At 72.9% G+C, this 109,819-nt stretch carries 115 protein-coding genes, 2 pseudogenes and 1 riboswitch (1 of these 118 cut by a window edge); of the genes and pseudogenes, 57 read left to right on the top strand and 60 right to left on the bottom strand.

Annotated features, from left to right (window positions below):
- Window positions 1-196 carry the 3' end of an MAB_1171c family putative transporter gene (locus tag IE290_RS34185; RefSeq protein ID WP_191248870.1) on the top strand. It extends 932 nt beyond the left edge of the window, so the window shows 196 of its 1,128 coding nt (coding positions 933-1,128); its start codon lies off the left edge, out of view; the stop codon is at window positions 194-196.
- Here IE290_RS34185 and IE290_RS34180 read toward each other — a convergent pair.
- The gene (locus IE290_RS34180; protein WP_191248869.1) at window positions 187-615 is read right to left on the bottom strand and encodes a nucleoside deaminase; all 429 of its coding nucleotides are present in this window, start codon (window positions 613-615) and stop codon (window positions 187-189) included. The genes IE290_RS34185 and IE290_RS34180 overlap by 10 nt on opposite strands.
- Complete coding sequence (locus tag IE290_RS34175) at window positions 615-1,448, bottom strand: LLM class flavin-dependent oxidoreductase (protein WP_191248868.1); 834 nt, start codon at window positions 1,446-1,448, stop codon at window positions 615-617. Before IE290_RS34175 ends, IE290_RS34180 begins: the two co-directional genes overlap by 1 nt.
- 93 nt (window positions 1,449-1,541) lie before the next feature.
- Here IE290_RS34175 and IE290_RS34170 point away from each other — a divergent pair, with 93 nt between their 5' ends.
- On the top strand, window positions 1,542-2,000 hold the full coding sequence (locus IE290_RS34170) for an Lrp/AsnC family transcriptional regulator (RefSeq protein WP_191248867.1): 459 nt from the start codon (window positions 1,542-1,544) through the stop codon (window positions 1,998-2,000).
- Here IE290_RS34170 and IE290_RS34165 read toward each other — a convergent pair.
- Complete coding sequence (locus tag IE290_RS34165; protein ID WP_191248866.1) at window positions 1,997-2,812, bottom strand: oxygenase MpaB family protein; 816 nt, start codon at window positions 2,810-2,812, stop codon at window positions 1,997-1,999. The two genes, IE290_RS34170 and IE290_RS34165, sit on opposite strands and share 4 nt — an antisense overlap.
- 72 nt (window positions 2,813-2,884) lie before the next feature.
- Between IE290_RS34165 and IE290_RS34160 the strand changes: the two genes are divergently transcribed.
- From IE290_RS34160 to IE290_RS34145, 4 genes are all read left to right on the top strand, one after another.
- Window positions 2,885-3,505: a TetR/AcrR family transcriptional regulator gene (locus IE290_RS34160; RefSeq protein WP_191248865.1), complete on the top strand. Its 621-nt coding sequence runs from the start codon at window positions 2,885-2,887 to the stop codon at window positions 3,503-3,505.
- Window positions 3,506-3,566: 61 nt separating this feature from the next.
- Window positions 3,567-5,336 carry an acyclic terpene utilization AtuA family protein gene (locus tag IE290_RS34155; RefSeq protein WP_191248864.1) on the top strand — a complete coding sequence of 590 codons (1,770 nt, stop codon included), beginning with the start codon at window positions 3,567-3,569 and terminating at the stop codon, window positions 5,334-5,336.
- Complete coding sequence (locus IE290_RS34150; protein WP_191248863.1) at window positions 5,323-6,813, top strand: CoA transferase; 1,491 nt, start codon at window positions 5,323-5,325, stop codon at window positions 6,811-6,813. Before IE290_RS34155 ends, IE290_RS34150 begins: the two co-directional genes overlap by 14 nt.
- Entirely contained in the window at window positions 6,810-7,697 is an 888-nt protein-coding gene (locus IE290_RS34145) for an oxygenase MpaB family protein (protein WP_191248862.1), read from the top strand. The genes IE290_RS34150 and IE290_RS34145 overlap by 4 nt, the downstream gene beginning before the upstream one ends.
- Window positions 7,698-8,108: 411 nt before the next feature.
- Here IE290_RS34145 and dhaL read toward each other — a convergent pair whose 3' ends face one another.
- Both dhaL and IE290_RS34135 read right to left on the bottom strand, forming a co-directional pair.
- Window positions 8,109-8,705 carry a dihydroxyacetone kinase subunit DhaL gene (dhaL, locus tag IE290_RS34140; RefSeq protein WP_229874875.1) on the bottom strand — a complete coding sequence of 199 codons (597 nt, stop codon included), beginning with the start codon at window positions 8,703-8,705 and terminating at the stop codon, window positions 8,109-8,111.
- Between the two features lie 11 nt (window positions 8,706-8,716).
- Window positions 8,717-9,715: a dihydroxyacetone kinase subunit DhaK gene (locus IE290_RS34135; RefSeq protein WP_191248860.1), complete on the bottom strand. Its 999-nt coding sequence runs from the start codon at window positions 9,713-9,715 to the stop codon at window positions 8,717-8,719.
- Window positions 9,716-9,822: 107 nt separating this feature from the next.
- On the opposite strand from IE290_RS34135, the gene IE290_RS34130 reads away from it, so the two are divergent.
- Together IE290_RS34130 and IE290_RS34125 are read left to right on the top strand one after the other, a co-directional pair.
- Window positions 9,823-10,566 carry an IclR family transcriptional regulator gene (locus tag IE290_RS34130; RefSeq protein WP_191248859.1) on the top strand — a complete coding sequence of 248 codons (744 nt, stop codon included), beginning with the start codon at window positions 9,823-9,825 and terminating at the stop codon, window positions 10,564-10,566.
- Between the two features lie 28 nt (window positions 10,567-10,594).
- A complete protein-coding gene (locus tag IE290_RS34125; RefSeq protein ID WP_191248858.1) occupies window positions 10,595-10,765 on the top strand; it encodes a hypothetical protein in 171 nt (56 codons plus the stop codon).
- A 17-nt stretch (window positions 10,766-10,782) separates the two neighbouring features.
- Here the strand turns inward: IE290_RS34125 and bdeA are convergent, their stop codons facing one another.
- From bdeA to IE290_RS34105, 4 genes are all read right to left on the bottom strand, one after another.
- Window positions 10,783-11,652: a bis(hydroxyethyl) terephthalate hydrolase gene (gene bdeA / locus IE290_RS34120; RefSeq protein ID WP_191248857.1), complete on the bottom strand. Its 870-nt coding sequence runs from the start codon at window positions 11,650-11,652 to the stop codon at window positions 10,783-10,785.
- Window positions 11,653-11,734: 82 nt separating this feature from the next.
- Entirely contained in the window at window positions 11,735-14,221 is a 2,487-nt protein-coding gene (locus IE290_RS34115) for a helix-turn-helix transcriptional regulator (protein ID WP_191248856.1), read from the bottom strand.
- 106 nt (window positions 14,222-14,327) lie between these two features.
- On the bottom strand, window positions 14,328-15,167 hold the full coding sequence (locus IE290_RS34110) for an SAM-dependent methyltransferase (RefSeq protein ID WP_191248855.1): 840 nt from the start codon (window positions 15,165-15,167) through the stop codon (window positions 14,328-14,330).
- 70 nt (window positions 15,168-15,237) lie between these two features.
- Entirely contained in the window at window positions 15,238-15,618 is a 381-nt protein-coding gene (locus IE290_RS34105) for an anti-sigma factor antagonist (protein ID WP_191248854.1), read from the bottom strand.
- A 210-nt stretch (window positions 15,619-15,828) separates the two neighbouring features.
- On the opposite strand from IE290_RS34105, the gene IE290_RS34100 reads away from it, so the two are divergent.
- The gene (locus tag IE290_RS34100; protein ID WP_308431407.1) at window positions 15,829-16,974 is read left to right on the top strand and encodes a M20/M25/M40 family metallo-hydrolase; all 1,146 of its coding nucleotides are present in this window, start codon (window positions 15,829-15,831) and stop codon (window positions 16,972-16,974) included.
- A 336-nt stretch (window positions 16,975-17,310) separates the two neighbouring features.
- Here IE290_RS34100 and IE290_RS34095 read toward each other — a convergent pair whose 3' ends face one another.
- Complete coding sequence (locus IE290_RS34095) at window positions 17,311-17,871, bottom strand: winged helix-turn-helix domain-containing protein (protein ID WP_191248852.1); 561 nt, start codon at window positions 17,869-17,871, stop codon at window positions 17,311-17,313.
- Between the two features lie 52 nt (window positions 17,872-17,923).
- On the opposite strand from IE290_RS34095, the gene IE290_RS34090 reads away from it, so the two are divergent.
- Window positions 17,924-18,511: a DUF4291 domain-containing protein gene (locus IE290_RS34090; RefSeq protein ID WP_191248851.1), complete on the top strand. Its 588-nt coding sequence runs from the start codon at window positions 17,924-17,926 to the stop codon at window positions 18,509-18,511.
- Between the two features lie 245 nt (window positions 18,512-18,756).
- On the opposite strand, the gene IE290_RS34085 is transcribed toward IE290_RS34090, so the two are convergent.
- Window positions 18,757-20,259 (bottom strand): FAD-dependent monooxygenase, encoded by a 1,503-nt coding sequence (locus IE290_RS34085; RefSeq protein ID WP_191248850.1) that lies wholly within the window; start codon window positions 20,257-20,259, stop codon window positions 18,757-18,759.
- Window positions 20,260-20,331: 72 nt separating this feature from the next.
- Here IE290_RS34085 and IE290_RS34080 point away from each other — a divergent pair, with 72 nt between their 5' ends.
- Window positions 20,332-21,042 carry a TetR/AcrR family transcriptional regulator gene (locus IE290_RS34080; RefSeq protein WP_191248849.1) on the top strand — a complete coding sequence of 237 codons (711 nt, stop codon included), beginning with the start codon at window positions 20,332-20,334 and terminating at the stop codon, window positions 21,040-21,042.
- Between the two features lie 15 nt (window positions 21,043-21,057).
- On the opposite strand, the gene IE290_RS34075 is transcribed toward IE290_RS34080, so the two are convergent.
- On the bottom strand, window positions 21,058-21,435 hold the full coding sequence (locus IE290_RS34075) for an STAS domain-containing protein (protein ID WP_229874874.1): 378 nt from the start codon (window positions 21,433-21,435) through the stop codon (window positions 21,058-21,060).
- A 171-nt stretch (window positions 21,436-21,606) separates the two neighbouring features.
- Here IE290_RS34075 and IE290_RS34070 point away from each other — a divergent pair, with 171 nt between their 5' ends.
- The 7 genes from IE290_RS34070 (at window position 21,607) to IE290_RS34040 (ending at window position 28,189) form a co-directional block, all read left to right on the top strand.
- Complete coding sequence (locus tag IE290_RS34070) at window positions 21,607-22,446, top strand: MEDS and STAS domain-containing protein (protein ID WP_229874873.1); 840 nt, start codon at window positions 21,607-21,609, stop codon at window positions 22,444-22,446.
- On the top strand, window positions 22,443-23,378 hold the full coding sequence (locus IE290_RS34065; RefSeq protein WP_191248848.1) for an anti-sigma factor RsbA family regulatory protein: 936 nt from the start codon (window positions 22,443-22,445) through the stop codon (window positions 23,376-23,378). The genes IE290_RS34070 and IE290_RS34065 overlap by 4 nt, the downstream gene beginning before the upstream one ends.
- 78 nt (window positions 23,379-23,456) lie before the next feature.
- On the top strand, window positions 23,457-24,218 hold the full coding sequence (locus IE290_RS34060) for a maleylpyruvate isomerase family mycothiol-dependent enzyme (protein WP_191248847.1): 762 nt from the start codon (window positions 23,457-23,459) through the stop codon (window positions 24,216-24,218).
- Window positions 24,219-24,296: 78 nt separating this feature from the next.
- The gene (locus IE290_RS34055; protein ID WP_020422687.1) at window positions 24,297-25,172 is read left to right on the top strand and encodes an AAA family ATPase; all 876 of its coding nucleotides are present in this window, start codon (window positions 24,297-24,299) and stop codon (window positions 25,170-25,172) included.
- The gene (locus tag IE290_RS34050) at window positions 25,169-26,557 is read left to right on the top strand and encodes a vWA domain-containing protein (RefSeq protein ID WP_191248846.1); all 1,389 of its coding nucleotides are present in this window, start codon (window positions 25,169-25,171) and stop codon (window positions 26,555-26,557) included. The genes IE290_RS34055 and IE290_RS34050 overlap by 4 nt, the downstream gene beginning before the upstream one ends.
- Before the next feature lie 78 nt (window positions 26,558-26,635).
- Window positions 26,636-27,586, top strand: a complete 951-nt coding sequence (locus IE290_RS34045; protein ID WP_191248845.1) for a hypothetical protein — start codon at window positions 26,636-26,638, stop codon at window positions 27,584-27,586.
- Window positions 27,587-27,955: 369 nt separating this feature from the next.
- Complete coding sequence (locus IE290_RS34040) at window positions 27,956-28,189, top strand: hypothetical protein (protein WP_027935461.1); 234 nt, start codon at window positions 27,956-27,958, stop codon at window positions 28,187-28,189.
- Here the strand turns inward: IE290_RS34040 and IE290_RS34035 are convergent.
- The 4 genes from IE290_RS34035 to IE290_RS34020 all read right to left on the bottom strand — a co-directional run bounded on the left by IE290_RS34035 (window position 28,186) and on the right by IE290_RS34020 (window position 32,250).
- Window positions 28,186-29,208, bottom strand: a complete 1,023-nt coding sequence (locus tag IE290_RS34035) for a FecCD family ABC transporter permease (RefSeq protein ID WP_191248844.1) — start codon at window positions 29,206-29,208, stop codon at window positions 28,186-28,188. The two genes, IE290_RS34040 and IE290_RS34035, sit on opposite strands and share 4 nt — an antisense overlap.
- Entirely contained in the window at window positions 29,205-30,200 is a 996-nt protein-coding gene (locus IE290_RS34030) for an ABC transporter substrate-binding protein (RefSeq protein WP_191248843.1), read from the bottom strand. The genes IE290_RS34035 and IE290_RS34030 overlap by 4 nt, the downstream gene beginning before the upstream one ends.
- A 71-nt stretch (window positions 30,201-30,271) precedes the next feature.
- A riboswitch (cobalamin riboswitch) is annotated at window positions 30,272-30,394 on the bottom strand.
- Between the two features lie 167 nt (window positions 30,395-30,561).
- Entirely contained in the window at window positions 30,562-31,338 is a 777-nt protein-coding gene (locus IE290_RS34025) for a sulfite exporter TauE/SafE family protein (protein ID WP_191248842.1), read from the bottom strand.
- A gap of 90 nt (window positions 31,339-31,428) precedes the next feature.
- Window positions 31,429-32,250: a class I SAM-dependent methyltransferase gene (locus IE290_RS34020; protein WP_191248841.1), complete on the bottom strand. Its 822-nt coding sequence runs from the start codon at window positions 32,248-32,250 to the stop codon at window positions 31,429-31,431.
- A 51-nt stretch (window positions 32,251-32,301) separates the two neighbouring features.
- Between IE290_RS34020 and IE290_RS34015 the strand changes: the two genes are divergently transcribed.
- Entirely contained in the window at window positions 32,302-32,811 is a 510-nt protein-coding gene (locus tag IE290_RS34015) for a CGNR zinc finger domain-containing protein (RefSeq protein ID WP_191248840.1), read from the top strand.
- A 716-nt stretch (window positions 32,812-33,527) separates the two neighbouring features.
- Here the strand turns inward: IE290_RS34015 and IE290_RS34010 are convergent.
- Window positions 33,528-34,370, bottom strand: coding sequence for an LLM class F420-dependent oxidoreductase (locus tag IE290_RS34010; protein WP_191248839.1), 843 nt, complete (start codon window positions 34,368-34,370; stop codon window positions 33,528-33,530).
- A 73-nt stretch (window positions 34,371-34,443) separates the two neighbouring features.
- Between IE290_RS34010 and IE290_RS34005 the strand changes: the two genes are divergently transcribed.
- From IE290_RS34005 to IE290_RS38685, 4 genes and pseudogenes are all read left to right on the top strand, one after another.
- Window positions 34,444-35,043 (top strand): sulfite oxidase-like oxidoreductase, encoded by a 600-nt coding sequence (locus tag IE290_RS34005; protein ID WP_191248838.1) that lies wholly within the window; start codon window positions 34,444-34,446, stop codon window positions 35,041-35,043.
- 1 nt (window position 35,044) lies between these two features.
- The gene (locus IE290_RS34000) at window positions 35,045-35,776 is read left to right on the top strand and encodes a ferredoxin reductase (protein WP_191248837.1); all 732 of its coding nucleotides are present in this window, start codon (window positions 35,045-35,047) and stop codon (window positions 35,774-35,776) included.
- A gap of 1 nt (window position 35,777) precedes the next feature.
- Window positions 35,778-36,047: a DUF6510 family protein gene (locus IE290_RS33995; protein ID WP_191248836.1), complete on the top strand. Its 270-nt coding sequence runs from the start codon at window positions 35,778-35,780 to the stop codon at window positions 36,045-36,047.
- A 17-nt stretch (window positions 36,048-36,064) separates the two neighbouring features.
- Window positions 36,065-36,304, top strand: a pseudogene (locus IE290_RS38685) (IS982 family transposase); the annotation flags it as partial.
- A gap of 161 nt (window positions 36,305-36,465) precedes the next feature.
- On the opposite strand, the gene IE290_RS33990 reads toward IE290_RS38685, so the two are convergent.
- Window positions 36,466-37,068: an HAD family hydrolase gene (locus tag IE290_RS33990; protein WP_191248835.1), complete on the bottom strand. Its 603-nt coding sequence runs from the start codon at window positions 37,066-37,068 to the stop codon at window positions 36,466-36,468.
- Between the two features lie 46 nt (window positions 37,069-37,114).
- On the opposite strand from IE290_RS33990, the gene IE290_RS33985 reads away from it, so the two are divergent.
- Window positions 37,115-37,414 (top strand): ArsR/SmtB family transcription factor, encoded by a 300-nt coding sequence (locus IE290_RS33985; protein ID WP_191248834.1) that lies wholly within the window; start codon window positions 37,115-37,117, stop codon window positions 37,412-37,414.
- Entirely contained in the window at window positions 37,411-37,881 is a 471-nt protein-coding gene (gene rraA / locus IE290_RS33980; protein WP_373300611.1) for a ribonuclease E activity regulator RraA, read from the top strand. Before IE290_RS33985 ends, rraA begins: the two co-directional genes overlap by 4 nt.
- Before the next feature lie 40 nt (window positions 37,882-37,921).
- On the opposite strand, the gene IE290_RS33975 is transcribed toward rraA, so the two are convergent.
- Genes IE290_RS33975 through IE290_RS33965 form a run of 3 tightly spaced genes read right to left on the bottom strand, consistent with a single transcriptional unit; the run spans window position 37,922 to window position 41,443 of the window.
- Window positions 37,922-38,734: an FAD binding domain-containing protein gene (locus tag IE290_RS33975; RefSeq protein ID WP_191248833.1), complete on the bottom strand. Its 813-nt coding sequence runs from the start codon at window positions 38,732-38,734 to the stop codon at window positions 37,922-37,924.
- A complete protein-coding gene (locus IE290_RS33970; RefSeq protein ID WP_191248832.1) occupies window positions 38,731-39,201 on the bottom strand; it encodes a (2Fe-2S)-binding protein in 471 nt (156 codons plus the stop codon). Before IE290_RS33970 ends, IE290_RS33975 begins: the two co-directional genes overlap by 4 nt.
- A 1-nt stretch (window position 39,202) precedes the next feature.
- Window positions 39,203-41,443, bottom strand: a complete 2,241-nt coding sequence (locus IE290_RS33965; protein ID WP_191248831.1) for a xanthine dehydrogenase family protein molybdopterin-binding subunit — start codon at window positions 41,441-41,443, stop codon at window positions 39,203-39,205.
- 165 nt (window positions 41,444-41,608) lie between these two features.
- Here IE290_RS33965 and IE290_RS33960 point away from each other — a divergent pair, with 165 nt between their 5' ends.
- Window positions 41,609-41,863: a hypothetical protein gene (locus IE290_RS33960; protein ID WP_191248830.1), complete on the top strand. Its 255-nt coding sequence runs from the start codon at window positions 41,609-41,611 to the stop codon at window positions 41,861-41,863.
- 70 nt (window positions 41,864-41,933) lie between these two features.
- Here the strand turns inward: IE290_RS33960 and IE290_RS33955 are convergent, their stop codons facing one another.
- Window positions 41,934-42,380 carry an anthrone oxygenase family protein gene (locus IE290_RS33955; RefSeq protein ID WP_191248829.1) on the bottom strand — a complete coding sequence of 149 codons (447 nt, stop codon included), beginning with the start codon at window positions 42,378-42,380 and terminating at the stop codon, window positions 41,934-41,936.
- Between the two features lie 92 nt (window positions 42,381-42,472).
- Here IE290_RS33955 and IE290_RS33950 point away from each other — a divergent pair, with 92 nt between their 5' ends.
- Window positions 42,473-43,051 carry a TetR/AcrR family transcriptional regulator gene (locus tag IE290_RS33950; RefSeq protein ID WP_191248828.1) on the top strand — a complete coding sequence of 193 codons (579 nt, stop codon included), beginning with the start codon at window positions 42,473-42,475 and terminating at the stop codon, window positions 43,049-43,051.
- Window positions 43,052-43,064: 13 nt separating this feature from the next.
- On the opposite strand, the gene IE290_RS38445 is transcribed toward IE290_RS33950, so the two are convergent.
- Window positions 43,065-43,259, bottom strand: a complete 195-nt coding sequence (locus tag IE290_RS38445; RefSeq protein ID WP_308431406.1) for a hypothetical protein — start codon at window positions 43,257-43,259, stop codon at window positions 43,065-43,067.
- The gene (locus IE290_RS33945) at window positions 43,256-43,828 is read right to left on the bottom strand and encodes a metallophosphoesterase (protein WP_308431405.1); all 573 of its coding nucleotides are present in this window, start codon (window positions 43,826-43,828) and stop codon (window positions 43,256-43,258) included. The genes IE290_RS38445 and IE290_RS33945 overlap by 4 nt, the downstream gene beginning before the upstream one ends.
- A 105-nt stretch (window positions 43,829-43,933) precedes the next feature.
- Here IE290_RS33945 and IE290_RS33940 point away from each other — a divergent pair, with 105 nt between their 5' ends.
- The 4 genes from IE290_RS33940 (at window position 43,934) to IE290_RS33925 (ending at window position 48,236) form a co-directional block, all read left to right on the top strand.
- Window positions 43,934-44,455 (top strand): SigE family RNA polymerase sigma factor, encoded by a 522-nt coding sequence (locus tag IE290_RS33940; protein ID WP_191248827.1) that lies wholly within the window; start codon window positions 43,934-43,936, stop codon window positions 44,453-44,455.
- Window positions 44,452-45,489 carry an LCP family protein gene (locus IE290_RS33935; RefSeq protein ID WP_191248826.1) on the top strand — a complete coding sequence of 346 codons (1,038 nt, stop codon included), beginning with the start codon at window positions 44,452-44,454 and terminating at the stop codon, window positions 45,487-45,489. The genes IE290_RS33940 and IE290_RS33935 overlap by 4 nt, the downstream gene beginning before the upstream one ends.
- 81 nt (window positions 45,490-45,570) lie before the next feature.
- Window positions 45,571-47,715, top strand: a complete 2,145-nt coding sequence (locus IE290_RS33930) for an ATP-binding SpoIIE family protein phosphatase (protein WP_191248825.1) — start codon at window positions 45,571-45,573, stop codon at window positions 47,713-47,715.
- An 80-nt stretch (window positions 47,716-47,795) separates the two neighbouring features.
- Complete coding sequence (locus tag IE290_RS33925) at window positions 47,796-48,236, top strand: ATP-binding protein (protein ID WP_191248824.1); 441 nt, start codon at window positions 47,796-47,798, stop codon at window positions 48,234-48,236.
- 636 nt (window positions 48,237-48,872) lie between these two features.
- Here the strand turns inward: IE290_RS33925 and IE290_RS33920 are convergent.
- Together IE290_RS33920 and IE290_RS33915 are read right to left on the bottom strand one after the other, a co-directional pair.
- On the bottom strand, window positions 48,873-50,297 hold the full coding sequence (locus IE290_RS33920; RefSeq protein ID WP_191248823.1) for an ATP-binding protein: 1,425 nt from the start codon (window positions 50,295-50,297) through the stop codon (window positions 48,873-48,875).
- A complete protein-coding gene (locus IE290_RS33915; RefSeq protein ID WP_191248822.1) occupies window positions 50,294-51,952 on the bottom strand; it encodes an NAD(P)/FAD-dependent oxidoreductase in 1,659 nt (552 codons plus the stop codon). The genes IE290_RS33920 and IE290_RS33915 overlap by 4 nt, the downstream gene beginning before the upstream one ends.
- A 143-nt stretch (window positions 51,953-52,095) precedes the next feature.
- Between IE290_RS33915 and IE290_RS33910 the strand changes: the two genes are divergently transcribed.
- Both IE290_RS33910 and IE290_RS33905 read left to right on the top strand, forming a co-directional pair.
- Window positions 52,096-53,031, top strand: a complete 936-nt coding sequence (locus IE290_RS33910) for a TauD/TfdA dioxygenase family protein (protein ID WP_191248821.1) — start codon at window positions 52,096-52,098, stop codon at window positions 53,029-53,031.
- Between the two features lie 17 nt (window positions 53,032-53,048).
- Window positions 53,049-53,483: a limonene-1,2-epoxide hydrolase family protein gene (locus tag IE290_RS33905; RefSeq protein ID WP_191248820.1), complete on the top strand. Its 435-nt coding sequence runs from the start codon at window positions 53,049-53,051 to the stop codon at window positions 53,481-53,483.
- A 299-nt stretch (window positions 53,484-53,782) separates the two neighbouring features.
- On the opposite strand, the gene trxA is transcribed toward IE290_RS33905, so the two are convergent.
- The 3 genes from trxA to IE290_RS33890 are packed head-to-tail and all read right to left on the bottom strand — an operon-like array spanning window position 53,783 to window position 55,127.
- Window positions 53,783-54,130 carry a thioredoxin gene (trxA, locus tag IE290_RS33900; protein WP_191248819.1) on the bottom strand — a complete coding sequence of 116 codons (348 nt, stop codon included), beginning with the start codon at window positions 54,128-54,130 and terminating at the stop codon, window positions 53,783-53,785.
- Window positions 54,127-54,525, bottom strand: a complete 399-nt coding sequence (locus tag IE290_RS33895) for a MerR family transcriptional regulator (RefSeq protein WP_191248818.1) — start codon at window positions 54,523-54,525, stop codon at window positions 54,127-54,129. The genes trxA and IE290_RS33895 overlap by 4 nt, the downstream gene beginning before the upstream one ends.
- A gap of 29 nt (window positions 54,526-54,554) precedes the next feature.
- Complete coding sequence (locus IE290_RS33890; RefSeq protein WP_191248817.1) at window positions 54,555-55,127, bottom strand: DinB family protein; 573 nt, start codon at window positions 55,125-55,127, stop codon at window positions 54,555-54,557.
- Window positions 55,128-55,179: 52 nt separating this feature from the next.
- Between IE290_RS33890 and dinB the strand changes: the two genes are divergently transcribed.
- The 9 genes from dinB to IE290_RS33845 all read left to right on the top strand — a co-directional run bounded on the left by dinB (window position 55,180) and on the right by IE290_RS33845 (window position 65,977).
- Complete coding sequence (gene dinB / locus IE290_RS33885) at window positions 55,180-56,376, top strand: DNA polymerase IV (protein ID WP_191248816.1); 1,197 nt, start codon at window positions 55,180-55,182, stop codon at window positions 56,374-56,376.
- A gap of 528 nt (window positions 56,377-56,904) precedes the next feature.
- Window positions 56,905-58,413: an ArnT family glycosyltransferase gene (locus IE290_RS33880; protein ID WP_191248815.1), complete on the top strand. Its 1,509-nt coding sequence runs from the start codon at window positions 56,905-56,907 to the stop codon at window positions 58,411-58,413.
- Window positions 58,414-58,504: 91 nt separating this feature from the next.
- Complete coding sequence (locus IE290_RS33875; RefSeq protein WP_191248814.1) at window positions 58,505-59,293, top strand: polysaccharide deacetylase family protein; 789 nt, start codon at window positions 58,505-58,507, stop codon at window positions 59,291-59,293.
- Window positions 59,294-59,377: 84 nt separating this feature from the next.
- Complete coding sequence (locus tag IE290_RS33870) at window positions 59,378-60,325, top strand: ABC transporter substrate-binding protein (protein WP_191248813.1); 948 nt, start codon at window positions 59,378-59,380, stop codon at window positions 60,323-60,325.
- Window positions 60,312-61,223 (top strand): amino acid ABC transporter permease, encoded by a 912-nt coding sequence (locus IE290_RS33865; protein WP_191248812.1) that lies wholly within the window; start codon window positions 60,312-60,314, stop codon window positions 61,221-61,223. The genes IE290_RS33870 and IE290_RS33865 overlap by 14 nt, the downstream gene beginning before the upstream one ends.
- A 1-nt stretch (window position 61,224) precedes the next feature.
- Complete coding sequence (locus tag IE290_RS33860) at window positions 61,225-61,989, top strand: amino acid ABC transporter ATP-binding protein (protein WP_191248811.1); 765 nt, start codon at window positions 61,225-61,227, stop codon at window positions 61,987-61,989.
- Entirely contained in the window at window positions 61,989-63,716 is a 1,728-nt protein-coding gene (locus IE290_RS33855; protein WP_191248810.1) for an aminotransferase class V-fold PLP-dependent enzyme, read from the top strand. Before IE290_RS33860 ends, IE290_RS33855 begins: the two co-directional genes overlap by 1 nt.
- A gap of 56 nt (window positions 63,717-63,772) precedes the next feature.
- Window positions 63,773-63,973 (top strand): DUF3072 domain-containing protein, encoded by a 201-nt coding sequence (locus IE290_RS33850; protein WP_191248809.1) that lies wholly within the window; start codon window positions 63,773-63,775, stop codon window positions 63,971-63,973.
- A gap of 186 nt (window positions 63,974-64,159) precedes the next feature.
- On the top strand, window positions 64,160-65,977 hold the full coding sequence (locus IE290_RS33845) for a LamG-like jellyroll fold domain-containing protein (RefSeq protein ID WP_191248808.1): 1,818 nt from the start codon (window positions 64,160-64,162) through the stop codon (window positions 65,975-65,977).
- A gap of 35 nt (window positions 65,978-66,012) precedes the next feature.
- Here IE290_RS33845 and IE290_RS33840 read toward each other — a convergent pair whose 3' ends face one another.
- Entirely contained in the window at window positions 66,013-66,759 is a 747-nt protein-coding gene (locus IE290_RS33840; protein WP_268246444.1) for an SDR family oxidoreductase, read from the bottom strand.
- A 242-nt stretch (window positions 66,760-67,001) separates the two neighbouring features.
- On the opposite strand from IE290_RS33840, the gene IE290_RS33835 reads away from it, so the two are divergent.
- A complete protein-coding gene (locus IE290_RS33835) occupies window positions 67,002-68,102 on the top strand; it encodes a PucR family transcriptional regulator (RefSeq protein WP_229874872.1) in 1,101 nt (366 codons plus the stop codon).
- 194 nt (window positions 68,103-68,296) lie between these two features.
- The gene (locus IE290_RS33830) at window positions 68,297-69,604 is read left to right on the top strand and encodes a PucR family transcriptional regulator (RefSeq protein WP_191248806.1); all 1,308 of its coding nucleotides are present in this window, start codon (window positions 68,297-68,299) and stop codon (window positions 69,602-69,604) included.
- A 251-nt stretch (window positions 69,605-69,855) separates the two neighbouring features.
- On the opposite strand, the gene IE290_RS33825 is transcribed toward IE290_RS33830, so the two are convergent.
- From IE290_RS33825 to IE290_RS33775, 11 genes are all read right to left on the bottom strand, one after another.
- On the bottom strand, window positions 69,856-70,398 hold the full coding sequence (locus IE290_RS33825; RefSeq protein ID WP_191248805.1) for a hypothetical protein: 543 nt from the start codon (window positions 70,396-70,398) through the stop codon (window positions 69,856-69,858).
- A 13-nt stretch (window positions 70,399-70,411) separates the two neighbouring features.
- The gene (locus tag IE290_RS33820; protein WP_191248804.1) at window positions 70,412-71,464 is read right to left on the bottom strand and encodes an MCE family protein; all 1,053 of its coding nucleotides are present in this window, start codon (window positions 71,462-71,464) and stop codon (window positions 70,412-70,414) included.
- On the bottom strand, window positions 71,464-72,474 hold the full coding sequence (locus IE290_RS33815; protein ID WP_191248803.1) for an MCE family protein: 1,011 nt from the start codon (window positions 72,472-72,474) through the stop codon (window positions 71,464-71,466). Before IE290_RS33815 ends, IE290_RS33820 begins: the two co-directional genes overlap by 1 nt.
- A complete protein-coding gene (locus tag IE290_RS33810) occupies window positions 72,474-73,472 on the bottom strand; it encodes an MCE family protein (RefSeq protein WP_191248802.1) in 999 nt (332 codons plus the stop codon). The genes IE290_RS33815 and IE290_RS33810 overlap by 1 nt, the downstream gene beginning before the upstream one ends.
- Window positions 73,472-74,464 carry an MCE family protein gene (locus IE290_RS33805; protein ID WP_191248801.1) on the bottom strand — a complete coding sequence of 331 codons (993 nt, stop codon included), beginning with the start codon at window positions 74,462-74,464 and terminating at the stop codon, window positions 73,472-73,474. The genes IE290_RS33810 and IE290_RS33805 overlap by 1 nt, the downstream gene beginning before the upstream one ends.
- Window positions 74,461-75,465 carry an MCE family protein gene (locus tag IE290_RS33800; protein ID WP_191248800.1) on the bottom strand — a complete coding sequence of 335 codons (1,005 nt, stop codon included), beginning with the start codon at window positions 75,463-75,465 and terminating at the stop codon, window positions 74,461-74,463. The genes IE290_RS33805 and IE290_RS33800 overlap by 4 nt, the downstream gene beginning before the upstream one ends.
- Window positions 75,462-76,643 carry an MCE family protein gene (locus IE290_RS33795; protein ID WP_191248799.1) on the bottom strand — a complete coding sequence of 394 codons (1,182 nt, stop codon included), beginning with the start codon at window positions 76,641-76,643 and terminating at the stop codon, window positions 75,462-75,464. Before IE290_RS33795 ends, IE290_RS33800 begins: the two co-directional genes overlap by 4 nt.
- Window positions 76,640-77,434, bottom strand: a complete 795-nt coding sequence (locus tag IE290_RS33790; protein WP_191248968.1) for an MlaE family ABC transporter permease — start codon at window positions 77,432-77,434, stop codon at window positions 76,640-76,642. The genes IE290_RS33795 and IE290_RS33790 overlap by 4 nt, the downstream gene beginning before the upstream one ends.
- A 37-nt stretch (window positions 77,435-77,471) precedes the next feature.
- Window positions 77,472-78,170 carry an MlaE family ABC transporter permease gene (locus IE290_RS33785; protein WP_308431410.1) on the bottom strand — a complete coding sequence of 233 codons (699 nt, stop codon included), beginning with the start codon at window positions 78,168-78,170 and terminating at the stop codon, window positions 77,472-77,474.
- 351 nt (window positions 78,171-78,521) lie between these two features.
- The gene (locus IE290_RS33780; protein WP_191248797.1) at window positions 78,522-79,700 is read right to left on the bottom strand and encodes a DUF6801 domain-containing protein; all 1,179 of its coding nucleotides are present in this window, start codon (window positions 79,698-79,700) and stop codon (window positions 78,522-78,524) included.
- A 129-nt stretch (window positions 79,701-79,829) separates the two neighbouring features.
- Window positions 79,830-81,875 carry an AMP-binding protein gene (locus IE290_RS33775; protein WP_191248796.1) on the bottom strand — a complete coding sequence of 682 codons (2,046 nt, stop codon included), beginning with the start codon at window positions 81,873-81,875 and terminating at the stop codon, window positions 79,830-79,832.
- Between the two features lie 355 nt (window positions 81,876-82,230).
- Here IE290_RS33775 and IE290_RS33770 point away from each other — a divergent pair, with 355 nt between their 5' ends.
- Window positions 82,231-83,502, top strand: a complete 1,272-nt coding sequence (locus tag IE290_RS33770; protein WP_191248795.1) for a DUF6801 domain-containing protein — start codon at window positions 82,231-82,233, stop codon at window positions 83,500-83,502.
- A 61-nt stretch (window positions 83,503-83,563) separates the two neighbouring features.
- Here the strand turns inward: IE290_RS33770 and IE290_RS33765 are convergent, their stop codons facing one another.
- From IE290_RS33765 to IE290_RS33755, 3 genes are all read right to left on the bottom strand, one after another.
- Entirely contained in the window at window positions 83,564-84,559 is a 996-nt protein-coding gene (locus IE290_RS33765; protein WP_191248794.1) for an LLM class flavin-dependent oxidoreductase, read from the bottom strand.
- A 10-nt stretch (window positions 84,560-84,569) separates the two neighbouring features.
- Complete coding sequence (locus IE290_RS33760) at window positions 84,570-86,063, bottom strand: carboxylesterase/lipase family protein (protein WP_191248793.1); 1,494 nt, start codon at window positions 86,061-86,063, stop codon at window positions 84,570-84,572.
- A gap of 104 nt (window positions 86,064-86,167) precedes the next feature.
- Window positions 86,168-86,830 carry an AraC family transcriptional regulator gene (locus IE290_RS33755; protein ID WP_191248792.1) on the bottom strand — a complete coding sequence of 221 codons (663 nt, stop codon included), beginning with the start codon at window positions 86,828-86,830 and terminating at the stop codon, window positions 86,168-86,170.
- Here IE290_RS33755 and IE290_RS33750 point away from each other — a divergent pair.
- The 3 genes from IE290_RS33750 to IE290_RS33740 all read left to right on the top strand — a co-directional run bounded on the left by IE290_RS33750 (window position 86,784) and on the right by IE290_RS33740 (window position 88,198).
- Window positions 86,784-87,593 (top strand): Rossmann-fold NAD(P)-binding domain-containing protein, encoded by an 810-nt coding sequence (locus IE290_RS33750; RefSeq protein ID WP_229874871.1) that lies wholly within the window; start codon window positions 86,784-86,786, stop codon window positions 87,591-87,593. The genes IE290_RS33755 and IE290_RS33750 overlap by 47 nt on opposite strands.
- Window positions 87,594-87,657: 64 nt before the next feature.
- Window positions 87,658-87,855 carry a PspC domain-containing protein gene (locus tag IE290_RS33745; RefSeq protein WP_191248791.1) on the top strand — a complete coding sequence of 66 codons (198 nt, stop codon included), beginning with the start codon at window positions 87,658-87,660 and terminating at the stop codon, window positions 87,853-87,855.
- Window positions 87,856-87,907: 52 nt separating this feature from the next.
- Entirely contained in the window at window positions 87,908-88,198 is a 291-nt protein-coding gene (locus IE290_RS33740) for a hypothetical protein (RefSeq protein ID WP_191248790.1), read from the top strand.
- Window positions 88,199-88,342: 144 nt separating this feature from the next.
- On the opposite strand, the gene IE290_RS33735 is transcribed toward IE290_RS33740, so the two are convergent.
- Both IE290_RS33735 and IE290_RS33730 read right to left on the bottom strand, forming a co-directional pair.
- Window positions 88,343-89,572 carry a hypothetical protein gene (locus tag IE290_RS33735; RefSeq protein ID WP_191248789.1) on the bottom strand — a complete coding sequence of 410 codons (1,230 nt, stop codon included), beginning with the start codon at window positions 89,570-89,572 and terminating at the stop codon, window positions 88,343-88,345.
- Window positions 89,569-89,922 carry a cupredoxin domain-containing protein gene (locus IE290_RS33730; protein ID WP_191248788.1) on the bottom strand — a complete coding sequence of 118 codons (354 nt, stop codon included), beginning with the start codon at window positions 89,920-89,922 and terminating at the stop codon, window positions 89,569-89,571. Before IE290_RS33730 ends, IE290_RS33735 begins: the two co-directional genes overlap by 4 nt.
- A gap of 119 nt (window positions 89,923-90,041) precedes the next feature.
- Here IE290_RS33730 and IE290_RS33725 point away from each other — a divergent pair, with 119 nt between their 5' ends.
- Window positions 90,042-91,889: a hypothetical protein gene (locus IE290_RS33725; protein WP_191248787.1), complete on the top strand. Its 1,848-nt coding sequence runs from the start codon at window positions 90,042-90,044 to the stop codon at window positions 91,887-91,889.
- A gap of 60 nt (window positions 91,890-91,949) precedes the next feature.
- Here the strand turns inward: IE290_RS33725 and IE290_RS33720 are convergent, their stop codons facing one another.
- A complete protein-coding gene (locus tag IE290_RS33720; protein WP_191248786.1) occupies window positions 91,950-92,540 on the bottom strand; it encodes a phosphoribosylanthranilate isomerase in 591 nt (196 codons plus the stop codon).
- A 164-nt stretch (window positions 92,541-92,704) separates the two neighbouring features.
- Between IE290_RS33720 and IE290_RS33715 the strand changes: the two genes are divergently transcribed.
- On the top strand, window positions 92,705-93,448 hold the full coding sequence (locus IE290_RS33715; RefSeq protein WP_191248785.1) for an ANTAR domain-containing response regulator: 744 nt from the start codon (window positions 92,705-92,707) through the stop codon (window positions 93,446-93,448).
- A 51-nt stretch (window positions 93,449-93,499) separates the two neighbouring features.
- Here IE290_RS33715 and IE290_RS33710 read toward each other — a convergent pair whose 3' ends face one another.
- The 5 genes and pseudogenes from IE290_RS33710 to IE290_RS33695 all read right to left on the bottom strand — a co-directional run bounded on the left by IE290_RS33710 (window position 93,500) and on the right by IE290_RS33695 (window position 98,260).
- Window positions 93,500-93,751 carry a hypothetical protein gene (locus tag IE290_RS33710; protein WP_191248784.1) on the bottom strand — a complete coding sequence of 84 codons (252 nt, stop codon included), beginning with the start codon at window positions 93,749-93,751 and terminating at the stop codon, window positions 93,500-93,502.
- A 359-nt stretch (window positions 93,752-94,110) separates the two neighbouring features.
- On the bottom strand, window positions 94,111-94,299 hold the full coding sequence (locus tag IE290_RS38110; protein ID WP_268246447.1) for a DUF2188 domain-containing protein: 189 nt from the start codon (window positions 94,297-94,299) through the stop codon (window positions 94,111-94,113).
- Window positions 94,300-94,347: 48 nt separating this feature from the next.
- Window positions 94,348-95,142 (bottom strand): annotated as a pseudogene (locus IE290_RS33705) (manganese catalase); the annotation flags it as partial.
- 67 nt (window positions 95,143-95,209) lie between these two features.
- Window positions 95,210-97,246: a S9 family peptidase gene (locus IE290_RS33700; RefSeq protein WP_191248782.1), complete on the bottom strand. Its 2,037-nt coding sequence runs from the start codon at window positions 97,244-97,246 to the stop codon at window positions 95,210-95,212.
- Window positions 97,247-97,291: 45 nt separating this feature from the next.
- On the bottom strand, window positions 97,292-98,260 hold the full coding sequence (locus tag IE290_RS33695) for a helix-turn-helix transcriptional regulator (RefSeq protein WP_229874870.1): 969 nt from the start codon (window positions 98,258-98,260) through the stop codon (window positions 97,292-97,294).
- Between the two features lie 84 nt (window positions 98,261-98,344).
- On the opposite strand from IE290_RS33695, the gene IE290_RS33690 reads away from it, so the two are divergent.
- Window positions 98,345-98,623 carry a hypothetical protein gene (locus IE290_RS33690; RefSeq protein ID WP_191248781.1) on the top strand — a complete coding sequence of 93 codons (279 nt, stop codon included), beginning with the start codon at window positions 98,345-98,347 and terminating at the stop codon, window positions 98,621-98,623.
- A 4-nt stretch (window positions 98,624-98,627) separates the two neighbouring features.
- Here IE290_RS33690 and IE290_RS33685 read toward each other — a convergent pair whose 3' ends face one another.
- From IE290_RS33685 to IE290_RS33675, 3 genes are all read right to left on the bottom strand, one after another.
- A complete protein-coding gene (locus tag IE290_RS33685; RefSeq protein ID WP_191248780.1) occupies window positions 98,628-99,125 on the bottom strand; it encodes a hypothetical protein in 498 nt (165 codons plus the stop codon).
- Window positions 99,126-99,184: 59 nt separating this feature from the next.
- On the bottom strand, window positions 99,185-100,042 hold the full coding sequence (locus IE290_RS33680; protein WP_191248965.1) for a DMT family transporter: 858 nt from the start codon (window positions 100,040-100,042) through the stop codon (window positions 99,185-99,187).
- A 78-nt stretch (window positions 100,043-100,120) separates the two neighbouring features.
- Entirely contained in the window at window positions 100,121-100,858 is a 738-nt protein-coding gene (locus IE290_RS33675) for a polyprenol monophosphomannose synthase (protein WP_191248779.1), read from the bottom strand.
- A 172-nt stretch (window positions 100,859-101,030) separates the two neighbouring features.
- On the opposite strand from IE290_RS33675, the gene IE290_RS33670 reads away from it, so the two are divergent.
- Together IE290_RS33670 and IE290_RS33665 are read left to right on the top strand one after the other, a co-directional pair.
- The gene (locus IE290_RS33670) at window positions 101,031-101,822 is read left to right on the top strand and encodes a hypothetical protein (RefSeq protein WP_191248778.1); all 792 of its coding nucleotides are present in this window, start codon (window positions 101,031-101,033) and stop codon (window positions 101,820-101,822) included.
- Window positions 101,823-101,837: 15 nt separating this feature from the next.
- Window positions 101,838-103,211 (top strand): pyridoxal phosphate-dependent decarboxylase family protein, encoded by a 1,374-nt coding sequence (locus IE290_RS33665; RefSeq protein ID WP_191248777.1) that lies wholly within the window; start codon window positions 101,838-101,840, stop codon window positions 103,209-103,211.
- Here IE290_RS33665 and IE290_RS33660 read toward each other — a convergent pair.
- Genes IE290_RS33660 through IE290_RS33650 form a run of 3 tightly spaced genes read right to left on the bottom strand, consistent with a single transcriptional unit; the run spans window position 103,199 to window position 104,824 of the window.
- Window positions 103,199-104,002, bottom strand: a complete 804-nt coding sequence (locus IE290_RS33660) for a methyltransferase domain-containing protein (RefSeq protein ID WP_191248776.1) — start codon at window positions 104,000-104,002, stop codon at window positions 103,199-103,201. The two genes, IE290_RS33665 and IE290_RS33660, sit on opposite strands and share 13 nt — an antisense overlap.
- A gap of 11 nt (window positions 104,003-104,013) precedes the next feature.
- On the bottom strand, window positions 104,014-104,232 hold the full coding sequence (locus IE290_RS33655; RefSeq protein WP_229874869.1) for a hypothetical protein: 219 nt from the start codon (window positions 104,230-104,232) through the stop codon (window positions 104,014-104,016).
- 52 nt (window positions 104,233-104,284) lie between these two features.
- Window positions 104,285-104,824, bottom strand: coding sequence for a DUF4396 domain-containing protein (locus IE290_RS33650; protein WP_191248775.1), 540 nt, complete (start codon window positions 104,822-104,824; stop codon window positions 104,285-104,287).
- Window positions 104,825-104,917: 93 nt separating this feature from the next.
- Between IE290_RS33650 and IE290_RS33645 the strand changes: the two genes are divergently transcribed.
- Window positions 104,918-105,217, top strand: coding sequence for a barstar family protein (locus IE290_RS33645; RefSeq protein ID WP_191248964.1), 300 nt, complete (start codon window positions 104,918-104,920; stop codon window positions 105,215-105,217).
- Between the two features lie 8 nt (window positions 105,218-105,225).
- Here the strand turns inward: IE290_RS33645 and IE290_RS33640 are convergent, their stop codons facing one another.
- Window positions 105,226-106,449 (bottom strand): MFS transporter, encoded by a 1,224-nt coding sequence (locus IE290_RS33640; protein ID WP_191248774.1) that lies wholly within the window; start codon window positions 106,447-106,449, stop codon window positions 105,226-105,228.
- A gap of 80 nt (window positions 106,450-106,529) precedes the next feature.
- On the opposite strand from IE290_RS33640, the gene IE290_RS33635 reads away from it, so the two are divergent.
- On the top strand, window positions 106,530-107,081 hold the full coding sequence (locus IE290_RS33635; RefSeq protein WP_191248773.1) for a TetR/AcrR family transcriptional regulator: 552 nt from the start codon (window positions 106,530-106,532) through the stop codon (window positions 107,079-107,081).
- Window positions 107,082-107,122: 41 nt separating this feature from the next.
- The gene (locus tag IE290_RS33630) at window positions 107,123-107,752 is read left to right on the top strand and encodes a TetR/AcrR family transcriptional regulator (RefSeq protein ID WP_191248772.1); all 630 of its coding nucleotides are present in this window, start codon (window positions 107,123-107,125) and stop codon (window positions 107,750-107,752) included.
- Between the two features lie 24 nt (window positions 107,753-107,776).
- Here the strand turns inward: IE290_RS33630 and ilvA are convergent, their stop codons facing one another.
- Complete coding sequence (ilvA, locus tag IE290_RS33625) at window positions 107,777-109,015, bottom strand: threonine ammonia-lyase IlvA (protein ID WP_191248963.1); 1,239 nt, start codon at window positions 109,013-109,015, stop codon at window positions 107,777-107,779.
- A 113-nt stretch (window positions 109,016-109,128) separates the two neighbouring features.
- Between ilvA and IE290_RS33620 the strand changes: the two genes are divergently transcribed.
- Entirely contained in the window at window positions 109,129-109,632 is a 504-nt protein-coding gene (locus IE290_RS33620) for a universal stress protein (protein WP_229874868.1), read from the top strand.
- Window positions 109,633-109,819 lie beyond the last annotated feature (187 nt).

Raw genomic sequence — 109,819 nt, 5'->3', positions numbered from 1 at the left:
CCTGGCGGAGGCGGCGAAGGCGCGCGGCGAGCCGCCGCGCGCGACGCCGCCACCGGGTGAGGACTGCTCGGGCGACGAGTGGGCCGACGAGCTCGGGTTCGCCCTCACGCTCGCCGAGCACCAGGATTCCGCGCTGGTGCGCACCTTCCGGCGCGCCACCGGGTCCGCTCGGTCCGCTTCGGACAGTCAGCGGTAGTAGCCGTCCACCGGCACGCGCGCCTCGTCGAACAGGAACGGGCCCTCCTGCGGCACCGGCCTCGCCACGACCGGCGCGGTCGGCTCCTTCAGGCTCTCCAGCTGGTCTCCCGACAGGGCGAAGACCACCCGCCCGAGACCGGACCGCGCCAGCGCGCCCGTGCACATCCCGCACGGCTGGCAGCTGGTGTACATCGTGGTGCCGGCCGCCGTCTCCGGGTCCAGCTCGCGCGCCGCCCAGCGGGCCAGTTTCTGCTCCGGGTGCGCGGAGATGTCCCGGTCGGTGAGCGTGGTGTTGCGCTCCTCGGCCAGGATCCGCCCGTCGGGGCCGACCAGCAGCGACCCGAACGGCGGGTTGCCCGAGGCCCGGGCTTCGGCGGCCAGCTCGATCGCGCGCCGCAGGTACTTCTCGTCGGACATCAGCCCTCCACGTGGGCGCGGACCGTGGCCAGCGCCTGCCAGGCGGCCTGGGGCCGCAACGTTTCTTCCGGGTCACCGTCGAACGGGTCGAGCACCACGGTCTCGGCGCCCAGGGCCCGCAGTTCCGCGAGGTCGGCGACGACCTGCTCGATCGTGCCCTCCCCCGCCCGGCGGTCCCCGGTGACCGGTTCGTCGGTCAGGCGCAGCACGATCCGCGGCGCCAGGCCGGGCACCGGCCGTCCCGCGTCGTCCGCGATCGCCTTCAGCCGTCCCAACGACTCGCGGAACCAGCCGAGCTCGAACCGCAGCGGGTGCCACGGCTCGCCCAGCCGCACGGCCCGGCGCAGGGCGGCCGCGCTGTTCCCGCCGATCCACAACGGAATCCGCCCGGCCCGGTAGCCCGGATCAGCCCACGCCTCGCGCAGCACGTCCAGGTACTCGTCGGTCAGCGCGCCGCGCCGCTCGAACGGCACCCCGAGCGCCTCGAACTCCTGGCGCGCCCAGCCCACGCCGACGCCGAGCACCAGTCGGCCCCCGCTGAGGGCGTTCAGGTTCGCCGCCATCCGCGCGGTCAGCAGCGGATGCCGGTAGGGCAGCACGAGGATCGTCGTGCCGAGCCGGATCCGCTCGGTCACCCCGGCCAGCCAGGACAACGTCGTGAACGGCTCGTAGAACGGCGCCGGGTACTGGCCCGCCACGTCCGGCGTGATCGCCACGTGGTCGGACACCATCAGCAGATCGAACCCCAGTCCCTCCACGGTCCGGCCCCAGTCGCGGAGCACGCCGGGATCGGTGCCGGGTCCGAAGTTCGGAATGTTCACACCGATTCGCACGACATCCAGGTTAGGCAGTGATCCACGAAGGTCACAGGGAATCCTTGCGGTTTTGCGGCCCTTCCGCCGGGGATCTGCCGGTATTTTCGGGCCATGACCGAGACTCTCGACGCGACCGACTGGGCGATCCTGACCGAGCTGCAGGCGGACGGGCGCGTGCCGCTGACCGAGCTGGCGCGGCGGGTCAGCCTGAGCGCGTCCGCGACGACCGAACGGGTCAAGCGGCTGGAGGCGGCGGGGGTGATCACCGGGTACCGCGCGGAGGTCGACCTCGGCAAGGTCGGATACCCGGTGCTGGCCGTGGTGCGGCTGAAGTACCCGGGCAGCAGGCACGAGCCGCTGCACCGGGTGCTCACCGAGCGCACCGAGATCCTGGAGTGCCTGCGCACCACCGGCGACGACTGCTACACGCTGAAGGTCGCGGCCGCCTCGATGGAGCACCTGGAGGAGGTCGCGGACCAGCTGGCGCAGTTCGGCAGCACGACGACGAACGTGGTGTACCGGCGGACGCTGCCCGCCCGCGGCCCGTCCGGACCGCCGCGCCGCGCCTAGACCAGCGGCCGTCCGGTGCGCAGGCGGCGCCGCAGGTCCCACAGGTAGGCGTTGAACGGGAACTCGCGCAGTGGGCGGGGTGACAGCCGCACCGCGAGGCCGATCGCCCTGAGCAGACGCTCGAACCGGCGCTGGTCCCGCGCCGTCCAGTCCAGCTTCATCTGCTCCCGGAACACGCCGGGCAGGAACCCGGTCGTGACGAACCGGTTGACCGGCCCCAGCACGCGGCTGACGAACCCGGGCAGGAACTCCAGGTCGGCGATCCCCATCAGGTACTCGCGGACCGTGTCGTCGATCGAGACCTCCGCCAGCGCGTCGGCCCAGTACTCCTCGAACGCCCGCCGGTCGGCCGGCCACATGTCCTCCCTCACCTGCAGCGTGGTGCCCAGGACCGACGAGTGCCGGTAGATCTCCTCGGCCCGCTCGGGGTCCAGCGGCCCGATGAACGCCTCGTAGACGTCCTCGAACCCCCGGTACAGGCACGCGGCGACCCACAGCTGCAGCTTCGGGTCGAAGGCGTTGTAGGACACCGGGCTGGACTCGGTCGAGCGGACCTGCGCGTGCGAGACGTTGACAGCCTTGCGGTACGCCGCGCGCTCCTCGTCGGTGCCCAGCGCGGCGACGGCCAGGTAGGTCACCGTGGTCCGGCTGCGCTTGATCGGGTGCTTGAACAGGTTCCCGCTGTCCACGCGGCTTTCGTACACGCCGTAGCCCACGGACGGGTGCGCCAGCTGCATGATCACGTTCGCGCCGCCGGCCAGCAGGCCGGCCCCGATCATCGCGTCGTCGAGGCGGGCGGGGGCGGCCATCATCGGTCTCCGATCTGCTCACGCGCGTTCGCAGATATTGCAGCGCGCCCGCACCGCACCTGTCAAGATGGGGGCGTGGAGACGTCATCGCTGCGCACCTACGGCGGCGTCGCCGGTGAGGACCGGCAGGCCGAGCGCCGCGCCCAGCTCATCGAGGCCGGCCTGGAACTGCTCGGCGCGCGCGATGGCGACCGGAACCTGACCGTGCGCGGCGTCTGCCGCCAGGCCGGGCTGGCCGCGCGTTACTTCTACGAGAACTTCGCCGACCGGGACGCGCTGGCCGTCGCGGTCTACGACTCGGTGGTCGAGGGCATCGCGGCGAAGACCCTGGAGGCCGTCCAGTCCGCTCCCGGCGACGCCCGGGTCAAGACGCACGCCGGGCTGAGCCGCCTGGTCCGCACGATCGCCGCGGATCCGCGCAAGGGTTTCCTGCTCTTCTCCCCCACCCTGCACAACACCGTCCTGGCGGAGCGGCGCGCCGCGTCGGCGCGGTGGTTCGCCGGGCTGCTGGGCCTGCAGGCCCGCGAGTTCTACGGGATGCCCTCCACCGCGCGCCTGGACCTGCTCGCGGAGATGCTGGTCGGCGGGCTCTCCCAGGCGCTGACGTCGTGGCTGGACGGCTCGCTCGAACTGTCCGAAGAGGACCTGGTGGAGCACTGCACGGAGGTCTTCCTGGCCGTGTCGAAGATCGCCTGAGGCCATTACCTAACGATCGCTAATGAGCTATGGTCGGGAGGAACCACGGGAGGTGCCGCCGATGACCGCTGTCCGGATCGCGAACTTCTCCGGCTATCTGGGGGATCGCTACACGGCGATCGACGAGGCGATGAGCGGCGATCCGGTGGACGTCCTGATCGGCGACTACCTCGCCGAGATCACGCTGGCCGCATTGGCCACCGGCTACCGGCGGGACCCGGATCGCGGCTACGTCGAGTACTTCGTCGACCAGATCCGCCCGCACCTGGCCGCGATCGCGCAGCGGGGCGTGAAGGTGGTGACCAACGCCGGCGGCTTCCACCCCGCCGCCCTCGCCGAGAAGCTGCGCAAAGTCGCCGCCGACGAGGGCATCGCGCTGCGGATCGCGCACGTCGAGGGCGACAACGTGCTGTCCCGGCTGGGCGAGTACGCGCAGGCCGGGCACCGGCTGGAGAACCTGGACACCGGCGCGCCGCTGGCGTCCTGGGGGCACGAACCGCTGGCCGCGAACGCCTACCTGGGCGGCTGGGGCATCGCGGCCGCGCTCGCCGAGGGCGCGGACATCGTGGTGTGCGGCCGGGTCGCGGACGCGTCGCTGGTCACCGGGCCGGCCGCGTGGTGGCACGGCTGGGCGGCCGACGACTGGGACGCCCTCGCCGGCGCGGTCACCGCCGGGCACGTCATCGAGTGCGGCGCGCAGGCCGTGGGCGGCAACTTCGCCGGCTTCACGCGCATCCCGGACATGCTGGTGCCGGGCTTCCCGATCGCCGAGGTCGCCGCGGACGGCAGCAGCGTGATCACCAAGCACGCCGGCCACGGCGGGGCGGTCACCGTCGACACCGTGACCGCGCAACTGGTCTACGAGATCCAGGGCCCGCGTTACCTCAACCCGGACGTCACGGTGCACCTGGACACCGTGCGGCTGGCGCAGGCCGGGCCGGACCGGGTGGAGGTCACCGGCGCGACCGGGTCCCCGCCTCCGCCGACCACGAAGGTCGCGGTGTTCGCCGCGATCGGCCACACCCTGGTCAACACCGTCTACATCACCGCGCCGGACGTGGACGCGAAGGTCGCCCTGCTGCGCGCGCAGATCACGCGCGACCTGCCCGAGGGCGTCGAGCTGGACATCACGCGCCTGGGCACCGCGGCCGAGGACCCGGAGACGCAGTGGGACGCCACCGTCGCGTTGCGGGTGATGGCCGTGGCGGCGGCCCCGGAGCCGCTGGCGAAGCTGAACCTGGCCGCCCGGCTGGGATCGCTGTACCTGCAGAGCATCCCGGGCTTCTACCACGACGGCGGCGCCGGGCTGACCTCGCGCGGCAAGCCCCGCATCGACTACTGGCCGGCGCTGCTGCCGATGTCGGAGGTGCCGCACCGGGTCGTCCTCGACGACGGCCGCACGCTGCCGATCGGCCCGCCACCCACCGCGCCGGTCCAGCCGCAGCCGGTGCACCCCGAACCGGCCGGGCAGCCGCTGCCGGAGCGGGTCCGCACGGCGCCGCTGGGTGCGGTGGCCTACGCGCGCAGCGGCGACAAGGGCGGCAACAGCAACGTCGGGGTGTGGGTGCCGGACGAGCGGGCCTGGCCGTGGCTTCGGCAGGCACTGTCCACAGCGGAGCTTCGCAAACTCTTGCCGGAAGCCGAGGATCTCGACATCGTCCGGCACGAGTTCCCGCACCTGCGCGCCGTCCACTTCGTCCTGCGCGGCCTGCTGGGCACCGGCGGCTCCGCGAACCTGCGCGTCGACCAGGTCGGCAAGGCCGTCGGCGAGTACCTGCGCGCCAAGCACGTCCTGATCCCCGAGGAGCTGCTCGACCATGTCGCTGACTGAGCGCGTCACCGCGGCCGTGGCGAACCCCGCGACGAGCGACGACTTCGACCCGCACGCCGAGCTGGCCGAGGTGCTGGCCGGGATCGGGATGAGCCCGGCCGACACCGGCGGCGCGATCACGTTCCGCGGCGCGGACCCGGTGGTGCCGAGTACGTTGCGGCTGGGCGGGTCGGCGGCGATCGCGCTGGCCGCGAAGTCCGCCGCGATCGCGAAGCTGTGGCGGCTGCGCGGCGGCGACGGGCAGGACATCGGTGTCGACCTGCGGGTGGCGCCGCACCGGCTGTGCCCGTTCTACGACCGGAAGTGGGAGCTGCTCAACGGGTATCCGGCGAGCACCCCGGCGAACCCGTCGCAGGCGCTCGGTTTCCGCTTCTACCGCACGGCGGACGATGAGTGGGTGATGCCGCTCAACCCGTACCCGAAGATCAAGCTGGCGGCGCAGAAACTGCTCGGCGCGCCGGACGACACCGAGGCGGTGGCCGCGGCGATCGCGAAGTGGCGGGGCCGCGACCTGGAGAACGCGGCGGTCACGGCGGGCGCGGTGCTGCCGATGCTGCGCACGCCCGCGCAGCTGATGGCCGAGCCGCACTACCGCGAGGTGCTGGCGGACCTGCCGCTGGTGGAGATCACGAAGATCGGCGACAGCGCGCCGGAACCCCTTGGCGCGGCGGAGGACCCGCTGTCCGGGGTGCGGGCGCTGGGGATGGGGCACGTGATCGCCGGCGCGGGTGTGGGCCGGGCGCTGGCGTTGCACGGTGCGGACGTGCTGAACGTGTGGCGGCCCGACGAGCTGGAGCACGACGTCACCTACATCACGGCGAACGTCGGGGTGCGGTCGTCGACGATCAGTCCGTACGAGGCCGAGGGCGCCGGGCTTCTGCGGTCGCTGCTGCGGGACGCGGACGTCTTCTACGCGAACCGGCGGCCGGGTTATCTGGAGAAGATCGGGTTTTCCGCGGAGGAGGCCGCGGCGGTGCGGCCAGGGATCATCCACGCGACGGCGTCGCTGAACGGGCAGCAGGGGCCGTGGGCGGACCGGGTGGGGTTCGACCAGAGCGCGGGCAGCCTGGTCGGGATGATGCACCTGGAGGGCGACGGGGTGCGGCCCGCGCTGCCGCCGATCCTGGTGGTCAACGACTACATCGTGTCGTGGCTGCTGACGGCGGGGATCGTGGAGGCGCTGGCGCGGCGGGCCCGGGACGGCGGGAGCTACCGGGTGCACGTGTCGCTGACGCGGGCCGCGCTGTGGATCCTGGGGCTGGGCGTGTTCGACAAGGGGTACGCGAGCGAGGTCGCCGGCCGCGGCGAGGAGCACGAGTACCTGGACCCGGAGACCTTCACCGCCGACACGCCCCTCGGGCGCTACCAGGGAGTGACGGAGCAGGTCCACATGTCGGCGACGCCCGGCCGCTACCGGACGGTGCTGGTGCCACGGGGCTCGTCCCGGGCCGAGTGGATGACGGGAGGCCGGCGATGACCGGATACTGGCTGCGCCGGATCGAGCGGTGTGACCCGGAGCGGGACCACCAGGAGATCTACCGCATCTCCATCGGCTTCGAGTTCCCCTGGGACTACCAGCGGGCGCTGGAGTTCGCACTGTTCCGGACCTACTGCGTGCCGAGCATCTCCCGCCTGCTCGCGGCGACGGGCGAATTCGAGAAACGGCCGCAGAAGCGCTACGACGACACAGCCGTGCTGATGGCGGAACTAGCGGAGAACGGGTACGACTCGCCGCGCGGGCGGGAGGCGCTGAGCACGGTCAACCGGATGCACGGCCGGTACCGCATCAGCAACGACGACATGCTGTACGTGCTGTCGACGTTCGTCTACGACCCGATCGACTGGATCGACTCCTTCGGCTGGCGGCCGCTGCACGAGCACGAGCGCCAGGCGGCGTACTTCTACTTCCGCGAGGTCGGCAGGCGGATGGGCATCAAGGACATCCCGGGCGACTTCGAGGCGTTCCGCAAGTTCAAGGACGCCTACGAAGAGGCGAACTTCGTGTACTCGCCCGACAACAACCGGATCGGGCGGTACACCTTGGACCTGTTCTGCGCCTGGTTCCCGAAGCCGCTGCGCCCGGCGGTGGCCCTCGGCGCCAAGAGCCTGCTCGACGACCGGATGCTGGCGGCGTTCGGGTTCCGCCCCAGCCCGGCGTGGGTGGGCCGCGTGGCGCGGGCGGGGCTGCGCGCGCGGGCCGCGGTGGTGCGACTGCTGCCGCCGCGCCGGAAGTCGAAGCTGCTGAACTCGAAGGTGCGCAGCTACCCCGGCTACCCGAAGGGGTACTCGCCGTCGGACCTCGGCGCGCCCGAACCACCGGCGGACATCGACCCGGCCCTGCTGCGGCGCCGGACGCGCTGAATTCCGGAAGCGGCTCCTGGGCGCAAGAGCCGGTTCCGTCGCATGTGTGATACCAGCTCGGCCGGGCGAAGCGGTCAGGCATCAGCCTGGCCCTGCAGCGTCGCCGAATGGCGGAATCGCCTGGCGGGCCGGGCGGCTGGATGAGCCTAGCGGCGCTGCGCCGCCGGGGGCGGAGTAGCCGACACGGCCCACCGCGTGGGCGAGCCCGGGCGCGCTGGCGGGTGGCGGCTCAGCCCGGCCACGTTCATCGCCGGGGGCGGAGGAGCCGTCAGCGGCCGCCGGTCGGCGAGCCGGGCCGCCTTCATCGCCGGGATGGCGGTTCGGGCGCCGGTCGCGGCCGGGGCGGCGGTTCAGCCGACGAGGTGTGGCGGGGTGGTGCGGCCGCACCCCATGTGGCCGCACCACCCCGGGCTACTTGGTGGCGGCTTCGAAGAACCAGGCGACCGTCAGCGCGCCGGGGTCCGTCACGCCGCGCGCGTGCTCTCCGACGTAGCTCGCCCGGCCGCGCTTCGCCAGCAAATCCGCCGTCGAGTGGGCTCCGGACTCCGCCGCGGCGGCGGCTTCCTTCAACGCGGTCTCCACATCGGCGTTCCGCTCCGCCGCGGCGGCCAGCGCCTGCGCCGCCGGCACCATCGCGTCCACCATCGTCTTGTGGCCCACCTCGGCGCCGCCCAGGCGGCGCACCGTGGCTTCCGCCGCACCGGCCGCGGCCGCCAGGCTCCGGGGCGTCACCTCGTCGCCAAGGCCCTTGGCGAACTCGCGGAACCACATGCCGAACAGCGGACCGCTGGTGCCACCGGTGTTCAGGAACGCGTCCGACACCGCGGTGAACACCGCACCAGGCGTTCGCGGGTCGCCGGCGGCCAGGTTCGCCCGCACCTTCCCCAGCGCCGACCGCAGGTTGGTGCCGTAGTCGCCGTCGCCGGCGCGCCGGTCCAGCTCGGTCAGCTCGGCGCCACGCTCGTCGATGACGGCGGCGAACCGCTCGATCCACGCACGAGTGTCCACAATGGTCTCCTTCACCAGGTCAGGGCCGGGGTGCGCACCGGGGCGTCCCACAGGGCCAGCAGTTCGTCGTCGGCGCGCAGCAGCGTGATCGAGCAACCCCGCATGTCCAGGGCGGTCACGTACGACCCGACCAGCGCACGCCCGATCCGCACCCCCAGGCCGTCCAGGAACCCGCCCAGCTCGCGGTGCACCACCGACAACTCCAGACCGTGCGTGGCGCCCAGGCCGTTGACGATCGCGATCACCTCGTCGCCCCGGTCCAGGCCGAGTGCGGCCACCAGCGGCTTGGTCAGATCGGCCACCAGCTCCCGCACCGGCGCGTACGGGCGCCGTCCCACCCCGTGCTCGCCGTGGATGCCGACCCCGAACTCGATCTCACCGTCGGGCAGGTCGAACGACGGCCGGTCCTGCCCCGGCTGCGTGCAGGCCGCCAGCGCCAGCGCCATCGTGCGGGCCGACGACACGATCCGCTCCCCCAGCGCGGCCAGCTCGTCCAGCGACGCACCGTTCTCCGCCGCCGCGCCGCAGATCTTCTCCACCGCCACGACCGCCGCCGTGCCGCGACGGCCGGGCGCGCCGTCCTCCTGGCCGTCGGTGGCGAGGTCGTCGTCGACGAGGACGGTCCGCGTCCGGATGCCGTCCTCGGCGGCCAGCTCGGCGGCGATGCGGAAGTTCAGCACGTCACCGGTGTAGTTCTTGACGATCAGCAGCACCCCGCGGCCGCGGTCCGCGGCGGCGATGGCGGCGCGGATCTGGAACGCCGTCGGGCTGGCGAACACCGCGCCCGGCACGGCGGCGTCCAGCATGCCGGCGCCGACGAACCCGGTGTGCAGCGGCTCGTGCCCGGAGCCGCCACCGGAGACCAGCGCGACCTTGTCCGCCTGCCGCGCGCGGACCACGTACGCCGGGTCCTCGTGGTAGCGGACCAGGTCCGGGTGCGCCCGCTGGAGCCCCTCCAGCGCTTCCCGCACGAAATCGTCCGGATCGTTCACGAGCTGGCGAACCGCCATGCCACCCCTCCGTCATCGTCGACTGTCATTCGACATTGTCGAATTGCGTACGAAGATAGAACGGCAGGGGGCTGTTGTAAAGTGCGGGCGGGCAGGAAGGTGCGCTGATGATCCAGTCCGTCGACCGGGCGGTCCGCGTGCTCGCCGTGCTGCAGGCGGAACGGCGGCTGAGCCTGTCCGAGATCGCGGCGCGGCTCGGGCTCGCACCGTCCACAGTGCACGGCATCATCAAGACCCTGCAGGCCCACGGCCTGGTACTGCAGGACCGCGGCTCGGCCCGCTACCGGCTCGGGCCGGCCGTGCTCAAGCTGGGCAACGTCTACCTGGACACCCTCGAACTGCGGTCCCGATCGCTGACCTGGGCGGCCGAGCTGGCGCGCACCACCGGGTGCGCGGTGCGGACCGGGGTGCTGCTGCCGGGCGAGGTGATGATCGTGCACCACGAGCCGCGCCCGGACGGCTCCCGCCAGATGCCGGAGGTCGGGATCGTCATCCCGGCGCACGCGAGCGCGCTCGGCAAGGCGATGCTGGCCTGGTCGCCGGACCTCGCGCCGGACCCGCTGCGCAGCATGACCCGGGACACCATCACCGACCCGGCGGAGCTCGCGTCGCACCTGGAGCACGTGCGCGGCGAGGCGCTGGCGACCGAGGTGGAGGAGGCGGTGATCGGCGAGTGCTGCGTGGCCGCGCCGATCTTCGACGCCGGGCAGGACGTCGCCGGCGCGATCGGCGTGGTGGTGCCGATGACCGACTGGCCTGCCGGACCCGCGGTGACGAGCGCGGTGCGGGAGGCGGCGCGGGCGATCTCCCGCGAGCTGGGCGCCCCGTCCTGGCCGCCCGCGCAGGCGTGATCACGCGCCCGCCGGGTACCCGGCGGGCATGACGACCTCACCGTTCGAACCCGACCCGTACCTCGGCGAAGAGCGCATCGCCGCCGCGGACCCCGGACCCGGGGCGCCGGAACCGGCACCGGGGTTCGGGCCCCGCGGCGGCGACGAAGAGGACGAGCACCGCGGCGAAACGGCGGACCAGGAGCGCGAAGACTCCTGATCCGCCGCGCCGGCTCGTCAGTACGGGCAGGTCGACCGGTACTCCTCGATCGCCAGACCGCTCGGGTTCGGGCAGAGGAACTGGTCGTAGCGGGTGTCGTCGTCGATGAACCGCTTGAACCACGAGATCATGTACTTGGCCATCGTGGTGTTGGGCGTGTTCGGGAAGAAGTGCGACGCGTTGTTCAGCTCCATGTACGCCTTGTCCAGGGTGCTGGGCAGCGACGTGTAGAACGGCTCGGAGTGCGTCGCGACCGGCGCGACCGTGTCGGACTCGCCGCCGATGATGAACGTCGGCACCCGCACGCCGGAGAAGTTCTTCTGCAGGTTCCACGGCGCAAGCGGCACGGCGGCCTGCAACGAGGGCCGTTCCTCGGCGGCTTCCAGCGTGCCGCCACCGCCCATCGAGTGGCCCGCGACGCCGAGACGGCTGCTGTCGATGCGGCCACGCACCGAGCTGCGCTGCGTCAGGTAGTCCAGCGCGGCGAGCAGCTGGTCACCCCGGCTGGCGGGCTGGTCGTAGCGGGTGATCGTGTCGATGGTGAACACGACGAACCCCTGCGAGGCCAGGCGCGGTCCGATCCAGGCGATGCTGGACTGGTCGGCGGTGTAGCCGGGCGAGATGGCGACCGCGCCGAAGGTGCCCTGGCTGGTGTCGGTCGGGTAGTAGATGGTGCCGCCGCCGAACCCGGTGACGGCCAGCGACGAGACCGTGGTCTGCGAGACGGCGAACGGGCCGCGGCTGGCCTCGATGCTCGACTCGGTCGGGTCGGGGCCGCGCTCGTAGGGGTTGTCGGCGGCCTGCGCGGTGGCCGTCGCGGTGGCGGTGCCCGCGACCAGAGCCAGCGCCGTGACCAGCCGGGAGAGGTGTCTTGGTGAACGTCGCACTGATCGAACTCCCTTTCCGTGAGAGGGGAACCACGCGAGCGTGGCAAAGGCCGCCAACCACGCGCATCGGTGAAATCGCCAGTCACCGGTAGCGCGCGGCCAGCTCGACGCGGGAGCGGATGCCCAGCCGCGCGAAGATGTTGCGCAGGTGGTGGTCGACCGTGCGGTGGCTGATGACCAGCTGGGCCGCGATCTCCCGGTTCGTCGCGCCCTCGGCGACCAGCCGCGCGATCTGCATCTGCTGCGGCGTCAGCCCGCCCGGCTTGGCGCACCCCGGCACCCACTCCCCCGCCGCCCGCAGCTCGGCCGTGGTCCGCTCGGCCCAGCGCGGCGCGTCGTAGCGCTGGAAGATCTTCAGCGCGTCCCGCAGCAGCTCCCGCGCGGCGCGGGCCTTGCGGTTGCGGCGCAACCGGTGCGCGTAGAACAGTTCGGTCTTGGCCAGCTCCAGCGCGGTCTGGCTGGCGCGGTGCAGCTCGATCGCGGTCTCGAAGTGCTCGTCGGCGTCCGGCTCGCCGAGCAGGGCGCGGCAGCGGTGCGACAGGGCCATCCGGACGTCGCTGCCGGTGCTGCGGGCCCAGTCCTCGTACGGGGCCAGCGGCTTGGCGGCCTTCACGTGCTGCCCGCAGCGGGCCGCGGCCTCGACGAACTGCGGGGTCGCCATCGCCCGGATGCCGGGGTGCACCCGGCCGGTGCCCGCCGCCATCAGCCGGAACCGGTCCAGCGCGTCGTCCGGCCGGTCCTCGGCGAGGTCCACGCACGCCGACGCCCACGTGCTCAGCGCGCCGGGCCGGCCGAGGCCGCGGGTGGCGACCTCGTGCGCGGCCGCGTCCAGCCGCGCCTGCGCGGTGGTCCGGTCGCCGCGCAGGGACGCTTCCAGGGCGAGGATCGTCAGGTGGTCGACCGCCGAGTTCGGCTGGCCGATCGTGCGGGCCATGCGCAGCCCCTCCAGCGCGCTGGACAACGCCGCCGAGTGCCGGTCGAGCATCAGCTCCGACACCGCCACGTACACCAGGGCCCACGGGACGACGGCCGTCGTGCCGCGGCTGCCCGCCGCGGTCACCGCGCCGACAGCCAGTTCGTGCGCGCGGGCGGCGTCGCCGAGCGTGTAGGCGGCCTGGCTCGCCCAGATCTTCGCCACCGGCTCGTCGAGCACCCCGCCGAGCCCGACCACCCGGCGCAGCGGCGCGGCCGCGCGGTCGTGCCGCCCGCGGAAGGCGTCGCTCATGCCGGCGAAGTGGTCCAGGATCAGGCGGGTGCGCGGGGAGTCGTCGGGGCGGCGCAGCTGCTGCGCGCGGTCGGCGATCGCGTAGTACCGCACGTAGTCCCCCGCCACGCAGCTCGCCTCGCCGGCCAGCATCAGCGCGGTGAGCGCGTGGTCGCGCTGGGACCCGGCGAGCTGGTTCGCCGCGACGAGCAGGGTCTGGCTGGCGACGGCGGGCATGCCCTCGCGCATTTCGAGGCTGCCCTGCAGCAGGTCGGCGACGCCGCGCATGGACGACTCCCGCGCCAGCGGACGGGCCTGCCGCAGCAGCGCCCGCGCCCGCCGGGGCCGCCCGGCCAGCCAGAACTCCGACGCCGACTCCAGCAGCTCGCCGGCCAGCCGCGGGTCCGCGCTCCCGGCGAGCGCGGCCCGGTGCCAGGTGCAGCGCAGCCGGTGCCGCTCCGGGTCCAGAACGGACAGCAGCAGGGTGTGCGTGGCGCGCCGGTCGGCCAGCGGCGCCTCCTCGCGGACCAGCGCCTGCAGCAGCGGGCTCGCGGCGAGGACGTGGTCGCCGTCCAGCCGCACGAACCCGGCTTCGCGGGCCTCCTCCAGCGCACGAAGGTCCACCCCGGACCGTTCGGCGGCGCGCACCAGGGTGTCCACGTCGAGCCAGTCGTCGAGCGCGGCCATCAGGGCGATCTCGCGGGCGCCCGGGCCGAGCGCGGCGAGCCGGTCCCGCACCGCGCGGCGCAGGCGGCTGTGCGGCGGGATCCGTGGTGCGGCGGCCAGCTCGGTGAGGGCGAGCGGGTTGCCGGAGGCCAAGTCGAGCAGGTCGGGGGCGGGTTCGGCGACCCCGTGGTCGCCGAACACCTGCGCGCTGGCCTCCGCGCCCAGCGGTTCGAGCCACACCCCGGGGAGCCCGTCGAGCGGTGCCCCGGCCGCGAACAGCACGAGCACCCCGCTGCCGGACAGCCGCCGGGCCGCGAACGCCAGCGCGTCGCGTGATTCGGGGTCGAGCAGGTCGGCGTCGTCGACCAGGCACAGCAGCGGCGCCGCGGCGGCCAGTGCCGCGTGGACGGCGCGGCCGAGCGCGAGCGGGTCGGCGGGGAGGTCCGTCAGGCCCGGCAGGAGCTGGAGCAGGCCGCTGTGGCGGAGGTGGCGTTCGGCCGCCACGCCCCGGGCCGAGCGGATGGTGAACCCGTCGGCTTCGGCCCGCGCCGCGGCGAGCAGCGCGGTCCGGCCCGACCCCGGCTCACCGAGCACGACGAGACCGCCGCCGCGGCCGTCCCGGGCCTCCCCGAGGGCGCGGCGCAGGACGGTCAGCTCACGATCGCGACCACGCAGGACCACCCGGTCATCGGAGCCCATGCGGTCATCGTGCCCAGCCGCCCCGGGCGCCGGGAAGAGACGATGGTGGGATACTCACCGGGACGCAATTTTTTGCGCCGGGAACCCGCACGCGGGTGACAAATTCCTACGGCTTGCGCCCCACCGCGCCGACGATGCACCGCGCGGCCAGGCTCAGCGGCGCCAGCCGCGGGCCGTCCGGCCACCACTCGTCGCAGACGGCGAGGCCCGGCTCGGACAGGGCGTTCGGCTTGATCAGCTCCAGCCCGTCCAGCATCGCCAGGATCTCGTCCCTCGTGCGGAACCGGCCGGCGCCCATCGGGCCGTTGACGAGGATGTTCTCGATCCGCTTCGCCACCTCGGTCAGCTCCGGCACCTCGGGGTCGAAGAAGTGCGAGAACACCACGTACGACCCCGAGGGCAGCGCGTCGATGTAGGCGCGCATGATGCCGGCCGCGCCGTCGCCCTCGTAGTGGTGCATCGTGCCGACGTGCAGCAGCACGAGCGGCTGGCTGAAGTCGAGGTGCCGCCGGACGACCTCGTCGCCCAGGACCTGGGACGGGGAGAAGATGTCCGCCTCGGTCATGTGCACGAAGTCGTTCTCCTCGAGCAGCGCGCGGCCGTGCGCGAGGACCACCGGGTCGTTGTCGACGTAGACGACCGTCGTCTCGGGGTTGGCGCGCTGCACGATCTGGTGCGTGTTCTCCGCGGTCGGCAGGCCGGAACCGCAGTCGAGGTACTGGGCCAGATCGGTCTGGGCGGCCAGGAATCGGCAGGCGCGGTTGAGGAAGCCGCGGTTGCCGCGGGCGATGTCGACCGCCTCGGGGACCGCCTCGTTGATCTTGCGCATCACCGCGCGGTCGACCTCGTAGTGGTCCTTGCCGCCGAGGAAACCGTCGTAGATGCGGGCGATGCTGGGCCGGGTCGGGTCGACGCCGACGGGCACCTGGCTGGGCGAAGAAGCCATCACTACACCTTCTCGCGAGCGGGTGGGTGAACACACAGTAGTGCTCCGCGTTCGGCGAGTGGAAGCGCCCTCACGCGACGGACGTGGACCGGGACAGCGCCTCGGACACGCTGGAATACACCGGGAGCACCCGGTCCAGGCCGGCGAGCTTCAGCGGCTGCAGCACGGTGCCGCTCGCCGCGACCACCCGCAGCGGCGTGTGGTTGCGGGTGCACCGGTCGTCGGAGTTGACCAGCAGCGTCAGCCCGCACCAGCCGAAGAACTCCACGTCCTGCAGGTCGAGCACGACGGGCGCGGGCGGGGACGCCACGGTGACCGCGGTGCTGAGCTCGTCCTGGAGGTGGGCCAGCGAGCTGAAGTCCACCTCGCCGGCGACGTGCACGACGACGGCGGAACCGCGGGTCTCCCGGCGGACGGTGAGCAAACCGTCGGCGGAGGTACTTCCGGACATGCCGTTGCCCTCCCCTCCGCGCGAGGCCCGGTGCCGTTGTCCTACCACGACCGATGTGGGCTGTCCACCGGAGCACCGCCTTGACCAGGCCGTCTGTCCTCGATGGCCTCGTTCGGCCGCGTGCCGGCGGTGCTCGCCCTCTTGCGGGGACGTGGCGAGCGGACGCAGGCTGATCCCGGAAGATCACCCGAGGGAACTGGAGCGGATGCCGTGACCGAGGTCCGGGCGTTGCACGAGTGGGTGCGGGCACACCGCGCCGAGATGGTCGACGACCTGAGCCGGTACGTCGGCCTGGAGACGCCGAGCACCGACCGGCTGCTGCTGGAGGCCGGACTGTCCTGGCTGGACGGCTGGCTGCGGGCGCGGCTGGGCGAGCCGGCGTCGGTGCGGGTGACCGAGGGCGGCGAGTTCGGCGACGTCCGGGTGTACGACTACGCCGGGTCCGATGTGGAGGCGGTGCTGTTGCTGTGCCACTACGACACCGTGTGGCCACAAGGGACACTGGTCGGATGGCCGTTCACTGTGGACGGTGACCGGGCGACCGGGCCCGGGGTGTTCGACATGAAGGCCGGGCTGGTGCAGGTGGTGTGGGCGCTGCGGGCGCTGGAGGCGGCCGGGTTGCCGCGGCCGCCGGTGCGGCTCGTGCTGAGCGGCGACGAGGAGATCGGCAGCCCGGTGTCACGGCCGGTGATCGAGGCGGCGGCGTCCGGGGTGCAGGCGGCGCTGGTGTTCGAGGCGGCGGCCGATGGCGCGGTGAAGACCGCCCGCAAAGGCGTGGGGATATATCGAATCTCTGCCACGGGTGTGGAGGCGCACGCCGGGCTCGATCCGGGCAAGGGCGCGAGCGCGGTGGACGAGATCGCGCGCGTGGTGCTGGCGCTGCACGGGCTGACCGATCTCGCGGCGGGGACGACGGTGAACGTCGGCGTGGTCGGAGGCGGGTCGCGGGGGAACGTGATCGCGGGCGCGGCCTGGGGCGAGGTCGACGTGCGGGTGTCGAGCGCGGCGGAGGCGGCGCGGATCGAGGCGGCGCTGGCGGGGCTGCGGGCGGCGGACCCGCGCGCGACGGTGACCGTGGAGGGCGGCTGGAACCGGCCGGTGATGGAGCGGTCGGCCGGGATCGCGGCGTTGTTCGAGCGGGCGCGCGACCTGGCCGCGGAGATGGGGGTGACGTTGCGGGAGTGCGCGGTGGGCGGCGCCAGTGACGGCAATTTCGTGGCCGCGCTGGGCGTCCCGGTGCTCGACGGTTTCGGCGCCACCGGCGACGGAGCCCACGCGCGCCACGAGCACATCAGCGTGAACGGAATGCTGGAGCGGAGCGCCCTCGCCGCGGCGGTGCTCAGGTCACTCGCCTGAGCCCGGTGCCGGATCGAGGTGATCGGATGGCCGCCTCGCGGGTTCGTGCTTTCCGCATCGCAGCTGCCGGCCCACTCCAGCGACCGCACAGTCCGCCGATCGCCGCTCACCGCAGCCAGCCCCCCAGCGCCAGCGCAGTCCGCCCATCGCCACTCACCGCAGCCAGCCCCCAGCGCGAGCACATTCCGCCCCCCGCTCACCGCAGCCAGCCCGCCCTACGCCAGCACAGTCCGCCCACCACCACACCGCCACCGCGGCAATCAGCCCACTCCGGCGAGCACGGCCCCCGATTCCCGTCGCTGCCGCTGCCGGGGCTCGTCCAAGGCGCGGGTGCCGTCAGGGGTCGCCGCCCTCGAGGAAGGCCCGGCCTCGCGGCGAGAGGCGGTAGCCCACCTCCAGACTCTCCGTCAGCCCCAGCTCCTTGAGCCGCCGGACGCGGCGCTTGAACACGTCCCGCGGCAGGCCCACCCGAGCCGCCAGGTCGACCGCCCGCACCGCCTCGTTCTCGGCGATCAACCGCAGGAACGCACCCGTCCACGGCGCGTCCGCCACCCGGTCCATCCGCCACAGCGCGGCGCCGATCGCGGCGCGGTCGCCGTCCGTCAGATCGGCCGCCTCGCGCAGCGCCACGCGCGGGTCCGGGCCCGCCACGCGCAACCCGATCCGGAACAACCGCCCCGTGCCGCGGTCGGGCATCTCCGCCGCGGACGCGTAACCCGCGGCCCGGGCGTCCTCGTCGGTCACCGCCGCGACCTCGTCCACCGACGTCACCTCGACCACCCCGGCCGCGGTGCGCATCCGCGAGCCGGGCCGCACGCGGGGCGCGTCCCACCTGCGGAAGGCCACCGTGACGCGGCCCGCCGCCAGTCCCTCGATCGCCGCGCGGTCGAAGAGCATGCCCCAGTCTCGCACGCAAAACCGGTTGCGCCCATGCCCGAAGATCACCCACATGAGCAACGAAATCCGCGCCCGGTACGACGACGACTCGATTGTCGTATATCAGGCGTATTCCCCGGAGATCGCCGAGCCGGCTCTGCGCGCCGGAACCTTCGTGCCGCCGTTCAAGCGCGGCCGCATGACGTGGATCAAACCGTCGTTCCTGTGGATGGCCTACCGCAGCGGCTGGGCGCGCAAGCCCGGCCAGGAACGGGTCCTGGCGGTGACGATCACGCGTGCGGGCTTCGAATGGGCGCTCGCGCATTCGTGCCTGTCCGCGTTCGACCCGAGCCACCACCCGAGCGAGGCCGCCTGGCGACGCCAACTGGGCGCCAGCCCGGTGCGCATCCAGTGGGATCCGGACAAGAACCTGCACCTGCGGCCGCTCCCGGAGCGCGCCATCCAGATCGGTTTGTCGGGTGAGGCCGCGGACCGCTACGTGGACGAGTGGATCATCGGCCTGACCGACGAGACGGACCGCGCCCACGAGATCGAGGCCCTGGTCCGCGACCGCCGCCTGGACGAGGCCCGCGCGCTCCTCCCGGCCGAACGCCCGTACCCGGTGCACGCCGACCTCGCCACCCGCATCGGCGCGAACTAGCGAAACCCCCGGCTGGCCGGCGAATACCACGACGGCGGCCTGGTGGGGACGGGCCCCGGCGCGCCCGAGCACCCACGCCACCACCGACCCCAGCTCCGCATCCGCCCGCGGACGGTCTGCACCACGACGACGGCCCAGTCACGACAGGCTTCCGGCGCGCCCTAGCGACCGAGCACCCGCGCCCCATCCGCCTGCAGCCGATGTGCGCCACGACGCCCCCGTTCACGACGGGCACCCCGCGCGCCCTAGCGACCCAGCACCCGCGCCACCACCGACTCCAGTGCCGCGTCCGCCTCCGCCAGCCCGGCCGGCGTGCGCCAGGCGATGAAACCGTCCGGGCGGACCAGCAGCGCCCCGCCCTCCGCGATGCCGATCGTCGCCAGCCAGGCTGGGTCCGGTACCACCGCCGCACCCAACGGGAGGCCGAGCCGCGCGGCGGCCTTCTCCGTCGCCTCGGCCCACTCCGGGGTTCCGGCGAACACCGTGAACCGGGAGCGCACCAGGTCCAAACTGGACACCCCGGGCGAGACCCACCGGTGCGGCAGACGCGAACCCGGAGCACCGTCCAACGCCACCGCGACGTCCTCTGTGGACGGTGGCTCCACCACCGCGTCGATCACCGCGGCCGAATCGTAGCGGTAGCCCATCGTCACCATCGGCGCGTTCCACGCCCCGGCCGCCGCCCGTTCCGCCGCCGCGGCCGGGTCCCAGTGCAGCCGCGGGTTCTCCCACCGCACCATCGCCTGCCGGGTCACCAACTCCGCCACCGCGTGCCGCTCGTCGTGGTAGGTGTCCAGCAATCGATCAGCGGCCTGTCCGGACAGCACCATCGCCAGCTTCCACGCCAGGTTGTGCCCGTCGGCCACACCCGTGTTCAGCCCGAACGCCCCCAGCGGCGAGACGGCCCGCGCCGCGTCGCCCACCAGGAACGCCCGACCGGCGCGGAACTCCTCGGCCATCCGCAGCGTCGCCCGCCACCACTTCGCCCCGATCACCTTCACCGGCACGTCCGCGCCCAGCGCCGTGCGGATCAGCTCCTCCGGCGTCCCGGGCGCGCCCGAGTGCAGCACCCACCGCCGCTCGCCGACGCTGAGCAGCATCCCCCGCACGTCCGGGTGCCGGATCTCCACCATCGTCGGCATCGTGCCGAAGAACCCGGTCAGATCCGCCTCGAACAGGATGTTCAGCACCGGCTCCCCCACCTCGCCGGGGCCGCTGGTCCCGATGCCCAGCGCCGGGCGCACGGCCGTGTTCACGCCGTCCGCGCCCACCAGGTACCGCGTCCGCAGCACCCGCCCGTCGGACAGCGTCACCGACACCCCGTCCGCGTCCTGCTCGACCCCGGTGACGGCCACGCCGAACTCCACCGTCGCACCCCGCTCCCGCGCGGCGGGCAGCAGCGCGGCGTCCAGCCGGTCCTGCGGGTAGTGCCCGCTGGGCGTCTCCGGCGAGACCTGCGGCCCAGCCACCGCCGGACGGCCGGGCGCGCTTCCCCGGTCGATCTCCGCCACCGTGTGCGCGTCCGCCTTCCACATCGCGGTGGACCGGACCGCGACGGCCTCGAGCGCCGGCCCCAGCCCGGCCTCGCGGAAGAACTCCAGCGTGCGCGGGCTGAGGCCGAGCGCCCGCGGGTGCTCCGACAGACCCGCCCGCCGCTCCACCACGTGCGCACGCACCCCGTGGTGTCCCAGGAACACCGCGGTGGCCAGGCCGACCGACCCACCACCGGCGATCACCACATCCGACACGAGCCTTCTCCTCTCGGTTGGGAACAGCGTTCCCGCCATGGGAACACCGTACCCGAAAAGTACACTGTGCCCATGCCGCCCGCGAAGAACCCGCCGACGATGGTCTGGATGCGCGACCGGACCACGAAGACGCGGCCGGTCGTCACCGAGGAGAAGATCGTCCGGACGGCCATCGCGATCGCCGACGCCGAAGGCCTGGACGCGCTGTCCATGCGGCGCCTCGCGGCGGAAATGGACTCCGGCACCACGTCGCTCTACCGGCACGTGGCGAGCAAGGACGAGCTGTTCGAGCTGATGGTCGACACGATCATCGGCGAGGAACCGCTACCGGAGCCCGGCGACGACTGGCGCGCGGAGCTGGCCCAGCTCGCCCGCCGCCAGCGCGCCCTGCTGCTGCTGCACCCCTGGCTCGCCCAGCAGATCACCCGCCACCCCGCCCTGGGGCCGCACGTGATCGCGCGCGCCGACCACCAGCTCGGCATCGTCTCCCGCGTGACCGGCGACCCGACGCTCGCGACGATGGTGGTGGACACGATCAACACCCACGTGCTGGGCGCGGTGTCCGCCGAGCTGGCCGAGCTGGAGGTCCAGCGCCGCACCGGCATGACCGAGAACGAGTGGCGCGACTGGGTGGGCGCCTACGTCCGGCAGGTCGTCGAGTCCGGCCGGTACCCGCATTTCAACCGACGGGTGCTCGAAGCCGACGACCAAGACCCCACGACCCGCTTCGAGTTCGGCCTGGAATGCCTGCTCACCGGCATCGAGGCGGCCCTGCGCCAGTGAACCTGCACCGCGGATTCAGCCCGCGGCCAGCGCCTCCTCGACGCTGCCGTACAGGTCGAGCACCTTGTCCAGCGCGGTGAGCGTGAAGATCCGGGCCAGCGAACCCGGCGCGACGATCCGCAGCACGACCCCCGCGGTGCGCGCCGAGGTGATGGCCGCCAGCCCGGACGAGCCGAGGAACGCGACCCCGCTCAGGTCGACGACGACCACCCGCGGCCGTCGCGCGACCAGCCGGCGGAACGCCGCCTCCAGCCGGTTCGCGGTGGCCAGGTCGAGTTCGCCCTCGACCGCCAGCACGGCGACGTCGCGGCTCGGCCACCGGACCGAGACGTGCAACGGTGTGGGCGTGGTGAGTCCGGCCGGTTCCTCCGGAACGCGCGGAACCCGAGACATGACGCGCTCGCCTACCCTTCGGCGACAGCCCTACCCTTCGCGAACAGTGTGGTGCGGCTGAGCTCTGAACCGCGTCCAACCCAGCGTAGTCGACCCGGCGACGCCCGCACCACCGCGTGCGGAGGCGACGACTTCTGTCCGGGACGCCGTGTCGGAGTACCCTTCGGATCGATGAGACGGTCCGGAATCGTGGTGGACGCGCGCGGCCTCGGCTGCCACGACCACCTGTGCTGGGGCTACGAGGACCCGGCCGAGTTCCGGTCCCGCGTGCGCGAGTTCCTGGCCGAGGGCCTGGCCCTGGGGTACCGGGTCGGCTACGCCGGGACCGGGCCGGTGTCGCGCCTGGCCGAGGACCTGGACGGCATCGTCGACGCCGACGAGGCCCGGCGCCGCGGGGATCTGCGGGTGGTGTCGCTCGACGACCTCGGCGCGACCGGCGACCCGCACGCGCGGCTGCGGATCTACGCGCGGGCCACCGAAGCGGCGCTGGCCGAGGGCTACCGCGGGCTGCGGGTGGCGGCCGATGTCACCGGCCTCCTGCGGTCACCCACCCGGTTGAATTCGCTGGCGCGGTTCGAGCACCTCTCCGACGAATACTCGGCGCTGCACCCGTTCTCCGCGCTGTGCGGCTACGACCGCAGGCAGCTGGACCGGCCCACCCTGGCGCTGCTGTCCGCGCTCCACCCGTGCGCCAACGAGAACCGCGCGGGGTTCCGGCTGCACGCCTCGGCGCGCGGCGGCTGCTGCGCGAGCCTGGGCGGCGAACTCGACCTCGCCTCGGCCGAGGTGTTCCCCCGCGCGCTGCGGCACGCCGACCCCCGGCCCGTCGGCGGGCGGCTCGTGCTCGACGCCGCGACGCTGGACTTCATCGACCACCGCAACCTGCTGACGCTGGCCGAGCACGGCAGGCGGCACGCGGCCGCGGTCGTCCTGCGCGCGCCCCGGCCCGGACCGGCGAACGTCGTGGAGGTCCTGAAGCTCGAGGACATCCGCGTGGAGGCGCCGCGATGAGCACCGGTTTCGTGCACGAGGCCCTCTTCTACAGCTCCCCGGACGAGTACGTGGCGGGGCTCGTGCCGTTCCTGACCGAGGGCCTGGCGGCCGGCCACCCGGTGGCGGCCGCCGTGCCGGAGCCGAACCTGTCGCTGCTGCGCGACGCGCTCGGCGAGGACGCGCGCCGCGTGCACCTGCTCGACATGGGCGTGGCCGGCCGCAACCCGGGCCGGATCATCCCGTACGTGCTGCGCGACTTCGCCGACCGCCACCGCGACGCCGCCCGGGTGCGCATCATCGGCGAACCGATCTGGGCGTGGCGCTCCGCGGTCGAGTACCCGGCGTGCGCCCAGCACGAGGCGCTGATCAACCCGGCGTTCGAGGGCCGGGACGTCACGATCGTGTGCCCGTACGACACGAACGCGCTCGACCCGGTCGCGATCGCGGATGCGCGCGTGACCCATCCGCTGGTCACCGAGCGTGGCGTCCAGCGGGACAGCGACACCTACGCGTGGGAAGACCTCGTCGCGCGGTACAACGATGAGCTGAAACCGTCCGCGGAGGCGGTGACGTTCCGCGTCGAGGTGCCGGACGAGCTGTCCGCCGCGCGGCGGGCCTTCGCCGCGCACGCGCGGGAGCACGGGCTGGACGAGGGGCGCACCGAGGACCTCAAGCTGATCCTCACCGAACTGGCGACCAACAGCCTCCTGCACGCCGGCACCCCGTGCGAGCTGAGCCTGTGGCGCGAGGGCGGCGAACTGGTCTGCTCGGCCACCGACGGCGGACGGCTGGCCGACCCGCTCGCCGGACGGCGTCCCCCGGAGCGCGGTCAGTTGTCCGGGCGGGGCCTGCTGCTCGTCAACGACCTGGCCGACCTGGTCCGCACGTACCGCGCGCCGGGCGGCACGACGATCCAGGTGCGCCTGCGGCTGGGCGAAAAGCCCTTGTGACAGAAGCGGCCCGGATGTCCACTTCGGAACCGATCCGGCCCCCGCGACGATCATCGACCCGGTATGTTCGGCCGGGTCATGACGAAACCCGATCAACCGTTCCTCCTCGACACCCTGCGCGCCGAGATCCACGGGATCGGGGTCCTCGCCGCGCCGGCCGATCCGGGCCTGCCCGTGCCCGCGTGTCCCGGGTGGACGGCCGGCACGCTGATCCGGCACCTGGGCGGCGTGGCGCACCGGGTCACCGACTGGGTGGACAGCCAGACCCTGCCGCTGGAGTGGGAACGCGAACCGCCGGCCGGGCAGGACGTGCTGGAGTGGTTCCGCGCCGCGGCCGACGGCCTGTTCCGCAGCCTCGCCAGCCGCCCGCCGAGCTTGGAGTGCCAGACCTGGTTCCCCGCCGACCGCACGTACGGGTTCTGGCGCCGCCGGATGGCGCACGAGTTCACCGTGCACCGGGTGGACCTGGAACAGGCGCTCGGCCTGCCGCCGGTGGTGGATCCGGCGCTGGCCGCCGACGGTGTGGACGAGGTGCTGACCGTGTGGCTGGCGGAGGGCAACCGGCCCGCGCCCGAGGAGACGGTGTCCGTGGACGGCGCGGGCGAGGTGTTCGAGGTGCGGTGCGCCGGTCGCGTGTGGACGGTGCGGATGCCGTCCGGCACCGGTGTTCCGGTCGTGTGGGCGGAAGCCGCGGACAGCGCCGACGGGCGGGTCAGCGGCGCGCCGGAGGACGTGTACCTGTGGCTGTGGGGGCGCGGGCCGACCGACCCGCTGGCGGTGACCGGGGACGTCTCCGGACTGCGCGCGGCGCTGGCGGCCGTCACCCGGTACGCGGCGTGAGATTGGGCACGACGGCCGCACGATCGGCGCCCCAGGGCCCAGAATAGGTAGGTTGCGCACCAACCCAGGGAGGGGCCGATGCAGGAGCCGTTGTTCGGCTCGGTCGACGAGGTCGTCGAGCGCCTGGCCGGGGCGGGCTACCTGGCCTCCACCGCCGTGGCCACCACCGTCTTCCTCGCCGACCGCCTCGGCAAGCCGCTGCTGGTCGAGGGCCCGGCCGGGGTCGGCAAGACCGAGCTGGCCCGCGCGCTGGCGCAGGCCACCGGCAGCGAGCTGGTGCGGCTGCAGTGCTACGAGGGCATCGACGAGGCCCGCGCGCTGTACGAGTGGAACCACGCCAAGCAGCTGCTGCGCATCACCGCCGGCCGCGACGAGGGCTGGGAACAGGCCCGCGACGAGGTGTTCAGCGAGGAGTTCCTGCTGCCCCGCCCGCTGCTCAAGGCGATCCGCAACCCGGACCCGACGGTGCTGCTGATCGACGAGACCGACAAGGCCGACGTGGAAATGGAGGGCCTGCTGCTGGAGGTCCTCGGCGACTTCCAGGTGACCGTGCCCGAGCTGGGCACGATCACCGCGCAGCGCCGCCCGTTCGTGCTGCTGACCTCGAACGCGACGCGCGAGCTGTCGGAGGCGCTCAAGCGGCGCTGCCTGTTCCTGCACCTGGACTTCCCCACGCCGGAGCTGGAACGCGACATCGTCACCCTCAAGGTCCCCGGCCTGGACGCGCGCCTGGCCGATTCGGTGGTGCGCGTGGTCGCCGCGCTGCGCACGATGGAGCTGCGGAAGGCGCCGTCGATCGCCGAGACCGTGGACTGGGCCCGCACGCTGCTCGCGCTGGGCGCGGACACGCTCGACGAGCAGGTGGTCGAGACCAGCCTCGGGGTGATCCTGAAGTACCAGAGTGACCACCGGAAGGCCGCGGCCGAGCTGCGGCTCGACTCGCTGCTGTCATGACCTCCCCGGCGCTGCCGCGGCGGCTGGTCGAATTCGTCGGCTCGCTGCGCGAGCACGGGATCCCGGTCGGTCCCGGCGAGACGGTCGACGCGGCCGCCGCCGTGGACGTGCTGGGGCTGGCCGACCGCGAGCAGCTGCGGGCGGCGCTGGCCGCGACCGTGCTGCGCCGCTCCGGCCAGCGGGCCACCTTCGACGCGCTGTTCGACCTGTACTTCCCGGTCGCGGTCGGGGCCGCTGAGACAGCCGGGGACGCGCCGTCGGAGGCGACCGACCTGCGGGAAGCCCTGGTCGCCGCGCTCGCCGAGGGCGACCAGGACCGCCTGCGGGCGCTGGCCTCGGCCGCCGTGGACCAGTTCGGCCGCTACGGGTCGTTCGGCGAGGGCGGTTCCGGTGGCGGCGGGGCGAACGGGATGCGCGGCTGGTCGGCCTACCAGGCGCTGGACCGGGTCCGGCCCGACGCGTTGCTGAACCGGGTGCTCGCCGCGATCCGCACCGACGCCAGCGCATTCGGCGACGCCGTCGCCCGCAGCGAGGCGCGGTCCCGCATCGCCACCTACCGCGAGGCCGTGCAGGCCGAGGCCCGCCGCCGCACCGCCGAACTGCGCGGACGCGACCGGATCGCCCAGTACGCGGTGCCGCCGCAGACCGACCTGGTCAGCTTCACCAACGCCACCCGCGCCCAGCTGGCCGAGCTGCGCCGCACGATCCAGCCGCTGTCCCGCAAGCTCGCCACCCGGCTGGCGACCCGCCGTCGCCGGGCCCGGCGCGGGCAGATCGACCTGCGGCGCACGCTGCGCCGGTCGCTGGCCACCGGCGGGGTGCCGATGCGGCCGGCGATGCGCGACCGTCGTCCGGGACGGCCCGAACTGGTCCTGCTGTGCGACATGTCCGGCTCGGTGGCCGGGTTCGCGCAGTTCACGCTGCTGCTGGTGCAGGCCCTGTCGGACCAGTTCAGCAAGATCCGCACGTTCGCGTTCGTCGAGCTGACCGACGAGATCACCGGCCTGGTCACCGCGGGCGCGGCCGATCCGGAGGGGCTCGCGCGACGCATCCTCACCCAGGCGAAGCTCACCCGTTGGGGGATGAGCAGCGACTACGGCGGCTCGCTGGCGAGCTTCGCCGACGGGTGGCCGGACGCGGTCGGCCCGCGCACGTCGGTCCTCATCCTCGGGGACGGCCGCACCAACGGCGGCGACCCCAACCTGGACGCGGTGCGCCGGATCGCCGAGCGGGCCAAGCACGTCCACTGGCTCAACCCGGAAGCCCGATCCGCCTGGGGCACGGGCGATTCCGCGGCGCTGCAGTACGCCCGGGTGGTGCCCATGCACGAGTGCCGCAACCTGCGTCAGCTCACCCAGCTGGTGACCGAGCTGCTGCCCGGGTGAGGGTGACGAAGAAGCCTCTCGGGGAGTGATTTTCCCGCTGCGGCGTGTAAGTGGTCGAGACCAGGGCATCCCGCTGTCATGGCGGGCAGCAAGGTCGGCAGGCGGGCGTTCCTCACCGCGGCTCTGGCGGGTGCGGCGAGCGCGGCCTGCAGCAGTGGTGGTGATTTCTTTTCCGTGCCAACGCTTTCCCGGCCGCCGACCCGGCTGGACGCCCCGGCCGCCGGGTTGCGCGGGTTCCCGGCGCAGGTCGCCGCGCACAGCGTGGTCGACGACCACCTGCTGGTCGGCTACTGCGGCGCGCCGGGCAGCCCGGCGCTGGGCCGGATGACCGGCGACCTGCAGGAGGCATCCGCGCAGCTGCGCGAGCTGATCGGCACGTATCCGAAGGACCGGCCGGTGGTGCCGGTGGTCGAGCTGATCGCGACCACGGTGAACCCGACGCCGGGGCCGGACGGCATGTTCCGCAGCCGGGCCAACGACAGCACGATCCAGCGCTACCTGGACGCGGCGCGGGCGCTCGGCGGTCAGCTGCTGCTCAACATCCAGCCCGGCCGCGCGGATTTCCTGCCCGAGGTCAAGGCGTTCGAGCGCTGGCTGACCGAACCGGACGTGGGTGTCGCGCTGGATCCGGAGTGGGCGGTGGAACCGGGTGTCGTGCCGGGCGAGGAGTTCGGTGTCACCACCGGCGAGGAGCTGGACGGTGTGGCCGCCTACCTCGCTTCGCTCGTGGCGCGGCACCGGCTGCCGGAGAAGATCATGGTGTACCACCAGGTGGCGGTGTCGGTCGTGCGGGACGTCGCCGGGCTGAAGCGGCACAGCGGCGTCGCGGTGATCAACGTGGTGGACGGCATCGGCAGCGCCGAGGCGAAGAAGGCGACCTGGGACCTGGTCATGAAGCGCCGTCCGCCGCACGTCAACGCCGGGTTCAAGCTCTTCTACCAGGAGGACACCCGCGGCGGTGGGGCGCTGATGACGCCCGAGCAGGTGCTCGCGCTGCAGCCGAAACCGGTGTACGTGGTGTACGAATAGGGCCCCCGAGCGCGGGGCAGTTGGGAGTCCGCACTCGGGGGCCACTCGCCTGCCGCAACGCTCCGAGGGGGAGTTCGAGCGCCGGGCAAGACGGCGGTGCCGGAGGTGTCGCGCCCACCCTCCGCACGGGCCTTACCAGTGAATCGAGGCGAAAGCAGGGCGTGTTACTGCCCGGTCTTCACCAATTCAGGGAATCCACGAGATGTCGTCGCGCTGGACGGCGTGGAGGGTCTGCCGGGTGTCGTGTGAGCTGGCTCGCATGCCCCACGACGCTAGCGATTGTTGAACGATCCGTCAACCCGGTTGCTCGATTGTTCAACGATCCTCTATTCTGTGGCGCACCACACCGTTCTCGGAAAGGTGCCAGCGATGACCGCGTCCACCCTCAGCCACCGCGACGTCGAGTTCCTGAAAGCGGTTGCCGACGGCCGCGTGGAACTGACCGCGAGCAGCGAGCCGCACGTGTACGTCGACGGTCTCTCCTGCTGCGACCAGTTCGGCGCGCGGCTGCTGATCCACGCCGGCCTGGTCCGCCGCGTGCCCGGCACGGGTGCCCGCATCCCCGCCAAGCTCACCGACGCCGGCCGCGACGCGATCCGTTAGCGGCGCGTCCACTGTGGACGGCTGCGGTAGAGGACCGCGACGAAGGCGGGCACGCCGATGATCGACGTGACCACGCCGACCGGCACCTCCTGCGGATCGAGCACCGTGCGGGCCAGCGTGTCCACCCACACCAGGAACACCGCGCCGGCCACGGCGGTCACCGGCAGCAGGCGGCCGTGGCCCGGGCCGACCAGCGCGCGGGCCGCGTGCGGCAGCACCAGCCCGACGAACCCGACCGCCCCGCAGGCGCTCACCAGCGCGGCGGTCAGCAGCGCGGTGGCGCACAGCAGCACGATCCGGGTCCGGGTCAGCGCAACCCCCAGCGCCGCGGCGAGATCCTGGCCGTAGGCGAGCACGTCCAGCGTGCGGGCGTGGCCGAAACACACCACCAGCGCGACCACCAGCACCCCGGCGCACACCCCGACCTCGGACCAGGACGCGCTGCTGAACGACCCGAGCAGCCAGAACAACACGCCCCGCGTGGTCTCCGCGTCCCCGGCCGTCAGCACGACGAACGAGGTCAGCGCGGAGAACAGCTGCATCGCGGCGACCCCGGACAGCACCACGCGTTCGGTCGTGCCGCCCAGCGTCTGGCTGAGCAGCAGCACGAGCCCGAACGACAGCACCGCCCCGGCGAACGCGCCCGCGGACAGCGACACCACACCCCCGCCGACGCCGAGCACGACGACCAGCACCGCGCCGGTCGACGCGCCCGAGGACACCCCGAGCACGAACGGGTCGGCCAGCGGGTTGCGCAACAGCGACTGCATGACCGCGCCGCACACCGCCAGCCCCGCGCCGCACACCGCGGCGAGCAGGGCGCGCGGGATCCGCAGGTGCCAGACGATGCCGTCGCGCACCGGCGTCAGCACCGGCTCCCCGAGGCCGAGGTGGGCCAGCACGGTGGCGTAGACGTCGCCGACGCCGATCCCGGCCGGGCCGATCGTCACCGCGACCGCCACCGACACCACGAGCAGCGCGAATCCCCCGGCGCACAGGGTTGCGGCGGGGCGCCTCACCCGGCGAGCCCGAACCCGCGCAGCGCCGCGGCGACCTGCTCGGTTCCGTCGACGGTGCGCAGCGTCGGGTTCATCGCCTGCCCGGACAGCAGCACGTAGCGCTTGTTCCGCACCGCGGCCAGGTCGCGGGTCACCGGGTGCGATTCCAGGAACGCGATCTTGGCCGCGGCGGTCTCGGCGGTCTGCGAGCGGCGGGTCAGGTCGCCCAGCACGATCACGTCGGGATCGCGTTCGGCGACCGTCTCCCAGTTGACCTGCGGCCACTCCTCGCGGGTGTCGTCGAAGACGTTGTGCGCGTGCAGAGTGGTCGCGATGATGCCGGGCGCGCCGCAACAGCCGGCCAGGTAGGGAGCTTCGGAGTTGGCGAACCAGAACATCAGGCGCACGTTCGACGCGTCGGTGCCCGTGGCGGTGCGCATCCGTTCACGCAGGCTCGTGATCAGCTGTTCGCCGCGGTCCTCGACTGCGAAGATCCGTGCGAGGTCACGGATCTCGGTGTAGACGGTGTCCATGGTCAGCGTCTCGGTGCGGGCGCCGTCGCCGCCGCCGCTGGTGTCCTTGGCGCACTCGGTGGGCGACAGGTAGGCGGGCACGCCGAGCTGCTCGAACTGCTCGCGGGTGGCGACCCCGCCCTTGCCGAGGGTGGCGCCGAACGAGGCGGCGACGAAGTCCGGCTCGGCGGCCAGCACGCTTTCGAACGACGGGTAGTTCTCGGCCAGCCGGGGCACCTTCGCGTTGTCCGCGGCCAGGTGCGGCAGGACGGGGTCGGTCCAGGTCGCGGTGCCGGCCATCCGGTCGGCGAGACCGAGGGACAGCATGATCTCCGCCGCGCCCTGGTTGAGCGCGACCGCCCGCTGCGGTGGTTTCGGCACGCGGACCTGGTGCCCGCAGTTGTCGATGACCACGGCGGCGGTGGCCCCGGGGGCGGTGCTCGCGCACCCGGTCAGCGCCAGCACGGCGGCGAGCAGCGGAAAGGTGATCGATCGGCGCACAGCGGCCCCTTGCGTCGAGGGCTCATGCGCGGAGCCCGGTCCGGCGGTCTCCCCCTCGCGGGGGTGCCAGCAGGTCTTCGGACTCGGGGTCGTCCGGGCGGAACGCCTTCCCGGACCGCGTGGTCCAGTGGCCGTTGTCCCGCCCGTCGCCACTCACCGCTGCGCGTCAGTTCCGGATTCGCACCGGATTCCCTGGCCCTGCGCGGGCACGACTGGCGCGCTGACGCTACCACGATGACCTCGTCCCCGACGGCCACTGTGCCCGGTTCCACTGTGGACCCGTAGACGTCGAGGCACGTCACCGGCGAGGGCTCGACTTGACGGGATGACGGAAGCTCGCAGCGAGATGACCGGCGAGCGTCTAGCTCCAGGCCTGCCAGGCCAGCGTGACGGCCAGGCCGATGCCCGCCAGGGCGATCGCGACGCGCAGCGGCGCCGCGGGCAGCCGCCGCACCACCGCGGGGCCCACGAACGAACCGGCGATCAGGCCGACGCACAGCGCGACCGCCGCGGGCCAGAGCACCGGGCCGGTGAACGCGAACACCACGGCCGCCACCAGGTTCGCCGCACCGGTCACGATGTTCTTCGCCGCGTTCGTCCGCGCCAGCGGCTGCGTCCACGCCGCGGACAGCAGCGCGAGCATGATCACCCCGGCCGCGGCGCCGAAGTACCCGCCGTAGATCGCGACCAGGAACGCGCCCGTGGCGGTGCCCGCGGTGAGCCCGCCGTCGCCGCGGCCGGCGCGTTCGGCCAGACGCGGGGCGAACAGCAACAGCACCGACGCGCCGCCGATGAGGAACGGGACGATGTAGGCGAACGTGCCCTCCGGTGTGAGCAACAGCAGCGCGCTGCCCGCCGCGCCGCCGACCGCGGTGATCGCGCACAGCCGCAGCAACCGCGTCCGCTGGCCTCGCAGCTCCGGCCGGGAACCGGCGGCGGAGCCGACCGTGTGGCCCATCAGCGCGACGGTGTTGGTCACGTTGGCGGCGACCGGCGGCACCCCGATCGCCAGCAGCGCCGGGTAGGACACCAGTGAAGCCAGTCCGGCGATCGACCCGGTCAGGCCCGCGCCGATCCCGGCCACCACGAGGAACAGCAGCTGCCACGGGCCGAGGGTGAGGAGCGGGTCAGCGGGCACGTCGTGCCAAGTTACCGCAGCGGCAATCGTTTTCCCGCCGCGCGAGACGAATCCCACTCCTCCATTGTGGATCTGGCGGGCTTCGGCGGACTACGGCTTGACCGCGGTGACGAGCCAGGTGGCGCCGCCCAGCAGCACGCCGTCGGGGGTCTCGTGCGGCTGGAGCGCTTCGGTGAGCGCGGTGACCGCCCGTTCGACGGTCTCCGCGGGGTAGCGCGCGAAGATCGCCTTCACCATCGCGCTGCGGCTCAGGAAGGCGGCCGCCTCGCGAGCGTCGGCGCCGAGCCGGACGGGTTCCCGGACGGCGTCCACGGCGATGCCCGTCAGCTCCGCGCCGCTCAGCAGTTCGCGCAGGTACTCCGGCCGGGCGAAGGAGAACGGGCCGGGGCCCGGCGGGTTGGCGTCGCTGGTGTCGACGTACGGGGCGATCGCGTCCAGCGTCAGCGCCCGGTGCTCGTTCTCCCGCAGGTCCTGCCAGCACAGGAACGCCAGCCGGCCGCCGGGCCGCAGCATGCGGGCGATGTTGGTGAAGGCGGCGAGCGGGTTGTCGAAGAACATCACGCCGAACCGGCTGAGCGCGACGTCGAAGGCGTCCGCCCCGAAGTCGTGGACCTGCACGTCGGCCTGTTCGAACCGCACCCCGTCGAGGCCGGCGGCGCGCTCGCGGGCCACGGCGAGCATGGGGCCCGACAGGTCGGCGCCGAGGACCGTCGCGCCCTGCTTGGCGGCCAGCAGCGTGGTGGTGCCGCAGCCGCAGCCGATGTCGAGGACCCGCTCCCCCGGCTCGATGCGGGCGGCACCGAGCAGGTGCGGCGTCAGGCGGGCCAGCATGGCGTCGTAGTGCTCGGCGTGGTCGGCCCAGTAGCGGCCGATGTCGCCGTTCCAGTCGCGTGCCTCGTCTTCGTTGGCCATGCGGTCACGTTAGCCCCGCGCCGCCTCGCCCGGGTGGCGTAACCTGCGGCCATGTCCTACTCGCGCCCCGCCGCGCCGGACGAGCTGCGGCCGCTCGAGGTGTTCGGCAACTCGGCGCGGTTCCTCTACGACGAGGACCACTTCAGCTCCCCCGAGGAGGCGGCCGGCTGGCTGGTTTCGCACGGACTGGGCTCGTTCCCGCTGGACACCCGGGGCCTGGAGCGATTGGTGCGCTTCCGCGAGACGCTGCGCGATCACCTGGACGGGGTGGACGTGTCGGCGGCGCTGAACGAGTTCGCGGCGTCGGCGGTGTCGGGTCCCCGCTGGCCGGGGCCCGCGCTGGCGGCGGCGGGCGAGGGCGTGGACGGGCTGATCGGGAGGCTGCTGGAGGTGCTGTTCCGCGCCGAGGTGACGGGCCAGGCGCGGCGGCTGAAGCCGTGCCGGGCGCCGGAGTGCCGGTGGCTGTTCTACGACCGCTCCCCGGCGGGGAACAGCGTGTGGTGCAGCATGGACATCTGCGGGGCGCGGCACAAGATGCGGGCCTACCGGTCGCGCCGCTGAGCGCCCCCGCGAAGCTGCGGCGCTGCCGGCGAGTGGCGCATGGGCCGTGGCCCGGCGCCCCCTCCCGTGGCCCGGCCCCGCTGCCCCCCGGCGGCGCGGGGGCAGCCCGCACTGCACTGCCCGCCGCGCCCGCAGGGCGGGCAGCCATCGGAGCCGCCGCCCAGCGCTCAGCCCAGCCACAGGCGCCCCGCCCCTAGCCAGACCCCGCCTCCCGCGGCGCCCGCAGGGCGCGTGGCCCATCGCGGCGCCCCACGCCGCACCGCAGCGCGCGGCCCACCACCGCACCCGGGAGGCGCAGGGGCCACCACGGCGCGACCGCCCGCGCTCAGCCGAGCCGCAGGCACTTGCCCAACAAGCGGCCCACCACCGCACCCGCGAAGCGCCACCACCGCCCGACCAGCCACCGGCGCTCAACCCAGCGACAGCCGCCTGCCGAGCCAGCAGCCCACCCCCACCCGCGGGGCCCCACCGCCGCCCGGCCAGCCGACGGCGCTCAACCCAGCGACAGCCGCCTGCCGAGCCAGCAGCCCATCACCCCACCCGCGAAGCGCCACCACCGCCCGACCAGCCACCGCCGCTCAACCCAACGACAGCACCCTGCCGAGCCAGCAGCCCACCACCCCACCCGCGAGGCCCCACCGCCGCCCAGTCCCGCATCCCGCGGTTCAACGCGGCGCCCGCAGGGCGCGGTCCTCCACGGCCCAAGCCCCCAGGGTTCAGTCCAGGGGCAGGCGCTCCCCCAGCCGCCTGATGTAGGCGGCCACCTCGTCGGCCTCCCGGTCCGGCAGGCCGAACAGCACCTCCGTCACCCCGAGCGCCCGCCAGTGCGCCAGCACCTCCCCGTCCGGGCGGCCGGCCAGCGCGATCACCCTCGGCTGTCCCTCGCGGCCGGCGTCCTGCCAGATCTTGTGCAGCAGGCGCACCTTGTCGTCCAGGTGGTGGTCCCTCGGGGTCGTCAGCCAGCCGTCCGCGGAGCGCGCGATCCAGGTGAACGTCCGCTCCGTGCCGCCCGCCCCGATCACCACCGGCACCTCCCCCACCGGCTTCGGCCACGCCCACGACGGGCCGAACCGCACGTGCTCGCCCTCGTACGCGGCCTCCTCGGACGTCCACAGCGCCCGCATCGCCTCCAGGTACTCGCGCAGCACCGTCCGCCGCCGCCCGGCCGGCACGCCGTGGTCGGTCAGCTCGTCGACGTTCCACCCGAACCCCGCTCCGAGCACGACCCGGCCGCCGGACAGGTGGTCGAGCGAGGCGATCGTCTTGGCCAGGGTGATCGGATCGTGCTCGGCGGGCAGCGCCACCGCCGTCGACAGGGTGATCCGGCGCGTCACCGAGGCCGCCGTCGCCAGGGCGACCCACGGGTCGAGCGTGCGCAGGTACCGGTCGTCGGGCAGCTCGGCGGTGCCCGTGCCCGGGTGCGCCGCCTCGCGGCGGACCGGGATGTGCGTGTGTTCCGGCACCGCGAACGAGTCGAACCCGGCGTCCTCCGCCGCCCGTGCCGCGTCGGCGGGCGCGATCCCGCGGTCACTGGTGAACAGCACGACCCCATATCGCACGGCGACCTCCCTTGACTAGAACATGTTCTAGTAAATCACGGCTTACACTCGCCGGACGAGGAAGGGGAAGCGCATGGGCATCGTGACACCCGGGTTCCGGGGACGGGCGCGGTCGGCGGACGAGAAGCTGCCGCCCGGGCAGTACCTGGTGGAGGACTTCCCGGTCCTCTCCGCCGGACCGACGCCGCGGGTGCGGACGGAGACTTGGCGCTTCACGGTCACCACCGAGACCGGGCAGAAGCACGAGTGGTCGTGGGCGGACCTCAAAGCGCTGCCATTGGAGACGCCGACGGTCGACATCCACTGCGTGACCCGCTGGTCGAAGCTCGGCACCACCTGGCGCGGCGTCTCGCTGGACACCCTGCTGGAAGACGTCGACACCGCCGCCGACTACGTGATGGTGGAGTCCCACGGCGGGTACACGACCAGCCTGCCGCTGGAGGACCTGCTCGACGGCCAGGCGTGGATCGCCTACGAGTTCGAGGGCGAGGACCTGCCCTCGGAGCACGGCGGCCCGGCCCGGCTGCTGGTTCCGCACCTGTACTTCTGGAAGTCCGCCAAATGGGTCAAGGGCCTGCGGCTGATGCTGGACGACGACCCCGGCTTCTGGGAGGCCGCCGGCTACCACAGCTACGGCGACCCCTGGCGCGAGCAGCGCTACCAGGGGGACTGACGTGGTCCAGGGGAAGCTGGCGTGGCGGGTGGGCCGCCTCGCCGAGGTGCGCGACGAGACGCCCACCGCGCGCACGCTCGTGCTCGACGTGCCCGGCTGGCCGGGACACCTGGCCGGGCAGCACGTCGACGTGCGCCTCACCGCCGAGGACGGCTACAGCACGACCCGCACGTACTCGATCGCCGCGCCCGCGGACGGTGACCGCGTCGCGATCACCGTGCAGCGCGTGCCCGGCGGCGAGGTGTCGCCGTATCTGACCGAGGTGTTCGCCGCCGGTGACCCGGTCGAGCTGCGCGGCCCGGTCGGCGGGTGGTTCGTGTGGCGGCCCACCGCGCCCGATCCGGTGCTGCTGGTCGCCGGCGGCGCGGGGATCGTGCCGCTGATGGCGATGATCCGCGCGCGCCGCCAGGCGGGCAGCCGGACGCCGTTCAAGCTGCTGTACTCGGCGCGCACCCCGGAGGACGTGTACTACGCCGACGAGCTGCGCCGCCCGGAGGCCGGGCTGGACGTCACGCTCGTCTACTCGCGCAAGGGCCCGGCGGACTGGCCGGGCGAGCCGCACCGGATCGGGGTGGCCGACGTGAACACCGCGGGCTGGCCCGCGGTGTTCGCGCCGCAGTGCTTCGTGTGCGGGCCGACCGGTTTCGTCGAGGCGGTGGCCAACATCCTCGTCGCGCTGGGGCACGACCCGCGGCGCGTCAAGACCGAACGCTTCGGGCCGAGCGGGAGCTGACATGAGCGAGCCCTTCGAAGACGGCAACGTCCTGGCCGGCCCGGCCGGCGAGATCTTCGCCGTGGACATCACCGCCGCCACGACCCGGTGCGTGGACTGCGGCCGCGTGGACGCGGTCGCCGCCCTGCGCGTCTACCGGCACGCCCCGGGCCTGGTGGCGCGCTGCGCCGGCTGCGACGCGGTGGTGCTGAAGCTGGTGCGCGGCCCGGACGCGGCGTGGCTGGACCTCACCGGCACGTCGAGCCTGCGCATCCCGTTGCCGGGGGGCTAGACGAGAGATCGGTCCAGATCGACGACCACCTCGCGGGCCGGCGCCGAACGGGCAGACCGCCGAGGCTGACCGACGCCGAGTTGGTCACCCTGGCCGTGGCCCAGGCACCGCCGGGGTTCACCTCCGAGGCCCATTGGCTGCGGTTCCTGCCCGCCCGGATGCGCGGCGCGTTCGGCTAGCTGCCCGGCCAATCCGGCTACAACCGTCATCTGCGTGCCGCGTTGCCGCTGGTCAAGCACGTGATGCGCTGGCTGGCGGGCGGCAGGTGCTGATGGCCATCTGCGACCGAACCTCGCCTGCTCACCGAACCACCCGGCCTGCTGATCATCGCCGACAAAGGTTACGCACAACTCGTCTAGCGGCTCCGGCGCGCGGGCCAACCGCTCGCGCCGTCGACACCCTGCTCGCCTGGCCTCGATCACGCCGAGCGCAGCGAGCGGGCCCACTCGGCGAGGTCGGTGACCGTCCACTCGGGACTCGGGTGCGCCGGGAGCGGGCGGCGGCCGTCGCGGGTGACGAAGGCCGTGCGCAGTCCCGCGGCCTGGGCGCCGGCGATGTCCCAGTCGTGCGCCGCCACCATCACCGGCGGCTCGCCGTCGTGCTCGACCAGGGCGTAGGCGGCCGGCGACGGCTTGAGCGCGCCGGCCGCCTCGGCCGAGTAGAGCGCGTCGAAGTCCAGGTCCGCCAGCTGCGCCTCGATCACCGCCTGCGGCGAGTTGCCGAGCGCCACCAGCCGGTGGCCCTGCTCGCGCAGCTCGGCCAGCGCCGGGACGACGTCCGGGTGCGGCGGCAGCGACCGCAGCGTCTCGGCCAGCTTCGACACGTCCACCTCCGGCGCGACGGTGCGCGCGCAAGCTCCGGCGAGCTGCGCGAAGTCCTGGTACCGGCCGCTCGCGGTGACCACCAGCGCGGTGTGGATGAGCAGGTCGAACCACCGCGTGCGGACCTCGGTCCCGCCCAGGACGTCGTCCAGCGGCGTGAGGTCGAGCAGCGTTTCGTTGATGTCGAAGACCACCAGCATGTCCCGCAAGGTACTATCACTTTCGTACCTAAGACAAGGGGACGCGATGGACCTCGATCTCGGCACCGTGCTGTCGGCCCTGGCCGACCGGCACCGGCGCGCGGTGGTCGTCGACCTGCTGGACCGGCCGGACGGCGAGCACGCGTGCGCCTCGTTCGACCTGCCGGTCGCCAAATCGACCCGCACCCACCACTGGCGGGTACTGCGGCAGGCCGGGCTGATCCACCAGCGCGACGCCGGCAACGGCAGCTTCGTGCGCCTGCGCCGGGACGAGATCAGCGCGCGTTTCCCCGGCCTGCTGGACTCGATCCGGCACGCCCACCACGACGAAAGGCGATCCGAGTGACCTTCTCCACCGCCGACCTGGTCGACGAGCACGGCGACAAGCTCCGGGTGTGCGACACGCAGTTCCGCCAGTTCGGCGGGCAGCGGGTGTTCTCCGGACGGGTCCGGACCGTCTCCTGCTACCAGGACAACGGCCTGGTCAAGCAACTGCTCGCCACGCCGGGCGAGGGCGCGGTGCTGGTGGTCGACGGGCGCGGCTCGCTGCACACCGCGCTGACCGGCGACCTGATCGCGGGCTCGGCGGTGGACAACGGCTGGGCCGGGCTCGTGATCAACGGCGCGGTGCGGGACAGCGCGGTGCTCGCCGGGCTGCCGATCGGGATCAAGGCGCTGGGCACGAATCCGCGCAAGAGCAGCAAGGCGGGCAACGGCGCGGTGGACGTGCCGGTCGGCTTCGGCGGGATCACCTTCCACCCCGGCGACATGCTCTACGCCGACGACGACGGCATCGTCCTCCTGGAGAACTAGCCGCTCGGGGCGGGCCGGACGGAACCGGCCCGCCCTCGGCTCACCGGCCCGCGGAAACCAGCGCCCGCTCGGTCAGCACGCGCGCGAGGTGCTGCCGGTATTCGGCCGTCGCGTGGGCCTCGTCAGCCGGGGAGGTGCCCTCCGCGGCCAGTGCGGCAGCCTCAGCGGCGGACGCGCCGTCGGCCAGTGCCGCCTCGGTCGCCGTGGCCCGCAGCGGGGTGCCGCCCATGTTGATCAGCGACACGGCGCTCCCGGCGACCACCACCCCGACGATCGCCCAGTCGATCGAGCGCCGCGTGAACTTCTCGAACGCCCACCCGGCACCGCCCTGCGCCGGGATCCGCACCTCGGTCAGCAACTCCTCCGGGGCGAGCGGGGTTTCGAACGGCCCCTGGAAGAACTCGGCCGCGGGGATCCGCCGCTCGCCGTCCGGGCCGCGCGCGACCAGCACGCCGTCCACGGCCAGCACCGCCGCGGGCAGGTCGGCGGCCGGGTCGGCGTGCACCAGTGAGCCGCCGATGGTGCCGCGGTGGCGGACCTGCTGGTCCCCCACCTCGCCCGCGACGTGCGCGAGCAGCGGCGCGTGCTCGGCGAGCACCGGGTCGTGGTGCAGGTCGTGGTAGCGGGTCATGGCCCCGACGGCGATCTCGCCGCCCTCGGCCCGGACGTAGCGCAGCTCGTCCAGCGGGCCGATGTCGATGACCACCTCGGGCGCGGCGAAACGCAGCTTCATCAGCGGCAGCAGGGATTGCCCGCCGGCCAGCAGCTTGGCGTCGTCACCGTGCTCGGCGACCGCGGCCAGCGCTTCGTCCACAGAGGACACCCGCCGGTAGGTGAACGGGGCCGGGATCACCGCTGGACCTCCTGCCCGGACGCGTTCATCACCGCGTTGACGATGTTGTGGTAACCCGTGCAGCGGCACAGGTTGCCCTCCAGGCCCTCGCGCACCTCCTGGCGCGTGGGCTTCGGGTTGTGCTCCAGCAGCGACACCGACGCCATGATCATCCCCGGGGTGCAGAACCCGCACTGCAGGCCGTGTTCCTCGCGGAACGCGCGCTGCACCGGGTGCAGGTCGCCACCCTCGCCGTGCAGGCCCTCCAGCGTGGTGACCGCATGCCCGTCGGCCTGCGCGGCCAGCACCGTGCAGGACTTCACGGACTCACCGTCGAGCAGCACCGTGCACGCGCCGCAGGAGGTGGTGTCGCACCCGATGTTCGTCGCCGTCAGCCCGGCCTGCTCCCGCACGAAGTGGACCAGCAGGGTGCGGTCCTCGACCTCCTCGGAGACCGTCGTGCCGTTGATCTCGATCGAGACCTTCACTTCAGTTCGCCTTCCTCGCGTCGGTGAGAGCCTGCCAGACCCGCAGCGGGGTGGTGGGCATGTCGAGATGACGTACGCCCAGGTGGGACAGCGCGTCGACGACCGCGTTGTGCACCGCGGGGGTCGCGCCGATGGTCGCCGCCTCGCCGATTCCCTTGACGCCCAGCAGGTTCCGCGTCGTCGGGGTCTCGGAGTCGACCAGCTCGAAGTCGGGCAGCTCGGTCGCGGTGATGAACGAGTAGTCGGCCAGGGTCGCGGTGGTCGGGTTGCCGTCGGCGTCGTAGTTCATGACCTCCAGCAGCGCCTGCGCGGCGCCCTGGCCGAGCCCGCCGTGCCGCTGGCCCTGGAAGGCGAGCGGGTTGACGATCGGGCCGGCGTCGTCGCAGGCGATGATCCGCGTCAGCTCGACCTTCCCGGTGAGCGTGTCCACCTCGACGACGGCGAGGTGCGCGCCGAACGGGAACGTCGGGGCGCCGTCGCCGAACCACACGTCGGCGGTCAGGTCGGCCTGCTCGGCCACCTGCGCCCAGCTGACCGAACCGCTCGCGGGCGCGCCGCGCACCTGGAACGCGCCGTCGACGAGTTCGATGTCGTCGGGGCTGGCCTCCAGCCGGTCCGCCGCGAGCGCGCGGGCCTGCTCGATGACCTGGTCGGCGGCCTGGCGCAGCGCGGAACCGCCCAGCTGCAGCGACCGCGACCCGAAGGTGCCGATCGCCCTGGGCACCTCGTCGGTGTCGCCGTGCCGGATGCTGATCTTCTCCATCGGCACGCCGAGCTGGTCGGACAGCAGCATCGCCAGCGTGGTGTCCAGGCCCTGGCCGTGCGGGGAGGCGCCGGTCCACGCGGTGACCGTGCCGTCCGGGTTGATGTGCACCTTGCCCGCCTCGCCGGCGCGGTCGTTGCCGGTCACCTCGACGTAGGCGGACAGGCCGAGGCCGAGCACCACCGGGTCGCCGGCCTCGCGGCGGCGGGCCTGCTCGGCGCGCAGCTGCTCGTACCCGCCGGCCTCGAGCACCTGGTCCAGGACCTTCGCGTACTCGCCGGTGTCGTAGTTCGCGCCGGTCGGCGTCTGGTACGGGAACTCGTCCGGGCGGATGAAGTTCACCCGCCGCACCTGCGCCGGGTCCATGCCGATCTCCGCGGCGAACAGGTCCATCGCGCGCTCGACGGCGGCCGCCGCCTCGGGCCGCCCGGCGCCCCGGTAGGCCGCGATCGGCGTGGTGTTGGTGACGACGGCCTTGCTGCTCGTCTCCACCTTCGGGAAGTGGTAGACGCCGGTGGCCATCAGCTCGGTCAGCGTGGGCAGGAACATCGTGCGCGGGTAGGCGCCGGCGTCCTGCACGACCTCCAGCCGGAACGCGAGCACGGTGCCGTCGCGGCGCCCGCCGATGGTGACGGTGTTCTGCTGCGCGCGGCCGTGCGTCATCGCGACCAGGTTCTCGCTGCGGGTCTCCACCCAGCGGATCGGCCGCCCGGACCGCTTGGAGGCCCAGCCCAGCACCACCGACTCCGGGTCGGTGCCGATCTTCGCGCCGAACCCGCCGCCGACGTCCGGGGTGATGACGCGGACGTCCTTCGACTCGACCCCGAGCCCCTTTGCCACCGTGGACCGGGAGATCTGGGCGTTCTGCGTGGACAGCCACAGCGTCAGGCGGCCGTCCTCGCCCCACGCGCAGGCCGCGCCACGCACTTCCAGCGGCGCCGGGGCGACGCGCTGGTTGAGGATGGTCTGCGTGACGACGACCTCGCAGTCGTCGAACGCCTTCTCGTCGAACTCGCCGCCGGTGGTCTGAAGCAGGTTCGTGCCCTGGTCCGCGAACAGCACCGTCTCGTCGCTGAGCGCGCTGTCGATGCTCGCCACCACGTCGAGCGGGTCGTAGTCGACGTCCACCAGCTCGGCGGCGTCGGCGAGCTGGTAGCGCTCCTCGGTGAGCACGAGCGCGACGGGCTCCCCGACGTAGCGGACCACCTCGTCGGCGAGCCACGGTTCCACGACCGGCCCGGCCTTGCGCGGGGCGAGATCGAGGTCCGCGGCCGTGTAGACCGCGACGACGCCGGGCGCCTCCAGCGCGGCCGAGGTGTCGATCGAGGTGATGCGCGCGTGCGCGATCGGGCTGCGCACGAACACCGCGTGCACCGCGCCCGTCAGCGCCTCCACGCGCAGATCCTCGACGTAGGTCCCGCCCTGCGTGATCAGCTGCTGGTCCTCGATGCGGACCACCCTGGTGCCGACGATGCTCAAAACTGGCCTCCCACTACGGATACGTCGCGATCATGCCTCCTGGCGGGACGGAAGTCACCCTCGGGTTCGCCCGCCACAAGGAGGTGCTGGCAGGATTTTGCCGAACCGGTGCCGTTCTGCCACTCGTCCTGGTGGGCCGAATGGAGCACGCTCCCAGGTATGCGGATGCTGAGCCGAATCCTCGCCGGGCTCCGCGAGTTCGCCGCCACACAGGCCGAGCTCGCCGAGCGCCGTGACCTGCTGGACCGGCCGTGGGAGGAGGAGTTCCTGCACTGGACCGCCGGCGGCGAGCTGCACGGCAGCGTCGTGCCACCGCGCGGCCGCCAGGCCACGACGCGGTCCGGGTGGTGTCCCGGAGTCCACCGCGCGAGCGCCGATCCAGGGATTCCGCGGGGAACTCCGCCGGGGTCGCGCGCTTGAACACCGCCCCGGGCAGCGGTCGCCTTCCGGAGGCCGGGAACCTGCCGCCGGGTGCGCCGCGTCCGCGCACTCAGGCGAGCGCGGCGGCCAGCAGGGCGAAGGCGGCGATGATGACGGCCACGCGGCCGTAGTGGAAGCGGTCCCAGCGGTTCATCTGCTCCTTCCAGTCCGCGGGCCGGTTCTCCGGGGTCCACGTCTTGCCGCGGTTGTTGATCGGGACCAGCAGCAGGACCGACATGATCACGCTGACGATCAGCAGTCCGCCGGCGGTGACGACGAGGCCGGTGCCGTCCTGGCGCCATCCGGCGATGGCCCAGATCGCGACCAGGACGAGCGAGCTGATGTACCAGACCGGCATCACGGCGCCGAGCATCCGGCCCCCGTAGGCGCGGCCGCGCAGCGCGCTGTCGTCCGGGAGGCTGCCGAGGATCCGGTTGATGACGACGGCGACAGAGAACTCCACCCCCACCATCACGCCGACGACGACGGTGGTGAACACCCCGAGTGCGTTGAGCATTGGTGAGCCTTCCTGAGATCTAGCACTGATAGTGAATGTGGCAATGCTAGTACTACTGCCGCTCGATTGTCTAGCAGCGCTAGGATCTAGCCATGTCGATACCGGAACGCAAGGAGCGCGAACGGGCGGACCGCGAACACCTGATCTTGACGGCCGCCCGCGAACTCGCCGAGCAGCAGGGCTGGGACGGGGTCACGACCCGCCGCCTCGCCGAGCGCATCGAACACAGTCAGCCAGTCCTCTACAGCCACTTCCGCGGCAAGCGCGAGATCATCGGCGCCGTCGCGCTGGACGGCGCCGCCGAGATGGCCGTGGCGCTGCGGGCCGCGGCCTCCGCCGCGGACGGCCCGCGTGCCCGGGTCATCGCCCTCGCCCGCGCCTACCTCGGCTTCGCCGCCCGCAACCGGGCGGTCTACGAAGCCATGTTCCAGCTCGACGGCGGCTTGGCGTTCGCGCGGGCGGACACCCCGGAACCGCTGAAGGACGCCTTCGCCGCCCTGGTGGAGAGCCTCGGCGAGGTCGCCGGCGACGACGTCCACCCGGCGCTGTTCACCGAGGTGTTCTGGGCGGCCCTGCACGGGCTGGCGACCCTGACCGGGACGGAACGGCTGCTTCCGGAGGACACCGAGCGGAGGACGGAGCTGCTGGTGGACCGTCTCGCCGTGCTCTGAGGCGGCCCGCGACCTACGGGCAGAGCCGGAAGTGCGTGGTCAGCCGGCGCTGGTCGTCGACCACGTGGAAGGCCAGCGCGGGCGGGCGGTCGCGGTCGAGCGGTCCCCCCTCGGCCCAGCCCGCGTCCCCGCCCGTCTCCCACGGCAGCGTCAGCGTCGACATCACTCCGGGCGCCACCACCAGCGGCCGCCCGGCGAAGGTCGTCACCGCGGGGGTGTGCGCGTGCCGCAGAACAACGCCACCACATCCGGATGGGACCGGACCACCTCCGCGAGCCGCTCCGCCTCGTGCTGCCGGATCTCGTCCAGGAGCGGATGGTGCAGCACCGCAGGCGGATGGTGGAACGCGACGAACGCGGGCCGTCCCGCCGCGTCCGTCAGCACCTCGTCCAGCCAGGCGATCGTCTCGTCGCCCATCCGGCCCGCCCCCTGGCCCGGGACGCTCGTGTCGCACAGCGCGAACACCGCCCCGGCCGCCTCCCCGGCCTGGTTGACCGGCCCGTCCGAGGGCGCCTCGCCGAGCAGCGCGGAACGGTAGGCGGCCCGGTCGTCGTGGTTGCCGGGGCAGTGGAACACCGGGGAGGGCAGGCTTTCCAGCAGGTCGGCGAACTCGGCGTACTCGGCCGGGTCCCCGTGGTCGGTGAGGTCGCCGGTCACCAGCACCGCGTCCACCGGCCGCGGCAGGTCCCGCAGGTGCCGCACCACCCGCGCGGCGCGATCGGCGTTGCGTGAGCCGCCGTCGAGGTGGAGGTCGGACAGGTGCGCGAGGACGGTCATGGCGCGACCGTAACCACCTGCGAGAATTTTTCCGACCGAAATTCAACAACCGGGCGGTCCCGGCACGTTGAAGCTCCGTCACCCCGAAGATCGAAAGGAACACCGGTGCGGGACCGCTTCGACGATTTCGTGGCGCAGCGCCTCGACCGCCTTCTCCGGTACGCCACGGCGCTGACCTGCGATCCCCACCTCGCGCAGGACGTCGTGCAGGAGACCCTGCTGCGCGCCCAGCACCGCTGGTCCCGCATCGCCGGGCTACGGGCGCCCGAGAGCTACGTGCGCAAGATGATCACCAACGAGTACCTGTCGTGGCGGCGGCTGAAGGCCTCGCGCAACGTCACCGCCGCCCACAGCACCCTCGACGCCCTCGGCACGCCCACCGCCGACCCCGCCGAGCACTTCGCCGAACGGGACGCCATGCGTGCCCGCATCGCCGCGCTGCCCCGCAAGCAGCGCGCCGCGATCGTGCTCCGCTTCTACGAGGACTGCACCGACGCCGAGATCGCCGAGGCGCTCGGCTGCTCCGCGGGCACCGTCCGCAGCCACATCTCCCGCGCCCTGAGCACGCTGCGCGCCGCCGAGGGCGGCCGGCGCCGGGGCCTGCCCGTGACGGAGGCGCTGTCATGACCCCCGACCCCACCGAACAGCTGATCCGCTCGGCCCTGCACGCCGAAGCCGCCCGCCGGCCGGACCCGCGCGCCGTGCTCGCCGGGCTGGAGCACGCACAGCCGCGCCGCAACCGGACGCCGATCCTGGTCGTCGCGGCCGCGGCGGTCGTCGCGGTCGCGGTCGCCGCGATCCTCGTGCCGCGGATGCTGCAGCGCGGCGAACCCGTCGTCGGCACCCCCGCGTCCGCCGACCAGAACGTGCTGCTCGTCGGGCTGGACGACCACGAGATCGCCGATTCCGTCGTGCTCGGCCAGTTCCGGCGGGACGGCACGGCCGCGCTCGCTTCGATCCCCCGCGACTCGCTCGTCGACATCCCCGGCTTCGGGCGGGGCAAGCTGAGCAGCGCCTACGGCCTCGGCAAGGCCGCGGCCACGCGGCAGGGCCGGGACGTCGACGCGTCGTCGCAGGCCGGGGCCCGCACGCTCGCCGACACCGTGCAGCAGCTCACCGGCGTCCGCGTCGACCACTACGCGGTGGTCGCCATGGCCGGGTTCGCCCAGCTCGCCTCCGCGGTGCAGGGCGTTCCCGTCTGCCTGCGCGCCGCCACGCACGACCCGCGCACCGGTGCGTCGTTCCCCGCGGGTGAGCAGGTTCTGGACCCCACGCGGGCGCTGGACTTCCTTCGCCAGCGCGCCGGGCTGCCCAACGGCGACCTCGACCGCGTGGCCCGGCTCCAGGCGTACCTGCGCTCGGCCGCGGAGCGGATGCTGAGCCCCGGCGTGCTGGGCGATCCCCAGTTCCTGGCCGCGCTCATCGAGACCGTGCACCGCTACGCGCTCACCGACCCGGGCTGGGACCTGGCCGGCTTCGCCGCACTGCTGCTGGACGTCCGCCCGGCCGGCCTGCGGATCGCGACGGTGCCCATCGCCGAACCGGTCCTCGACTCACCGGACGCGGGCGCGGCGATCGGCCTCGCGCCGGACGAGGTTCGCACGTTCGTGGCGAACCTGCCGGGCTCGGGCACGTCGGCGCCGGATTCCTGCGTGAACTGAGCGCGGAAATCGTGCGCAAACCGTGTCACGGTCGCCCGGGCGGGGTTAGGCTGGCACCCGCCGACGGGAAGGGGACGGCCGATGACCGGGCGGCGAGCCGAGGACGAGGACGCGGGGCCGGGCGGTCCCGCGTCCTTCGGCCTGTCGGACACCGTCCGGGTCGCCGCGGTGCTGCGCACCGAAGCCGGTGACGCGCCGGATTTCCCCGCCGCCGCGCGGGCCGTCGTCCGGCGGTTGCGGGACGGGTTCGCCGCCGCGGCCGAGCTGTACACAGTGGACGAAGGCGGTCCGCCGGTTCTCGTGGCAGCGGCCGGGGACGCGCGGACCGGCGGCGAGCTGGCCGCGGCGCTCGCGGCGCGGCCGGCGGGTGAGCGCTTTCCGGTGATCGCGTTGCAGGGCGCCCTGGCGTTCGGCGGACCGCTGTCGCCGGGCTGGGCGTTCTGGATCGTGCTCGCGGCCGGGCTGCCGGAGGCGACGGCCCGCTCGATCGCGGTGAGCGTCCGCACCGGACTACTGGCGCACGGTCCGGCGGCGGAACGCGCGGACGCGTTGCGGGACTACGCCGAGTTGCTGGAAGAAACCGCGCGGGTGCGGGGCGCGGCGCTGGAGGACGCGGCCGGGCGGGCCGGGGCCGAGGCCGCGCTCGGGGATTCGCTGCGGGCGATCGGGCAGCGGCTGACCGCGCAGCTCGACATCGACACCCTCGTGCAGGACGCGACCGACGCCGCCACCCGCGGGACCGGCGCGGGGTTCGGGGCGTTCTTCTACAACCTGATCGACGAGTTCGGCGAGTCCTACACGCTCTACACGCTGTCCGGGGTTCCGAAGGAGACGTTCGACGGCTTCCCGATGCCCCGCAACACCGACGTGTTCGCGCCGACGTTCAGCGGTGCCGGGATAGTCCGCAGCGACGACATCACCCGGGACCCGCGGTACGGGCACAACGCGCCGCACCACGGGATGCCGAAGGGGCACCTGCCGGTGCGCAGCTACCTGGCGGTCCCGGTGGTCACGCCGACGACGCGCGAGGTGCTCGGCGGGTTCTTCTTCGGCCACCCCGAGCCCGGGCGGTTCACCGAGCAGCACGAGCAGGTGGCCGCCGGGATCGCCGGGTACACCGCGATCGCGCTGGACAACGCGCGGATGTTCGCGCGGCACCGGTCGATGGCGACCGAGCTGGCGCGCAGCATGCTGCCCGCGGTGCCGGACATCCCGGGTCTGCGGATCGTGTCGCGGTACCTGCCGGCCGCGGCCGGGGCCGAGGTCGGCGGGGACTGGTTCGACGTGATCCGGCTGCCCGGCGGCCGGACCGCGTTCGTGATCGGGGACGTCGTGGGGCGCGGCGTGCCGGCGGCGGCGGTGATGGGCCAGATGCGGACGGCGATCCGGTCGTACGCGCTGCTGGACCTGCCGCCGTCCGAAGTGCTGCACAACGTGTCGCAGCTGGCGCGGACCACGCCCGGGGCGAAGTTCATCACCTGTCTGTACGCGGTGCACGATCCGATCGACGACACGCTGACCTACGCCAACGCCGGGCACCTGCCGGCGGTGCTGATCGGGGCCGACGGCGCGACGCGGCAGATCGCGGAGGCGCTGGGCATGCCGCTGGGGGTCGGCGAGCAGTACCCGCAGGAGCAGACGCCGTTCCCGCCCGGGATGCGGCTCGTGCTGTACACCGACGGGCTGGTGGAGAGCCGGACGCGGGAGCTGGGCGCCGGCATCGACGCGCTGCTGGCGGAGCTGGAGGCGCTGCCCGCCGAGGGTGACCTGGGCGCGGCGTGCGACGAGCTGATCGGGCGGCTGACCGGGGGGCGGCACGACGACGACGTCGCGCTGCTGTACGTGGATCACCGGGGCGCGCACCGGCGCGTGGCGTCGATGACGCTGACCGGTGACGTCTCGCCGGGGTCGGTGCGCGAGTTCGTGGCCGGGCGGATGGCCGAGTGGGGGCTGGCGGAGGTGGCCGAGAACGCGGTGAAGGTGGCCTCCGAGCTGGTGACGAACGCCTCCCGGCACGCGTCGGTGCCGTTGACGTTGCGGCTGTTCCACGACGGTTCGCGGCTGACGGTGGACGTCGCGGACCGGGCCGGGGCGTTGCCGCACATCCTCGCGACCGGCGGGATCGAGCACCACGGGTTGCGGATGGTCGACGAGGCCGCGGCGCGGTGGGGCACGCGCACCACGCCGGACGGCAAGGTCGTGTGGGCGGAGCTGACGACCGGGTGACCCGGATCCGGCCGGCACGTGTGTAATCCGTGCACGGTGGGTAACCCCAGCGGGACGAAGAACACGCCGAGGGGACTTCGATGCACGCCGGAGATCAACGCCTGCACCGACTGGTGCCGGCGCGGTCGCGCAACGCGACGACTCTGAGACAGGCCCTCACCCGGTGGGCGAACGAGGTGGACCTGCCCGAGGACACCACCGACGCGATGGCGCTGGCCGCGTATGAGGCGATGATCAACGTGGTGACCCACGCGTACCCGGCCCAGGCCGACGGCCCGCTGGAGCTGTCGGCGGAGCTGCGCGGGAACGCGGTGGACGTGACCGTGGCCGACCGGGGGCGCTGGCAGCCGCCCGCCGCGGACCCGGGCCCCCTGCACGGCCGGGGACTGCCGCTGATCCGCGCACTGTCCGAACGGGCGGAGATCGCACCAGGCCCGCAGGGCACCACGGTGCGAATGCGCTGGCCGGTCCCCGCGGCGGCCAAGCGCCGCTACCGCCGGGAAACCGCAGGGGCACGCTAGCTCTGCAACCCCCCGCTCCAGCAACGCTCCGCCAGAAGCACGCATCTCCACGCACTGCGCACAGCGCCGCTACCACCCGGACACCGCAGGGGCACACTAGCTCTGCAACCCCCCGCTCCAGCAACGCTCCGCCAGAAGCACGCTCCTCCTCGCACTGCGCACAGCGCCGCTACTGCCGGGAAACCGCGGGGGCACACTAGCTCTGCGACCCCCCGCTCCAGCAACGCTCCGCCGGCAGTGTGCATCTCCTCGCACTGCGCACAGCGCCGCTACCGCCCGGAAACCGCAGGGGCACACTAGCTCTGCAACCCCCCGCTCGAGCAACGCTCCGCCGGAAGCGCGCATCTCCTCGCACTGCGCGCAGCGCCGCTTCGAGAGCGGAAGCCAGGGGCGCTGGCGCCCTGGCGCGGCGCGCGGCCGCCACCACCGGCTCCACAGCAACGGGCGCCGAACGCCATCCGCTCACCTGACCCGCCGGCGCGAGCCTCCGATCTCCGCCCCCTCAGCGGCCCGTCGCACTTCGCCCTGCGCTCAGCGGCCCGTCCCCTTCCGTCTGCACTCAGGGGCCACCCACCCCCTCGGGCCGTCCGTGGTGGGGCGCCGCTTCGCTCGGTGAACCGGCGAAGCGGCGCGCCCTCACTCCGAGGCCTGCTCCGTGATCGGCAGGTAGACCCGGAACCGCGTGTCGCCTGGTTCCGACTCGACCCTCAGGTCGCCGCGGTGGCGGTCCACCACGATGCGCCACGAGATGTCCAGGCCGAGCCCGGTGCCCTCCCCCACCGGCTTCGTCGTGAAGAACGGCTCGAAGATCCGCTGCTTGGTCTCCGCCGAGATGCCCGGCCCGGTATCGCCGATCTCGACCACCACCCGGTCGCCGTCGCGGGTGGTGCGCAGCGTCAGCGTTCCCGTGCCCTGCATGGCGCTCACCGCGTTGTCGATGATGTTCGTCCACACCTGGTTCAGCTCGCCCGCGTACGCCGGCACCGTCGGCAGCCCCCGGTCGTACTCCTTGACCACCTTCACCCCGGTGCCGATCTTGCCCGCGAGCATCACCAGCGTGGAATCCAGACCGTCGTGCACGTCGATCCACTGGTGCGGCGCCCGGTCCATCTGCGAGTACTGCTTGGCCGCGCCGACCAGCGCCGAGATGCGGGTGGTCGAGTCCTCGATCTCGCCCATCAACATCTCGGTCTCCAGCGCGTACGCCAGCCACCGGAGGGCGCCGTCCAGCAGGCCGTCGCCGACGGACTCCAGCACGTGGTCGAGGCTTTCGGCGGTCAGGCCGGCCGCGACGAAGATCGGGGCCAGGTCCCAGCCCTGCTCGATGTCGCGCTCCTCGAGCCAGTCGCCGATCTCGTCCTCGCGGTCGGCCTGCTGCATCGCGGTCAGCGGCGGCGCGTCGGCCACCTGCTTGACCAGCCGCTCCTGGACCTCCAACAACAGCTCCAGCAGATCGGGCTCGATGTCCCGCTTGGCCAGTATCGCCAGCTTGTGCCGCATGCCGGCGACCCGTTCCCGCAGCGCCGCGGTGGCGCGCACCGCCGCGGCCGCCGGGTTGTTCAGCTCGTGGGTCAGCCCCGCTGACATCTCGCCCAGCGCGAGCAGCCGCCGCCGCTGCCCGATCAGCGCGTCGCTGTTGCGCCAGCCCAGGTACGAGCCCTCCAGCAGGTGCGTCGCCATCGGGAACCAGCTGCGGAACTGGTCGGCGAACTCCTTGGCGGGCAACGTCAGGAACGTCAGATCGGTGATCGCGTACACCGAGGCGCCGTAGCGCTGTTGCTGTTGCCCGTAGAAGAACTGCGTCGCCCCGCAGTAGGCGCCGCGCTGGTCGGAGCGGACGGTCTCCACCTCGCTGCCGCCGACCAGCCGCGTCATCCGCAGCGCGCCCGACAGCAGCACGTAGAAGCACGTCGCCGGATCGCCCTCGTTGATGATCGCGGTGCCGGCCGGGTAGTGCTCCAGCTTGGTGTGCTCGAGGATCCAGTCGAGCTGGGTGTCGGACAGATCGGTGAACAGGAACAGCTCGCGCAGGAACTCGCGGGTCAGCTGCGGCTCGGTCATCGTGCCTCCAGGTAGCGGTGCACGAGGGAGACGGCCATCGCGCCCTCGCCGACGGCCGAGGCGACGCGCTTGACCGACTGCGAGCGGACGTCCCCGGCCACGAACACACCCGGGATGGACGACTCCAGGTGGTGCGGGTCCCGGTCGAGGGTCCACCCCGGCGGACGTTTGCCCTCCACCAGCAGGTCGGCGCCCGTGCAGACGAAGCCGTGCTCGTCGCGCAACACGTCGTCACCGAGCCACTCGGTCCGCGGCGCGGCGCCGATGAACACGAACAGGTGCCCGGTCGGCACGGTCTCGGTGATGCCCTGCTCCTCGTCGCACAGCGTCAGCGCTTCGAGGTGGTCGCTGCCGTGCGCGCGCAGGACGGTGGTGCGGGTCCGGACGTGGATGTTGCCGATCGCCTCGATCTGCTCGATGAGGTAGTGCGACATCGAGGTGCGCAGCGACGGTCCGCGCACCAGGATCGAGACGTCCTTGGCGTAGCGGGAGAAGAACACCGCGGCCTGCCCGGCGGAGTTGGCGCCGCCGACGATGTAGACGTGCTCGCCGTCGCACTCCGGCGCCTCGGTGGCGGCCGAGCCGTAGAACACGCCACGGCCGGTCAGCTCGGCGACCCCCTCGGCCTCCAGCGCCCGGTAGGACACCCCCGTGGCGAGGACGACCGCGTGCGCCGCGATCTCGCTGCCGTCCCCGAACCGGACCACCCGCGCGGAACCCCGCGCCTCCAGCTCGGTCACGTCCCGCGCGGTCAGCACTTCCGCGCCGAACTTCTGGGCCTGGCGGCGGGCCCGGTCGGTCAGCTGCGCCCCGGACACACCGTCCGGGAAGCCGAGGTAGTTCTCGATGCGGGAGCTCTGCCCGGCCTGGCCGCCGGTCGCCCGGCGCTCGACCAGGACGGTGCGCAGCCCTTCCGAGGCGCCGTAGACGGCCGCGCCGAGCCCGGCGGGACCGCCGCCGATGACGACCAGGTCGTAGAACTCCGCGGCGGGCCGGGTGGACAGCCCGACGGCGTCGGCGATCTGCTCGCCGTCCGGCTTGCGCAGCACGGTCCCGTCCGGGGTGATCAGCACCGGGATGTCCTCGGCGGCGCACTCGGCGGCTTCGAGCAGGCGGCAGGCCTCCGGCTCCTCGACCGAGTACCACCGGTACGGCACGGAGTTGCGGGCGAGGAAGTCCCGCACCTTGTAGGACGGCGAGGACCAGCGGTGCCCGATCACCTTCGTCTCCTCGACCGGACGGTCGCCGGCCGCGCGCCACGCGTCGACGAGCGCGTCGACCACCGGGTACAGCTTCTCCTCCGGCGGGTCCCACGGTTTGAGGAGGTAGTGGTCGACGTCGACGACGTTGATCGCCTGGATCGCGGCGTCGGTGTCGGCGTAGGCGGTCAGCAGGGCGCGCCGCGCGTACGGGAACAGGTCCATCGCCTGCTCCAGGAACGTGATGCCGTCCATTTGCGGCATGCGGTAGTCGGCGAGGATGGCGGCGACCGCGTCCCCGCGCAGCTTGATCTCGCGCAGTGCTTCGAGCGCGTCCGCACCGGAGGCGGCGCGCACGACGCGGTAGTCCTGGCCGTAGCGACGGCGGAGGTCACGGGCGACCGACCGGGACACGGCCGGGTCGTCGTCGACGGTCATGAGGATGGGCAGGCTCACGACGCAAACCCTACGGCCTGGCAGGGTCCCACGGTCAGTTCTTTCCCGCACGAGATGACCACATACTGGACGTATCTTGCCGCCTCCGGTGACTCGCGGTGATCATCGAACCCTGTCCGCGATCATCCCGGGAGGTCCGCGAAATGTCCGTCGAGCTGCCCGAACGCGTCCACCGCCTGCGCTCGGCCGAGGTTCCGGACGACGGCATCCTCGAGGGTCCGCGGCTCCTCTCGCGCCTGCACGAGAACGCCAGGTCGCGCGCCTACGAGATGTTCCACTTGCGCCCGCTGGGCCGCGTGATCGGCGCCGAGATCACCGGGGTGGACCTCAGCAGGCCGCTCACACCGGAGCTGCGGGACGAGCTGAACCGGGCGCTGCTGGAGTGGAAGGTGCTGTTCTTCCGCGACCAGGACATCACTCCGGCGCAGCAGCGGGCGTTCGCGCGCAACTGGGGTCCGCTGGAGACCAACCCGTTCCTGCCCTCCGGCGACTCCGACGAGGTCACCCGGTTCGCCCGCGGCGCCGGGATGCCCGGGTTCGAAAACATCTGGCACACCGACGTCACCTGGCGTCCGGAGCCCGCGCTCGGCTCGGTGCTGCGCCTGGTCGAGGTGCCGCCGCTCGGCGGCGACACGCTGTGGGCCGACATGGCCGCCGCCTACGACAACCTGCCGGCCGAGGTGCGCGAGCGGATCGACGGCCTGCGCGCGGTGCACGACTTCGTGCCCGGTTTCGCCCGCTTCGCCGACCACGACCTGCTGGCCCGCTGGCAGGACCGCTTCCCGCCGGTCGAGCACCCGGTGGTGCGCACGCACCCGGAAACCGGGCGCAAGACCTTGTTCGTCAACCAGGCTTTCACCACGCACATCGTCGGGCTGGACCGCGCCGAGAGCGACCGCCTGCTGCGGCTGCTGTTCGCGCAGGCGCACGTGCCGGAATACCAGGTGCGGTTCTCCTGGCGGCCGAACTCGGTGGCGTTCTGGGACAACCGCGCCACGCAGCACTACGCGGTCAACGACTACCACCCGCACGCCCGGGTCGCCGAACGCGTCGCGATCGCCGGTGATCGCCCGTTCTGACCGGTTAGCCTGGGTCCATGGCGGACCCGAAGAGCACGGTGACCTCGTTCCTGACGGCCCTCGAACGCGACGACGTCGAAGGCGCGCTGTCCTTCGCCGACCCGGACGTGGTGTACCAGAACGTCCCGCTGCCGCCGGCGCGCGGCATCGCGGCCGTGGAGAAGCAGCTGCGGCTGCTCAGCCGCTACCGCATCGGGTTCGAGGCGCGGGTGCACCACATCGCCGCCGACGGCCCGATCGTGCTGACCGAGCGGACCGACGTGCTGCGCGCCGGGAGCTGGGAGACGCGGTTCTGGGTGTGCGGCACGTTCGAGGTGCGGGACGGCCGGATCGTGCTGTGGCGGGACTACTTCGACTGGGCCACCGTGCTCGCCTCGAGCGTGCGGGGCGCGGGCCGGGCCGTCGTCACCGGTGCGTCGACGCTGCTGGCCCGGGCTCGCCTACGGGACTGACGCGGGTACCACCGCAGGCAGGTCACCAGCGCGATGCGCGGCCGACGACCAGGCGCTGGGCCATGTGGGCGGTGAACGTCCGTGCCGGGGTCGACAGCGCCACGACGACCACCTGGGCCAGCGCCGGGCCGCGCTCAGGTAGCCGCGGCACACGCCGCCGGACGCCGGCCCGGCGTCCGAAGTGGACTTGTCGCGGAAGTGGTGCCCGTGCGGCGACTGGCGGACACCGTCTCGTCGGCGAACGCGCCCGTGCCGCCGTCCGTCGCACCTCCGGGCAGCGGCCTACCCGGTGGCGCGGGTCATGCGTTCAGTGCCGCGTCGAGTTCGGCGAGCAACCGGGCCTTCGGCCGGGCGCCCACCCACTGCGCCACCGGTGCGCCGTCGCGGAACAGGACCAGCGTCGGCATCGACATCACCTGGAGGTCACGCGCGACGCGCTGGTTCTCGTCGCAGTTGATCTTGCGGATGGTCAGCGTGCCGGCCCGCTCGGCGGCGATCTCGGCGAGCACCGGCGCGATCATGTGGCACGGCGGGCACCACTGCGCCCAGAAGTCGACCAGCACGGGCCCCTCGTGGCGCAGCACCTCCGCCTCGAAGGTCTCGTCGGTGACGGCGAGCACGGCGCCGGCGGTGTCGGTGGCGGTCATCGGGACTCCTCGAACGAAGTGGTGACCCGGCACGGGCCGGGTTCTCGGTCCAGCGCCTCGGTGAGCTTGGCGCGCAGGTCGTCGCGCACGGCGTGCAGCCGGTCCAGGAAGGCCTCGACCTCGGCGAGCTTGCGCTCGTAGACCTCGATCGAGTCGGCGCACGAGTCCCCGGTCTCGTGGCCCGCCCGCAGGCACTCCACGAACGGCCGGGTGTCGTCGAGGCTGAACCCGACCGCCTGCAGCGTCTGGATCTCCTTGACGAGCCGGAAGTCCTCCTCGCCGTACTCGCGGTAGCCGTTGGGCGCCCGGCGCGCGGCCAGCAGCCCCTGTGACTCGTAGAACCGCAGCGCGCGCGTGGTGGTCCCGGCCCGCTGCGCCAGCTCCCCGATTCGCATGTGATCGAGCGTAAAGGTTGCCGCTGACGTCAAGGCAAGGATTCGCGCGCGACCCGCTCCAGGCGCTCCCGGTAGTCGGCCCACCACTGCTTGTCGGCGTCGGGCAGGTTGCCGGTGCCGGGACGCATGCCGGCGGCGCCGTCGACCAGTTCGCGGACGATGTCCGCGTGGCCGGCGTGGCGCTGGGTCTCGGCGATCATGTGCACGAGGACGCGGTGCAGGGTGACCGGCTCCCGGCCGGGGATGTGGCCGACGGCGTCCAGCGCGAGCGCGCCGATGGTGGCGTCCGCGTGCGCCCAGGCCTGGCGGTAGAGGGCGACGATCTCCGCGCTGGATTCGTCCGCGCGCGCCCACATGTCGGCGTTGGGTTCGGCGTCGGACAGCCAGGGCAGCTCGCGGCCGAACGGGCGTCCGAAGGTGGCCCCGAAGTACCCGAGTTCGCAGCCGATGAGGTGCTTGACCAGGCCGAGCAGGTTGGTGCCGGTCGGGGTCATCGGGCGGCGCATGTCGTATTCCGACAGGCCCTCGAGCTTCCAGAGCATCACCTCGCGGGCCTGCTGGAGGTACCGGTGCAGATCGTCCTTCGGATCGTTCTCGGCCATGCGGACAGCGTCCCACCGAAGACCGGAAATTGTCGGGGGTGGGTGCGAACATGTGTTCGTGACGAACGAGGGCCCGATCCTGCACGCCGACCTGGACGCGTTCTACGCGTCGGTCGAGCAGCGTGACGACCCGTCGTTGCGCGGGCGGCCGGTGATCGTGGGAGGTGGGGTGGTGCTGGCGGCGAGTTACGAGGCCAAGGCGCGCGGGGTGCGCACGGCGATGGGGTGCGGCCAGGCGCTGCGGCTGTGCCCGTCGGCGGTGGTGGTGCCGCCGCGGATGTCGGCCTACAGCGCGGCGAGCAAGGCGGTGTTCGCCGTGTTCGAGCAGACCACGCCGCTGGTGGAGGGGCTGTCGATCGACGAGGCGTTCCTCGACGTCGGTGGGCTGGCCAAGATCGCCGGCTCGCCGAGCGAGATCGCGGCCGGCCTGCGGCGTGCGGTGGCCGAGCAGGTCGGGCTGCCCATCACGGTCGGGGTGGCGCGCACGAAGTTCCTCGCCAAGGTCGCCAGCGGGGTGGCGAAACCGGACGGGCTGCTCGTGGTGCCGCACGATCGTGAGCTGGAGTTCCTGCACCCGCTGCCAGTCGAGCGGTTGTGGGGCGTCGGGCGGGTGACGGCGGAGAAGCTGCACGCGCGGGGCATCCGGACGGTGGGGCAGGTCGCCGAGCGGGGCGAGGCGGAGCTGGTGGCGTTGCTCGGCCGGGCCGGTGGGCGGCACCTGTTCGCGCTGGCGCACAACCGGGACCCCCGCCCGGTGGTCGTCGGGAGGCGGCGGCGGTCGATCGGGGCGCAGCGGGCGCTGGGGCGGCGGGCGCGTTCGCCGGACGAGCTGGACGAGATCGTGGCCGCGCTGACCGACCGGCTGGCGCGGCGGTTGCGGGCCGCGCACCGCGTGTGCCGGACGGTGGTGCTGCGGATGCGGTTCGGCGACTACAGCCGCGCGACGCGGTCGCAGACGGTGCCGCACCCGACGGCGCACACCGAGGACATCCTCGCCACCGCGCGGGGCCTGCTGGCCGCGGCGATGCCCATGATCCGGGAGCGGGGGATCACGCTGATCGGCCTCGCACTATCCAACTTGGACAACGACACGCCGTTGCAACTGGAGCTGCCCTTCGGCGAACACCCACCGGACGCCCTGGACGCGGCGCTGGACCAGGTGCGCGACCGCTACGGAGCGAAAGCGGTGACGCGAGCGATGCTCCTCGGCCACGACGACGGCCCGACGGTGCCCCTGCTACCGGATTAGGAGCGTGCCCACGGATCAGGAGCGTGCCTATGGATTAGGAGCGTGCCCCTGCGGACCGGTGGCCTGCAGCCGGCGGGCCGTGGCCCCTGGCCCGTGGCCCGTGCCCCGTGGGGCCCGTGGCCGTGGAGCCGGTTGCCCGGGAGCCCGTTGGGCCCGCGGCCCTTGGAGCGGGTGACCCATGGCCCGCACCCCGCGGGCCGCGGGCCGTGCGCCGTGGGCCGCGGGCCGTGCGCCGTGCCGCGGGCGGTGCGCCGCCGCGGGCCGTGGGCCGCGGGTCGTGCGCCGTGCGTCGTGCGTCGCGGGCCGGGGGCCGTCGGCCACGGGCCGTGCACCCTGGCCCCTGGCCCGATTGGAGCGCGATGCTGCTGCCGCATCAAGAGCCGCACCGTGACTGTCCGATCACGACACGCGCCTGCGGGCGGCACGGGGGAAGCGGTCGATGCGACCGTTTGGAGCCTTGCGCGCCCCGGGGGCGCGGGCCACCGTGAGGGGCCTGCGGGGCGCGCGCAGGTCGGGGGGGAGAACGACATGACCGGCACGACAACCGAACCCAGCACACCCACCGCCCAGCCGCTGCCCCAGTTCGCCGCCGGGCCGGTTGGGCTTGTCCTCGCCGGGCAGGCTCTTGTGCTCAGCCTGGCCTCACCGCGCTACGGGTTCCACCGCGACGAGCTGTACTTCCTCGCCGCCGGGAAGCGGCTCGACTGGGGATATGTCGACCAGCCGCCGCTCACGCCGTTGCTCGCCCGGGCCGGGGCGGCCGTGTTCGGCGACAGCCCGGCCGGCGTGCGGGCACTGGCCACCGTCGCGGCGCTGGTCACCGTCGCGCTCGTGGCGCTCGTCGCCCGCGAGCTGGGTGGCGGGCGCAGCGCGCAGACCCTCGCGGCGGGCGCGGCGGCCCTGTCGTCGTTCGTTCTCGTCGTCGGGCACATGCTCGGCACCGCGACCTTCGACCTGCTCGTGTGGGTGGCGATCGGCCTGCTCGCCATGCGACTGCTGCGCACCGGCGACGGCCGGTGGTGGCTCCCGATCGGCGCGGTGGCCGGGGCGGGCCTCGCCAACAAGTGGCTCCTGCTGATGCTGCTCTCGGCACTGGGCATCGCCGTGCTCGTCACCGGGCCGCGTCAGGTGTTCCGCAGCGCGTGGCTGCCCGCGGGCGTCGTCATCGCGGCCGCGCTCGCCGCGCCCGTCGTGTGGTGGCAGGCCGCGCACGGCTGGCCCCTGCTCACCGTCGCCTCCGGGATCAGCTCGGACGACGGCGCGGAGAACCGCGTCCTGTTCGTGCCGCTCCAACTGGTCTACCTCTCACCGGTGCTGGTGCCGGTGTGGCTCGCCGGGATGGTGCGCCTGTGGCGGGACCCACGGCTGCGGTGGGCACGCGCCCTGGTCGTGGCCTACTTCGTGGTCTGCGTCGAGCTGCTCGTCCTGGGCGGCAAGCCGTACTACTCGATCCCGCTGCTCGTGCTGCTGATGGCCGCGGGCGCCGAACCCACCGTGCGCTGGCTCGCCCGCGGACGGCGCGCGGCCCGGCGCGGGCTCGCCGGCGGGCTCGCGGTCATCGGCACCGCGATGTCGGTCGTCGTGGCGTTGCCGGTGCTGCCGCCGGACGGGCTCGACCCGGTGCTGGCGATGAACAAGGAACAGGGCGAGCAGGTCGGCTGGCCGGAGTTCACCGCCACGGTCGCCGGCGTCTGGCGCCGGATCCCGGCTCCGCAGCAGGCCACCGCGGTGATCCTGACCCGCAACTACGGCCAGGCCGGCGCGATCGAGCGCTACGGCCCCGAACTCGGCCTGCCGCAGCCCTACTCCGGGCACATGTCCTACGCCGACTGGGGACCGCCGCCGGACAGCCACACCGGCCCGGTCGTCCTGGTCGGCGCCACCACCATGGCCGGCCTCGGCGACTGCCGCGTCGCCGCCGAACACGACAACGGGCTCGGCCTCGACAACGACGAACAGGGCACGGTCATCACGCTCTGCGACACCGTCACCCAACCCTGGTCGCAACTCTGGCCGCAGCTACGGCATTTCTACTGAGCCACCTTTTCGGACACGCCCCGAATTCCCCCGACCGAATCAGTTTTCACTCTATTGTGCGCGGGCGACGTCGCGATTCGTGGAGGTGCCCATGCGCTATCAAGTGCTGCGCCCGCCGTACTGCTACCGATGGGCCGCCCTGATCTCCGCGGTGCTCGTGACGATCTCGCTGATCATTTCGCTGTCCTGGTCCGGCGCCGAAGGCACCCCCGCCACGCCGCCACCCGAAGCAGGACAACAAATCGGCGCCGCCACCACGTCCAGCCCGCCCCCGGCGCCGGGCGCGCCCGTCCGCACCACCGCGCGCCCCGGCCGGTTCGTGGCGCTGACCTTCGACGACGGCCCCGACCCCGCCTACACGCCGCAAGTTCTGGACCTGCTGGCGCGGCACGGCGCGGTCGCGACGTTCTGCATGGTCGGCGCGCAGGTGCGCCGCCATCCCGAACTCGTGGAACTGGTCGTTGAGCGCGGAATGCGGCTGTGCGACCACACCGTCAGCCACGACGAGGAACTCGCGAAGCGGAACGAGGCGCGCATTTCCGCGGACATCACCGGAGCGCGGGCGGATCTGCGGCTCGCGGCCGACGGGGACGTTCCCGTTCCCTATTTCCGCGCGCCCGGCGGGAACTGGTCCGACACGATCACCGCGATCGCTTCCCGCGAAGGGATGACGTCATTGGGCTGGTCGGTCGATTCGCGCGATTGGACGCTTCCGGGCGCCCCCGCGATCGTGGCGACCGTGCAGCAGGCCGTGCACCCCGGCGCGGTGATCCTGCTCCACGACGGCGGCGGCCAGCGGCGACAGACCGTCACCGCCCTCGCCGAACTCCTCCCCTGGTTGATCGCGCAGGGTTACCAGTTCGACTTCCCCGCCACCTGACGACCGAATTTCAACTCACAGTTGACGTCTTCAACACCCGGTTGTAGCGTCCCTGCTCATCGTTCGATCGGGTGAGGAGATGCCATGTCTGCGAAGTCACGGGTGACGCGCTGGGGTGCGCTGGTCGCCGGCTGCCTGCTGTTCACGGCGGCCTGCGGTGGCGGGTCCGACGGCGCCGGAGGCGGCGGCGCCGCGACCGGCCCGGGCGTTCCGGACACCGCGGCCATCCTGCAGGGCGTCACCAAGGACCCGCAGCTCGCGGCGGGCCTGCCGGCTCCCATCGCGCAGGCCGGCAAGCTCAACATCGGCTCGAACATGCAGTCCGCGCCGAACAACTTCTACTCCGCCGACGGCAAGACCCCGGTCGGGTTCGAGGTCGACATCGCCAAGGCCGTCGCGGCCAAGCTCGGCCTGACCGCCCAGCACACGGACATGGCGTTCGGCTCGCTGATCACCAGCCTGCAGTCCGGCCGGCTCGACCTGACGATGGCCGGGATGAACGACACGAAGGCCCGCCAGCAGCAGATCGACTTCGTGGACTACTTCACCTCCGGCATCACGATCATGGTCCGCAAGGGCAACCCGGACGGCATCACCGGCCCGGACTCGCTGTGCGGCAAGACCGTCGCGGTCGTGCAGGGCACCAGCCACCAGACCTTCGCCGCCGAGCAGAGCACCAAGTGCGTCCAGGCCGGCAAGCCGGAGATCACCACGACGGCCACCGACAGCGATTCGCAGAACCAGAACCAGCTGCGCACCGGCCGCGTCGCCGCCATCCTCAACGACCTGCCGACCGCCGCCTACGTCAGCCAGAACGCGGGTGGCGGCGAGTTCTTCGAGGTCGTGCCCGGCGAGCCGATCAACGGCGGCCCCTACGGAATCGGCGTCAACAAGGCCAACCCGCAGCTGCGCGACGCGGTCGAGAAGGCCCTGACCGCGCTGGTCGACGACGGCACCTACGGCAAGATCCTCGACGCGTGGGGTGTGAAGCAGGGCGCGATCACGAAGGTGACGGTCAATGCCGGAAGCTGACCTGACCACCCGGGTGCCGCAGGCCGAACTGCCCATCGTGCGCCTGCGGCACTGGGGCCGCTGGGTCTCGGCGGTGGTCATCCTCGCCCTGCTGGCCGTGCTCGGCGTGGTGCTGGCGCAGGCGCGGATCTCCTACGACACGGTGCCGGAGTTCCTGTGGTACCGGGTGATGGCCGTCGGCCTGCTCAACACCGTCCTGCTGGCGGTGATCGCGCAGGCCGTGGCGATCGTCATCGGCGTCGTGATCGCGCTGATGCGCCGCTCGGCCAACCCGGTGGCCCGCGTCGTCGCCGCCGTCTACATCTGGCTGTTCCGCGGGCTGCCGGTGCTGCTGCAGATCCTGATCTGGTTCAACCTGGCGCTGGTGTTCGAGTTCGTCTCGATCCCGCTGCCGTTCACCGGCGGCTACCTGGTGCACGAGCCGACCAACGTCATCGTCAGCGCGTTCGTCGCCGCGCTGCTCGGCCTCGCGCTCAACGAGAGCGCCTACATGGCCGAGATCGTGCGGGCCGGCCTGAACAGCGTGGACCGCGGGCAGACCGAGGCGGCGAAGTCGATCGGCATGACCCCGGCCATGACGCTGCGCCGGATCGTGCTGCCGCAGGCGATGCGGGTCATCATCCCGCCGACCGGCAACGACTTCATCAACATGCTCAAGGGCACGTCGATGGCGTCGGTGATCGGCGTGACCGAGCTGATCCACGCGGCCAACAACATCTCGTCGCACAACCTGCTGGTGATGGAGACCCTGCTGGCCGCCGCGATCTGGTACATGGTCGTGGTCACCGTCGCCAGCGTCGGCCAGCACTACCTGGAGCGCGCGTTCGCGGCCGACCAGCACACCGCCCGGCCGTGGTCGCGCGTCGGCCGCGCCCTGACGACCCTGCGGAGGGCCTGACATGACCGAGCCGTTGCTGCGCGCGGTCGGCGTGCGCAAGCACTTCGCCGGCACCGAGGTGCTGTGCGGCATCGACCTGTCCGTCCACAAGGGACAGGTGGTGTGCCTGCTCGGACCGTCCGGCGCGGGCAAGAGCACGTTCCTGCGGTGCGTCAACCACCTGGAGACGATCGACGGCGGCCAGGTGTGGGTGGACGGTGAGCCGATCGGCTTCCGGTTGCACAAGGGCAAGCTGCACGAGCTGCGCGAGCGCGAGGTCGCCCGGCAGCGGCGGGACATCGGCATGGTGTTCCAGCGGTTCAACCTGTTCGCCCACCGCACCGTGCTGCAGAACGTCACCGAGGGCCCGGTCCGGGTCCGGGGCCTGTCCCCCGCCGAGGCCCGCCGGACCGCGCTGGACCTGCTGGACCGGGTCGGCCTCGCGCACCGCGCCGACGCCTACCCCGACCAGCTCTCCGGCGGCCAGCAGCAGCGCGTGGCGATCGCGCGGGCGCTGGCGATGAAACCGAAGCTGATGCTGTTCGACGAGCCGACCTCGGCGCTGGACCCGGAGCTGGTCGGCGAGGTCCTGGAGGTGATGACCTCGCTCGCGTCCGAAGGGATGACAATGGTGGTCGTGACACACGAGATGGGGTTCGCGCGGGAGGTGGCCGACGAGGTCGTCTTCATGGCCGACGGCGCGGTGGTGGAGACCGGGCCGCCCGCACAGGTCCTCGGCGCGCCGGAACACGAGCGCACCCGGCAGTTCCTGGCGCGCATCCTCTGATGGCCAGGATCTCGCCCAGCTACCTGCTCCAGTTCGACGAGCCCGCGGGTTACCTGGACTTCGCCCGCTACGGCCCGCCCTCGCACGCCGTCGTGGACACCACCGCGCGCCTGCTGAACTCCTCCGCCAAGGCCGGCCCGTCCACAGTGGACGACCTGATGCGGCAGGAGGTCCGCGCGAAGGCGGCGGTGGCCCGGTTGTGCGGCACCGACACCGACCACGTCATCCTGCTGCCCAACACCAGCCAGGGCCTGTTCCAGGCCGCGTTCCACGCCCCGCCCGGCGAGGTGCTGGTGTCGGCCGCGGAGTTCCCGGCCAACACCTACCCGTGGGCGCGCGCCGAGGAGGCCGGCCGGATCACGCTGCGCCGGATGCGCCCGCCGCGCGGGTACGTCACGCCGGAGGTGGTGGCGCGGGAGCTGACCGGGGACACCACGCTGGTGTCGGTCAGCGCCGTGGACTTCCGCACCGGCTACCGCGCCGACCTCGCCGCGCTGCGGGAAACCGTCGGTGACCGGCTGCTCGTGGTCGACGGCATCCAGGGTTTCGGTGTGATCGAGGCGCCGTGGGAGGCGGCCGACGTGCTGGTCGTCGGCGGTCAGAAGTGGCTGCGCGCGGGCTGGGGCACCGGTTTCGCGGTGCTGTCGGACCGGGCGCTGGAGCGCATGCGGCCGCTGTTGTCGGGCTGGACCGGCGCGCACGACGCGGGCCTGTTCGACGACGAGATCCACCCGCCGGCGGAGTTCGCGGCGTCGTGGTCGGTCAGCAACCTCAGCCCGGTCACCTCGGGCGCGTTCGCGGCGGCGCTGGAGCTGGTGGAGGAGGCCGGGGTCGCGGCCATCGAGTCGCGCATCGCCGAGCGGGTCGGCGAACTGGAGGAGATGCTGCGCTCGCTGGGCGCGGAGATCGTGTCCGCGACCGGCCGGCGCGCCGGGATCCTCGCGTTCAGCCTGCCCGGGCACCCCGCGGAGCGAGTCGGGGCGGTGCTGGCCGCGGAAGGCATCGCCGCCACCGTGCGCACCGACCACGTGCGGCTGTCCCCGCACGCGTCCACGCCGGCGTCGGCGGTGGAGGCCGTCCGCACCGCGCTGGAATACTTGTCGCGTCCGATGCCGGCCACCCAGGTGCCCACGGCGGCCGCCACCGACTCGGTGCTGTCCGCGCTGGTTCCCGCGGTGAGCGGGCTGGCCGCGATGCTCGGGCCCGGCAACGAGGTCGTGCTGCACGACCTGTCCAAGTTGCCGGATTCGATCGTCGCGATCGCGGGCGGCATCACCGGCCGCGAGCCCGGCGGGCCGATGACCGACCTGCTGCTCGGGCTGGTGCGCCGCGGCACGACGCACGACCTGACCAACTACGAGACCCACGGCCCGGACGGCAGGCCGATCCGCTCGTCGACGATCTTCCTGCGCGATGCCGACGGGGTGGCGATCGGGTGCCTGTGCGTGAACAGCGAGGTGACACAGGGGCCGGCGAGCGAGGTGCGGGCGGAGAGCTTCCCGCCCGACGTGGACAGCCTGCAGCGGTTCCTGGTGGACCGGGCGGTCGCGCAGACCGGGATCCCGGTGGGGCTGATGAAGAAGAAGCACAAGGCCGCGGTGGTGCGCGAGCTGGACGAGGCCGGGTTCTTCCTGATCAAGGACGCGGTGGACTACCTCGCCGGGGAGCTGGAGGTCACCCGGTACACGATCTACAACTACCTCAACGAGATCCGGGCAGGGGCATAACGCGGGCCCGGCCGGGGTATGCCGGTTTCGAACACATCGGCGAACGGAGGTGTGCGGTGACCGGACCGCAGAACCCGGAGAAGGACCCGCAGGACTGGACGACGGGCGAGGAGCAGATGACCGGCCCGCAGCGCTCCTACCTGCAGACACTGGCCCGCGAGGCCGGTGAGGAGCTGCCGGAGAACCTCACCAAGGCCGAGGCGTCGCAGCTCATCGACCGGCTGCAGGAGAAGACCGGCCGCGGCGCGGATTCCTGAGCACCGGACTCGCGGGCGGGAGGGTGGGAGGTGGGACTCGCGGGCAGGTGACGCGGGTCTTGCGGGCAAGCGGCGGCGCCGGCGCGGGAAGGTTCACCGGGCGGGCGGGGATCGTTCCACGAAGGGACATCGGGACGTCAGACATGATCACCAGGCTGGGCGCGACTTTTCAGCCCAGGAGGCGGTATGTCCGACAGTTCCCCATCCCCCGGTCTCGCTCGCCGGACGCTGCTCCAGGCGGCCGTCGGCACCCCCGTCGCGGCCGCGGCCGTGCTCGGGGCCCAGCCCGCTCAGGCGGCCGAAGCGGCCGATGCCGACAGCCCGCGGTTCACCCTCGCGGTCGTGCCCGACACGCAGTACCTGTTCGACGAAGGCGGGTCCGACCCCGAGCCCGTCCGCGCCACCTTCCGCCACGTCGTCGAGCGGCGCCGCGAGGACGGCATCGTCTTCCTGGCGCACCTGGGCGACGTGACCGAGCACGGCACGGCCACCGAGATGCGCCAGGCCGACGACGTCTTCCGCACGATCGACGGCCGCATGCCCTACAGCGTCCTCGCCGGCAACCACGACGTCTCCGGCGACGACCAGCGCGGCGACACGCCCTACCTGCGGACCTTCGGCCCGCGCCGTTTCGCCCGCTCGGCCACCTACCGGGGCTGCTCCCCCGACGGGTACCACAGCTTCCACCTCTTCCGCGCCGCCGGGCGGCAGTGGCTGCTGCTCGCGCTCGACTGGCGGGTCTCCGACGCCGGGATCGCCTGGACGAAGAGCGTCCTGGACGCGCACCGGGGGCTGCCGACGATCCTCACCACCCACGACCTCGTCTACCCCACCGACGGCGGCGGCGCCCAGCTGTCCGACCACGGGCAGCGGCTGTGGGACCAGGTCATCCGCCGCTACGACCAGATCTTCCTCGCCCTGGGCGGCCACTACTGGCCCGCCGGCCGCACCACGCTGACCAACGACCACGGCCACCCCGTGCACCTGCACATCACCAACTACCAGGACCGCTACTACGGCGGCGCGGGCATGCTGCGGTACTACGCGTTCGACCTGGCGCGGGGCGTGATCGACGTCAGCACCTTCTCCCCCTGGCTCCAGGCGCGGCGGGACCCGACCGCCCTGGAAGCCGAGACCCACGAGCTGACCGGCGACACCGACCGGTTCACCGTCGAGCTCGACTTCGACAGCCGGTTCCCGCCCGCGCCGCTGCCGGCCCTGCCCGCGGCGAAGGTCGTCATCCCCGGCACGGTCGCGTACTGGCGCTTCGACGGCGAGGGCCTCACCGGGGCCGACGGCAGCCCGGTCGCCGCCGGTGCCGTCGCGCGGGACCTGTCCGGCAACGGCAACGACCTCACGGTCACCCGCCTGCACGACGGGCCCGCTGACGTGCTCACCTTCTCCGCCGACCACCACCGTGCGGCGCCCGGTCACGGGAGCCTGCGCTTCGACGGCGGCCAGAGCCCCGACCGCGGGGCGGTGCTGCGGACCAGCGCGACCGCGCCCCTGACCCGCGCCCGCTTCGAGAGCGGCTACACCATCGAGACGTTCCTCAAGCTGCCCGACCCGTTCACCGGCGACCACGCGTTCATGGGGATCCTGAGCTGGGAGGGCCGCAGCGGCGACGCCGGCAAGACCAGCGGCTGGTCCCCGGACGAGCCGACGTGCAGCCTCAACCTGTCCGGAGAGCGCTTTCTGCAGTTCGTGGTGTACCCGGTCGACCGGGACGCCGACCCGACCTCGTGGAGCCACGCGCTGCCGGTCGGCCGGTGGACGCACGTCGCGGTGGTCAACGACGGCCGCCGCACGGTGGTCTACGTCGACGGTTCACGGATCGCCCGCAACGCCGCCGAAGACTCGCGCGGGATCACCACGCTGGGCAAGCCGTTCGCGCTCGGCGGGACGCAGTTCGCGGAAAAGTACGGCCAGGGGTACTACGGCTGGCTGGGTGACACGCGAATCGTGGCGCGGGCGCTGCGGCCGGAGGAGTTCCTGACGCGCTGACCGACGGCCGGGACCCGCCGCGGGTCCCGGCCCCCTCAGACGAACTTCCCCACCCAGCGCAGGGGCAGGTGCCGCATCGCGAAGCTCAGCGGGGTCCACGGCCAGGCCGGGGTGCAGGCGTGCGGGCGTTCCCGCTCGATGGCCCGCACCATCGACCGCACGCCGGGCTTGGTGTCGACCAGCAGCGGCGTCTTGCGCACCCGGGCGTTCATTTCGGACCGGATGTAGCCCGGGAAGATCGTCGTGACCCGGATGTCCGTGCCGAGCGTGTCGGCGCGGATGCCCTCCGCCAGCGCGGCCACGCCGGCCTTGGTGGCGGCGTAGGTGGTGAGGTTCCGCGGCATGCCGCGCATCGCGCTCATCGACGAGATCACCACCAGGTGCCCGGCCCCCTGCTCGCGGAAGATCTCCATCGCGGCTTCGCACTGGGCGAGCGCGGCGACGAAATTCACCTCCGCCGTCTGCCTGTTCGCGGCGAAGTACCCGGTGCCCAGCGGCTGCCCCTTGCCCAGCCCGGCGTTGACCACGATCCGGTCCAGCCCGCCCAGCTCGTCGCGCAGCTCGCCGAACACCCGGAACACCGCGTCGTGGTCGGTGACGTCCAGGGCGCGAACCGCTACTGTGACACCGGGATGCGCCGCCGTCACTTCCTCGCGCAGCTCCTCCAGCCGCGGAAGCCGCCGGGCGCACAGGGCCAGATCCCGGTCCAGGGCCCCGAACTGGCGCGCCATCTCCTCGCCGAGCCCGGCGCTGGCGCCGGTGATCAGAATCCGCTTTCGCACGCGGGACAACCTATCCGGTGCCGGACTTCGTCGCAGCGTGACAAATATCGGGCGCCGAAGACCGAATGACGTTCGGCTCCTTCCGCCACCGGTCATCGGCCGTAACATGAACGACTGCCCGACGTCACGAGAGGGGGTCGTTCGTCCTGGTAGAGAACCGGAACGCGGAGCTGCTCGCCTCCGGCCCGCGCTGGGTCGCGGTCGAACTGCGCCCGCACACCGGGCGGATCGCGGCGGCGATCATGCGGGAGGTCCAGCGGTCGGTGCCGGCCTATTCGCGCCCGCTCACCGGGACGTTCGGCCGGGTCTTCACCGAGGGCATCGAGCAGGCGGTGCGGCACGTCATCGAAAGCATCGGCAACCCCGCGATCAAGCACCACGACTGGATCGAGCTGTTCCGCGAGCGCGGCAGGCGGGAGTTCGCCGACGGCCGCAGCCTCGACGCGCTGCAGGCCGCGGCCCGCATCGGCGCGCGCGTGGCGTGGCAGTACGTGGCGCCGGTGCTGCGCAAGGCGGGCGCGTCGCCGCAGGTGCTGGCCCATGCGGCGGAAATCATCTTCGCCTATGTGGAGGATCTGTCGGCCACCGCGCTGGACGGGTTCCACGAGGCGCAGTCCAGTTCCGGCGGCACCATCGAGCGGCGACGACGGCAGCTGCTCGAGCTGATCCTGTCCGGCCGTCCCGCCGGGCCGGAAACGCTCGCGAACGTGTCCCGGGGCGCGGGCTGGGCCCTGCCGGACAAGGTCGCGATCGTCGCGTTGGAACGCGCCGAGGGCACCGCCGACTTCCCCGTCGAGCTGCTGGACGACGAGGTCCTGGTGGACCTGGAGAGCGCGCGGCCGTGCCTGCTGACCACCCGCCCGAAACGGCACCTGTTCCCGCTGACCGGGCGCTGGAACGGCTGGCGCGCCGCGGTTTCGCCGACCGTCGCGCTGGCCGACGCGCCCGCCGCGCACCGCACCGCCCGGCGCGCGCTCGCGTTGCTGCCCGCGAGCCCCGGCGACGAGCCGATCACCTGGTGCGTCGACCAGCTGTCCGCGTTGTGGTTGCTGGGTGAGGACTTCCTCGCCGCCGAGGTGGCGCGGCAGGCGTTGCGGCCGCTGGACGCCCTCGGCGACAAGCAGCGCGACCGGCTCGGCGAAACCCTGCTCGCGTGGCTGGAAACCCGTGGCGGGGCGCCGGAAATCGCCAAGCGCCTGCAGGTGCATCCGCAGACCGTGCGGGCGCGGCTGCACCAGCTGCGGGAGCTGTTCGGTGACCGGCTGGACGACAGCGAGGACCGGTTCAGCATGCACCTGGCGTTGCGCGCGCAGCGCCTCGCCGCGCGGGGTGCCCAGCCGTGAGCGCGCGAATTTGTCACGTGGGTGAGGGAAACCGGGACGGCGGCACTCACCCCGGTGCGCTGCGCTGGACCGATCGCTTCGCCCGGTTGCTCCGCTCACGCAAGAGATCCTTGCCAAGCACGGGGCGTGGTGCGATGTTGTTCCTCCCGACCACCGGAATCGCCGCCGATTTTCGTTGCGATCAGAGGTAGATCATGACCACCGATGCCGGTTACCGGCACGGGAACACCGTGCGGGCGAACGCCTCCCGAAGACCGCCCCGCGCGCCGGGGCTCCCGCCGCGCCAGCGCCAGAACGCGCCGGAGTTCAGCGCCGGCATCGGACGCGCCAGCAGGCTGTGGGCCTCGCTGCCGCGCGAGCTGGCGAAGGCGTTCCGGCCGCACGCCGACGCGATGACGGCCGAGATCCTGCGCGAGATCCAGCTCGCCGTGCCGGAGTACGCGCGGCCGCTGGAGGGCCCGTTCGGGCGCACCATCGTGCACAGCATCCAGCAGGCGGTCCGGCACTGCATGGACAACCTCGGCAACCCCGCCGCGCCGCAGGACGCCTGGATGGGTGTGTTCCGGCACCTGGGCAAGGTCGAGTTCAGCGAGGGCCGGACGCTGGACCAGCTGCAGACCGCCTACCGCGTCGGCGGCCGGGTGGCGTGGCGGTACGTGGCGTCGGTGAGCCAGTCGCTGGGCCTGTCGACGGACTTCCTGTGCGTCGGGGCGGAGGCGATCTTCGCCTACGTCGACGAGATCTCCGCCCTGTCGCTGCAGGGGTACGCGGCCGCGCAGAAACGGGCCGCCGGAACCCGGGCGCGACAGCGACGCCAGCTGCTGGAGCTGATCCTGGCCGACCCGCCGGCGTCCCCCAAGGCGATCGCCCGCCTGGCCGCGACGGCCGGGTGGCGGCTGCCGGAGCGGGTCGTCGCGGTCGCCCTGGAACCGCGCGCCGACCAGCACCACCGCGAGCCGCCGTCGCTGGACAGCGAGGTGCTGATGGATCTGGAGGGGCCGCAGCCGTGCCTGCTGGCCGACCCGTCGTTGATCGCGGCGGGCTCGCTCGAACCCGCCCTGGCCGGGTGGCGCGCGGTGATCGGGCCAGAGGTGAAGCTGGGTGACGCGGCGATGTCGCTGCGCTGGGCCCGGCGCACGGTGGACCTGGCCCGGCGCGGGGTGATCGAGGCGCCGCCGCTGGCGCGCGCGACCGATCACCTGGCGACGTTGTGGCTGCTGTCGGACGAGTTCCTGGTGACGGAGCTGATCCGGCGGTGCCTCGCGCCGCTGGACGGGCTGACCGACAAGCAGCGGACGCGGCTGGGTCAGACGTTGCTGGCCTGGCTGCAGTCCAGTGGGACGGCGCCGGACATGGCCGACCGGCTGGGCGTGCATCCGCAGACCGTGCGGTACCGGATGCGGCAGCTGGAGGAGCTGTTCGGGGAGCGGCTGAACGATCCGGAAAGCCGGTCGGACCTGGAGATCGCGCTGCGAGCCGCTCGATTGCTGGGGGTTTCGTAGCCGCTACGCGGCGTTCGTAGCCGCTACGCGGGTTTCTCAATCGCCGGCTTCGCTTCGCTACGCCCGGATTGAGTGGCCCTCCCGAACCCGATCTTTCAGTGTTCGGTTGCCGAGACACCGCGTCAAGGCGGGAAAGCGTGCCTTGACCCGGTGGCTCGGCAACCGATTTGGCTGGGGATCGGGTTGCGGGAGCGGGGTGGCTCGTGGGGTGGTTGCTGTGCGTTGCCGGGTGGCGGTTTGGTTGGGGAGGATTATGCGCCGTCGAGTGCCTGGCAGGTCGGCGCCTTCTCGAACGCCTTCGCCAGTTCCGGGTTGTTCGTCAGGTCCTTGGTCGGGCCTTCCGTGGCGGTTCCGAGTTTGGCGAAGGCGTCGCTGGCACCGCGGACCGCCTGCTCGAAACTCGCCTGGTCGGTGACCGGCGCCGACTCCAGCGCGGTGCGCGCCTCGTCCACCGACGACCTCGTCGCGTTCAGGGTGTCCATCGCGCGGTCCACCGTGGCCTGGCCGTCGGCCACCGGGGGCGGGCCTTCCCGGGTGATGCCGTTGCCCAGGTCGGTCAGGGCCTGCGACAGCGACGCCAGGTAGGTGACCAGGCCCTCCCGCGCCTTGCCGACGTCCGAGGCGTCCACCCCGGGCAGTTGCGACAGCTTCGCGCCGCCGTCGCGGACCGCCGCGCACACGTGCTCCGACCAGGTGATCGCGGCGGCGTTCTCCTCCGGCGCGGCCTTGTCCGGCCCGCAGCCGGCCAGCACCGCCAGACCGGCCAGCGCGCCGGCGATCAACACAGCTCTCACGGCAACCCTCTCCTCAGCGTCGGCACCCGGCCGCCGTGTTCAGCGGCGCGGGTGTGGTGTCCAGGCCGTTGCGGTACCGGGTGCCCTCGTACCCGGCGGTGCACGGCAGCGGATCGAAGAACGTCGTGGCCAGGCCGAACCCGGCGGAATCGCCCGTGATGACGGTGCTGCCGGCCTCGATCGCCGCGGGCGCGGCCACCAGCAGCTCCTCCATCCCGTCGCGGTGGGCGAGCAGCACCTGGGAGGTCGTCAGCAGGTTGGCCAGCAGCGTGGTCAGGTTCGGGCCGGTTTCCCGCAGCAGGCCGCTGATCTGCGTCGCGGCCGGGGGCGCCGACGACAGGATCGCCGACAGGTCCGCGTCCGAGTTCCGCAGCGTCTCGGCGATGCGTTTGGCGTCCGCGCCGAACGCGGTGATCGCGGCGGAATTCTCGATCTGCGTGGTCAGCACGGTGTCCGCGTCGCTGATCAGCCGGATCGTCTGGGGCAGGTGGTCGGAGGCGGACTGGGTGAACGCGGCCGTCGCGTCCAGCAGGGCCTGCAGGCTGGGGCCGGTGCCCAGCGTCGCCTCGTACAGCTCGTCGACCACCGAGCGCAGCTCGTCCCGCGGCACCGACGCCACCAGCCGGTCCAGGTTCAGCACCAGCTGCTCGTTCGGCAGCGGCAGCCGGGTGCGCGGCCGCGCGATCACCGAGCCGTCGGCCAGCACCGGGCCGCCGGAGCCGCGTGGGCGCAGGTCGACGTACTGCTCCCCCACCGCGGACCGGTTGGTCACCACCGCCTCGACGTCGGCGGGCACCGGCGGGGTGCCGTCGTCGATGCGCAGGTCGGCCTCCAACCCGGAATCGGTGAGCCTCAGCTCGCCGACCCGGCCGATCGGCACCCCGTTGTAGGTGACCTCGGCGTTCGGAAAGATGCCGCCCGAGTCGGCCAGCTCGACGCGCACCACGTACCCGCCGCCACCGAAGAGCCGGTCCAGCCCGGCGTAGCGGGCGCCGACGTAGGTGATCCCGGCCAGCGCGAGCAGCGCGAACACGATGACCTGCACGCGCACCTTGCGGGTCAGCATCACGAACCCCCACCCAACGGGAGCGGCACGGATTCGGCACCCGCGGTTCGGGCCTCGAAGTCCAGGTACAGGTTCAAGTAGTCGCCCTTGATGGCGTCCAGCGCGGCGTCCGGGAACGGGAAGGTCAGCAGCATCTCCATCGCCTCCGGCAGCTGCTGCCCGGCCACGGTGAGCTGCCGCAGCGTCGGTTCCAGCGCCCGCAGGTCCGCGATCAGGTCGTCCTTGCCGCGGTTGACCGTGTCCACGGCGACCCCGGACAGGTGGTCGAGCGAGGTCAGCATGGTGACCAGCTGCTCGCGCTGCCGGGCCAGCACGTCGATGCCCGGGCCGAGGTCGTCCAGCACGCCGGTGATCTGGTCCCGGCGCGCGGACAGCGACGCGGACAGCCGGTCGATGCCGTTCAGGGCCCGGGTGATCTCGTCGCGGTGCTGGTCCAGCCCGCCGACGAAGGTGTTCACCTCGGTCAGCAGGTCCCGGATCTCCGCCTCGTTGCCGCCGAGTGCGGCGTTCAGCTCCCGGCTGATCTGCTGCACCTGGCCCACACCGCCACCGTTGAGCAGCATCGATAGCGCGCCGAGCACCTCCTCGACCTGCGGGTTGCGGTTGGTCCGCTCGACCGGGATCCGCGCGCCGTCGGCGAGGCTGCCCCGAGATTCACCGGCCGCGGGCGGGCCGAGCTCGACGAACTTCTCCCCCAGCAGGCTGCTCTGCCGCAGCCACGCCTCCGCGTTCGACGGCAGCCGCACCGAACCGTTGATCAGCAGCGTGACCTGCGCGGTGCGGCCGTCGCCGGACAACTCGATCCGCTCGACCCGGCCGACCGGCACGTCGCCGACCTGGACCGCGGACTGCGGCACGAGATCGAGCACGTCGCGGAACCCGACGGTGACCCGGTACGGGTGGTCGCCGAGGTCCGCGCCGCCGGGCAGCGGCGTGTCGTACAGGCCGCCGAACGAGCAGCCGGCCAGCAGCGCCAGCACCGACAGCAGCGCCAGGGACATCTGCTTCATCAGCTGCCTCCCAGCGGCAGGACCGGGCCCATGCTGAACTCGTTGAGGTCGGCCCGGCTGTAGATGGTCGAGTTCGCCGGGTCGTAGGCGGCGAGCAGCCGGTTCAGCGCCTCCGGCGCCGTGGTCAGGGCCTCGGACAGCGCCGCGCGCTGGTTCGCCAGGACCTGGGTCGTGCCCATCAGCTTGTCCACATTGGATTTGACCCGGCCGCGGTTGTCCCGCACGAACTGCTGGATCTGTCCGAGCGCGCCGGCCAGCTCGTCCAGCGACGCGCCGAAGACGTCGCGTTCCGCGGCGAGGAACGCCGACACCTGGGCGAGCAGGTCGGCCAGCCTGCCCACCTGGTCGTCGTTGCCGGCGAGCATCGTGGTGAACCGCTGCAGGTTGTCGACGGTGGCGAACAGGTCGTCGCGCGACCCGCTCAGCGTGGTGGCCGCCTGGCCGAGCTGCCGGATCATCTCGCCGAGCTGCGCGCCGTTGCCGGTGAGGTCCTCCGCCGCGCTGCTCAGCAGGTCGGACAGCGCGCCGCCGTGGTTGGCGCCCTGCGGACCCAGCGCGGTGGTCAGCCGGTCCAGGCTCGCGAACAGCTGGTCCAGCTCGACCGGCACCGCGGTGCGGGCCACCGGGATGACCGTGCCGTCGGCGATTTCCGGCCCGCCGCGGTAGACCGGGGCGAGCTGCACGTACCGGTCGCTGACCAGGCTCGGCGTCACGACCAGGGCGGCGGCGTCGACGGGCACCCGGATGCCACGGTCGACGGTGAAGCCGACCTCGACCTGCTGTCCCCGCGGTTCGACGGTGTCCACGGTGCCCACCGGGACGCCGAGGATCCGCACTTCCGAACCGGGGTAGATGCCGACGGCCGCGGTGAAGTACGCGGTGAGGTGCTTGCCGCGCGCGCTGTCGCGCACGACGATCACGATCGCGGTGGCCAGGGTCGCGAGGATCACGACGAGCGCGCACCAGCGCAGCCACCTGCCCAGGCGGGACATCGCCATCAGCCGCCCCCTCCCGGTTTCGGTGGCATGCACGGGCTGCCGTCCGCGGAGCCGATGAGCCCGCACAGGTAGGTGTCGATCCAGTTGCCGTTGCCGAGCGCGTCGCCGAGGAGCCGGTAGAACGGGCCGGACAGGCTCAGGCTGCGGTCGAGCGTGTTCTGGTTGCGCTGCAGCACATCGGTGACCCGGTCCAGCTGCTCCAGCGCGGGGCCGAGCTGCGCGTTGTTGTCGTCGATCAGCCCGCGCACCTGCTGGGAGAGGTCCCGGGTGCCGCGCAACAGCTCGTCGATCGCGGCGCGGCGCTGGTTGAACTCGGTGAGCAGCACGTTCCCGTCGGTGATCAGGCGGGCGAGCTGGTCGGTGCGCTCGGCGACCGTGCCGCTCAGCTGCGCGGTTCCCTCCAGCAGCTGCTTGAGCTCGGTGTCGCGTGAGGAAATGGTCTGGGACAACGCGGCCAGACCGTCCAAAGCGGACCGGACGTCCTGCGGGGTGGTGGCGTCGAAGGTCTGCGCGAGCGTGCGGAAGCTCGCCGCGAGCTGGTCGGTGTCGAGTTCGCCGGTGGTGCGGGCCAGGTCGGCGAAGGCGTCGTTGACGTCGTACGGGGTGACCGTGCGGCTGCGCGGGATGGGCTGGTCCGGGTCCTGTTCGCGCTCGCCGCGCGGGTCGAGCGCGAGGTTCTTGGCGCCCAGCAGCGTTTTGATGCGCACCGAGACGGTGCTCTCGTCGCCGACCCACGTGCCGGTGACGCGGAAGGCGACCTTGACGTGGTCGCCATCCAGGGAGACGCCGGTGACCTCGCCGACCTTCGCGCCCGCGACGCGCACCTCGTCGCCGCTCTTGAGGCCGGCGGCCTCGGTGAACTCCGCGGTGTAGGTGGTGCCGCCGAGCGCGGGCAGCCGGTCCCAGAACAGCGTGAGTGCGCCGAGCACGAGCATCACGGCCAGCCCGGCGAGCCCGAGCCGGAAGGAGTTGCGCGACCGGAACGACTTCATCGACGGCACCTCGCCTCGGTCACGGGCACGCCGACCGGGCCGCCGCCGGGTGCGGGGGTGGCGTCGGAGCGCACCGAGCACAGGTAGAAGTTCAGCCACGAGCCGTAGGAGGCGATGCGGCCGATCGCCTCGTACTTGACGGGCAGGTTGTTCAGGAACCGCTCGAACTCCGGGGTGTTGTCGCCGAGGGTCCGCGCCAGTTTCTCCAGCGCGTCGATGTCGTTGCGGAGCGGCTCCCGGGCGTCCTGCACGAGCCCGGCGGTGGCGGTGGTGAGTTCGCCGATGCCGTCGATCGCGTTGCCGATCGGGCCGGAGTTGGCCGCGAGACCGGACACCAGCTGCTGGGTCGCCTCGAGCAGCTGCGCGAGCTGCCCGTCGCGGGCGTTGAGCCGGTCGAGCACCTGGTTGAGGTTCGTGATCACCTGGCCGATCACCTGGTCCTGGCCGGCGAGCGAGGAGGTCAGCGAAGCGGTGTGCCGCAACAGGTCCGCGACCGTGCCGCCCTCGCCCTGCAGCACCTGCACGATCTCGCCGGCGAGCTGGTTGACGTCCTGCGGGGACAGCGCCTGGAACAGCGGCTTGAACCCGTTGAACACCGCGGTCAGGTCCAGCGCGGGGCGGGTGCGCTCGAGCGGGATCAACCCGCCCGGTTCCAGCCGCCCGGCGCCGGTGCCCTGGTCGAGCGTGATGTAGCGCTGGCCGATCAGGTTGCGGTACTTGACCGCCGCGGTGACCGTCGCGCTGAGCGTGCGGTTCTCGTCCACCGAGAACGACACCTCGGCGATGCGGCGGTCGACGATCTCGATGCCGGTGACCTGCCCGACGCGCACGCCGGCCATGCGGACGTCGTCGCCGGCGTTGAGCGAGGTGACGTCGCTGAACCAGGCGCGGTAGGTGACGGTGCCGCCGTCGCCGCGGTTGGCGATCGTAACCGCCAGCAGCCCGGTCGCCAGCACCGTGACGACCGCGAAGATCAGGCCCTTGACCAGCGGTCGGATCATTTCAGCGTCACCTCCGCGCCACGCAGCAGCGGGTTCATCAGCAGCCCGCTCCAGCCGGGGATCTCCGACGGCCGCTCCCCCAGCACCGGGGCGAGCAGCTCGGACAGGAACCGCTGTGCCGCCGGGGTGTCCGCCCCGGGCGCGGCCGACCCGGCCACCGGACACCGCGGCCCGTCCGCCGCGGGCGGCGGGGAGCCGCCCGGCCTCGGCGGCCGCACCGTCAGGTCCACGTGCAGGCCGGGTTCGGCCGTGCCCACCCCCAGGGCCCGCTCGACGACCGGTTTCAGCCGGGCGGCCGCGTCGGCCACGCACGGGATCTCCGGGCTGTACTCGGCGAGCAGGTCGAGCACCGGCCTGCTGTCCGCGGACAGGTCGACCAGTGTGTCGTCGTTGGCGTCCAGGAAGCCCTGCGCGTCCGAAGCGGCGGCGGTGACCGTGGTGAACAGCGCGGCGAGGTCCTGCTGCTGCCGGGTCAGGGTGGTCGCGGTGGTGCGCAGGTCGGCCATCGCGTCCACCAGGTCCGGCGCGGCGGTGGCGTAGGTCTGCACGGTGTCGGCGAGCTTGGTGATCGCGGTGCGCAGTTGCGGCACCTCCGGGTTGAGCCGGCCCAGGTAGTCGCCGAGCGTCACCAGCGTCGTGCCCAGTTCGGGGCCGCGGCCTTCCAGCGCCTGCGACACCGCGCCGAGGGTGCTCGCGAGCTTCTGCGGCTGCACGGCCTGCAGCACCGGCAGCAGATCACGCAGCGCCTGCTCCACCTCGACCCCCTGGGTGCTGCGGTCCTCCTGGATCACCGCGCCGGCGGACAGTGCGCGCGGCGCGGGGTCGGGCGGGATCACCAGGCTGACGTAACGCTGGCCGAACAACGTCTTCGGCAGCAGCCGGGCGGACACATTGGACGGGATGTCGCCGATGCGGTCCGGGTCCATCGCCAGTTCGACGTCGACCCAGCCGGGCCGGACGTCGATCGAGCGCACCGAGCCGACGAGGACCCCGCGCACCTTGACGTCGGCGTTCTCCTTCAGCTGGGTGCCGGCCCGCTCCGCGCGCAGCACCACCGGGACGGCGGAGCTGAACGTCTTGCGGTAAATCGCGACGGCGAACCAGCCCATCGCGCCGAGCAGCGCGAGGAACACCAGGCCGAGCGCGCCGAAGACCAGGCGCCTGCGCCGCTCGCTCATCCCGCCACCCGCACGGTCGTGGTGGCGCCCCAGATCGCCAGGCTGAGGAAGAAGTCGAGCACGCTGACCACGACGATCGACGTGCGCACCGAGCGGCCCACGGCGACGCCCACCCCGGCCGGGCCGCCGCCGGCGCGGTAGCCGTAGAAGCAGTGCGTGAGGATGATCGCGACGCTGAACACCATCACCTTGGCGAACGACCAGAGCACGTCCTCCGGCGGCAGGAACAGGCTGAAGTAGTGGTCGTAGGTGCCACCGGACTGGCCGTAGACGGTGACGGTGATCGTGCGCGCCGCGAGGTAGGAGGTGAGCAGGCCGACCGCGTACAGCGGGATGATCGCGATGAACCCGGCGATGATCCGGGTGGTCACCAGGTAGGGCATGCTGCGCACGGCCATCACCTCGAGCGCGTCGATCTCCTCGGAGATCCGCATCGCGCCGAGCTGGGCGGTGAACCCGGAGCCGACCGTGGAGGACAGCGCGAGCGCGGCGACCAGCGGGGCGATCTCGCGCGTGTTGAAGTAGGCGGAGAGGAACCCGGCGAACGCCGACGTGCCCAGCTGGTCCAGCGCGGAGAAGCCCTGCAGGCCGACGACGGTGCCGGTGAACACGCACATGCCGACCATCACGCCGATCGTGCCGCCGATGACGGCGAGCGCGCCGCTGCCGAACGCGACCTCGGCGAGCAGGCGGATCACCTCGCGGCCGTAGCGGGTCAGCGTGCGGGGTGTCCAGGCCAGGGCGCGCAGGTAGAAGGCGAGCTGGTCGCCCAGGCGCACCAGGCCGTTCATGGGGCGCTCCGGGTTGAGCAACCGGTGGGTCACTGCCTCAGGCTCCCTTCGCCGGCACGACACGCAGGTAGATCACGCTGATCACGAAGTTCACGAAGAACAGCAGCAGGAAGGTGATGACGACGGACTGGTTGACCACGTCGCCCACGCCCTTGGCGCCGCCCTTCGGGTGGAGGCCGCGGTAGGAGGCGACGAGCCCGGCGAGGAACCCGAAGATCACGGCTTTGATTTCGCCCACCCACAGGTCGGGCAGCTGGGCGAGGGCGGAGAAGCTGGCGAGGAACGCGCCCGGGGTGCCGCCCTGCAGCAGGACGTTGAACACGTAACCGCCGGTGACGCCGACGAAGCTGACCATGCCGTTGAGCAACACGGCGACGGCCATGGCGGCGAGCACCCGCGGGACGACGAGCCGCTGGATCGGGGAGACGCCGAGGACCTCCATGGCGTCGATTTCTTCGCGGATGGTGCGCGAGCCGAGTTCCGCGCAGATCGCGCTGCCGCCCGCCCCCGCGACGACGAGGGTGGTGACGATCGGGCTGGCCTGCTGGATGACGGCGAGGACGCTGGCGGCGCCGTTGAACGATTCGGCGCCCAGCTGGCTGGTGAGGCCGCCGAGCTGGAGGGTGATGACGGCGCCGAAGGGAATGCTGACGAGGGCGGCGGGCAGGATCGACACGCTCGCGACGAACCAGAACTGCTGCACGAACTCCCGCAGCTGGAAGGGCCGCCGGAACATCGCGACGACGATGTCCAGCGCGAGGCCGAAGAGCTTGCCGAACTCGCCGACAGCGTTACGGGCGGCGGTGACGGGGGTGGTCACGTCAGCCCACCCCCTGCCACTGCCGCCACTGCCACCTGCGCCGTGTTCGCCGCTCCGCGCGGCGTGTTCGCCACTCCGGGCGGAGTGTTTGGCTGTGCGAGCGGCGTGTTCGCCACTCCCATCGGCGTGTTCGCCACTCCGGGCGGAGTGTTTGGCTGTGCGGGCGGGGTGCTCGCCGCCCCGGGCGGGAAGCCGGCCGGACCGGCGGTCAGCCGCGGAGGCGTCGTCCCCGGGGTGGGCCGCCGGGGTGCCGTCGTCACGCTCACCTCAGCCCACCCCCTGCGCGGTCAGCGTTGTGGTCATCTTGTTGCCCGGTCCCGAAATCAGGCCGGTCAGCAGCGGGTCCAGGTCCTCGCTCACCCCGCAACCGGAGAACGCCGGGATGTCGAAAGTGGACTCGAGCGTCGACTTGCTGCCCGGTAGCAGCGAAGTCTGTCCCTTCATCGGGATCACCAGCGGCGCGGCGGTCCGGCAGTTCGCGCCCACCGCGATCGGCACGCCGTCCTGCCTCACGTCGCTCACCACCAGGTTCACCCGCACCGTCATGTCGATCGTGGGGGTGAACAGCCCGCCGCTGATGTCCGCCGTGCCCGTCGCCTTGCCGTCCTGCGGCAGTTCCACGTCGCTGGTCACCGGCATGAACCGGAACGCCACGAAGTAGCCCGCCGACTTCGGCAGCTTCAGCTCGCCCTCGATGCGGATCGTGTCCGGTACCTCGCCGGTGAACAGGCCGGCGTCGAACGTGCCCTGCTCGAGCACCAGATCCGACCCCATCTTCGCGATGTGCGAGACGCCGTCGACGAGGAACTTCGCCGTCAGCAGCGGCGCATCCTCCGCGGCCGCCGCGACGTCGGGCACCGGCGGCGCCGCGGGCGCGGTCACCGCGACGCGCGCCAACTCCCCGTTCGCCGCCGGATCGGCCGTGCACGCGAGGTCCGCGGTCAACGTCTCACCGCGCGCGACGAGCTTGGGGGCCAGCGAGGTGAGGGCGACCGTCACCGGACCGGCGCCGGCCGCGATCGGCGGAACTCGGCCCGGCAGCGTGATCCGCAGCTCACCGTCGGCAGGGAGCAGGACCTCCGATGTGGACAGTCCGGTGACGGTCAGTTCCTGGGTGCCCGCCTGCTGGGTGACGCTCAGCTCCACCGCGGCGGACGCGTCCACCGAACTGGCGCCCGAATCGCGCAGCGCGTCGACCGCCGCGGCCGGCACGACGAGGTTCACCGACGCCGCCGACACCGGCACATTCGCGCCCTGGGCAACGGTTTCGGCGAACGCGGCGCTGAAGGAGACCGGCACCTCCACCGGTCCCCCGGCCTGGCACGTGCTCGTGCCGCCGCGGGTGGCCGCGGTGGCGACGGCCGTCGTCGCGGGCGCCAGTGCGGCGGCCACGAGAGCCAGCCCGAGCGTGGCGACAGCGGCGCGACGTGACCGGGTTTGCGTCATCGAACCCTCCGGTAGCGGACCGCGAGGACGTTACCGACGGGTCAACGAGCGCCACAACGCTTCTCGGCCGATCTCCGGCGGCACCGGTTTTTCTTGTCACGGGACGACGAAATACCGGTTCCGCGGGTGTCACCCGCCAGCGTCCTCCAGCAGCAAGCGCTTGAGCACCTTGCCGGTCGGCGTGCGGGGCAGCTCGTCGACGAACACGACCTCCCGCGGGATCGCGAACCGCGCGACCCGCCGCCGCAGGTACGCGCGCACCATGTCCTCGTCGAGCCGGACGCCCGGCCGCACCGTCACGAACGCGACCAGCCGCTGCCCGAACTCGTCGTCGGGCACGCCGAGCACGGCCGCGTCGGCGACACCGGGAAGCGCGGTCAGCGCCTCCTCCACGGGCCGCGGGAACACGTTCTCCCCGCCGGAGACGATCATGTCGTCGTCCCGGCCCGCGACGAACAACCGGCCGTCGGCGTCGAGGTAGCCGCGGTCTCCGGTGTCCATCAGCTCGCGGCGGACCGTGCGGCTGGTGCCGTCGGTGTAGCCGTCGAAGAGCAGGTCGTTGCCGACGAAGATGGCGCCGACCGTGCCCGGCGGCACCGGTTCGCCCGCCGGGCCGAGCACCGCCAGCCGCGTGCCCAGCGGCGGATATCCGGCGGTGGCGGGGGCGGCACGCAGGTCGGCCGGAGTGGCGATGGACGCCGCCGACACCTCGGTCGAGCCGTAGAAGTTGTAGAGCACGTCACCGAAGGCGTCCTGGAACGCCGAGACGAGCGCAGCGGGCAGGGCCGATCCGCTGCTCGCCACGATCCGCAGGCTGCTGGTGTCGTACCGCGCCCGCACCTCCGCCGGCAGCGCCATGATGCGCTGCAGCATCACCGGGACCGCGAACATCGCGGTGCACCGGTGGTCCTGGATCGCCCGCAGGCACGCCTCCGGATCGAACCGTCGCTGCATCACCAGCGTCGCCCGCAGCGGCATGCCGACCTGCAACGCGGACAGACCCCAGCTGTGGAACAGCGGCGCGGCCATCAGGATCCGTTCCCCCGCCCGCAACGGGATCCGCGACAGCAGCGCCACCGCGGCGCCCAGGCCCTTCGGCGTCGGCCGCCGCGCGCCCTTGGGCGTGCCGGTGGTGCCCGAGGTGAGGACGACGATCGGCGCGGGACGCTCGGGCGGGGCGAACTCGGCGTCCGGGGTGTCGGCGATGACCTCGGCCAGCGTCGGCTGCCCCGCCGGGCCCTCGTCCGCGCCGGTGAGCACGACCGCGGTGAGCGGCAGCCCGGCCACCAGCGGCGCGAATTCGCCGTCGGCCACCAGCACGCGCACGCCGTGCCGCGCCACCGCGTCGGCGACCTGCGGCCGGGCCAGGCCGGTGTTGAGCAGCACCGTGCCCGCCCCCAGCCGCCCGCACGCCAGCAGCGTCTTCACCATCGCGCTGTGGTTGCGCGCCATGATCGCCACGGTCCCGTCCGGCCCGACCCCGACCGCCCGCAGCGCGGCGGCGAGCCGGTTCGCCTCGGCGCTCAGTCCGGCGAACGTGGTGCGGGCGCCGTCCTCGTCGATCACCGCGATGCCGCGGGGCGAGCGGGCGGCGGCCGCGGTGTAGCCACCGGCCAGGGTCGCGCCCCACTGCACCAGGGCGCGCAGCTGCCGCACCAGCCGGTCCGGCCGGGCTGGCGCCAGGATTCCCGCCGCGATCAGGGTGTTGGCGACCTGCCGGGTCGACGGGGCGCGGTCGGGCGGCCACGGTTCCGCGGTCTCCCGGAGGTGGCGCTGCATCCGCTCGAGACCGTCCTGCGCCCACGACCGCACCTCGGCGGGCGTGGGGGCGCGGCCCGGGCTCGGCACGCCGGGCCGGAAGTAGATGACCTTGAGCCGGGTGCCCGGGGTGGCGTCGGACAGGCGCACCGACAGGCACCCGCCGGTGTCCGGCACCGTCTCCAGCACCAGCTGTTCTTCGCGGCGGCTCAACAGCACCCGCATCTCGTGCTCGACCGGACGGCCGCTCAGCGTCAGCCGGATCCGGTAGCGTGCGTGGCGTCCCCGCCCGCCGGTCCGCTCGACCGCGCCGACACCCCGGAAGAACCGGGGGTACAGTTCCGGCGAACCGAGCAGCGGCCACAACGCGGCGCGCGGCTGGTCGGAGAACAGGTCGAACGTCACGCAGTCGGGCATTCGCGGAACCTAGAACCGGCCCCCGGGCCGGTCAAGGCGCCCGCGCGTTGTTGGCACGCGCGCGCGAGCCGGGAAACCGATTCTTGTCACCGCGGTGAGTGCTCGCGCGGGCGGCCGGTGAACATTGTCCGCACGGTGCGGGTCGGACTGGCGCGGTCGTATCAGCCGGTGACAACTTCCTTGGCCCCCAAGGACAATCTTGGCGGAAACATTGCCAATGCGGACTCGGCGAAACTACTTTACCCATCGGTAGCAACCATTTCCGATGACCTCGCCGGCGGATTTTCCCGCTGTGGCGTGGTTTTTCGTATCACTGCCGATACACCGGAGGATAGGTGTGCGAACGAGAACCAGAATGAGAAGGATGGTCGCGGCGGCCGCGTCCGCGACCGTCGCGACCGGCGCGGCGCTCACGGCCGTGCTGGCCGGCTCCGGGACCAGTGCGGCCGACCCGGTGTCGCTGACCCTGCAGTACAGCTGCCCGTTCCCGCTGATCGGTACCCAGACCCTGCAGATCGTGATCAGCGCGGACATCCCCACCACCGTGAACGTCGGCGAACCCACGCCGGCGTTCCAGGTCAAGGCGGTGGCGACCGTGCCGCCGACCGCGACGCAGGGCCTGACGCTGGTCGGGGCGGCCACGGTCGAGGGCAGCGCCAAGGCGAGCTCGACGGTCACCGCGCCGGAGGCCACCATCCCGGTGACCGTGCCGGCGACGATCCCGGTGACGCCGGTGCCGGCGTCGGGTTCGTTCGACACGGTGGCCACCGGTGACGCGCCGTCCCTGACCTTCACCCAGGCCGGGCAGGCGACGATCACCGTCGGCGACATCCTGCTGACCCTGCACCCGAAGCGCGCCGACGGCACGGACACCGGCCTGGGCGTCTTCGACTCGCAGTGCACACAGGTCGCGGGCCAGAACAACGTGCTGGCCGACATCACGATCAACGGCGGCACGACCACCGAGCCGACGACCACCGAACCGACGACGACGGAACCGACCACCACGGAGCCGACGACGACGGAACCAACGACCACCGAGCCCACCACGACGGAACCGACCACCACCGAGCCCACCACGACGGAGCCGACGACCACCACGACCAACCCGCCGACCGGGATCGACTACAGCTACGCCCTCGAAGGCGACTCGGTGGTCAAGAAGCTCGGGGCCACGGTGCCGCTGTCCGGCGGCATCGACGCGAACCTCGACCTGGCGACCGGGAACTTCACGGCCGACCTGTCGCTGGAGCCGTCGAAGCTGAAGGCCACGCTGTTCCGCTTCATCCCGATCACCGCGAAGGTGGACTTCGCGCAGGAGGGCAAGACGACCGGGACGCTGTCCGGCGGTGTGCTCAGCTCCACCAGCCACACCACCATCAAGCTGCCCAGCGTCAAGGTCTTCGGCTTCCCGATCAGCAAGTCGCCGAAGTGCCAGACCTCGGAGCCGTCGGAGATCAACCTGACCTCCGGCCCCGGGTTCGACCCGCTGGCCGGCGGTGAGCTCAGCGGCACGTACGACATCGCGCCGCTGGAGAACTGCGGTCCGCTGACCGGGCTGATCAGCCCGCTGGCGACCGGACCCGGCAACACGATCGACGTGACCCTGTCTCCGAAGGAGTCCTGACACACCGAAACCACGGGCGCGTCCTCTCGGCCGGAGGGGACGCGCCCGTTTTCCGTCGAAGTCAGCGCAGCAGCGGCAGGACCTCCGCACCGAGCCGGGTCACGTTCGCCAGCACCCGCTCGCGGTCCCCGGCGCCCTCGGCGAACAGGATCGTGTGCCGGATGCCCGTCCGCTCCACCGCCGCGGCGAGGCGGTCGGCGCACTCGCGCGGGCTGCCCACCGGGTGCAGCCGGCACAGCAGGTCCGTGTACTCCACGGCGTCGCGCGGGCGGTACGGGCGGTCGTCCACCGGCGCGTATCCCGCCAGCCCTTCGCGCAGCCAGCCCGGCATCGCCGCGCGCAGCTCCCCCACCGCGCTCGCCCGGGAGTCCGCCACGTGCGCCAGCACCGCCGACACGTGCGGCGCGGACGGGTCCTGCCCGGCCTCGGCCGCCGCCTTCGCGTAGTGCGTCACCATCTCGGCCTTCTCCTCGTCGCCGATGTGCATGCCCAGCAGCATCGGCAAGCCGCGCGCGGCGGCCAGCTCCACGGTCGCCCGGGACGTGCACGCGACCGTGACCGGCGGCAGCGACACCGGCCGCGGCACCACCGGCACCTCGCGGAAGGCGAAGAACTCCCCCGCCGCGGCCACGCGCCCGGAAAGCGCTTGCAGCAGCACGTCCAGTCCCTCGGCGAACCCGCGCTCGTACCGGTCCAGGCCGGTGCCGAACACCTCGAGGTCCACCCACGGCCCACCGCGCCCCACGCCGAGCCGGAACCGCCCGCCGGACATCCGGTCCAGCATCGCGGCCTGCTCGGCCAGCGCGACCGGATGGGCCGTGGACAGCACGCTCACCGCCGTGCCCACCGTGATCCGGCGCGTCCGCCCGAGCACGTGCGCGGCGAAGGTGACCGCCGACGGGCACACCCCGTAGGACATGAAGTGGTGTTCGGCGACCCAGACGTCGTCGAACCCGGCCGTCTCGGCGCGCTCGGCCACGTCCAGCGAGCGCGTGAGCGCCTCCCCGTCGTCCTGTTCCGGAAACCGCCCGGCGAGGACGAAAACCCCGAACCGCATGGCGGCGAACCTAGCGGTCCCGCCAGAACGCGCAGTGGTGCGACGCGGCGAAGTCCCCGATCGTGCGAGCGCCGCCCGGCACGAGCGCGCGCACCTGCTCGTGCGCCGGGTCGAAGCGCGGCCAGTCCGGACCAGGCGCACCGGTGCGCACGAACGCCGCCCAGTCCCCGACCATCTCCGCGGACAACCGGCGCTGCCCGTCGTCGAACGACTCGCCGCCACCGAACAGGTAGGACAGCTCCAGGCTGTGCGCGGCGCCGAGCGGGAACGGCGACCGCGACAGGGAATCCGGCACCGGGGCGCGGGAATCACCGAACTCGTAGGCGTAGACCGGACCGGTCCGCGACAGCGAGCCGGCCATGTCCCGCGCCGGGCAGGCGAACGCGACGTCGGTGAGGGCCGCCGCGAGCGCACGCGGAGCCGAGCCGGCGTAGGCCTGCAGCGGGTACTCGGCGGCCACGGCCGCGGCGTCCGGCCCGAACACCCGCGCCAGCGCCGCCGGGTACTCCGCCGCGGTGACCGTCTTCCCGGTCGCCGCGTACTGCTGGGCCAGGAACAGCGTGAACTCGTCCCGCGTCACGCCGACCAGCACCGGCACCCGGGCGGCGGCGCCGGCGCGCATCGCGTCGACGGGGTTGGCGGGCAGCACGGCACCGCCGGTCACCGGGCCCGCGACCGGGACCCCGGCGAGGTCGAAGTACCGCGGCACGGTCTGCAGCCGAGACGGCGGCAGGGCGCGCAGGCAGGCGGCGGCGGTGGCCGGGTCCGCGCAGCCGAGCTTCGCCGCGTACTCGGTGCTCGCGTTTTCCGCTACGGGAGCGGGCGCCTGCGCCTGGCACGGTCCGCTTTGGACGATCGCGGCGCGGAACGACCCGGCCGAGCCCGGGGAGACCAGGTGGTCGCACACCGACATCGCCCCGGCGGACTCGCCGGCGAGAGTGACCCGCGCGGGGTCCCCGCCGAACGCGGCGATGTTGTCCCGCACCCACCGCAGCGCCGCCTGCTGGTCGAGCAGCCCGAAGTTGCCCGCGCCGCCGTCGTGCGCGAGCGCCGGGTGCGCGAGCCAGCCGAGCGCGCCGAGACGGTAGTTGAGGGTCACCACGACCAGCCCGCGCGCGGCCAGGTCCCGCGCGTCGTAGGAGTCGCCGTTGCCGCCGAGGAACGCGCCGCCGTGGATCCACACCAGCACCGGCAGCCCCTCGGCCGCCCCCGCGGGTGTGGTGACGTTGAGGAACAGGCAGTCCTCGCTGCCCGCCTCGCCGGGCTGGGGGCACCGGGCGCCGGGCGCGGTCGCGTCCCGCACGCCGCTCCACACCGGACCGGGCGCGGGCGGTCGCCAGCGGGCCGCGGTGGCGTACGGGATGCCTTCGAACACCCGGTGGCCTTCGGTCACCGTGCCGCGGATCCGCCCGGCGGCGAGGGACACCACGTCCGGCGGCGGGGCCGGCGCGGGCGCCGCGCACGCCACCAGGAGGACGACGAGGAGCAGGAGCAGGCGCGTCACGGTCGGGCGGCCACCGGTCTCGTCGTCACCGGTGCAGCCTAGCCGGTGCGCGTCCCGGCGGTCGCGTGTGGATTCGAGCGCCGGCCGGGCATCGCCGTGGACTTTCACCCCGGACGAGCGGCCGCTCCCTGCCGGTGCCGCTGCGGGCTCACCCCGTGAGCTCGTTTGAACGCGGCGCTGAGCGCGAACGGGCTCGAGTAGCCGACGCGGCGGGCGACGGCGGCGAGCGTGGCGACGGTCCACGGGTGTTCCGGGCGGTGCTGCAGCAGCCGTAGTGCCCGGCCGACGACCGGATCGGCGTAGGCGCGGTACCACGGGCCCGATCCGGGGCCGGCGAACCACTTCCGCAGCACGTCGATGAGCAGCAGGTCGAGGAGCCGGTCGAGGACGGCCTCCTGGCCCGGCTCGTCGCGGGAGATCTCGGCGCCGAGCAGGCGGCGGCTGACCTCGCCGCTGAGCTGGTACGTGCCGACGAGCAGCGTGGTCGGGCCGTCCGGGTCGTTGCCCCAGGTGCGCAGGCCGAGGCCGGTCATCACGACCTCCTGCCCGGCCGGGGTGGTGCAGACCTGCTCGGGGCCGCGCAGCACCGCCACGTCCCCGGCGGTGAGCTCGCGGGTGGCGCCGTCGTCGAAGCGCACCCAAGCGCTGCCGCGCAGCACGGCGACGAGTGTCAGCGGCGCCTCGTCCTGGATCCGCATCGACCACGGCGGCGCCAGCTGGGTGCGGAGGAGGAAGGCGCCGCGGGCGCTGATCGGCGGAACGGGCAAGACGGGACGACGGGTCGCGGACAGGTTGCGGGCGCGCGGCGAGCAGGTGCGGATCGCGGCGCGGTCCACCGGGTTCGACTGGGACGAGCCGGGCACGTGGGAACCGGCGCTGAAGGACGTCCCGGCGGCGTACGTGACCTACGCGCCGGACGCCGGTTTCCCCGACGCGGCGCCGAAGATCGGCGCGCTGGCCCGTCAGGCCGGCGAGCAGGGCGTGCGGCGGCTGGTGCTGCTGACCGGCCGCGGTGAGGAAGGCGCGCGGCGAAGCGAAGAAGCGATCCAGGACGCCGGTCCGGAGTGGACGGTCGTGCGGGCGAGCTTCTTCGCGCAGAGCTTCAGCGAGGACTTCCTCGCCGAGTCGGTGGTGGCCGGCGAGTTCGCGTTCCCGGCCGGCGGCGTGTCGGAGCCGTTCATCGACGCCGACGACATCGCGGACGTCGCGACGAGGGCGCTGACCGAGGACGGGCACGCGGGGCGGGTGCACGAGATCACCGGGCCGCGGCTGCTCACGTTCGCCGAGGCCGCGGCGGAGATCTCGGCCGCGCTCGGCCGGCCGGTGCGGTACGTGCCGGTCAGCGCCGCGGAGTTCGCGGCCGGCCTCGTCGCGGCCGGCGTGGAGCCGGAGTTCGCGGGGCGGTTGAGCGAGCTGCTGGCCGAGGAGCTGGACGGCCGCAACGAGTCCGTGACCGACGACGTGCGGCGCGTGCTGGGCCGTCCGCCGCGTGACTTCGCGGACTTCGCCCGGACGGCGCACTGGGGCTGACCCCAGGGATGATTCGGGGGTTTCCACCGATGCGCGCCGCACCACGCGGGAGCATCGTGGAGGCATGACGACGACAACGACGACACTGACCAGGTCCCGGCACGACCGGGTGATCGCCGGGGTGTGCGCCGGCCTGGCCCACCGCCTCGGCTGGAAGCCCCGCACGGTGCGCCTGCTGTTCGTGCTGTCCTGCCTGCTTCCCGGACCGCAGTTCCTGCTCTACCTGGCGCTGTGGGTCTTCATCCCGAACGAGAAACGCTGACCGACATCACCCGATCGGGTTTGATTTTTCGCGAAGCGGGTTACTCCTTCGCATGGCCAGAACGGGTATCTACCGTGGACGCGGCACCGCCGCCAGGGTGGTCACCGGGATCGGGGCGCTGTTCGCGCTCGTCGAGGCGATCTACATCGTCCTGGTCCTGGCCGGCGCCAACACGGCGAACGCCTTCTACCGTTTCATCGATTCCATCGCCCAGCCGCTCGCGCTGTTCTTCCCCGGTCTCTTCCCGATCGCGAACGGGCAGCTCAACGTGCTGGTCAACTACGGTCTGGCGGCGGTCTTCTGGCTCGTCGTCACCGGCCTCATCGCCCGTCTGCTCCGCTGACGGCGCGTCCTCGCCCGGCTCCTCCGGTGGAGGGGCCTGGCGGCGGGCGACCACGATCAGCACCACGATGATCGCGATCGGCCCGATGATGATGAGGGTTTCGTCCCACCCGCCCTGGTGGGCCAGGATCATCCGCTCACGCATTCACGCTCCCGAGACCAGCGCGATGCCCACCGCCGTGTAGAGCACCATCACGGCGAGCATCGGGTACTGCCCCACCTTCGCATAACCGCCCCGCAGCACGCCGAGCGCACGGTCGTGCGCCGAGGTCACCGCCAGAACGTGCCCGGCCACGATCCCGGCGATCTGCACGAACGCGATCGCCGCCGCGGAGACCACGGTGTAGTCCACCCCGCCGCCGAATCCGCGCTGCCCCTCGAACACCGCGAACGAGAAGTAGTGCGCGATCGTGTAGCCGACCATGATCGGCACCAGCGAAGGCGCGAACGTGTCGTAGGCGCCGGTGACCGCGCGCCGCAGGTACGGCCGGGTCAGGTGGATGGCGCCCGCGTAGGCCAGCGCAGTGAGCGCGATCGCCGCCGCCAGACCGGCCGTGCCCAGCAGGACGCGGTCGCCGTCGCGGGTCGCCTCGCCCCAGAACGGCAGCCGGGTCAGCCCGTCGAACGCCGTCGAGCCCAGCACCACCAGCACGAACGGCGTCAGGCCCCGCTCGCGTTCCAGGGTGCGCAGGCCGTCGAGCGGGTTGCGCAGCACCAGCCGCCCGTCCGCCCGGCGGCCCCACGGTGACAGCGCGGCGATCAGCGCCGAATAGACCTCGAACCCGTCGCCGCGGTCGAACCAGCGCGGCCCGAACACCGCGCCGGCCACGACGTGCACGAGCGCGTAGGCGGTGACGAACACCGCGATCGCGCGCGGGGAGTCCGAATGCGGGTGGACCAGTTCCAGCCACAGGAAGGCGACCAGCCCCGCGATCGCCGGGAAGAACCCCCACCGCGGCACCGGGCGGCGGCCCGGGAACAGCGCGGAGAGTGTCCGCAGTGGATTCACCAGCCGCCAGACCGGCCCGCACAGCACCGAAAGCGGCACGAGCCCGACCCAGAACCACACGTAGAACCAGGCGGCCGCCGGGTTGTCCGCCGAGTCGTCCGGGCCGGTCCAGGCGAACACCAGGAACAGAGCGAACAGAGCCAGCCCGAGCAGGCGCAGCGCGATTCGCGTCGCGCGGGCGTCGGCGATCCGCTCGAGCGCCCGCGGCCAGGCGAGCCCGGCCCGCGCGCCGCGCAGCTTCGGCTGCTTCCACAGCGCGGTGAGCGCGAAGAACGACACCAGCACCGCGGCAGCGCCGGCGTAGAGCGCGAGCCACAGCGGGACCGGCAGGTCGGAACGCCCGCCGAGACCGTGGGCGAGGATCACGCGGTCACCCGGAGTTCGGTCAGCGCGGCCCCGCTGTGGTGCAACTCGACCTCGAACACGCCGGGGATGTCCGCGGTGAAGGTGACCGCGGCCGGCTGGCCGGCCGTCACGTCGGCCTTGCGGTCGTAGCCGTGCACGTGCAGCTCGTCCGGCGCGTCGGTGGTCACCTCGATGGTCACCGTCCGGCCGGCCGCGACCTCGACGCGGTCCGGCCCGGAGGTGCGTTTCCCGCCGGTCACGACGAACTTCGCCACCTCCGGCCCGGCACCGGCCTGCTGCTGGGGCGCCGTGCTCCCGCACCCGGTCGCCACCAGCATCGTCGCCAGCGCGGCCACGACGAACCTGCGCATTCCCCGTCCTTCCTCCGCCCGGCTTGTCCGTTGCGTCCGGGACCCCGTAAAGTATGTGACCAACGGTAACAGTTACTTCGGGTAGCACGCATGCCCGGCTTCATCGAGGAAGGTCCACCGTGCTCGTCGCCCAGGAGTCCAGCCCACCCGCGGGCGGGGCCGCGCTCGGCCAGATCGTCATCGCGGGCCTGATGTTCTTCGTGATCTTCCTGCCGCTCGCCGTGTTCGTCATCCGGGAGCGCGCGGGCCGCACGACGGTCGTCGGCAGGCTCTCCGACTTCTCGGCCGGGCTGAGCGGGTTGCCCCGGTGGGCGGCGCTGCCGATGTTCGTCGCGTTCGTGTCCGGGATGGCCGCGCTGATCGGCGTCTACTGGGACGTGCCGATCCACATGGAACTCGGCCGCGACGAGGGGCCGCTGGCCAACCCGTCGCACTACCCGATCTACTTCGGACTGATGGGCATCTTCGCCAGCGGCGTGCTCAGCGCCGCGCTGGCGAAGGGGAAGCTGCCGGTGCGCACGTTCCCGATCGGGCCGCACTGGCGCGCGCCGATGGGCAGCATCCAGATGATGGCGACCGGCCTGGTGGGCATCGCCGGGTTCCCGCTGGACGACGTGTGGCACCGGCTGTTCGGCCAGGACGTCACCGAGTGGGGCCCGACGCACGTGCTGATGATCGGCGGCGGTGTCGGCGTGGTGATCGGCCTGCAGCTGCTGCTGGGCGAGGCGCGGCAGGTCGGCGCGCGCGGGCCGGTGGTGCGCCTGCTCGGGCCGCTGCTCGCGGGCGCCTGGCTGATGGGCGCGTCGGCGTTCCTGATGGAGTTCGACCTCGGGGTGCCGCAGTTCCCGATGCTCGCCCAGGTGGTGCTGGTCGGGCTGATCGGCAGCTGGACGCTGGTCTACGGGCGGCTCGCGGGCGGGCCCGGCGGGGCGCTGCTGGTGGTGGTCGTGGTGCTGGTGACGCGGGCGGTGTTCGCGGTGCTGCCGCTGGTCAACGACCTGCACGTGGCGCTGCTGCTGCCGTACGCGGCGGAGGCCGTGGTCATCGAGGTGGTGGCGATCCTGCTGCGCGGGCGGCGGGGGTACGCGTTCGCCGTGGTGGCCGGCCTGGCGAGCGGGGTGCTCGGCATGTTCGGCGAGTGGGCGTTCTCGCAGTGGCTGATGCCCGACCCCTGGCCACTGTCCCACATGGACACGTTCGTGCTGTGGGGCACGGCAGCGTCGCTGGCCGGGGCGCTGATCGGGGTGTGGCAGTACCAGCGGGTGGAGGCGGTGGCGGCGCGCCGGGCGTCGGACCCGGCGCCGTCGGGCGCGCCCGCGGTGCGGTTCCGGACGCGGCACCTGGGCGGGCTCGTGGGGGCGCTCGTGGCGGTGGGGCTGTCCGCGGCGGTCATCCCGCCGGCCGATCCGCCTGCCGACCTGGTGGCGAACATCCAGCTCAGCGAGACGGGCCAGAGCCTGCCGATCTCGAACCCGCACGGCGGCGGGCAGCCGCGGTGGGTGACCGCGACGGTGACGATCAACCGGGCGGACCTGGTGTCCGATCCGATGTGGCTCAACGGTTTTTCCTGGCAGGGCGGGGACTTCTACAGCGCGCCGCTGGAGAAGACGGCGGAGGGCACGTACCGGACGACCCAGCCGCTGCCGGTGTTCGGGCAGTGGAAGACGGGGATCCGCGTGCACTACGGAACGCGGGTGATGGCGATCGCCCCGATCTACGCACCCGCCGACCCGGCCGCGAACGCCGGCGAGATCACCGCGACGTCCGGGCCGCGCCCGTTCATGTCGGAGATCAAGTTCCTGCAGCGCGAACGCAAGACCGACACGCCGCTCGTGCTCTGGACCGTGGCGTACGTGCTGGTGGGCCTCGTGTTCGGCGGCATGTGGGCCCTGTTCGCCTGGCTGTACACCTCCGCCGCGGGCGGCGCACCCTCCCCCACGCGGCGGGTGCGGGTCGGCAGCAGGTGACACACGGGCGGCCGGTGCCTTCCGGGGGCGCACCGGCCGCCCGGTTTCCCGGGGCCGCTGTCAGCGCCGCGCCGCGGCGAGGAAGTCTCGGATCAGTCCGTGGTCCTTCGTGCCGCGGGTGGACTCCACGCCGCTGGACACGTCGACTCCCCACGGGCGCACGGTCTCGATCGCCTCGGTGACGTTGTCCGGCCGCAGCCCGCCCGCCAGCAGCCACCGTCCGGTCTGGCCGCGCAGCTGCGACCAGCCCCACTGCTCCCCCGACCCGGCCCGCGGCGAGTCGAGGATCAGCATCTCCTCGCCGAACGCCCCGACCTCGACCCGCTCGCCCGCGGTCGACGTCGCCCGCACCAGCCGCACCCCGAGGCCGGCGAGCGCGGCGAAGTCGCCGGCCGTGTACCCGGCGCCGTGCAGCTGGACCGCGCCCAAGCCGGTCTTGACGGCGACGTCCCGGACTTCGGCGACCGGCATCCCGAGGAACACCCCCACGCTGAGCACCTCCGGCGGCACGGCGGCCACCAGGCGCGTCGCCTCCTCGACAGTGACCTGCCGGGGGCTCGCGGTGAGGACGAACCCGACCGCGTCGGCCCCGGCCGTCACCGCGCACTCCACGTCGGCCTCGGTGCGCAGGCCGCAGATCTTCACGAACACCCCACCAGGGTAGGCGCCGCGGAGTCCGGACTCCGCCGATGCCCCGCCTCGCCGACGGGAAACCTGCTGCGCGCGCTTCCATAGCCGCTGGTTCCAGCGGTACCTGTGAGCGCGTCCCGCAAGGCTCCCGGTTATGCGTCCGCGGCTCCGGGTACCCGCCGGCCATGACCGAAGACCGCGCTGATCAGCTCGCGCGCCTCGACCACGTGACGGCGGCGCTGGAGGATCTGCGGGGACAGGCGGCCACCCAGCCGCTCGAGGACATCGCGAAGGGCATCGCCGAGAGCGCCGTGGCGACCCTGCCCGACGCCGACGCCGCGACGATCACCGCCGTGGCCGAGGACGGCCACCTCTACACGCTCGCGGCCACCGACGAGGGCATCATCGGCATCGACGAGTGCCAGTACCGGACGCGCCGCGGCCCGTGCGTCGAGGCCGCCACCCAGCGGCACCCGGTGCGCGCCATCGTCGGCGAGCACGAGGCGGAGTGGCCGGAGTTCACCGCCTCGGCCAAGGAGGCCGGCATCAACACCTACCTGTCCGTGCCGGTCTTGCTGCCCGGCGAGTCCGGCGGAGAGGACGAGGTCGTGGGCGGGCTCGACATGTACAGCTTCACCGCCCGCGCCTTCGACGACTACGACGAGCAGGTGATGCGCCTGTTCACCACCGCCGCGTGCGAAGCGTTCACCAACGCCCGCCGCTGGGCGGCCACGCAACGCAAGATCGCCCAACTGGAGACGGCGCTGACTTCGCGCGCCGAGATCGACCAGGCCAAGGGCGTGTTGATGGCGATCCACGGGTGCAGCGCGGACGAGGCGTTCACCCGGCTGGTCGAGGAATCGCAGCGGACGAACACCAAGCTCGCCGTGGTGGCCCGCAACCTGCTCGAATCGCTGCAGCGGCGCTGAGACGAAAAAGCGCGCCACGGGTGAATTCCCGTGGCGCGCCCGGCCGGATGATCAGCCGATCGGCAGCTTGCCGGTCAGCGGCCGCAGCGGGTTGCCACCGGTGACCGGGGACAGCGCGCTCTGCTTGCCCGTGACGGCGCTGAGCACGCTGGGGGTGCCACCCTTGCCCATCAGGCCGTTGACCGTCATGCCGACGGCCTTGAGCTGCGGGGTGGAGACTCCGGCGGAGGCGGCGCCCGCCCCGGTCAGAACCGCCGCGGCGGCCGCGAGACCGACGACACCAGCACGAAGTGTGCGCGACACTGAGTTTCCCCTTCATCGGAAAATGATTCTTCGAACGAGACGAGAAACTTAGCGATTCGATGCGCGCACTGCACGGCTGGCGCCACTCGACCGAGTGGTTCCGGGGCGAATTACGTTCGACCGTGGCTGCCGGGTTTGCGGAATCGCCGCGGGGTACCGCGCAATCGCGGCAACCCAGCCGTCACCGACCGGGTAGAGCGTCCCCGGAACTCGCCCTTCCCGGCGTCGAGTACGGGCGTGCGGGCCCGCTCCTCGGCGTGCTCGGCGAACGGTCAGCGGCCGTTCCCGCGCGCCGCCCGTGCCGGTCTCGTCGGCATCGGTGACACCCAGGATCGATCCCCGCGCCGCCGCGAACCCGGTCAGCGGCCGTAGTCGTGGCGCTCCGCGATCTCGCCGTCCTTGCGGCGCACGACGTGCGTGACGCCGCGCTTGCGGGCCAGCTCGCGGCCCTCGGCCTGGGCCTCGGCCTTGGTGTCGCCGGTGCTGGAGGCGCGGCTGTTGCCCACGACCTGGTTCTTCCACCGGCCGTCCGCGTAGAAGGTCTCCACATCGCCGTCCGCCGGATCCGCCTCGCCGGCCGATCCGTCGCGCGGGGCGGTCGCGTAGAGCTCCGGGTCGGGTTCGGGGGCGCTGCCGGGGCCGCCGAGGGGTTTGGGGTCCATGAGGTAGTCGATGCGGTCTTCGCCGGTGGCCCAGGAGCCTTTGTTGCCGTCGGGGCCGTCGGAGAGGTGCCAGATGGTGTTGTTGTGGGTCTGGTCCTCCTCGTCCAGCAGGGCGCTGGGCGCGATGTCGGTTTCCAGGCCGTCGGCTTGGAGTTCTTCGATGGCGCGCAGCCACTGCTTCTGGTGCACGGTGTCGCGGGCCAGGTTGAACTTCAGCATCTCCTTCACGCCCGGATCGTCGGTCATGTTGTACAGCCGCGCGGTCTGCAACCGGCCCTGCGCCTCGGCGGCGGCGTTGGCCCGGAAATCGGCCAGCAGGTTGCCCGAGGCGACGATGTACTTGCCGTTCCACGGCGTGCCGTTGGAATCGGCCGGCACCGCCCCGCCACCGGCGACGATGGCCTGTTGCGGATCCATCCCGCCCAGCACGGCCGCCATCACCGGGTCCTTGGCGGCTTCGGCGGTGGCGGTGGCCGGGGCGCCTTCGAGCAGGCGGGCGACCATGGTGGCCAGCATTTCCACGTGACCGATCTCCTCGGTCGCGGTGTCCATGATCAGGTCCTTGTACTTGCCCTCGATGCGGCAGTTCCAGCCCTGGAACAGGTACTGCATCGTCACCGTCATCTCACCGTAGGCGCCACCGATCAGCTCCTGCAGCTTCCGCGCGTAATAGGGGTCCGGACGCTCCGGCTTCGCCTCGAACTGCAGGAACTTGGTGTGACGGAACACGGGGCCCTCCCTCGCCGGTGATGATGTCGGCGAGGGAGGGCTTTCCCGTTACGACCGTGTCTAACCGTCAGCCCAGCAGGTCCGGCCGCTGCCAGTCCTTGCCCAGCACGTGCTGCGCGAGTAAGGCGAACACCGTGGCGTACCAGAGCTTCGCGTGGTGCGGGGTGAGGATCCAGTGGTTCTCGTCGGGGAAGTAGAGGAACTTGTGCGGTGTCGAGCCGTCCTCGGCGGCCGACCGGGACGCCAGGTCCCACCACAGCCGCAGCCCCTCGCCGATCGGGACGCGGTAGTCCTTGTCGCCGTGGATGACGAGCATCGGCGTGCTGATCCGGTCGGCGAAGCGGTGCGGCGAGTTCGCCTCCGCCATCTCCGGGGTCAGCTCGCGCTGCCAGTAGAACGTCGCGTCGGTCGTCGGCCCGAACTGGTCGAGCGCCCACAGCGAGGCGTGCGTGACGATCGCCTGGAACCGGTCGGTGTGCCCGGCGACCCAGTTGGCCATGTAGCCGCCGAACGATCCGCCCATCGCGGCCGTGCGCGTCTCGTCGACGTCCGGGTGCTGCTCGGCGGCGTCGGTGACGGCCATCAGGTCGGTGAACGGCGCCGCGCCCCACGCGCCCCATCCGCGTTTGATGAACTCGTAGCCGTAGCCGGTGGAGATCGCCGGGTCGGGCAGCAGGACGGCGTAGCCCTGGGCGACGGCGAGCCACGGGTTCCACCGCCACTGCCAGGCGTTCCACGATCCGAGCGGGCCGCCGTGGATCCACAGCAGCAGCGGCGCGGGCGAGCCCGGGCCGGCGTCCCGCGGAAGCGCGAGCCACGCCCGCAGCGGCGTGCCGTCCTCGGCGGTGGCGGTGACCTCGTCGAGGCGGCCGGGAACCTCGACGTCCAGGCCGAGCGCCTCGGCCGGCCCGGGCAGCGGCTCGATCGCACCGCCGTCGAGGGCGACGCGCACCGGCGCCGGCGGGTGGTCGACCGCGGAGCGCAGCGCGTAGACCCACCGGCCGTCCGGCGAGATCCGCGGCTCGGTGTAGGCGCCGTCGTCGGCGGTCAGCCGCGTGACGTCACCGGTGGTGGCGTCGACCCGCCACAGCGGCGAGCGGCCCTGGTCGTCGGCCGCGACGACGAGCGCCGAGCCGTCCGGCAGCCACCGCGCCGAGTGCGGCCAGCGGTCCCACTCCCGGGTCAGCGGCGTGAGCTCCCCGCCGGCGAGCGGGACGAGGGCGAGCCAGTAGTCACCCGGGGCTTGTGGGGTCGACCGGCGGTACACGGCGACCGCGACCTGGGTGCCGTCCGGCGAGATCCGCGGCGACTCGTACTCGTGGTCGGCGTCGTCGGCCAGGACGCGCCGCTCGCCGGTGGCGACGTCGATGGCGACGACGGTGGTGCGCTGCGACCCGCGCGCCTCGGGCACCACCCACGTGGTGACGACGGTGCGGCCGTCCGGCGCGACGTCCCAGGACGCTTCGTCGCCCAGCGCGCGCCCGGCGTGCCCGGTGAGGTCGCGCAGCTCGAGGCGGTCCTCCCCGGCCGGCACGCCGTCGGCGACGACCAGCCGGGGGCGGTCGGGGCCCAGGTCGTGGTCCCAGTACCGGATGGGGTACTCCTCGTGCAGGATCGCCGAGACCCCGGCGTCCTTGCGGGCCTTGCGCACCTCGGCGTCGTGGTCGGCGCTGGTGGCCGACGGCATCATCGGCGCCCCGGCCAGCACCGTGCCGGCCTCGGCGGCCACCGTGACGCCGTGGATGCCGCCCGCGGGCGCGGCGACGACCCGGGCGTCCCCGCCGGAGGCGGGCTGCAGCCACAACGCGCTCTTCGGGCCGTCCTCGCCCTCGGCCGCGGCGTCCGGCCGGGCGGAGACGAACAGCAGGTCGCCAGAGGGGGTGAAGGCGGCGCCGGACTCGCCCTCGGCGCTGCGCGTCAGCCGCCGCGCCGGGCGCTCGCCCGCCGGGTCCACCTCCCACAGCGCCGTGGTGTAGCGGTTCTTCTTCAGGTCGGGCGTCGCCACGCCGACGACGAGTCGGCGGCCGTCCGGGGAGAGCACCAGACCCGACAGCCGCGGCAGGCGGACGTAGGCGTCGAGGTCGGCGAAGGCATCGTCGGTCACTTCGCCTTCTTACCACCGATGACCGACAGTTTTGCGGGTTTTCGATCAGCCGCCGAGCGCGCGGGCCAGCAGGGTCCGGCGGTTGCGCACGGCGGTCTTGGTGAAGATCGACTTCAGGTGGTCCTGGACGGTGTGCTCGGACAGGAACATCCGCCGCGCGAGGTCCCGCGTGTCGCTGCCGTGGACGAGGTGCCCGAGCAGCTCCCGCTCGCGGGTGCTGAGCCCGAACGCCCGGCCGAACAACGCGACCCGCTCGGCGGGCGCGGACTCCTCGATGGTGACGGCGATGTCCCGCACGATCCGCGCCGCGCGCAGGGTCACCCACCGCCCGTCCGCGAGGTGCACGCGGGCGGCCGGGCGGTGGCTGTCGACACCGGATTCGTTGGCGAGCAGTTGCGCGGCCACGTTGTAGGCGCCGGCCGGGACCGGCGCGCGCCCGTCGTCCGGCGGGACGAGCACGCGCAGGTACTCGGCGGTGTCCGGGGTGTGGCCGAGGACGGCCAGGTCCGGGGAGAGCAGCAGCACGACCGGCCCCGGCCGCGCCAGCTGGCCGTCCCGCGCGGCGAAGGTCTCCGCCTGGGCCCGGCGCAGTTCGGTCGTGACCGGTTCGAGGATCCGGGTGAGCGTCGCGGTTTCCGGGTCGGTGAAGGGGCGGGACCGCCACAGGTCCAGGAACGCCCAGACGCCGAACCGGTCGGCGAACACGGCGGAGGCGACATCGGCGACGCCGTAGCCGTCCAGCATTTCGCGCCACAGCAGGCTCCGGGCGGGGTTGCCTCCGGTGGCCGCACGCAGGGTCGTCACGGTGCCGGGGCGCAGCGCGGTCCAGCGGTTGACCGGGGTGAGGTACTTGAGCCGGATCAGGCGGGGCAGCTCCGGCAGGCACGGGACGTCGGCGAGCGGGGCGGTGCCGACGGTGGTCTCCGGGTCGGTGAGCGGCCAGGCGTAGGCGTCGAAGCCGACCTTGCGCCGGATCTCGCCGAGCACGCGCAGCCGCACCGCCCTCGCGTCCACAGGCCGAGTCTAGAACCCCAGGAACCTGGGATGGGCCCGCCGAGCCGGAATTCCTACCGTCGGCGGCGAGGAGAAGGAGGAGTCATGGCCACCTTGCACATCGAACACTCGATTGTGGATTTCCCGCTGTGGCAGGCGGCGTTCGGGCGCTTCGCCGAGGCGCGCGGCCGGGCCGGCGTGCGGGCGCACCAGGTGTCCCGCCCCGTCGGCGACGCGCACTACGTGGTGATCGACCTGGAGTTCGGATCGGTGCCCGAGGCGGAGGCGTTCCTGGCCTTCCTGGAACGGGAGGTCTGGTCGTCGCGGGAGAACTCGCCCGCGCTGGCCGGACGGCCGCGCACGCTGATCCTGGAACCGGCGTGACCGGTCACCCCGACACCGCCCGCGCCTTGCGAACCCGCCCACCCGGCTTGTAGACCGACAGCAGCACCGCCGCCAGCAGGCACGCCGGTGACACGATCGGCGGGAACACCAGGTCCGGCGCCACCCCGGGAATCCCCGCGAGAAGCGACTCGCCGTACACCGCCGCCTCGCCGACCGCCGGGCGCAGCAGGATCAGCCCGAGCACCGTCAGCACCACGTTGAGCACCAGCTTGGTCGCCACCCACCAGTACCGGACCAGCCCGTACCGGCTGCCCAGCCCCAACATCATCCCGCTGCCCAGGCACACCAGCCCGGCCACCAGCACCGGCCACACCGCGAACAGCCGCAGCGCCTGGTAGCACACCGCGGCCAGCGACGTTTCGTCCGTCAGCATCGCGGTGAACACCAGCACCGCCAGCACCACGTCGATCCCGATCCACGCGCCGGCCGACACGATGTGCGCCGTCAGCCACGCCTTCCGTCCCCGCGCTTTGAGTCTCATGCGGTCCACTGTCGCGAACCGGACGTTCCGGGACATCCGGCGCAGAGCGGGACCTTCGCCTACGCCGCCACGCGTACGCGCCGCGGTTTCACCCGCGTCAGGCCGACCCCCGCCAGCACGACCACCACCCCGGCCACGACCCGCACCGTCACCGGCTCGCCCAGCACCACCGCCCCCAGCGCGACCGACACGACCGGCAGCAGGTACCCGACGACCGCCGCGCCGGTCGGGCCCTCGTCCTCGATGAGCCGGTAGTTGAGGTAGAAGGTGAACCCGGTGCCGAACACGCCGAGCAGGACGACCGCGAGCACGGCGAGCCCGTCGAACCCGGGCCGGCCGCCGTCCACCGGCAGCGCCAGCGCCGCCAGCCCGGACGCGACTCCCAGCTGCGCCGCCGAGGTGGCGATCGGCCCGCCGGTGCCCGCCAGTTTCCGCGCCATGTAGGCGAACGCGATCGCGTAGCTCGCCGCGGCCGCCACCAGCGCCAGCGCACCCCAGCCGAGCAACCCGGACCGCTCCCAGGGCGCGAAGATCAGCAGCACCCCGCCGAACCCGAGCAGCAGCCCGCCGAGCCGCGCCGGGTGCGTCCCGCGTTCGGTGCCCAGCACCAGCCCGACCAGCAGTGACCACAGTGGAGTGGTCGCGTTGAGCACGCCGGCGATGCCGGAGTCGACCGTCTGCTCACCGATGCTGAACAACGCGAACGGCACCGCGTTGCAGAAGAACGCGGCCACGACCAGCCGCCCCCACATCGTCCGCCCGCGCGGCATCCGCTGCCCGGCGATCCGCGCCAGGACGAACAGCACCGCGGCGCCCAGCACGCTGCGCAGCACCGCGACTTCGATCGGCGTGAACCCGCGCAACGCGAGCTTGATCCACAGGAACGCCGAACCCCACAGCAGGGCGAGCACACCCATCCGCACCCACGTCTTGATCACGCCACCAGCGTGCGACCGGGACAGCGCAAGGACAAGTGAAAGATTGTGAAGTTTCGTTTAGCTGAGCTTACGCCCGAACAGCAGCTTCCACGGCATCAGCGCGGACTCCAGCTGCACCGCGAGGCTCATCTTGGACACGCCGTCGGCGCGCTCCTCGAACCGGATCGGGATCTCCGCGATCCGCAGTCCCTGCTTGACGGTGCGGTAGTTCATCTCGACCTGGAACGCGTACCCGTTGCTGCGGATCGTGGCGATGTCGATGCGCCGCAACGTCTCCGCGCGCCACGCCTTGAACCCGGCGGTGGCGTCCTTGACCCGCAGCCGGAGGATGGCGTTGACGTAGAAGTTCGCCCACGCCGACAGCGCCTTGCGGTGCCAGCCCCACTCGCCGGCGAGCGAACCGCCTGCCACGTAACGGGATCCGAGCACGACGGCGGCGTCCGACGTGGCCAGCTTCTCGATCATCCGCGGGACCGCCTCGACCGGGTGGGACAGGTCGGCGTCCATCTGGACGACCATGTCCGCGCCCTCCTCCAGCGCCCGGGTGATGCCGGCGACGTAGGCGCGGCCGAGACCGTCCTTTTCGGTCCGGTGCAGCACGCCGATGTGGTCCGGGTTCTCGGCCGCCAGCTTGTCGGCCACGTCGCCGGTGCCGTCCGGCGAGTTGTCGTCCACCACGAGCACGTGCAGGCCGGGCAGCCCGAGGCCGGTGAGCTGGCCGACGAGGTTGGGCAGGTTGTCCCGCTCGTTGTAGGTCGGGACGACGACCGTGACCTTCGGGGAGCTCTCTCCCATGATCAAATCCTTCGTGCGCGGGTGGAGGTTCGGCACCGAACGGTATCGCACCCGGTTTCGCACCTCTTCCGGGTAACGCCGACGCCGTTTTCCGAGGTCGTCAGCGGGTACGACGAACCAGGGGCGGCGTCGCGCGTCTGACGGGCACAAGGTCCGGCGAGGAAGGGGGAGCATGCGCAGCGGTCGTGGGGCGCTCCTGGCCCTGTTCCTCGCCGTCGTGGTGGTCGGCGGGGTCGTCACGTGGATCGTGCTGGCCGGGCGGCCGGCGCCCCGGCCCGGGTGCACGGCGACCGCGGCGGACGGTTCGTCCTTCGACCTGACCGTCGAGCAGGCCCACAACGCGGCCACGATCGCCGCCGTCGGGAAGCGCCTGGACATGCCCGAGCACGCCGTGACGGTGGCACTGGCCACGGCGATCCAGGAGTCGCGGCTGCGGAACTTGCCCGGTGGCGACCGCGACTCGGCGGGGCTGTTCCAGCAGCGGCCGAGCCAGGGATGGGGCAGCTACGCGGAAGTGACCGACCCGGTCTACGCGGCGACGGCCTTCTACGAGCGGCTGCGGGAGCAGCCGGGCTGGGCGGACCTGCCGCTGACGCGGGCGGCGCAGCTGGTGCAGCGCTCGGCGTTCCCGGAGGCCTACGCGCAGTGGGAGACGGCGGCCGCGACGACGGCGGCGGCGCTGACCGGGGCCCGGCCGGCCGCCCTGACCTGCGCCAACATCTCCCCGGGCGCGCCGGAGGCGGACATCGTGCCGGTCGCCAGGGCCGAGCTGGGCACCGCGGTGCTCAGCGGCCCGCACCCGGCGGCCGAGGGGTGGGCCTTCGCGAGCTGGCTGGTCGCCAACGCCACCCGGTTCGGCCTGGACGGCGTCACCTTCGACGGCGTGACCTGGACGGCGGAGTCGGGCGCCTGGACGGCCACCGGTCCCCGGGACGGCGTGCTCAGCCTGCACCGCGCCCGGTGAAACTACGATCGCCCGATGGCCGACGACGTCCTCCTCCTCGCCGCCGCTCTGGGCCGCGACTTCCGCGCCAGCCTGGACGAGCGCGCGGTGTTCCCCCGCGACCTGGACCCGGGCGCGGTCCGCGCCGCCCTCGGCGAGCTGCCCGCCGGGCCCGCCGAGCCCGCGGCGGTGCTCGACCAGCTGCGGAAGGCCGTGGAACCCGCGCTGGTCGCGAGCGCCGGTCCGCGGTACTTCGGCTTCGTCACCGGCGGCTCGCTGGAGGCCGCGGCGGCGGCCGACGTCCTCACCGCGGCCTGGGACCAGAACGGCTTCAACCCGCTCACCTCGCCCGCCGCGGCCCTCGTCGAGGAGGTCGCCGGCGGCTGGCTCAAGGACTTGCTCGGCCTGCCGTCCACGGCGTCGTTCGGGTTCGTCACCGGCGCCCAGGGCGGCAACACGGTCGGACTGGCCGCCGCCCGGCACGCGGTTCTGGAGCGCCACGGCTGGGACGTCGAACGGCAGGGCCTGCACGGCGCGCCACGGGTGCGGGTCCTCGCCGGCAGCGGGCGGCACGCGACGATCGACCGGGCCCTGCGCCTGCTCGGCCTGGGCACGGACGCCATCGCCGAGGTGCCGACCGCCCCGTCCGGGTCGATCGACGTCGCCGCCCTGGCCGAGGCGCTGTCCACTTCGGATGCGCCGACGATCGTGTGCCTGCAGGCGGGCGAGGTGAACACCGGCGCGTTCGACGACTTCCCCACCGCCATCGCGGCCGCCCACGCCCGCGGGGCGTGGGTGCACGTCGACGGCGCCTTCGGGCTGTGGGCGGCGGCCAGCCCCGCGCTGCGGCACCTCACCACGGGTGTGGCGGAGGCCGATTCGTGGGCCACCGACGGCCACAAGTGGCTCAACGTCCCCTACGACAGCGGCTACGCGTTCTGCGCGCACCCCGCGGCCCACGCGGCCGCGACCTCCTACACCGCCGCCTACCTCGTCGGCGACCGGCCGGAAGCCCTGCGCTCGCCGGGCGACTTCGTCCTGGAGTCCTCGCGCCGCGCCCGCGGTTTCGCCACGTGGGCGGCGCTGCGGCAGCTGGGCCGCACGGGTGTCGCGGACCTCGTCGAGCGGACCTGCGCCCTCGCGCGCCGCTTCGCCGCGCGGCTGTCCGAGGCCGGGGCCGAGGTGGTCAACGACGTCGTGCTCAACCAGGTCCTGGTCGGCTTCGGGGACCAAACGCCGCAGGTGCTGGACGCGGTGCAGCGGTCCGGCGAGTGCTGGATGGGCGGCACGGTCTGGCGCGGTCGGCGGCTGATGCGCGTGTCGGTGTCGAACTGGCGCACCACGGAGGCCGACGTCGACCGCAGCGTCGCCGCGGTCCTCGCCGCCTGGCGGGAGGTTCAGGGGCGCTGAGCCAGCACCCCGAACATGGTCACCGACAGGTGGAAGTCCCCGCGCGCGGCGCCGTCGGCGGCATCGGCGAGCAGCCGCTCCCCCTGCTCGCGGGTGACCGCGCCGTTGCCGATGGCGTGCTGGACCATCATCGGCAGGAGCGTGTCCCGGACCGATTCGTGGTCGGAGATCAGGGCCTGCGAGCCGCGGTCGAGGATCGTCAGGCCGGCCGCGGTCAGCCAGCCCGCGAGCTTGCGGCCCGCGGCCGGTTCGGCGGTCTGCGAGAGCATCCCGGACAGCACGCCCCGCACGGTTTCCGGGTCCCCGGGGTGCAGGATCCCGGTCGCCCAGTCGGTGTCGATCAGCGCCACGCGGCCGCCCGGCCGCAGGACGCGGACGATCTCGGCGACGGCGGTCGCGGGTTCGGTCAGGTGCTGGAATACGCGTTCGCACAGCACGGCGTCGAAACTCGCGTCGGCGAAGGGCAGGGCGTAGACGTCGCCGGGCACGAACTGAGCGGACGACCGCGCGGCCCGCTCGCGGGCCAGCGCGATCATCGCCTCGTTGGGGTCGAGCCCGACCGCTTCGCCGCCGGGTCCGGCCGCGGCGGCGAGGACCTGCACCTCGGAGCCGGTGCCGCAGCCGATCTCCAGCGCCCGCTCCCCCGGCTGGACGGCCAGTGCTTCGTGCGCCCAGGCCCGCAACCGCCGCACGCCCGGGGTCGCGGCCTGCACGTCGAGGATCTCGGCCTGGCGCGCGACCACGGCCGGGTCGATGCGGTCGGCTCGGAAGGAGATGTCGGTGTCCGCCACGAGGGCGGATGTTAGTCCGGTGCGGACGTCGTCACGACCAGATTCCGCAGTTCGTAGCTGTCCGGCAGCTTCTCGACCGTTTCGGTGCCGAGCCCGGCCTGCACGGTGCCACCGCCGCGCAGCACCGCGCGGGCCTGCTCGTAGCCCGTCACCCGCCAGGTCCCGTCCGCGCCGCGGCGCACGGGGCGGCCGTCCCGGGCCGGGCGGCGGTCGATCTTCCGCCCGCCCACGGGATCAAGCCAACACGACCGGCCGGGCGGCCGACAGGGCCGCCCGGCGCAGTCAGTGGTGGTACTCGTGGACGACCGCGTGGCCCTTGCCGCGCCCGATCATCCACTTGTTCACCGGCCAGGTCAGCACGAACGCCACGGCCAGCGCCAACACCAGCGCGCCCCAGAACAGCCAGTCGCCCAGGCCGGCGTCCATCGCGCCGGGCACGACGACCATGATGGCGTTGTCCACGATCTCCATCACCGTGATCGAGATGGTGTCGGCGGCCAGGGCGACCTTCAGCGCCGTGCGGAAGGGCACGCCCGCCTTCAGCACGCCGCGCATGGTCAGCGCGTAGCCGAACACGAACGCCAGCGCGACGGCGAGGGCGATCGTGGCGACGCCGTGCAGGCCGAGCGCGGTGCCGATGACCATGCCGAGCACCTCGCCGATGGCGCAGCCGGTGAGGCAGTGCAGGGTGGCCTGCGCGGCGGCGGCCCAGGTGGAGGGCGGCCGGTGCCCGGTGTGCGCGCCGTGCTCGGCGTGCTCGCCGTGACCGGCATGCTCGCCGTGCTCGCCGTGTGTGGTGTGCTCGTGCGTCGAGTGGTCCATCTCGTGTTCCTCCGTTCAATACCCCTAGGGGGTATCACCGGAGTGAAGATAGCCCTCTTGTCCGGATTGCGCAACACTGAACCGGTGGAACCGATGAAGATCGCCGAGCTGGACGGCCGCCGGATCACCGACCTGACCTCGTTCCACGAGCAGGTATCCGAGTTGCTCGACTTCGGCCCGTACCACGGACGGAACTTCGACGCCCTCTGGGACCGCCTCAGCCGGGACGTCGAGCGACCGGTGCGGGTGCGGTGGCTGCACGCATCCACCAGTCGCGCAGCGCTCGGCGAGGCGGCCTTCTCAACGATCGTCGACATCTTCCGGCGCGCCGCGCTCGAAGATCGGCAGCACAACGCGCCCGACCGGCTGGAGTTCGAACTGGTCGACCCCTGATCCCACGATCACCTTCGCGCGAGACGCACCGACTGGGCGATGACGGCGATCACGGCCAGCCCGGCGACCGCGAACCCGTAGACGATCGCGGTGGGCCGCAGACCGGCCGACGTCGCCGCGAAGCCCGCGATCACCGCGGGAACGCTGAACGCGAGGTAGGCCACGACGTAGACCACGGCGAAGAGTTCCCCGCGTTCGGCGGGCGCGGCCAGGCGCGCCAGCGTGCCGAAGCTGGCCAGCGCCGACGCCCCGAACCCGACCCCGGACACGACCGTCCCGGCCGCGGCGAGCGCGACGGTGTCGGTCAGCACACCGGCCAGGCTGACGCCCAGCCCGACCGCCAGCAGCGCGGCGCCGGCCTGCAGCACCACGCCGACCGGGGCGGTGCGCAGCACCAGCGAGGTCAGCGCGCCCGTGCCGCACAGCAGGGTCACGACGAGCCCGCCGACGAGGTGGTTGGTGAGCCCGAACAGCCCGGCCGCGACCGACGGTCCGAGCGACAGGTACAGACCGCCGAGTGCCCAGCTGGAGAGCAGGATCGGGACCAACGCGAACAGGTCCGGCCGCAGGCGCGCCGGGACACCGAGGCGCGGGGTGAGCGAGGCCAGCGCGCCCGGACGGCGAGCCGAGGTCTCCGGCAGGCCCGCGGTCAGCAGCAGCGCGACGACCATGCCGGCGAGCAGGAGCGCGTACACCAGGTGCGTCGGCGCGGGCGCGAACTGGACGAGGGCGCCGCAGCCGAGGGCGCCGAGTGCGAGCCCGCTGGTCGGGGCGACGCTGCTGATCATGCCCGCGCGGCCGGGCGCGTGCGCCGGGTTCAGGTCGACGAGCGTCGCGCCGAGCACGGACATCGCCGCGCCGGTCGCGATGCCCTGCACGACGCGGGCCGCGAACAGCGCGGAGACGTCACCGGCGACCAGGAACAACACGAGCGAGACGGCTTCGCCCACGATCGCCGCGGCCAGCACCGGCCGTCGCCCGACGTGGTCCGACAGGGCGCCGACGACCAGCAGCGACGCGATCAACCCCAGGACGTACACCGCGAAGACCACGGTGAGCGTCATCGACGAGAAGCCCCATTCCTGCTGGTAGACGACGTAGAGCGGGGACGGGACGCTGGATGCCGCCATGAACAGCACGAAGATCACCGCGACCGCCGCGAACGCCACCGGCTGCGACAGCCGGACTCTCGGGCGGACCGCCACCGGGGCGACGGCCGGACTACTCGACATCGGCACTCCTCCGAAAAGCAAAGATCGATGCGTTAGGACGACCATAGCGCAAACGCAGCGATCGATGCGATAATTTCCTCATGCCCGCCACCATCAGCACAACCCGTCCGGGCGGCCGGTCCGCACGGGTGCGCGCCGCCGTGCACCGCGCCGTCGTGGAGTTCCTGGCCGAGAACCCCGCCGAGGCGCTGACGCTGCCGTTGATCGCGACCCGGGCGGGGGTCCACCCGACCACGCTGTACCGGCGGTGGGGGTCGGTCGCCGAGCTGATGGCGGACGTCGCGAGCAGCCGCTTCAGCGGTGACATCGTGGTGCCGGACACCGGTTCGCTGCGCGAGGACCTGCGGCGGTGGGCGGCGGACGTGGCGACCGACCTGGCCGATCCGGACGTCCTGGCGCTCATGCGGGCCACGATCGGCTCCGGCCCCGAGGGCGGCTGCGCGTGCACGGCGGACCGGCACGCCCAGCTGACGGCGATCCTGGACCGGGAGCGCTCGCGCGGCGGGACCGCGCCGTCGACGTTGCACGCCGCGGACGTCCTGCTCGGGCCGCTCTACTACCGCGCGATCTTCGTCGGCCAGCCGGCCGATCCCAGCTGGACCACCGAGCTGGTGGACGCGCTGCTCAAGTAATCGGGTTGCGCGCCGTTACTCGGCCGAGTAATTTTTTACTCATGCAGGTAATCCATGACGTGCAGCCGGACCTGGGGCTGAGCCCGGCCGAGGAAGCGCGCCGGTCGCAGATCATCGCGGCGACGCTGGCGACGATGTCGGAGCTGGGGTATCGCCGCACGTCGTTCGCACGCATCAAGGAGCGCGCCGGGTTGAGCAGCACGCGGCTGATCGGCTACCACTTCGGCACGAAGGCGGGGCTGATCCAGGCGGTGGTGACGACGGCGCTGAGCATCCGGGACCGGTACCTGGAGGAGCGGGCCGGCGAGACGACCGACCGCGCCGCGATGCTGCGCGCGATGATCGAAACGGAGGTCACGTTCGTCCGCGACCACCCCGAGTGCGTCCGCGTGCTGCGCGAGGTGGCCGCGAACGCCGACGACCCGGACGGCTGGCCGGTCGCGGGCCCGCTGCTGAGCGGCTTCCGAACCGGCCGCATCGAGCGGCTGCTGTCGCAGGGCCAGGAGGAAGGCACCTTCGGCGAGTTCTCCCCGGAGGTCGCGGCCCGCACGATCGCGCAAAGCATCGACGGAGCGATCCAGGCCTACACCGAGAACCCGTCCCTGGACCTCGAGGCCTACGGACGCCAGCTGGCGGACTTCTTCGAGCAGGCCGTGGCCGCGAAGGGCTGATCGCCGGTTCCCGGCGCTCCGCGGTCACACCAGGAACGTGAACAGCGGGCTGTCGGGCGGGACGCGTTCGATGCGGTGCGAGCCGGCCATCATCCGCTTCATCATCGGTTCCAGGTTCTCCGGCGACCCGAGTTCGATGCCGACCAGCGCGGGGCCCGTCTCGCGGTTGTTGCGCTTGACGTACTCGAAGAGCGTGATGTCGTCGTCGGGGCCGAGCACGTCGTCGAGGAACCTGCGCAGCGCGCCGGGCTCCTGCGGGAACTCGACGAGGAAGTAGTGCTTGCGCCCCTCGAAGATCAGCGCTCGTTCGACGATTTCGGCGTAGCGGCTGACGTCGTTGTTGCCGCCGGAGACGATGCACAGCACCGTCGATCCCGGTGCCAGCCCGAGGTCGAGCCCGAGCGCGGCCGGTGAGAGCGCGCCGGCGGGCTCGGCGATGATGCCGTCGGACTGGTAGAGGTCGAGCATCTCGACGCAGATCTTGCCCTCGGGCACCGCGATCATGTCGGGACGGCGGTCGGCGGCCAGGGCGTAGGTGTGCTCACCGACGAGCCGGACGGCGGCGCCGTCGACGAACGGGTCGATGGTCTCCATGGCGACCGGGCCACCGTGCTCGAGGGCGAGCGCCATGCTGGCCGCGCCCTGCGGTTCGGCGCCGACGACGCGCACCTCGGGGTGGGTCTCCCGCAGCCAGGCGAGCGTTCCGGCGAGCAGGCCACCGCCGCCGACCGGCACGACGACCACGTCGGGCGCCTTGCCGAGCTGCTCGATGGCCTCCTTGACGACGGTGCCCTGCCCGGCGATCGTGCGCGGGTCGTCGAAGGCGGGGATCATCGTCGTGCCCGTGCTCGCGGCGTAGGCCTGCGCGGCGGCGGCCGCGTCGTCGTAGGTGTCGCCGTGCACCACGATCTGGACGTGCTCGCCACCCAGGCGTGCGACGCGGTCCCGCTTCTGCCGGGGCGTGGTGCGCGGCAGGTAGACGCGGGCGAGGACGCCGAGCGCGGCGGAGGCGAACGCCACACCCTGGCCGTGGTTGCCGGCGCTGGCGCACACGACGCCGCGGGCGCGCTCCTCGGGTGAGAGCTGGCTCACCAGGTTGTAGGCGCCGCGGCCCTTGTAGGACCGGACGGCGGACAGGTCCTCGCGCTTGAGCCAGACCTCCACGCCGTGCTGCAGCGACAGCCGTTCGTTGCGGTGCAGTGGCGTCGGCTGGATGACCCCGGCGAACCGGGCGGCCGCCATCGCCACATCGGCTGCCCGCACCGCGTCCGGCCCGTTACCCACGACCTGGTTCCTCCTGTCGGCGTAGACGTCATTCGTACCAAAGTCGTGCCGGGCGCCCGCACCCGGAGCGGCCGGTGCCAGATAATGCGATCGTGGGTGCGGAGCGGGCCGGTGGGCAGTTGGTCGAGGAGTACGGCCCGGCGTGGTCGCCGGGGCCGTTCGAACGGGGCACCGACGGGCCGCACGTCGTCCTCGCCGGCGTCGACGGCTCCCCCACCGCGCTCAGGGCAGGTGCCTACGCGGCCGGGCTCGCCCGGCGGCAGCGGTCGCGGCTGGTGCTGGTCTACGTGCTGGCGCCGCAGGCGTGGACGGGCATGGCGACCGGCTACCTCGCGGCCGCCCAGGAGCAGGCCTACGAGGCGACGATCGACGAGATGCGCAAGCCGATCCGCGACCTGGCCGACGAGGCGAACATGCCGATCACGTTCATCGTCCGCCGCGGCGACGCCTTCACCGAGCTGCGGCGCGCGGCCGTCGAGCTGCACGCCGACCTCGTGGTGGTGGGCGCGTCGGAGAGCCGGGGACACCGCATCGTCGGCTCGGTGGCGAACCGCCTCGTGCGAGCCGGCCTCTGGCCGGTGACGGTCGTGCCCTGAGGAGCACGGCCGCGCAACCACGCCCAGCGTCCACTCGCCACAGGCGGACACCGCCGCTCGATCCAGCCCAATCGCACCAACGCGCGGTCGAGCAAGCCCAGCGCCACCACGCGTCCGCCCGTGCCACGCGCGGGCGATCCGACCCGGTCCTAGCTCAAACAAACTCACCACCGCCGCGTGCAGGCGG

This window comes from Amycolatopsis deserti, assembly GCF_014653945.1.
Lineage (GTDB): Bacteria > Actinomycetota > Actinomycetes > Mycobacteriales > Pseudonocardiaceae > Amycolatopsis_E > Amycolatopsis_E deserti.
Note: the sequence above shows the minus strand (reverse complement) of the source record. Positions and strands in the feature narration are given on the sequence as shown.

What these genes read in the sequence shown, in the direction of transcription:
- IE290_RS34150 (WP_191248863.1), top strand. Translation starts at nt 5,323, where the DNA reads ATGTCGCTGACTGAGCGCGTCACCGCGGCCGTGGCGAACCCCGCGACG.
- IE290_RS33835 (WP_229874872.1), top strand. Translation starts at nt 67,002, where the DNA reads ATGCGGGAGGTCCAGCGGTCGGTGCCGGCCTATTCGCGCCCGCTCACC.
- IE290_RS33805 (WP_191248801.1), bottom strand. Translation starts at nt 74,464, where the DNA reads ATGAAGTCGTTCCGGTCGCGCAACTCCTTCCGGCTCGGGCTCGCCGGG.
- IE290_RS34065 (WP_191248848.1), top strand. Translation starts at nt 22,443, where the DNA reads ATGAGCACCGGTTTCGTGCACGAGGCCCTCTTCTACAGCTCCCCGGAC.
- IE290_RS33790 (WP_191248968.1), bottom strand. Translation starts at nt 77,434, where the DNA reads ATGAACGGCCTGGTGCGCCTGGGCGACCAGCTCGCCTTCTACCTGCGC.
- IE290_RS34075 (WP_229874874.1), bottom strand. Translation starts at nt 21,435, where the DNA reads ATGTCTCGGGTTCCGCGCGTTCCGGAGGAACCGGCCGGACTCACCACG.
- IE290_RS34105 (WP_191248854.1), bottom strand. Translation starts at nt 15,618, where the DNA reads ATGTCCGGAAGTACCTCCGCCGACGGTTTGCTCACCGTCCGCCGGGAG.
- IE290_RS34070 (WP_229874873.1), top strand. Translation starts at nt 21,607, where the DNA reads ATGAGACGGTCCGGAATCGTGGTGGACGCGCGCGGCCTCGGCTGCCAC.
- IE290_RS34110 (WP_191248855.1), bottom strand. Translation starts at nt 15,167, where the DNA reads ATGGCTTCTTCGCCCAGCCAGGTGCCCGTCGGCGTCGACCCGACCCGG.
- IE290_RS34115 (WP_191248856.1), bottom strand. Translation starts at nt 14,221, where the DNA reads ATGGGCTCCGATGACCGGGTGGTCCTGCGTGGTCGCGATCGTGAGCTG.
- IE290_RS34020 (WP_191248841.1), bottom strand. Translation starts at nt 32,250, where the DNA reads ATGGCCAACGAAGACGAGGCACGCGACTGGAACGGCGACATCGGCCGC.
- IE290_RS34045 (WP_191248845.1), top strand. Translation starts at nt 26,636, where the DNA reads ATGGCGGGCAGCAAGGTCGGCAGGCGGGCGTTCCTCACCGCGGCTCTG.
- IE290_RS33855 (WP_191248810.1), top strand. Translation starts at nt 61,989, where the DNA reads ATGGCCAGGATCTCGCCCAGCTACCTGCTCCAGTTCGACGAGCCCGCG.
- IE290_RS33800 (WP_191248800.1), bottom strand. Translation starts at nt 75,465, where the DNA reads ATGATCCGACCGCTGGTCAAGGGCCTGATCTTCGCGGTCGTCACGGTG.
- IE290_RS33635 (WP_191248773.1), top strand. Translation starts at nt 106,530, where the DNA reads ATGCCCGCCACCATCAGCACAACCCGTCCGGGCGGCCGGTCCGCACGG.
- IE290_RS33640 (WP_191248774.1), bottom strand. Translation starts at nt 106,449, where the DNA reads ATGTCGAGTAGTCCGGCCGTCGCCCCGGTGGCGGTCCGCCCGAGAGTC.
- IE290_RS34170 (WP_191248867.1), top strand. Translation starts at nt 1,542, where the DNA reads ATGACCGAGACTCTCGACGCGACCGACTGGGCGATCCTGACCGAGCTG.
- IE290_RS33775 (WP_191248796.1), bottom strand. Translation starts at nt 81,875, where the DNA reads ATGCCCGACTGCGTGACGTTCGACCTGTTCTCCGACCAGCCGCGCGCC.
- IE290_RS34050 (WP_191248846.1), top strand. Translation starts at nt 25,169, where the DNA reads ATGACCTCCCCGGCGCTGCCGCGGCGGCTGGTCGAATTCGTCGGCTCG.
- IE290_RS33670 (WP_191248778.1), top strand. Translation starts at nt 101,031, where the DNA reads ATGCGCAGCGGTCGTGGGGCGCTCCTGGCCCTGTTCCTCGCCGTCGTG.
- IE290_RS33995 (WP_191248836.1), top strand. Translation starts at nt 35,778, where the DNA reads ATGAGCGAGCCCTTCGAAGACGGCAACGTCCTGGCCGGCCCGGCCGGC.
- IE290_RS33930 (WP_191248825.1), top strand. Translation starts at nt 45,571, where the DNA reads ATGACCGGGCGGCGAGCCGAGGACGAGGACGCGGGGCCGGGCGGTCCC.
- IE290_RS34040 (WP_027935461.1), top strand. Translation starts at nt 27,956, where the DNA reads ATGACCGCGTCCACCCTCAGCCACCGCGACGTCGAGTTCCTGAAAGCG.
- IE290_RS34015 (WP_191248840.1), top strand. Translation starts at nt 32,302, where the DNA reads ATGTCCTACTCGCGCCCCGCCGCGCCGGACGAGCTGCGGCCGCTCGAG.
- IE290_RS34060 (WP_191248847.1), top strand. Translation starts at nt 23,457, where the DNA reads ATGACGAAACCCGATCAACCGTTCCTCCTCGACACCCTGCGCGCCGAG.
- IE290_RS33985 (WP_191248834.1), top strand. Translation starts at nt 37,115, where the DNA reads ATGGACCTCGATCTCGGCACCGTGCTGTCGGCCCTGGCCGACCGGCAC.
- IE290_RS33950 (WP_191248828.1), top strand. Translation starts at nt 42,473, where the DNA reads ATGTCGATACCGGAACGCAAGGAGCGCGAACGGGCGGACCGCGAACAC.
- IE290_RS33650 (WP_191248775.1), bottom strand. Translation starts at nt 104,824, where the DNA reads ATGGACCACTCGACGCACGAGCACACCACACACGGCGAGCACGGCGAG.
- IE290_RS34130 (WP_191248859.1), top strand. Translation starts at nt 9,823, where the DNA reads ATGATCCAGTCCGTCGACCGGGCGGTCCGCGTGCTCGCCGTGCTGCAG.
- IE290_RS33910 (WP_191248821.1), top strand. Translation starts at nt 52,096, where the DNA reads ATGTCCGTCGAGCTGCCCGAACGCGTCCACCGCCTGCGCTCGGCCGAG.
- IE290_RS33810 (WP_191248802.1), bottom strand. Translation starts at nt 73,472, where the DNA reads ATGGCGATGTCCCGCCTGGGCAGGTGGCTGCGCTGGTGCGCGCTCGTC.
- IE290_RS33860 (WP_191248811.1), top strand. Translation starts at nt 61,225, where the DNA reads ATGACCGAGCCGTTGCTGCGCGCGGTCGGCGTGCGCAAGCACTTCGCC.
- IE290_RS33795 (WP_191248799.1), bottom strand. Translation starts at nt 76,643, where the DNA reads ATGAGCGAGCGGCGCAGGCGCCTGGTCTTCGGCGCGCTCGGCCTGGTG.
- IE290_RS34145 (WP_191248862.1), top strand. Translation starts at nt 6,810, where the DNA reads ATGACCGGATACTGGCTGCGCCGGATCGAGCGGTGTGACCCGGAGCGG.
- IE290_RS33715 (WP_191248785.1), top strand. Translation starts at nt 92,705, where the DNA reads ATGACCGAAGACCGCGCTGATCAGCTCGCGCGCCTCGACCACGTGACG.
- IE290_RS33870 (WP_191248813.1), top strand. Translation starts at nt 59,378, where the DNA reads ATGTCTGCGAAGTCACGGGTGACGCGCTGGGGTGCGCTGGTCGCCGGC.
- IE290_RS34125 (WP_191248858.1), top strand. Translation starts at nt 10,595, where the DNA reads ATGACGACCTCACCGTTCGAACCCGACCCGTACCTCGGCGAAGAGCGC.
- IE290_RS34155 (WP_191248864.1), top strand. Translation starts at nt 3,567, where the DNA reads ATGACCGCTGTCCGGATCGCGAACTTCTCCGGCTATCTGGGGGATCGC.
- IE290_RS33780 (WP_191248797.1), bottom strand. Translation starts at nt 79,700, where the DNA reads ATGACGCAAACCCGGTCACGTCGCGCCGCTGTCGCCACGCTCGGGCTG.
- IE290_RS33890 (WP_191248817.1), bottom strand. Translation starts at nt 55,127, where the DNA reads ATGGCCGAGAACGATCCGAAGGACGATCTGCACCGGTACCTCCAGCAG.
- IE290_RS33875 (WP_191248814.1), top strand. Translation starts at nt 58,505, where the DNA reads ATGCGCTATCAAGTGCTGCGCCCGCCGTACTGCTACCGATGGGCCGCC.
- IE290_RS33680 (WP_191248965.1), bottom strand. Translation starts at nt 100,042, where the DNA reads ATGGGTGTGCTCGCCCTGCTGTGGGGTTCGGCGTTCCTGTGGATCAAG.
- IE290_RS33675 (WP_191248779.1), bottom strand. Translation starts at nt 100,858, where the DNA reads ATGGGAGAGAGCTCCCCGAAGGTCACGGTCGTCGTCCCGACCTACAAC.
- IE290_RS34135 (WP_191248860.1), bottom strand. Translation starts at nt 9,715, where the DNA reads ATGGCGGTTCGCCAGCTCGTGAACGATCCGGACGATTTCGTGCGGGAA.
- IE290_RS34165 (WP_191248866.1), bottom strand. Translation starts at nt 2,812, where the DNA reads ATGATGGCCGCCCCCGCCCGCCTCGACGACGCGATGATCGGGGCCGGC.
- IE290_RS33665 (WP_191248777.1), top strand. Translation starts at nt 101,838, where the DNA reads ATGGCCGACGACGTCCTCCTCCTCGCCGCCGCTCTGGGCCGCGACTTC.
- IE290_RS33630 (WP_191248772.1), top strand. Translation starts at nt 107,123, where the DNA reads ATGCAGGTAATCCATGACGTGCAGCCGGACCTGGGGCTGAGCCCGGCC.
- IE290_RS33685 (WP_191248780.1), bottom strand. Translation starts at nt 99,125, where the DNA reads ATGAGACTCAAAGCGCGGGGACGGAAGGCGTGGCTGACGGCGCACATC.
- IE290_RS33895 (WP_191248818.1), bottom strand. Translation starts at nt 54,525, where the DNA reads ATGCGAATCGGGGAGCTGGCGCAGCGGGCCGGGACCACCACGCGCGCG.
- IE290_RS33770 (WP_191248795.1), top strand. Translation starts at nt 82,231, where the DNA reads ATGAGAAGGATGGTCGCGGCGGCCGCGTCCGCGACCGTCGCGACCGGC.
- IE290_RS33990 (WP_191248835.1), bottom strand. Translation starts at nt 37,068, where the DNA reads ATGCTGGTGGTCTTCGACATCAACGAAACGCTGCTCGACCTCACGCCG.
- IE290_RS33880 (WP_191248815.1), top strand. Translation starts at nt 56,905, where the DNA reads ATGACCGGCACGACAACCGAACCCAGCACACCCACCGCCCAGCCGCTG.
- IE290_RS33815 (WP_191248803.1), bottom strand. Translation starts at nt 72,474, where the DNA reads ATGAAGCAGATGTCCCTGGCGCTGCTGTCGGTGCTGGCGCTGCTGGCC.
- IE290_RS33785 (WP_308431410.1), bottom strand. Translation starts at nt 78,170, where the DNA reads ATGTTCCGGCGGCCCTTCCAGCTGCGGGAGTTCGTGCAGCAGTTCTGG.
- IE290_RS33905 (WP_191248820.1), top strand. Translation starts at nt 53,049, where the DNA reads ATGGCGGACCCGAAGAGCACGGTGACCTCGTTCCTGACGGCCCTCGAA.
- IE290_RS33935 (WP_191248826.1), top strand. Translation starts at nt 44,452, where the DNA reads ATGACCCCCGACCCCACCGAACAGCTGATCCGCTCGGCCCTGCACGCC.
- IE290_RS34005 (WP_191248838.1), top strand. Translation starts at nt 34,444, where the DNA reads ATGGGCATCGTGACACCCGGGTTCCGGGGACGGGCGCGGTCGGCGGAC.
- IE290_RS34095 (WP_191248852.1), bottom strand. Translation starts at nt 17,871, where the DNA reads ATGCTCTTCGACCGCGCGGCGATCGAGGGACTGGCGGCGGGCCGCGTC.
- IE290_RS33740 (WP_191248790.1), top strand. Translation starts at nt 87,908, where the DNA reads ATGGCCAGAACGGGTATCTACCGTGGACGCGGCACCGCCGCCAGGGTG.
- IE290_RS33730 (WP_191248788.1), bottom strand. Translation starts at nt 89,922, where the DNA reads ATGCGCAGGTTCGTCGTGGCCGCGCTGGCGACGATGCTGGTGGCGACC.
- IE290_RS34080 (WP_191248849.1), top strand. Translation starts at nt 20,332, where the DNA reads ATGCCGCCCGCGAAGAACCCGCCGACGATGGTCTGGATGCGCGACCGG.
- IE290_RS33645 (WP_191248964.1), top strand. Translation starts at nt 104,918, where the DNA reads ATGAAGATCGCCGAGCTGGACGGCCGCCGGATCACCGACCTGACCTCG.
- IE290_RS33865 (WP_191248812.1), top strand. Translation starts at nt 60,312, where the DNA reads ATGCCGGAAGCTGACCTGACCACCCGGGTGCCGCAGGCCGAACTGCCC.
- IE290_RS34180 (WP_191248869.1), bottom strand. Translation starts at nt 615, where the DNA reads ATGTCCGACGAGAAGTACCTGCGGCGCGCGATCGAGCTGGCCGCCGAA.
- IE290_RS33925 (WP_191248824.1), top strand. Translation starts at nt 47,796, where the DNA reads ATGCACGCCGGAGATCAACGCCTGCACCGACTGGTGCCGGCGCGGTCG.
- IE290_RS33845 (WP_191248808.1), top strand. Translation starts at nt 64,160, where the DNA reads ATGTCCGACAGTTCCCCATCCCCCGGTCTCGCTCGCCGGACGCTGCTC.
- IE290_RS34055 (WP_020422687.1), top strand. Translation starts at nt 24,297, where the DNA reads ATGCAGGAGCCGTTGTTCGGCTCGGTCGACGAGGTCGTCGAGCGCCTG.
- IE290_RS33830 (WP_191248806.1), top strand. Translation starts at nt 68,297, where the DNA reads ATGACCACCGATGCCGGTTACCGGCACGGGAACACCGTGCGGGCGAAC.
- IE290_RS34090 (WP_191248851.1), top strand. Translation starts at nt 17,924, where the DNA reads ATGAGCAACGAAATCCGCGCCCGGTACGACGACGACTCGATTGTCGTA.
- IE290_RS33690 (WP_191248781.1), top strand. Translation starts at nt 98,345, where the DNA reads ATGGCCACCTTGCACATCGAACACTCGATTGTGGATTTCCCGCTGTGG.
- IE290_RS33955 (WP_191248829.1), bottom strand. Translation starts at nt 42,380, where the DNA reads ATGCTCAACGCACTCGGGGTGTTCACCACCGTCGTCGTCGGCGTGATG.
- IE290_RS33765 (WP_191248794.1), bottom strand. Translation starts at nt 84,559, where the DNA reads ATGCGGTTCGGGGTTTTCGTCCTCGCCGGGCGGTTTCCGGAACAGGAC.
- IE290_RS33820 (WP_191248804.1), bottom strand. Translation starts at nt 71,464, where the DNA reads ATGCTGACCCGCAAGGTGCGCGTGCAGGTCATCGTGTTCGCGCTGCTC.
- IE290_RS33920 (WP_191248823.1), bottom strand. Translation starts at nt 50,297, where the DNA reads ATGACCGAGCCGCAGCTGACCCGCGAGTTCCTGCGCGAGCTGTTCCTG.
- IE290_RS33945 (WP_308431405.1), bottom strand. Translation starts at nt 43,828, where the DNA reads ATGACCGTCCTCGCGCACCTGTCCGACCTCCACCTCGACGGCGGCTCA.
- IE290_RS33960 (WP_191248830.1), top strand. Translation starts at nt 41,609, where the DNA reads ATGCTGAGCCGAATCCTCGCCGGGCTCCGCGAGTTCGCCGCCACACAG.
- IE290_RS33745 (WP_191248791.1), top strand. Translation starts at nt 87,658, where the DNA reads ATGACGACGACAACGACGACACTGACCAGGTCCCGGCACGACCGGGTG.
- trxA (WP_191248819.1), bottom strand. Translation starts at nt 54,130, where the DNA reads ATGACCGCCACCGACACCGCCGGCGCCGTGCTCGCCGTCACCGACGAG.